We start from the raw sequence: 115343 nt of genomic DNA on the forward strand, positions 1-115343 counted from the left end.
TTCCTTATATAAAGCCTTCATCTTTCTAAGGTTATGAGTCTTGTCGATATTGCCTATAACTTCCATTACGCCATATTTGCCATATACCAAATTTGAAAACTCGGAGTTCATGGATAATAAAAAATCGCAAATGGTTACACACCATTGTCTTAGAACTGAATAATCAGAATCCTTTTTAAGATCAGGGGGATAGGTCTTTGATTTCTTCAAATTTATTTCCATACATTTATTGTTTTGTCAACTTATATATAACAGAGTATGTCAGTCCGCTAACGCGTGACATTTGTCGAGGACCAATGCGGATTTCTTGCATAATATAACGGAGAGAAGAGGCGTTTATTATAAAAAATCAAAGATCTGTCCCGTTGATCTGCAGCTCTGTCTGCAGAGCCTTCTTCAGAAATCGTTTTGCCTTCGCGAATTCTTTATTTTTTATTAGTGTAACAAGTTCTTTCATCACTTCTTTTTAAAGAGTTGTCTCAATATTTCACTAAGTCCTTTGCTTTTCTTTTCAGGAACAAGTTGCTCTGTGATATATTCAGAAAAATAGTCTTTATACTCTAGCACGACTGGAGACATACGCTTAAAGCAAAACGTTTCGTAGTCTGAGAATCTGTTATCATAGTCACACCATTTGCCCCACATCCCGCTATCTCCAAGGACATAATAATTATGGTTTGGCATATTGAAAAGCACATCAGTTATATAGCCACCCTTTGATATTTCTTCCCATGATTTACCGACTGGAATTTTTATTTTAAATGCTACCTCTGGATCTTTTTCGCAACTCTCCTCTTCTACAATAAAAATGTTTTTATCTCCATATTCCATGCAGACTTTCATAATGAGTTCATAACTCTCTTTCCAGAACAATGGTGAAGAATTGTATGAGAAATATTCAAATCCATCTTCAAACATCTCATCCAATGTCATAGATTCAATACTAAAAGTCCTTTCAGAAGGAAAACAGAATACAGTCTGCATCACAGGAGCACAATGGTCCTTGTACTCAGAATCACTCATTGCATAATGGCGCAAAAAGTCCAAAGCCTGAAGCCTTAAAACATTCTCATCAACAATTTGGGAATCAATGCCCCAAAATTCGTGATAGAAAGATTCACTATAATAATCCAAACATTTCTCGATATTCATTTGCTTATTTAGAGTGCCATGGGGACAGGTTATTGATCCGCTCGATGAATCAAAACTTTGATCCTCCAAGATGATACTACTATTCAGTTATGGTAAAGGTTTCCATATTTTCATCCCCTTCATTGATTCGGTTGGTGGATATGGAATCATCATATTCAATGATTTCATATCAGAAGTTGTTAAATCATATCGAGCCAATATGATATTATGACTTGCAACATGATTATACCCGTATTTTCTAACAGAATCCACTGATATAAAAAACCATGAAGTCATTTTGGGGTAATCGGCAAAAAACTTCTCTAACGCTTCATTTTTCCAATCAGCACAATATATTAACGATAGTTCCACATTTGCTGTATCATGTGGCGCGACAGGCACCAAATACCCAGAAATACTATCATTCGTATGTGGAAGATTTATGTTTCCAACATATGTATCTTTAGGAAGACAGGTATCGGGGTATACGGTTGGTGACCATTGGTGACCTCTTGCCAAATAAATGAAGATGCTGTCCTTACTTGTATTTACTGCATCTAAGCTAACCCATTCTTGATTTAAAGGCAAGACACATGACATCAATAATTCAATTGTTACAAGTACAAAGATGATTGTTTTTTTATTCATATAGTTTAATATTATGTAATTTACGTCAATAATGAATTACATTAATGCCATGGGGACTGGTACTGAAGTCACGTTTTTTATTCGACATGGTGATTAATCCTTAACATATCCTATATAACAGAGATAAAGGGTCTTTATTATAAAAAATCAAAGACTGTCCCGCTGATCTCTTAAAGATCTATACATTCTCTCATTCTATCTGAAAATTTTTTATAGTTTATATAATTCTTATTATTCGTCAAATTTGAATCATCATCAAAAACGCCTATTGCCTTTAAGAATTCTGCATCTTTATTGTTCTTCGATAGGCTTGCATAGAAATCTAAAGTCTTATCCATATAAAGCTTGCATTTTGGGAAGTCGCCTAAAAGATAGTAGGCTATTGCTACAGCCCGGTGATCATACTGGCAATTACGGAAAGCCCCCATTTCAGCACCATAAACAAAATCTGTAATACAGGAAAATTTATCTGCAAAAGGAAGTACATAACCCTTTATTGCATTTTCAATTTCATTAACCACATTGAGATAATAGTCTTCCGTATCAGATTCAGTAAACCTCCATTCTACAAGTCCACTCTTTGGTGGCATTAGATATTCCATTAGACCGCCAAGAGGAAAAACATCAATCTCCAACTTCTTTCCAAAAGTTTCTATTTGGGGATAACGGATAAAATATGAACCACTATAATAACGAACATGCTTCTCCCCCTTTGTTGCATATCCAAACATCATTTCAAGAATTATATCTTTGCTGCTCTTAATAAAAGAGCGTGATGTTTTTTTAAATCCTAGACATTTCATCATTTCTTTAAAACGTGGTTCTGTTTCAAGATTTATCATTTTCTTTTTTTTTGCAAAAGTATAAAATTTTTCTATTCCAATAAAGAGAAGTGAACCCCAGAAAGCTTTTTGTCCAACTTCAAATGGTCACTTCACGCTTGTCCCGCTGATTTCTCTGTCTTTTAATTTCTGAGAAAAGAGTAAGAGCCCTTTAAGATTCCTATTTTCTTGAGGATAATAAATCTCTTCTCTATACTCTTTTGTTTCTACAACTTCAACTCCTTTACCATAGATGTCCATGTTTTTTTGCTCTTCTATACATTGGTCAAGATAGTGCAATGCATCATCCTTCCGACCCAAAAGCACATAAGCTATTGCAACAGCCTTGTTATCAAAAAAGTTAGGAGAGATATTCCCTGATTCCACACCTTTTACAAAAGCCTCAATAGTAGAATATTTCTCCATATATGGAATAACATATTGACCCATGATCTCTTTTATATCATTTATCATATGAAGATAATACTCGTCTGAATCAGAATCAGCTAATCTCCATTCTCGAAAGCGGTTCTCTGGAGTCAAATAACCAATCTGACCATGTGGTCCACATACATATTCTCCGATACTATCGGCCAACGCTTCTATCTTTGGATAAACGATGGAATACATGCAGTCATAGTACCTAACAAATTTTTGTCCATATGTTCCATAGCCAAAACTTAACTTCATAATAGATTCCCTATCATGTCTGACGAAGCCATATTTTGTTTTTTTGAAACCAAATAGTTTCATAATCTCTTTGAAACGTGGTTCCGATTCTAAATTTATTCTTGCCATAGACAGTTTTTATTTTTCTTGCAAGATGCCATGGGGACTGGTCCCTGTCATCACTCCATTATACTCTTTCTGCGCATGCACCATGATGCTGCAGAAAAATGGAAGCAATAAGACTATAAATCCTCTGAAAGATTTCATAGCGTAATTTTTTAATGTTTTTAGTTCTGGTTATTATACTTTTTGCAAAAATAAAGAGAATAGTTTATATGTCAAAGCGTTTTAACAATCTTAACATAGCAACTCGATGAGTTAGTGGTAGCAACTCGATGAGTTAGTGGTCGTAACTCGTTGATCTCAGCATACACCCCACCCAATCTCAGAAAAGGCCTTTATATAAAAGGAGAACGGAGGGGTTAGTGTTGTGCTAACAGTAACCCCAACACTACACCTAACAGTAACCCCAACACTACACCCTCGTCATTCAGGCCATCTTGAGGAGCAACTCGTCGTTTCTCTATTAGCAACACGTTGTTTCTCTACTCCTTAACCATAGTTTTTTTACGCGCTAGTTAGGAAATTTTTACTGGCTAGTTTGAGAATAAAAAATACGTCGTCAGCGGAATCAGATTACGTGCCGAGCGGACTCCGAGTCCGTCCCCTACGTACGATTATCCAGTACTTATGCCTATTTAGCACAAGATATCAAGTCCAATCAGAAACCATCGGTTAAGGCATCCTAAGTTAGGGACTAAGGAGTCGCAAACCTATGACTTGGCAACAGGAAACCATTGAGTTACGACCACTAACTTATTGAGTTACGAGGTCAAAGTGCCTGAAATACAAGTTCAAAGTTACTGAGTGAGAGGGCAGTGAGAGGTGAGGGAGAGGTTGAAAGCACCTCTCACTGCCCTCAAAGCCTTTACTACGGGGCTTTTCCAACGTATGGAGTGAGAGGTGGGGCTAAATCGTTTATTCTTGTCGAAAAAAGACGAAACACTTTCTTTTTCATCTTGCGTAGTACTATGACTCAGGAAACCGGACATACAGATACAGATGATACAGAGGTTTTCTGAAAACGCTTTGCGTACACCTGCACATATACGTACGTACGCGAGAAAGTCTATAAAATGTACTGTATCATCTGTATCTGTATTTCTCAGAAGATGAAAAATGTCCAGACACCATGGAAATACACAAAAAATGCCGTCTGTGTAATATGATGTAATCGAAAATTTGCGGTTTTACGGAAAAACTTCTACTTTTGCAGCGTCATGACAAAAGAACATTAAAAACTTAAAATGTAAAGATTATGAAGAAAATCGCTTTTTTGTTGCTTGTAGCCCTGCTGAGCACAACAACGATAACGGCACAGAAGACCGTAATATCAATGAACCAGTCGAAAGAAAAGGTATTCGACGTTGTAGAGAATATGCCCGAGTTCCCTGGAGGCCAGGACAGTTTGATGAGTTTTCTTATGCACACCATAAAGTATCCTAAAGAGGCAATGGAAAAAGGTATACAGGGGCGCGTAGTTGCAAAGTTCATTGTCGAGAAAGACGGACAGGTAAGCACTCCGAAGGTTGTACGCTCTGTGTATCCCGCACTCGACGAAGAGGCTCTGCGTGTGATTCGCTGTATGCCGAAATGGAAGCCTGGCAAGCAGAATGGAAGAGAAGTACGCGTATTTTTCACCCTTCCCGTCACTTTCCGAATGAAATAAACTCATGCAGAAGACCTTTTCCATCATAATAATGATATCTCTCTTCTTGGCAGGCTGTTCACATGAGCAGCCTTGCCAAGACTCTCTCTTGCAGGCAGAGCGAATCATAGACCAGTATCCAGACTCAGCCATGCTGCTTCTGGCGCCTCTCAACACAGACTCGCTCGCCACCACGCAGGACAGTGCCCTTTACGGACTTCTCTTCACGGAAGCCATCCACCGTAAGGGCCTCACCTTCAACAACGACACGCTCATTGCCCAAAGTGAGAAATATTACAGAAACGTCGGCAACAACGATTGCAGATTAGCCAGAAGCCTGCTCCATCACGCTATCGTACTCTACAGTCAGCAATCCTATGCCGAGGCGTTCGCACTCATCAAGGAGGCAGAAGAGATGGCTGCACAGCTTGGCGACCCCGCTTTCTGCTACGAACTGTATGCCGTACTGGGCGATATGTACGACAATGCCTACGACAAGACAGCCACTCTGCACTACTATCAGCGTTCGCTGGATGCTGCCAGACAGGCACACAACGACCAGTGGGCAGCCCGAATGCTCAACAACATGGCTACCACTTTCGACCAGCTGGAAGAACGCGACAGTTTCATGTACTACATGCAACAAGTGGAACCACTACTTCCTAAGCTCGACGGTGTGATTCGGGCTGTTGCGCTTTGCAACATGGGAAGCTACCAATTAAAGGAGGGCGACACAATAGCAGCCAAACAGAGCCTGCTACAGGCACTTAAACTGACATATCTAGACAAAGCCAACTATCTGCTGGCCAATATTGCCAAAGGTGAGGGTGACTTTAACAGAGCCACCAACCTGTGGTATCAGACCCTGCAGGCAGAGGAATTAGACCTGCAAATCAAAGCCCACGAACAGCTCATCAGGCATTTTAGCCAACAACAGGACTTTCGCAGGAGCAGCGAACTGTCGCAGCGTCTGAACGATCTCTATCGCAGAAGTAGCGAACTGAGCGACCGTACTGGTATTCACGGTATGCAACAGCAGTACGAGCGTGCACAGGCTGAGCAACGCCAGTATCGGCTCGTCATCATTTCATTAGGCATAGCCTCACTACTATTGTTACTGTTGCTATCGCTCAGCTATTACCACCGATGGCGCATCCGGCATTACAATCAACTGGTAAGCGATATATCCATACAACTCACGGACATGGAACAGTTGCGGCAGAAACTGAATCAGCAACAGCAGACCGACCAGCAACAGCAACTGCTTGCAGCTGACATCATAGCCCGGCTGCGTACCTTGGCACAACGTGGCCAACCAGCATCTGAAGCTGACTGGACGGCTCTCGTGGAGGCCTACCGACAGCATTGTCCGCAGTTCCTCACGATGCTTTCATCCATCAACAGCCTGCAGTCACGCGAACTCAACGTCTGTCTGCTCATCCGCCTGCGCTTCCAGCCTTCTGAGGTCGCCGTGCTCACAGCCTCATCGCCCCAGTCGGTCACCAACCTGCGTGTGCGTCTGTTGCAGAAGGTATTTCATCTACAGGGTGGTGCACGCGATTTCGACGAGCACCTGCGTGAATGTTAACGTCCTACTGATTCTATGGTGTGCGCCTTAACAAGGATTAGTGAGACGCAAGAATAAAAACAAAAAAAAGAAACGAGTTTCTTTGTTATGCGCTCAACTTTTCGTACCTTTGCAGTCGGAAATAATAATTCTTCTCAAAAACATGAAAGAACTAGCCCTGAAGTACGGATGTAATCCGAATCAGAAACCTTCCCGCATTTTTATGAACGATGGCAGCAATCTGCCTATCGAAGTAGTTAACGGCCGCCCTGGCTACATCAACCTCTTGGACGCATTGAACTCCTGGCAGTTGGTGAAAGAGCTGAAACAGGCCACCGGTCTGCCCTCTGCAGCCTCTTTCAAGCACGTATCACCTGCTGGTGCTGCTGTAGGTCTGCCCCTGAGCGACACGCTGAAGCACATCTATTTCGTAGATGACATCCCAGGCCTGGACGAGAGTCCCATTGCCTGCGCCTATGCCCGTGCCCGCGGCGCCGACCGTATGTCTTCTTATGGCGACTTTATCGCCCTGAGCGACACCTGCGACAAGACCACCGCCCTGATTATCAAGCGCGAGGTAAGTGATGGTGTCATTGCCCCCGACTACACTCCCGAGGCTCTGGAGATTCTGAAGGACAAGCGTAAGGGCACCTACAACGTGATTAAGATTGACCCCGCCTACAAGCCCGCTCCCGTGGAGACGAAGCAGGTATTCGGCGTTACCTTCGAACAGGGCCGCAACGAGATCCAGTTGGACGACCCCGCATTGTTCGAGAATATCCCCACACAGAACAAGACTTTCTCTGCTGAGGCTCGTCGCGACCTGATGATTGCCCTCATCACCCTGAAATATACACAGTCAAACTCTGTGTGCTACGTGAAGGACGGACAGGCTATCGGTATCGGTGCCGGTCAGCAGAGCCGTATCCACTGTACCCGTCTGGCTGGTCAGAAGGCCGACATCTGGTGGTTGCGCCAGCACCCCAAAGTGCTCGCCCTGCCTTTCAAGGAGGGTATCCGTCGTGCCGACCGCGACAACACCATTGATGTGTATATCTCTGAAGACGAGCACGACGACGTGTTGCGCGACGGTGCTTGGCAGCAGTTCTTCTCTGAGAAGCCCGAGGTGCTGACCCTGGCCGAGAAGAAAGAGTGGATTGCCAAGAACACCGAGGTAAGTCTGGGCAGTGATGCCTTCTTCCCCTTCGGCGACAATATTGAGCGTGCCCACAAGAGTGGCGTGCAGTATATCGCTCAGGCTGGTGGTAGCGTACGCGATGACCATGTGATCATGACTTGCGACAAATACGGTATTGCCATGGCCTTCACAGGTGTACGTTTGTTCCATCATTAATCCTTTTATACTATGGTTGGCGAAGACGATTTTCAAAGCATTCTTGAGAATGGCATTTCTTTCGGAAGAGGTGGCGAACGCAAAGACCCCAACGAAGGAAAGGTGAAGACCAAAGCCAAGAAGAAAAAGTACATTACGGGAGCTCACGGCAGCGGTTCTGCCAGGCAAAAAGCCAAGTATCGCGAGCAACGAGCCAACCGTAAACACTGATTTTGCCGCTTATGCGACATATTGAATAACTTATGAAACATCCGACGCAGTCAATGCGCCGGATGTTTTGTATTTTTGCACGGTAGAACCATAAAACTATAAGCATTAACATGAAGACTAAAGTAATGATGGCCGCTTTATGCGCCTTTGCAATTCAAAACGTCAGTGCACAAACGCAATATCCCTGGCAGGATACAAAGTTGCCAAGGACCCAACGCGTAGAGAACCTACTGGGCATGCTGACGCCCGAGGAAAAGGTAGGACTCATGATGAACAAGAGTATCTCCATTGAGCGACTGGGTATACCGTCGTACAACTGGTGGAGTGAGGCCTGCCACGGTGTGCGTCAGGGTGACTATACTGTTTACCCCCAACCCATCGGTATGGCAGCTGCCTTTAATGCCAAACTGGTGTATGATGTCTTCTCGCAGGTAAGCGACGAGGCTCGTGCCAACTGGAACCGCTCTGACCACAGCGTGAAGCATGTGGGCATGGGCGAGACCTACTATCCTGGTAATCCCGAACTGACTTTCTGGTGTCCCAACGTGAACATCTTCCGTGACCCCCGTTGGGGACGCGGACAGGAGACCTGTGGTGAAGATCCCTACATGAATGCCGTGCTGGGCGTGCAGACCGTACTAGGTATGCAGGGAAACAACGACAAGTACATCAAGACGCATGCCTGTGCCAAGCACTATGCCGTGCACAGCGGACCAGAGCCTCTGCGCCACTCAATGAACGTAGAGCCCACCAACCGTGACCTCTGGGAGACCTATCTGCCAGCCTTCAAGGCCCTGGTGAAGAAAGGCAACGTGAGGGAGGTGATGTGTGCCTACCAGCGTTTCGAGGGCAAGCCCTGCTGTTCCAGCGACCGCCTGCTCATCGATATCCTGCGCAACAAATGGGGCTACGACGGACTGGTGGTGACCGACTGTGACGCTATCAACAACTTCTTTAACCGCGGTCAGCACGAGACCCACAAGGACCCTCTGTCGGCTACGGTGGATGCTGTGCTCAACGGCACCGACCTGGAGTGCGGCAAAGTGATGATGAACCTCACCGACGGTCTGAAGAAGGGCCTCATCAAGGAGAGCGACCTCGACAACCACCTGCGTAAGACGCTGATGGGACGCTTCGAACTGGGTATGTTCGACCCTGCCGAAATGCTGCCTTGGGCTAATCTCCCAGCCTCAACCATCAGTTGCGAGAAACACGACCAACTGGCTACACAAGCTGCGCGCGAGTCAATGGTGCTGCTGCACAACAGTGGCATACTGCCCCTTTCCAAGAGCATCAAGACGCTGGCCGTGCTCGGTCCTAATGCCGACGACGTAGAACTGCTGAACGGTAACTATGGCGGCACGCCTACCAAGAACCACCAGCACTCTTTGCTCGAAGGCATCAGGAACGCCCTGCCCAACACAAAAATCATCTACAACAAGGCTTGTGAACTGAATGATGAATATACCACCGTACACCATCTGCAGGAATTCAACGATGGAAAGGGTGTGAAGGTAGAGTTCTGGAACGACAGAAACACCAACTTCGAGAACCCCGTCAAGAGTGGATATTATAAGGAGCTGAACTTCTCTACTTTTGGTGCCTGGGGCTTTGCTGAGGGTATCACCAACGACAACCTAGCCGTACGTATCAGTGGTACCTATAAGGCTACCTTTACTGGCGAGATGAAATACACCCTCTCTACCGACAACGGCTATGTGCTGAAGGTGAATGGTCAGGTAGTTGAGGAGAACAAAGGCGGTGGCCGTCGTGGCTTCGGAGGCTTCGGACGTCGCGGTGGTGCCGACTATAAGTCGTTCAATGTGGAGAAGGGCAAGACCTACGACGTGGTGATTGAGTATCGTCGCGGCACAGGCAACTTCGCCATGTTGCGTGGCGACATCTGCGAGCGCAAACTGGCTGATTTCACCGACCTGGCTAAGGAGGTGAGCGTGGCCGACGCCATCATCATCATCGGCGGTATCTCTGCACGTATGGAGGGAGAAGGTGGCGACAAGCAGGATATCGAACTGCCCAAGGTGCAGCAGATGCTGGTACGCGCTATGCATAAGACCGGCAAGCCCGTCATCTTTGTCAACTGCTCTGGTTCTGCTATCGCATTCGGTAGCGTAGAGGGAGAATATGATGCATTGCTGCAGGCTTGGTATCCTGGTCAGGGCGGCGCAAAGGCACTGGCTGAGGTACTGCTGGGCGACTACAACCCTGGCGGAAAACTGCCCGTGACGTTCTATCGCTCAACAGCCGACCTGCCCGACTTTATGGACTATTCCATGAAGAACCGCACCTATCGCTACTTCACCGGTGTCCCCCAGTATGCCTTCGGTTATGGTCTGAGCTATACCACCTTTGCTACTGGCAAGGGTAAACTGAGTGCTAAGAACATGAAGAAAGACGGCAAGGTGACCATCACCGTGCCTGTGACCAACACGGGTAAGCGCGAAGGAACAGAGACCGTACAGGTTTATGTGAAGCGTCTGGACGACCCAGGTGCACCTATCAAGGCACTGAAGGGCTTCGAGAAACTGACACTGAAGCCCGGAGAGACCAAGAAAGCTACTATCGCCCTGGATGGCGAGGCCTTTGAATACTACGACGAGATGATTGACGAACTGGCCGTAAAGCCTGGTCGCTACCAGATTCTCTATGGCACGTCTTCACTCGACAAGGACCTGCAGGCATTTGACTTTACCGTGAAATAAAAATCCTACAAACTAAAACAATATGAAAAAGACAATGCTTATGTTTACGCTCCTGACCTGTGCAGCTACGGTCATGGCGCAACCCCGTACGAATAACGACGGGACGGTGACTTTCCAATACAAGAACGACTCAGCAAAGAATGTGCTGGTCGATGTGCAGTTTGCCGGTCGCAAAGAGATGACGCGCGGTGCCGACGGCACATGGACTGTCACCCTTGGTCCTGCAGCCCCCGATATGTATCCTTATTGCTTTATCGTGGACGGTATCAGCGTGATGGACCCCATGAATCCTCAGTATTTCCCCAACGAAGGTTTCAAGAACAGTCTGCTGGAGATTCCCTCACAGGAAAGTCCGCTGGCTCATGACATCCGCGACGTGGCTCACGGTCGTGTGGAGTATGTGCACTACTACTCCAAGAGTCTGGGTGCCACCAACAATGCGATTGTCTATCTGCCCCCTCGCTATATGGAGGACCAGCAGAAGAAATATCCCGTCTTTTACCTGATTAGTGGTACTACCGATACTGAGGAAGTTTACTATAAGGTGGGACGCGTGAACTATATCATGGATAACCTGCTGGCAGAGAATAAATCTAAGGAGATGATTGTGGTGATGCCCTATGGTAATCCCTCAAAGCTGAAACTCCCCGATGCTCCTGATGCAGCAACGAAGGGACGTCCCGAGGCTTCTGCTCCTCAGACACGCTTCGGCGGCGACGTGTTCAGCAAGGACCTCATCAACGACCTGATGCCTTATATTGAGAAGAACTACCGTACCAAGAACGACCGCGACAGTCGCGCCATCGGCGGTTTCTCGCGTGGCGGTAACCAGGCGCTGTTTAACGGACTGACTAATCTTGACAAGTTCTCTTATCTGTGCTCTTACAGTTCATTCACATCAACAGACATTCCCAATGTCTATGATAAAGCCAACGATACCAACAAGAAACTGCATCTGTTCTGGTTGGGCGTGGGTACGGATGACTTCCTCTATGGCAATGCCCGCGACTACATGCAGTTCCTGGACGACAAGGGTATCCAGAGCGTGAAGGAGTTTACAACGGATAAGTTCGGCCACACCTGGATGAACGCCAAGTATTTCCTGGCCAAGACCCTGCCTTTGCTGTTCAACAAGAAAGCTTCCGAGGCTGCGATGAAAGCCGGACAGCCTGCTCCTGCCAAGACAGGCAAGGAACAGCAGTTCACTGCTAATGTGATGGCACGCCTGTTCCCCCGCCCCATCATCTCTCCAGAATATACCCCTGAGGGTATCACATTCCGTTTCAAGGCTCCTGAGGCCAAGAAGGTGGTACTGGACTGCGAGATGTTGCCCGACTATCTGGACATGAAGCGCGACTCTGACGGTGTATGGAGCATCACCCTCAATGATTATCTCTTTGATACGTTCAAATACTGCTTCGTGGTTGACGGCACACCCGTTTGCGACCCCAGCAACATGTACTTATCACCTGACAAGGGCTTTAAATACAGTATTGCCGACAATCCTCACTCACCGTTCAACTTCGCTTCGCAGGGAGAGATTGAGCACGGAAAGGTGTCTTACGACTTAGACCATATGGAGGCGTGGTACACCTCGGTGATGCCTCGTACCATGACTATTCCAACGTTTATCCAATTGGTTCCCGGCGAAGGTGACACGATGGAGAGTTGGTTTAAGATTGGTGGTGCCGATGCCATTGCCGACCGTCTGGTGGCCGACGGCAAGACGAAACCGCTGATCCTGACTACAAGTTCGCTGGACTTCATGCAGGGCGCTCAGCAGATGGGTGGGTTCAAGATGCGCACACTGCGTGCCGACGACTATCCCACATGGACACAGCGTCGCCGTGCACTCGTCAGGATGCTCCTTGAGGTAGGACGCGAACAGACGCCACAATTCCCTGGTTTCGGTGGTGGCCGACCTGGTGGCTTCGGTGGCGGTGGCTTCGGAGGCGGCAGACCTGGTGGCTTCGGAGGCGGCTTTGGTGGCGGCTTTGGCGGTCCCCAATAAATAAAAGATATGTAATAATAGAAATATGAAACCATTAAAAACTTTTTTTGCTGGCTCGCTCATGGTCTGTCTTTCTACGGCAGCCATGGCGCAGCCACAGGTATATGATCAGGAGAATACAGGCAGCCGTTATGCGTTAAAGAAATTCACGGCGCCTGGGAAACTACCCGTTATCCGCGAACTGCCTAACGCCCTTGAGGGGGTCAACAGTTTTGAGGATTGGGAGCGTCGTCGCAACGAGATTGGCTCGCTTATCCAGCACTACGGCATTGGTGAGAAACCTGCAGTAAAGGCTAATCAGGTGAAAGCACGTATGATGGGCGACACGCTGATAGTCGATGTCACCGTAGGTAAGGAGACCTTGACGCTCAAGTCGCAGATCCGTTATCCGAAGGTTGGCCAGCCACCCTATGCGCTGATGATTGGCACGGATATGATAGCACTGCCCCGTCAGCTTTTCGACGACAGGCCTATCGCCACGACAACGTTCTCGTCGGCACAGGTCAATGACTATAAACAGTTTGGCAAGCATCATGAACGCGGTGAGCACAACTTCGACCGTCTGTATCCTAAACTGAAGAATAATGGTGCCTATAGCGAATGGGCCTGGGGCATGAGCCGACTGATTGACGGTCTGCAGCAACTGGGTCCGGAGGTGACGAAGATCGACACCCGTCGTATTGGCGTCACTGGCTGCTCTTACGCAGGAAAGATGGCACTCTACTGCGGTGCCTTCGATGAGCGCATCGCCCTGACTATCGCACAGGAGCCTGGCGGAGGCGGTGCTGCCGCCTGGCGCAAATCGCATGAGTTAACGTTGGCTGGCAAGAACCTGGAGGACATCGACAAGACCGACTACCACTGGTTCCTGGAGAGTCAGAAGGAGAACTTCCATGGTGACAGCGTTTACCGTCTGCCCTACGACCAGCACGAACTATGCGCCATGGTTTGTCCACGTGCCCTGCTGTTGCTGGGTAATCCCGACTACGAATGGCTGGCCGACCCCTCGATGAAGGTTTCGGCACAGGCTGCCCAGAAGGTATGGGAGAAATTCGGCATTGCCGACCGTATGGGCTGTGACATCATCGGTGGTCACGGTCACTGTCAATTACCACAGATTCAGTATCCCATCGTTCAGGCTTATATCGACAAATACCTCCTGGACGGTAAGCCCTGGAGCAAGGGTGGTTTCGAGACCAGACAATACCGTAACCTCTTTGCCGAGGCAGGTCATAGCCGTGAGGAGGTAGACAAGAAACTGCAGGAGGTCTTCAACGACGTGTTCTACGGTCCCAACAAGGTTTATTTCGAGGTAGGCGACTCCATGGGCTACATCTCGGATATCAAGAACCATGATGCCCGTACAGAGGGCATGTCATACGGTATGATGATTGCCGTACAGATGGACAAGAAGGATATCTTTGACCGTCTGTGGCGCTGGAGCAAGAAATACATGCAGCATCAGGACGGTCCCCGTAAGGGCTATTTCGCATGGAGCTGCAGGACCGACGGCACACGCAATGCCGATGGGGCTGCCAGTGATGGTGAACTCTATTATATCACCTCACTCCTCTTTGCCTCTAACCGTTGGGGTAATGATACGGGTATCAACTACAAGGCCGAGGCTCAGCATATCCTGAACTGTATCCAGCCAAAGGAATATACACCTGAGCCACATCCTAGCTTCGGTGGCTTCGGAGGCTTTGGTCCCCAGCAGCAAGGTCCGCAGAAGATGTACCTGATTGACCCTGAGACAAAGCTCATCACCTTTACCCCTGATGGTTTCGGCCAGCGATTTACCGACCCCAGCTACCATATCCCTGCTTTCTATGAGGTATGGGCCAAGTGGGCCGACGACGGACGGAGCGACTATTGGATGGAATGCGCACAGAAAAGTCGTGAGTTCCTGCACAAGTGCATCAACGATACAACGGGATTGAACGGTGACCAATGCCAATACAACGGTAGCGAGATGGAAATGATGCGATTCCCAGGCAGGCCTCAGGGACAACAGCAGAACGCAGCACCACGCAGGAATGGAAACAATAACTTCCGCTACGATTCCTGGCGTGTACCCATGAATATTGCGCTGGACTATGAATGGAGTTGTGCCGACCGCGAATGGCAACAGCAGTATGGCGAGAAGATACAGAACTTCCTCTATAGCCAGGGCATCGACAGCTTCGTAGACCAGTACCGTGTAGATGGCAGTCTGCCAGAGGGTAATGAGATTCTGCAAGCTGGCGGCTTCCGCAAACTGCGTCATAGCATCGGACTGGTAGCCACCTCAGCAGCTGCCTCTGTGCTCTGTCAGCATGAGAAGAAGAACGAATTCATCGAGGCACTGTGGAATGCTAAGCACGAGCCTTTCGATGACGGCTACTTTGATGCCTACTATGACGGTCTGCTCCGCCTCTTCGCGTTCATGCACCTCAGTGGACAGTATCAGGTGATTTTCCCCACAAACGACAAGAAATGAAACTCTGCATTTTCTGTTCCGCCAACCAGAATATCGACCCCGAGTTCTTCACAATGACAGAAGAACTCGGGCGTTGGGCGGCGCGGAATGGCCATTCCATTGTCTTTGGAGGTCATGACGCCGGTTTGATGCATGCCGTAAGCAAGGCAGCAAAAGAGGCTGGTGGACAAGTCATCGGCGTCGTTCCACGCAAAATAGAGGAGATGGGACGACTCAGTCCCTATCTGGACGTACATATCCCAACAGAAAACCTAACGGACCGCAAAGACCTGATGATGCTACAGGGTGATGCTTTTATCATCCTTCCTGGCGGCATCGGCACACTCGACGAACTCTTTACCGTGGCAGCAGCGGCTACCCTTCAGTTTCATCAGAAGCCTATCATACTCTGGAACATGAAAGGCTTCTGGGATTCCCTTATCAATTGCATGGATGATTTACAACAGAAAGGGGTCATTCGCGGGCACTGGCAGGACTACATTTTTGTAGTCTCAAAATTAACCGAAATCGAACAAAAACTTTCCAAATAGTTACTTTTCCGTTGATAAAAACGAAAAAATGACGCAAAATAGTGCATTTTTTTTGAAATTTTATTGAAATACCGGAAAAAAGTATTACTTTTGCACGCTCAACCATTAAATCTGGTAAAAGTAGTAAATCAAAAACAAAGTAAAAAGATTGATTTTTTAGCAATTTATGGAAAAAAGACTAACAGTTTTCCTGACGGCCTTATTACTCTCAATCGGAGTAGCATTCGCACAGAACAAGATAACAGGAACTGTGATGCAGGATGACGGCGAACCCGCGATCGGTGCTACAGTGAAGGTTGTAGGAAACAACAATGGTGTCGTTACCAACGTAGACGGAAAGTTCACAATCGATGTACCTTCCGGAAAAAAACTCGAATTTAGTTATATCGGTTACGTAACTAAGAGACTTGCCCCAAAGAATGGCATGAAGGTCACGATGACTCAAGACTCTAAGGTTATCGAAGAGGTTGTGGTAACTGGTATGCAGAAACAGGACAAGCGTCTGTTTACAGGTGCTGCCACCAAGATTGATGCTGAGAAAGCAAAGATTGACGGTGTGGCCGATATCTCACGTTCTCTGGAAGGACGTGTAGCCGGTGTGTCTGTACAGAACGTATCTGGTACCTTTGGTACTGCGCCCAAGATCCGTGTGCGTGGTGCTACTTCTATCTATGGTGCCTCAAAGCCCCTGTGGGTTGTTGACGGTGTCGTAATGGAAGATGTTACCGAGGTAGACGCAGACGCCTTGTCAAGTGGTGACGCCAATACCCTGATTTCAAGTGCCATTGCCGGACTGAACGCCGACGACATCGAGTCATTCCAGGTTTTGAAGGATGGTAGTGCTACCTCTATATATGGTGCGCGCGCGATGGGTGGTGTGATTGTCGTAACCACCAAGAAAGGTAAGGCCGGACAGTCACATATCAGCTATACAGGTGAGTTCACCATGCGTTTGAAGCCCAGCTACTCACAGTTCAACATCATGAACTCTCAGGAGCAGATGAGCACATACAGAGAGATGTACAACGCCGGTTGGCTGACATTCTCTGACACCTACCGCGGTTCAGAGAGTGGTGTTTACGGTAAGATGTACCAGTTGATGAACACCTACGATCCCGCCACGGGACAGTTCCTCCTGCCCAATACCGACGAGGCTATGTATGCCTACCTGCAGGAAGCTGAGTTCCGCAACACCAACTGGTTTGACGAGCTCTTCTCAACAAGTATCTCACAGAACCACTCTATCTCAATGTCTTCAGGTACCGATAAGGCTCAGTACTATACTTCATTCTCTGTGATGAACGATCCAGGATGGACTGAGCGCAGCAAGGTGCAGCGTTATACTGCAAACATCAATGCCCTCTATAACCTGTCAAAGAAACTCTCTTTGAACCTGATTGGCAATGCTGCCTATCGTAAACAGGAGGCTCCGGGTACCACCAACCAAAGCGCTGACCCCGTGTCAGGACAGGTAACTCGTGACTTCGACATCAACCCTTATTCGTATGCTATCAACACGAGTCGTGCGCTGGATCCAAATACCTTCTACACACGTAACTATGCTCCCTTCAATATCCATAACGAGTTGGCCAACAACTACATGGATCTTGACGTGGTGAACCTGAAGTTCCAGGCTGAACTGAAATACAAGCCCATCCGTCAGTTGGAGCTGGCTGCATTGGGAGCCTACAACTATTCTGTGGCTACCCGCACACACATGATCAAGGAGAACTCAAACCAGTCTATGGCTTTCCGTGCCATGGACGATGCCACCATGCGTGACAACAACCCCTTCCTCTATCAGGATCCCGATGTGCCCAACTCACTGAAATACTCTGTATTGCCAGAGGGTGGTTTCTACCGCACATACAAGAACGTGATGAACAGTAAGAACTTCCGCGCTACCGCAAGCTATAACGATGCCTTCGGACAGGAAGAAGAGCATATCGTCAATGTCTTCGGTGGTATGGAGGTCAACGATATTGAGCGTAACGCTAACTATTTCAACGGTGTAGGCATGCAGTACGAGATGGGTATGCTCGGTGCTTATGATTACCACTTCTTCAAGCAGGCTAGCGAGGAGAACAACATGTACTACGAGGTAAGCAACAACTACGAGCGAAATGTTGCCTTCTTCGGCACAGCCACCTACTCATGGAAGCACCGCTACACCATCACCCCAACCGTACGTTACGAGGGTAGCAACCAGTTGGGCCGTAGCCTCAAAGCACGCTGGCTGCCTACTTGGAATATCTCTGGTGCTTGGAATGCACATGAGGAGTCTTGGTTTGCCGATACCTTCAAGAACATTCTGAACCATGCTACGCTCCGTCTGTCATATTCGCTGACTGGCGACAAGCCTGCTGTCAACAATGCCATGGTTATCATTGAGAGTGTGAACCCCTGGCGTCCCTTCGCTTCCGACAAGGAGACAGCGCTTGACATTCAGCAGTTTGGCAACCCCGACCTGACATACGAGAAGAAGCACGAGTTTAACGTAGGTGTTGACCTCGGTTTGCTGAACAACCGCATCAACGTGACCTTCGACTGGTGGATGCGTAACAACTTCGACCTGATTGGTCCTCGCATGACAACGGGTGTTGGCGGTGCTATTACCAAGTATGCCAACGTGGCTACAATGAAATCACACGGTGAGGAGCTGAGCATCTCAACCAAGAACATTGTGGCTGGTGATTTCAAGTGGAACACCGATTTCATTTTCTCTCACAACAAGACAGAGGTAACCGACCTGGATTCCCGTAGTCCTATCTACTATCTCACCGGTCAGTACCAGCGTAATGGTTTCACGATGGTGGGCTATCCCTACCGTGCCCTCTGGAGCATTGACTTCCAGGGACTTGACGAACATGGTCTTCCCACATTCATCAACCAGGACGGTAACCTGACAACAAGTGATCACGACTTCCAGTCTTACGCACTCGATCACCTGGTTTATGAAGGTCCTACGGATCCCACCATCACCGGTTCACTGGGTAACACCTTTACATATAAGAACCTCCACCTGAATGTATTTGCTTCATATTCATTTGGCAATGTCGTTCGCCTTGACCCCGTATTCAGGTCAAGCTACAGCGATTTGGATGCTATGCCTAAGGAGTTTAATGACCGCTGGGTAGTAGGTGGCGACGAACTGAAGACCAACATCCCCGTTCTGGCAGACCGTCGTATGAACCAGGCAGACCCCTATCTGAGCTATGCCTATAACGCTTACAACTATTCTACGGCTCGTATTGCCAAGGGTGACTTCATTCGTATGAAGGAGATTTCGCTCTCTTACGATGTGCCCGCCTCATGGATAAACCCATTGGGTATCAACTCACTCAACCTGAAGTTGCAGGGTACCAACCTGTTCCTGATCTATTCTGACAGCAAACTCAACGGTCAGGATCCCGAGTTCTTCAACACAGGTGGTGTAGCCGTTCCTATGGCTCGCCAGTTCACCTTCACGCTCCGTGCCGGACTGTAAAGGAATCGACAAATGATAATTGATAATTGAAAAGAAGATTATGATTAAGATAAATAAACTAACGTGTGCACTATTGTTATTCAGCATAGCTGTTACCTCATGTAACGACTACCTGGACAAACTGCCCGATGACCGTGCTATCATAGATTCAAAAACAAAGGTGTCTAAACTCATCACCTCAGCTTATCCTACGGTGAGCACCATCCTGGTATCGGAAATATCATCAGACAACGTTACCGACAACGGAAAGAAATACAGCACACTTCCTCAGGTGGACGAGATGTATCGTTTCAAGACCATTACAGCCAGCGACAACGACTGCCCACGTAACCTTTGGAATGGCTATTACAAGGCTGTTGCCACTGCTAACGAAGCACTTCAGGCTATTAACGACATGGGTAATACCGACGATTTGAAAGCTCAGCGTGGCGAGGCCCTGTTGTGCCGCGCTTTCAGCATGTTCCAGATGAGCACCGTGTTCTGCATGGCATACGATTCACTCAAGGCCGACCAGTATCTTGGTCTGCCCTACCCTCTGGAGCCAGAGCAGTCTGTGAATACCCATTACGAACGCGGCACACTGGCTGAACTCTATAAGCATATCAATGCTGATATTGAGGAGGCTCTGCCACTGATTGACGATGCCGCTTACGACATTCCCAAATATCACTTCAACACCAAGGCTGCTTATGCCTTTGCCGCTCGTTTCAACCTCTACTATCAGAATTGGGACAAGGTGATTGAATATGCAACCAAGGCCCTGGGTGGTTCTCCTATAGACTGTCTGCGCCAGCGTGAACCCTATAATACCGCAGCCGGTGTTGACGACTATTTCAATATGTATATCCAGTCAAGTCAGCCCTGTAACTTCCTGATGGGTCCCGCTTATTCTATCGCTGCCCGTGTACTGGATGGTGGTTATCTGCGCTACGCCCACAATATGACCGTACTGAGTTACGACACCTATTGGGCTTATTCTCCCTGGAATCCCTCAACGGCCACATCAGGCAGCAGTCTGCTTTGGTCGGCTCACAGTCTGTATGGTAACAACAACATCGTCAGGGAACCAAAGCTGGAAGAGATTTTTGAATATACCGACAAGGTAAACGGCATCGGCTATGTACATATTGTCGATGTACTCTTCACCGGCGACGAGACCATTCTGTGTCGTGCAGAGGCTTACGCTCATAAGAAGGAGTATACAAAAGCCCTGGCTGATATGAACACATGGGCTGAAGCCAACCTGGAGAAATCGTATGGCAGTACAACCCGCAAGAGTTTCACTGAAAGTAGCGTAAATGCTTTCATGAACAGCATCAAGTATGCTGCCGTTCACCCTGCGAGCGAGTTTGAGAGAAGCATCAAGAAGACACTCCATCCCCAGGGCTTCACCGTTGAGGCAGGCACTCAGGAGAATCTGATTCAGCTGATTCTTTATATGCGCCGTGTCACCAACATGCTCCAAGGCCTGCGTTTCATGGACCTGAAGCGTTATGGTATTGAGTATGAACACTACATAGAGGACGAGGATCCTCTTACATTTACTGCCGGTGACCTGCGTGGTGCCATCCAGTTGCCCACCGACGTCATTGCGGCTGGTCTGCAGGCTAACCCCCGCACCACAGACGACCTCTCTGGCAATGGTGCTGAGCATATGACAGGACAGAACCCTGACCTGAACAAGCCCAACACCTCGAAAATGTATAATGAAAGAGTCTATTAATTATTTTCATGATGAACAACAAGATGAAAAAGATATCATATTTTCTGATTGGATGTGCTATAGCACTGGGCTTTACAGCTTGCTCTTCTGACGACGAGCCCAAGCAGCCAAGCATCTTTGCCAACGATTTGAAGACCGATTCGGCTGATTTTGACCGCTGGTTGCGTAAAAATTATATGGACCCTTACAACATCCATATTATCTACCGTTATCAGGACGATGAGACTGACCAGAAATACAACGTGATTCCCGCCAAGATGGAAAACGTCAAGGCACTGGCCAAGATGATGAAACATATTTGGATTGACGCTTACGAAGAGGTTGTAGGTGCAGATTTCATCAAGAGCTACAGCCCACGTATTTTCCAGTACATCGGCTCTGCTGAGTATCGTAGCGATGGTGCAATGGTGCTGGGTACCGCTGAAGGTGGTTTGAAGATTACGCTGTTCCGCGTCAACGCGATGGACATTGACAATATCTTCATTGACAGTATCAGTCCATTCCCCAATTCTGCTGCTGTGCCCATTGATATGAACTACTGGTTCTTTCACACGATGCACCACGAGTTCCTGCATATCCTGCAGCAGACCAAGAGCTATCCTATGGAATTCAATACAGTTTCTGCCGGCAAGTATCATGCTAACGACTGGATTAACGTGAAAGATGAGGAAGCTCCCCTTGAAGGCTTCGTAACAGGCTATGCCAGTGGTGAGGCTCGCGAGGATATGGCTGAAATCTATGCCACCTACGTCACACATACTCCTGAAGCTTGGGAGAAGATACTGAAAGCTGGCGAGAAAGGCAGCGATAAGACAGGACGTGAGGCCATCGAGAAGAAGCTGGAGATCATCAAGAAATACATGAAAGAATCATGGGGATTCGAACTCGACGATCTGCGTACGGTTGTACTGCGCCGCTCTCACGAGGTATTGGAAATGGATTTAAGAACACTTGACTAATCAGAAGGAGGAAACAATATATGATGAAGAAACTATTAAAAGCGACTCTGCTGCTGGCAGCGCTGACTGTTTATACATCCTGCAGTGACGACAACGACTTGAAGGATCCTTCCGAACGTCTGCAAGAGGCCACAGCCAAATATATGGATATCCTGACATCAGCTCCTAACGGATGGGCCATGACCATGTATGGAGACCTGGATTTCGGAGGCTTCAACGTATTGTGCAAATTCGAGAAGAACGGCAAAGTAACTATTGCCAACGAGAAGTTTGCTGCGGATACAACAGCTGTCAGCCACTTCAAACTGGAACAGAGTAGCGGTGTCGTCTTGTCGTTCGACGAATACTGTGAACTCTTCCACTACTTCTCTGACCCTGTCAACAACGATGGTTACAACAGTCAGACGGAGAACGGATTTGGTGCCGACCTGGAGTTCCGTATCATCTCAGCATCTGCCGATTCTGTCGTGATGCGTGGTAAGAAGCACGATGCAAAAATCGTCATGACACCACTTACCGATGACACCACAGAAATCACAGACTCTGTATGGGCCAAATACCTCAGAGAGGTTGCCGCCGTTGCAAAAGTCATGCAGAAAGGTAGCTACCACATGATTAATGGGACAGATACCTTGCAACTGAAGGCCAACAGAAGCAACCGCGTTTTCTCTTATGTCACCGTTGATACGGTGGGTAACAGAACAAAGCATACCATACCATATATCATCACACCTAAAGGCCTCACATTCTACGAGCCTTTCACATTTGGGCAGAAAACGGTAAAAGGCTTCAACTATGCTTCTGGTAGCGAAAAATACGAGCAAGACGGCGGAAATGGTATCATCTTGGAGAAGTTCACACCGAACCTTAACCAGCAATTGATTGATGGTGCATGGTTTATCAGCGAAGACGGCTTAGGTACTTATTCCAAGAACTATTGGAAGACATTCCGCAGTTCAATGCTTAACACAGGAAACTGCTATATATACTATGCTGTGATTGGCACATGGCGCAACCGATTCGGTTTGACAATTGGCCCTATTGATAAGGATGAGCCATCTGGCGTATTTATCACCGAGGCCTACTTCGATTATGAACTGATTGGTTCTAACCAGATACGCATGTGGTTCAATGGTGAGTATGACGAGATTGGCAATGGTGAGTTCTTTGCAGAAAACTGCAAGTTCGATTTCGCCATCTTCCCCTTTGGCGGACGCGGCAAGACTACTGCCAAGACGTTTACACTTGAAACTGATGATGTTAAGGATCCAAGCTATATCAAATTGAAGGAGCGCGGAAACAGCAGCAATGTCATAACAGTATATGAGAAGCAGATAACATTCCCATTCGGTGATAGTATTAATCAATAACAATATTTCTATTTTTTTCTATTATGAAGAAATTATTATTACTAATGATGGCTGTTGGCATCACAATGACGACTTCAGCAAGGCAGCACGAGATTGTTTCTGTTGCCAAATCAACAGGAGTAAGTATTAACTTACCGAAAATGGTAAACAAAGGTGTGCTTCAATCTGCTGCAGAACGAAATGCGGCATTGAGCGCTTTCTACTCTGCAAAACAGCAACATGCGAGTAATGTTTCCAAAGTATCCAGAAGAGCTGACGAGCTAAGCGAAGAAGACATTATTCCTACATACGCTATGGATAATTACATCTTTTCGGAAGTTGCTGGCGTTCTGACAATGCCAATGTACGAAGGAGCAAGTTACGCTGTTAAAGATGATAAAATATATCTCTCACCTTTTGATGGCTTAGACTTCATTGAAGGTGAATTTGCTAAAGAGAAGGGGTCGCTTATTGCAACAGACTCAGTCACCTTTACAATCTCTACAGAAAAAGAGGCCGGTGAAGACAGAAGCGGCAAGAAATATTATTATGGTTTAGGAACACTCGTGACACAGGAGAGAAAAGTGGTACGAAATGATAAGATGACCATTGGTGCTTACTATTTCCCTGAGAATGGAGAACTATATATTCCCGCTATAAGCGTTGACGATTTCATCTGTCTGTTTGCAGAAGATTCTACAGAACCAGAATTTTCTTATAACATAGCTAATCTGGATATTATACCACAGGCTAATTTTACCGATTATATCCATCCAGGTAAATACAAGGCATTTGACGCTTTTGAACCATCAGAGAAATACTCTGGAAAGATCAAAGCGTTCATCAACGGTACTAGTATTTTCATCAAAGGACTTAACTCAGAAATCCCCGCAACAGAAGACACGTGGACTGAATTCAAAACCGATGACGAGTATACAAGTGCCCTTGTCAGTGGCGACCAACTTCTGGGCTTTGGCAAATACTATACCGACGAGACTCGTAAAAACACAGCTCAGGTGGTCTTCACACCTGTGGGCGCATTATCTGACTTGTCTAACGTAACAAGTGATTTAACATCGTCATACTTTATAGAGATTAATGAGGATCGACTGATTATCTCCAGCACAGGTATGGATATATATGGTCTCTATGCACTTAGCAAAACCGAGGACTTTAGTGGCGGAATGGTTTGGATGACAGATTTACAGATCTCTATCAGACTCGCTCCAGGCGAAGATCCAGAGGATATTGAAGTTACAACATCTTCTAAAGGCTACGCCACATTCTTTGATTCTCAATCTGCATATACCCTTCCTGAAGGACTTACCGCACAGACTGTAACTGGTATTACGAATGGAAAACTAACATTCAAGACGCTAACTGATGGTATTGTGCCCAAAAATACAGCTGTTATCCTTTCAAGCGAAGCAGGATCTAGTATCTATACGCTCACTCCTAGCGATGAAGACGTAACCTATACAGGTAGCAACCTGCTTTACGGTAGTGATGAGCCAACAATGACTACTGCCGACTACAACTGCTGCTTCTACAAGTTGACCTTTGGTGCAAAGGGCAGCAATCTTGAAGACCTGTTTGCATGGTACTGGGGTGCCGCCAACGGTGGTGCTTTCCAGATTGAAGGCCACAAGGCTTGGCTTGCAGTACCTACGGCTGCTAGTGCAAGATATTTCATCAACAACGATACCGATGGTATTATGGCCGTTGAGAAGGCAGACAAGTCTGATAATGCCGTATTCGACTTGCAGGGCCGTCGTGTGAACACGATACAGAAGAAAGGTCTTTATATCAAGAGCGGAAAGAAAATTATAAATATGTAATTAAAGAAAGGAAAAAGACATATGAAACAGTTTAAACTATTGTTACTTTTGACCATCGGTGCTCTATTCGCTGTTTCTTGCGGAGATGATGCAGAAGACAATAAGCCTACTACCACATCTATTGATGTCGTATTAGATAATTCTGATCAGTTACAGAAAGAAATAGTATTGAAGGGTCTTACAGCCATTGAAACCATTGAGAACAACGCCTCATGGGTAACAGCTACTCAGATCAAAAATGATGAGTCTGGTGCTGCTAAGATTTTGGTCAATATTGCAGAAAACACCAACAGCGAGAAACGTATCGCCATCATTAGCGTAAAAGACGCGAACAAGAATACTGTTATCGTTAATATCACCCAACCTGGATTTGCAGGAAAGTTGTTTACACAGAAACTTGAGGTTTCAGGATATGGCGAAGAGAAAGTACTTACATGCTCAGAGCTCACTTCTGCCATCAAGAATATTAAGGTAGAAGCCAACTGGCTCACAGCAGAGGTAACAGGTTCTGATTCTCACAGCGTAAAAGTTATAGCCTCACCTAATACAACAGACGATGTCCGTGAGGCTAATGTAATCATTAACGCAGAAAATGGTGACAGACTTACTCTGACTGTTGCACAGAGAGTAAAGGAAGGTTCTAATCTTGAGGAGCCAAACAACACAGAGAGCGACCAACCTGCTTACTCACGTCGGAAATAAAAATAACAAACCATTTTTTATAATAAAGGGGAGTTTCTAATGAGATTCCCCTTTATTATGGATATTTGAATTATTATTCGTAATTTTGCAGACGAAAAAGAAAAAAGGCTCATGAAAAGAATCTCTCTGATAATACTTACAATTATATTTGGAACGATATCACTCATGGCATGCCCAGGTTATTCAAAACCAGTAGATGTGCCTCAACCAGATGGTTCCACCATCACCCTGCTAATGCATGGTGATGAGTTTCGTCATTTCATAACCACTACAGACGGTTACACTGTAGTGAAGGGCAATGATGGTTTCTACCACTATGCCGACAAAGGTGTTAACGGTCAACTGAAAGCCGTAAATATAATAGCAAGAAACATCGCTGAACGTGACGAGACACAGTTATCCTTTCTGGCTAATCACAAGAAAATGATAGCTCCAAATATGACCGATTATCAGAAAGAGATGAAAACACATGCCTTGCAGATGCAAAGGGATTATGCCTCTCTGTTGGGAGGCGAACGTAAAAACAGAGCAGGTACTATATGGGCACCTTTCAACTATAGTAAGTTCAAGGGACTGATTATTCTTGTTGAATTCTCTGATAGGAAATTCATCACAGACAATCCAAAGACTTTCTACCAGAAACTTACCAGTGAGAAGAACTATCGAGACACATCACATGAATATTACCCAGTAGATGTCGAAGGTAGTGCACGCGACTATTTCTATGAGAACTCTTTTGGTATCTTCGACCCAACCTTCAATGTTGTGGGGCCTATACAGATAGACATGAAATCTACAGAAATAGACGGCTATAATGCAAGTCCGCAAACGATGGCTAAAGTTCTAAAGAAGGTGCTGACAGGAGTAGACAATGAGGTAAACTTCTCAGAATACGATACCGACAATAATGGTTATATAGACATGTGCTATTTCATTTTTGCTGGCTATGGCAGTTATATGCAGGGCAATAACGAAAACTATCTCTGGCCTCATGCCAATGATTTATCGCAGAGTGCACGCTGGTTTGGTATGCGCTACGATGGCAAATATTTTGGACGTTATGCCTGCAGCGTAGAACTTATGGACCATGAAATTTATTCTGAGTCACACCAGTACCTGGCTGGTATCGGTGTTATCTGTCATGAATTCAGTCATGTGCTCGGACTGGCAGACCATTACGATACGGATTATGAGGAAAATGGTCAAGCCTTAACCCCCGATTCATGGGATCTTATGGCCAGTGGCACAGATGCAAATTTCGGACTGAATCCTGTAGGCTACAACGCTTTTGAACGTTATGCCTTAGGCTTTGCCACACCTTTTGAGATTAATGCGGAAGGCAACTATACGCTAAATCCGTTTAATTCATCTAACGAATGTCTGATTCTTCAATCAGGTACAGAGAACGAACTATACTTCATAGAGAACCGTCAGCAACAGCGCTGGGACAAATTCCTGCCCGGTCATGGCATGCTGGTATGGCATGCCAATCTTGCCGACTCATACGCTTGGGAAAACAATATAGTGAATGTTTCTCCAAGTAACATGCATTTCGAATTGCTCAACGCCGCTCCTGGCAGAAACATCAACACGGAATATACTCCTTTCCCCGGAAAAGGTAACAACCCCGATTTAACCACAATGACCATTCCCAATCTTATATCGTCAAAGAAGACTGAAGCACCATACAACCTATACGATATCACGGAGTCGGCTGATGGCGTAATTACTTTCGAGGCAAGTAAGGAACAAAGATACAAGTACCTGACAGAAGACTTTGAAACGATAGATGTGAACACAGTCGAAGCTGCCAATGTGGAAGGTATATTCTGTAATTGGAACTTCAACAAAGCGGTTGTGGAATGGCTTACAGATATCTATGGAAACGGTCAGCAGGCCGTAAAAGTAAACCGTAACGGTTACATCGAGAGTTCGCCCCTGTCCAAGCCCCTGTACAACCTCTCTTTCAAGGTATGGAGCGAGAACTATCAGACCCGTGTCACCACGAGATACAAGGCTGATGAAACAAGTTCATGGACTATCATACCTAGCAGTAACGGTAAGAACACGGAGATTATTGACATGAATTCAACCGCAACTCTGAACTACAACACGATTATTCCTAAGGGATATCGGATCCAGATACTCGTACAAGGCGTTAACCCAGCCACGGTAGGACATATCGACGATATCACTGTCAGCATCAAGGATAGCGACATGAATACAGATGCCATAGAAAGCATTCAGGTTGCACATCGCGACAATTCGCAGATATACAACCTGAATGGCCAGAAGGTGGGCAACCACTATCGTGGCATTATCATACGCAATGGCAAGAAGCACCTTATGAGATAGGGTGCTCTGCTATTGCCCGTGCAAAATCCTCGTCAACATAGTTGTTCAAGCTCTTGCACACATTGGCAGAGAACTGCATAGCGCAGGCTATCACGTTGTCCCATTGTTTCTCCGTCAACCCGTTGGTCATCTGCTCACGGGTGATATTATATTTCACAAGACCATAGATAAAGCCAGCATTAAAGTTATCACCAGCACCAATGGTACTCACCACATTGTCGTTCTTCTGGATGGGATACTGCTTCTTGAAACCGTTGTCGGCACGCAGCTCCACGGGCTCTGAGCCGTTGGTGCAGATGAACTTCTTGGTATAGAACGACACCTGCGAACGATAGATGGCGTCGGCATCGGTCTTGCGAAACATCACCTCGAAGTCTTCTGTTGAGCCGCGAAGGATGTCGGCCAACTCCAGGTTCTCGAGGATGTTGGGCGTCAGTTTCATCACCTCGTCCTTATGCGAAGAACGGAAGTTCACGTCGTAGTAGAGGATGGCGCCGTGCGACTTGGCATAGTCGAGGAAGCCATGCACCTGCGGACGAATCACAGGGTTCACGGCATAATACGATCCAAAGACCACCACGTCGTTCTCATTGACCTCAGGATAGTTGAAGTCCAGGCGGTCCTTGGGATGATCCTTATAGAAGATATACTCGGCATCGTTGCGCTCGTTGAGGAATGCCAGCGACAGGGGCGACTTCGAGTCGGGATACACCGACACCGACTTGGCATCCACGCCGTTCTCCTCGAGGAAGCTGATGATGCGGCGACCCACACGGTCGTTACCAGTCTCGCTGATAAACGATGCGTTCACGCCACAACGGCCCAACGAAATCAGGCAGTTAAACGTACTGCCACCAGGAACAGCCGCCATGGGCTGGTCGTCCTTGAATATAATGTCGAGAACAGTCTCGCCAATACCTATTACTTTTCTCATAGTCTCTTGTTTTTTTGTTGGCTGCAAAGATACGAATTAATTATGAACTACGAACTATGAACTATGAATTATTTTTCGTACCTTTGCATCGCAAATGACAAGATACAATACGATTACACTGGAAAACGGCTTGCGCATCATCCACCTGCCTTCAGACTCGCAGGTGGTCTATTGCGGCATAGCCGTAAAGGTAGGCACACGCCACGAACTGCCTGGCGAAGAGGGACTGGCCCACTTCTGCGAGCACCTGTCGTTCAAGGGCACGGAGCATCGCAGCGCCGTACAGATTATCAATGCCATCGAGGGACTGGGTGGCGAGTTGAACGCCTTCACCAACAAGGAGGACACGGTGTTCTATTGCGCCATCCAGGCACGTCATTTCATGAAGGCGGTCAACGTGCTCTGCGACATCGTGTTCCACAGCACCTACCCACAGAGCGAGGTTGAGAAGGAGCGCGAGGTGGTATGCGACGAGATAGAAAGCTATGAGGATTCGCCAGCCGAACTTATCTTCGACGAGATAGAGAACATCCTGTTCGAAGGTCACCCCTTAGGTCATAATATCCTTGGCACCAGCGAACAGGTACGCCAATATACTAGCGAGGATGCTCGTCGTTTCACAGCCCGCTATTATCGTCCAGATAACTGTGTATTCTTTGCCAGCGGCAATGTGAACTTTAAGCGCCTCGCAACCTGGCTGCGCGCTAGTTGCAAAGATAATACGCATATTTCAGAAAGATCAGAAAATCTTGAGATATTAGAGAAACCGGAAAATCAGCCGGAAAGACTCCTTATCCGCCATCGCGGCACCCACCAGGCTCATGTCATCATAGGCTCTCGTGCTTATGCCGCAGACGACCAACGCCGTTGGGCACTCTATCTGCTGAATAATATCATTGGAGGTCCAGGCCTCAACTCACGCCTCAACCTGTCACTCAGAGAACGCAACGGACTGGTATATAGTGTAGAGAGCAGTATGGTATGCTATGGTGACACCGGCTGTTGGTGCACCTATTTCGGATGCGACCCACACGACGTGAAACGCTGCTGTCGCCTGGTACGTCGCGAACTGGACCGCCTCATCAAGAATCCGCTTAGTACCTCACAACTCCTAAAGGCCAAACAGCAGTTGCAAGGTCAGCTTGCCATTGCCAGCGACAGCCGCGAACAGTTTGCACTCGACTTCGCCAAAAACTTCCTGCATCAGGGTAAGGAGCGCGACCTCAGCGACATCATGCAACATATTGATAGTCTCACATCGCAAGACCTGCAACAAGTAGCTCGCGAAATCTTCGACCCAGAACATATCACCACACTTATCTACGAATAAGAAGGAATAAGACACAAAAAAGCCTCAGCAATGTACTGAGGCTTCTTTGTGGACCAGCCAGGGCTTGAACCTGGGACCTCCAGATTATGAGTCTGTTGCTCTAACCAACTGAGCTACAAGTCCGAGCAAAATCTTCTTTTGCGGCTGCAAAGGTACGAGTTATTCGTGAAATATCCAAATTATTTGTGTAAAAAGACGTAAAACGGCATCTTTTCTTTGGTTTTTCGCTCGGTTTGCACTACCTTTGCAAACAATGAAAACAATATTCTTCCCTGACCAGACACTCAATGATGACACATACGTTGCCACCATCGGCTTCTTTGACGGTGTGCACCAAGGACATCAGTTCCTGATGGCGCAACTGCGAAAAGAGGCTGCAGAACGTGGTATGCGGTCTATGGCCATCACCTTTGAGAGTCATCCGCGCCAGGTGGTACAAGGAGGATGGAAACCAGAACTGCTGACGGACCTCCACGAGAAACTGCGCCTGCTGAAGACCACAGGTATCGACACCGTCGTGGTGCTGCGCTTCAACCGGCAGATGGCCGCTTTCTCTGCCCGCGACTTCATGCAACTGATGTATGAGCGCATGGGCGTGCGGGTGCTGCTCACAGGCTACGACAACCGTTTTGGTCATGACCGTGCAGAAGGTTTCGAGGACTACCAGTGCTACGGACGCGAACTCGGCATCGAAGTGCTGTGTGGCGACGCACTGGCTATGGGGAAGCAGAATGTGAGTTCTTCGCGCGTGCGCCAACTGCTGAAAGAAGGCAATGTAGAGGAAGCCAACTATTGTCTGGGACGTCCCTACAGCCTCGGTGGACTGGTAGTCCACGGCGAACAGATAGGACGCACCATAGGGTTCCCCACGGCTAATCTGCAACCCGATGACGACAAGCTCATCCCCATGGATGGCGTCTATGCCGTGATGGTTGATATTGACGACGAGATACGCAAGCAGGGCATCATGAATATCGGCACACGCCCCACATTCAATGGTACCAACCGTACCCTCGAGACCAACCTCCTGGAACCTATCGGCAATATCTATGGCCATCGCCTGAACATCCATTTCATCGCCCGTCTGCGTAGCGAACAGCAATTTCCCTCTGCCGATGCCCTGGCCCTCCAGATCCAGAAAGACAAAGAACAAGCAGAACAAATACTTTCAAACTATCATTTTTAATCGTAAATTATGAATCTTGAACTTAAAAAACCCCTGACCGCCATTGCCTATATCGTTGCATTCCTGGCTATACAGACTGTAGTACAACTGATAGTACTGGGTGCAGAGATGGCCATCAAGGGCGATACACCTCAACTTGACGGTATCGGTTTCCTTATCGCCATGGGCAGTTTCTCCGTGATTACCATCGCACTCTTTGCCTGGCTGAAATGGACCCCACTGAAAAGAACCTTTATCCAGTCGCGCCCCTGGATGACCCTCTTCTGGTGCTTCATCGCCTCCCTGGGTGCCATTATCCCCTCCGTATACTTTCAGGAACAGATGCCTGAATGGTCAGATAGCATCAAGCAATACATAGAACAGACAGCCCAGACGATGCTCCAGATGATGAACACCCCTGGTGGCTATGCCGTTATCTGTCTGCTGGCCCCTGTCGCCGAGGAGATGGTGTTCCGTGGTGCTGCGCTTCGAACACTCCTGGAATGGAAGCCCGAGCGCCGCTGGCTCATGATAACCCTCTCTGCCCTACTCTTTGCCCTGGCCCACATGAATCCAGCCCAGTTTATCCATCCCTTCCTCATCGGTCTGCTCCTTGGCTGGATGTACGAGCGCACAGGCAGCATCATCCCAGGCATCATCTACCATTGGGCCAATAATACGGTAGCCTATCTGCTGGCACGCATCTACCAGGATCCCGAGGTGCGCATCACAGACATTTTCGGTTCCCAGTCGCGCGCCCTGATGGCCGTAGGATTCTCGCTGCTCATCTTCATCCCGGCCATCTACCAGTTGAACCTGTGGATGAAGAAGCACTAAAAGCAAGACATCAGATAACAGCATCAAAAAAAGCCATCCTTCGCGGGTGGCTTTTTTATTATCTTTCGAAGTTTTCTCAACTTCCAGAAAGCAACGTTTTAATCCTAAAAATGAATGTTTTAATATAGAGAAAGCATAGAAATGTATCACTCCAGATAGCCAGTGGGCTTGTAGAGCGAGTCGCTCACCAACGAGTCAGAACTATGGTCATATGCCATAGCCGGCTCATTGCCCGTGGCTTCATATTTCAGCGCATAGTCCGACTGGTCGGTCCATACCTTATCCTCTTTAAACGACTGGTTCAGCGCCGTAGTCAGCGTGATGAGGATAGCCACTACGGCGGCAGCACGCATCAGCGGACGGAAGCGCTCTGACAGCGAGATGGTGCGCGCCTTCACCTGAGGCTTCTCTTCAATCATCTGCAACATTCGCTCGTCGAAGTCATCGCCCAGCATCTCGTCCTGTTCGAACGAAGTGAAGAGCTCGCGATAGGCACGCAGGTTCTCTGGCAACTCCTCCTCGCTCTGCTCGAAGAAAGCCTTCAGAATCTGCTCCTCCTTCAAGGTCGTCTCGGCCTCGAAGTAGCGGTCCATTAACTGTTCGATGTACTTATAATCCATATTGTTCTTGTTTCAAAAATTCTTGTTTAATTGTTTGTCGCGCCCTGAAGATGTTCACCTTCACCTGTTGCTCAGTGATATTCATCACGGCGGCAATCTCCTTATACGACTTTCCTTCGACATCTCGCAACTGCATGCAGGTGCGCTGTTTCTCAGGCAACCGGTTCATCAGACCCCTTACGCGCTCCACTCTGTCGCGCTGCATAACCTGCTCTTCAGGTGTTCTGACGTTAGAGGGATGTGTGCTCACGCTGTCTTCATCTTCCAGCGACACGTTCTGGTTCTCCATCCTTTTTTGGTGGTCCAGTGCCACGTTGCGGCATATCGTCATACAGAAGGCCTCCATCGACTCTATCTGTGCCCACTGCTCACGGCGGTTCCAGACTTTCATCATTGTTTCCTGCACCACGTCCTCAGCATCGTCTCTGTTGAGAGTGATACGAAGAGCCATGCGGAAGAGTTCATTCTTCAGCGGCAACACGTCGGTGCGAAAACTGATTTCTTTCATCCTCTCTAAATATTAAGACGATTCACTTGATAAAAAGTTACGGCAAAGTTACAGAAAAATAGCGAAAAAATAAAATTTTTCCCCATTTAAAGGCTTCGTGAATAAAAAAAATAGTATATTTGCACAGAAAATAACGATGAACAAGACTAACCTAACGAAAAAGACTATCACTATGTCATCTCTTTTTAGAATCATCTTTTTAGTACCGCTGATGCTCTGTCAGACAGTTGTATCGGCAGCAGACCAGAAAAGCACCATCAACGAGAAAGTCGACTCCGCCAAGTTGGTTCTCACTGGCGATGCCGCTTACCAATGGGTAGCCGAGCATCTCGATTCGCTGACCAATTCCTATCTGATGAAAAGCGGTAAGATTCTTGACCCCGACAATGTACGCGAGGAGTTGAAAACGATTGGCTACAATGGACTCAATGTTACCGATTACATCATGGCAAGCCGACAGATAGACAGCTTAGTGCTGATAAAACTCCTGACCCGTGCCGAGACAGAAGGCAACAAGACCATCTTCTTCATGATGGGCTCCACAGCAGCAGGCAAGTCCACTGCCTTGAGAAACAATCCTGGCCTGAAGGAACTAGTCAACAGCGCCGGATTGGTCTACGATGGTGCCTTCATCAGCATCCCATCGTTTGAGACACGCCTGAAGATGGTTCGGGACCGTGGTTTCAAAGCCAGCATCGTATTTGTGCACAACGACCCCGTGACAGGCTTCACCAACATGATCAACCGCCTTATCAGGTCCAATCGCGCCATGAGCTACTATTATTATGTCTATTGCTATCCCCGTTTTCAGGGACGTATTGCCTATCTGCAGAAAGAGCATCCCGATGTCACCCTCTACTGTCTGGACAACAGCCATAATAAAGGCGGCGTGCGCGTCAGCATAGAAGAGGCCCTGACATGGGACTACGTCATCACCCCTGAGACAGAGCGTGCCCTCCAGGACATCATGCAGAAGTTCATCGACTCAGGTCAGATGACCCCCGCACAGATCAGAGCCCTGGAAGGTCGCTAGAAGCCACTATTGCTCAGTTGTTCAAAAACATAAGGTATAGAGGCAAACGTATTGTCCTGCTTACCCATTCTCACCATGATAAGACGCTTATAGGGATTCACGTAAAGCACCTGTCCGCGAATGCCGTGGGCATAATAGCCAGGATACTGCGCCTTGTCGGCCCCTATATTGCTCAGGTTATACCAGTTGAAGTGATAGCCGTCGTTATCCTCCGAGTAATCCGTGGTCTGCCGTATCCAGTCCTCACCTACGATGCGCTTACCGTTCCATACGCCGCCATTCATATAAAGACGACCTATCTTGGCCAGATCCCTCATCGAGGTTGAGATGCCGCCAAAGGCATGAGCCACCCCGTGCTTACGACTGTCGATATTGACGACGGCAGGCGACTCCATCTGTAAAGGCTGCCACACCCTCGTGCTGAGATAGTCCACATAGCGCATGCCTGTAGCCCGCTCTATGACAACCCCAAGAATCTCGGCCGTCATACTCTCATAGCGATGTTCCTTACCAGGCTCACATCTGAACTTCAGACCGCGGATCTGTTTCATCAGGTTATGGCCGTAGTTCAGTTTCGCCATCGCATTAAGACGTTTCAGGCCCTTCAACTGAAGCGAATAGGTATCGTCGAAGTCCAGTCCGCTCCGCATGTCCAACAGGTGTCGGATGGTGAGTTTCTGCCACATAGGGTCTTTCTTCTTGAGTTCAGGCAGATAGTCAGTCACCACATCGTCCACACTCTTGATGTAGCCCTCGTACACAGCAATGCCGCACATCAGCGACGTGATAGACTTCGACACAGAGAAGACCGTGCCCAACCTGTCGATGGTGATGTCGCCCTCATAATGCTCATAGACGATGCTGTCGTCATGGATGATGAGAACACCCTGCGTGTCTGTCTTACCCATCAGGGCCTCCCATAGCGTCACGTTCTTATAGCGCCTCCCCTGATGAAAGAAGTGCAGGGTATCTATCCATTCTGCCTGTTGTCTGGCATAAGGAAAAGAAAATGTCGATGTTCCGTTTGCTATGGTATCGTGTACATGATGCTCAAAGCTATAGATATCCGGTCCCGCTTTTCCATCGGCCCTATAACCTCTTATAATAGCACATGACGATAAGAGAAGGCAGCACACGCATGCCAGCGAAAATTCTTTAAGCATTATTCTTACGATATTTCCAAACGAAGTAGAAACACAAACACAAGGCAACCAAAACAACGATGATTGTCAGAAGAAGATTATCACTTACCATTCCCACAGTCTCCGTAGGATCGGGAGCAATGTCTGCCAACTGCTGTTTACCTGAAATCACATCAGATGTCACAGTAATGGTATCCATTGTTTCAGTAGGAATTACAGAGTAAGGGACTTCAGGTTCGGGTGCAGGAACTGGAGTTTCTGAATGTGAGCGGAACAGGGAGTCATTTGGGTCAATGATAATGTCTAATAATGTCATAATACAATAGTTTTAAAGGGTTTATATGCTAATAAGTTGATAATACGCCATAAGGAGTTGCACCAATAGTCCTGTCAGGAAACTGATGGCATTACACAGGAAACTATAGATGAATGCGCGCGACAAGATACGAATGAAAAGATAGTACCATAATGCTTCTACAGCAACCACCAGCAATTCACCCATAACAATCGTCATCACGCTGCTATCAACAAAAACGACGTAAAGATTCAAGGGAATATTTGTGAGAATGTTGATGACAACAGACGAGCCCAGCACCAGCCTACGACGTTCGCGTAAGAGCAACAGGACCACGAATTCTATCATAATCGTTGGCACGAGGGCAAGTAATAGCATCGGAAGTATCATCATAGGCTAAATGAAAGCTAATAAATATCCTGGAATAAGTGCAGCAGCCAGCAATCCGAAGGCCAGTCCTTCGCGCTTAGGCAGCACCACATTGGCCAGATAAAGGGTGACGGGCATCGTACAGTTGACAGCGAACAAGCCAACAAGAGCTATCACCATCTCCTGACTCCTGAACACCAAGCAGACCAGCACTAAGACGATGACCAATGCCAACATCCTGACGATGCCCAGATGATGCGCCAGCCATCCGCCAGCCATCTTTCCCAACATCGAGAGCAATCCTATCAGAAGTACCATACTGCCGGTCCTCGACATCTCACCACTGAACGTCTCTCCCACAAAAGAGCGCAGCATGACCACAAGCATCAGAACCAACAACGACATCCATATGAACAGCTTACTGAATCGACATTCCGCCTCCTGACTATTGATGGCAGAGATGCCCGCTTTGAGGTCCAGGTGCACGTAAGCCGTTGACAACACACAGATAGTAAGCAAAACTGTATAGAGTAAAGGCCACGAGAAGAAAACAATGCCAAGGGCCAAGCCAAAAGCTCCCGTTGAGACAAAAGCACCAAGGGCACGCATATCATTACCCGCCGTAACGGCCACTTGTTTGCCTCCCCACACATGAAACAGCGAGTTTCCCATTCCCAGTAATATGGGCACCACCATCATACCCACAGTTGACAACCTGAAGCTGACGACAATCGATGTTGCTAAGACTGCCACCGTCAGCAATAGGACAGATGCCAACAGCATCCAGTGACGGCGTTTCATGCAGTCTGCCCACAATCCCGTCAACGGCTGTGTCAGAAACGCCAATATATTATAGGTAAGAAAGATGCCTACAAGATGCAACGCAGAAAATGATGATGCTATCAGGTAAAGACAGCATACGCATAATCCGTCGACCAACAAATGCAGCACGGAACATAACAGGATGGTTGCAAGTGAGAGCGTTCTTAGGCGTTCCATATTACTTTGGCTTTTAATTGATAATCACGCTGCAAAGATAATTCCTAATTTCTTTGTCTCCAAATTTTCAGAAAGAAAACAATTAAACAGAAACTAAACAATGAGTAAACAGTCTAGTTGTTGTATTATATACATGCCTGTTTTATCCAAACTAACAAAAGAATTGGCACTAACCAGTATAAGAAAAGAACTGCATACGAAGGTATCTGAAGAATACTATATTTCAACGTCCTTTTCCACCACAGTTCTAATATACGCTTTTCGGAACATTTGTAATAGAAGGCAAGAAACACAAGAATTAACAAAGGGGAAACAATGTATAACAAAGGTCTACAAGCTCCTTGAATATAATACCCCCAATGAGTTTCTATGAAATATATTGCTAAGAGCAACCATATTCCAATTATACCACTAACTACGTAAAATGCCCCAAGCCAGGTATCATCCCATAGTGTACTTCGCTTTCTACCAAGCAAATGCGCATGATAAAACAACAAGTTCAATAAAAACATCTAACAATAATCTAAGACAATATAATTTATAACTGTTTTGTTAATGACCCGCCAAGGAATATACTTGCGCTGCCACGTGCTGCAAAGATAGGTAAAATCTTTTTGTCATACAAATATTACTGAGACTATTTTCTGGATGACTTTTTCGATGATACTATTCGATTTTGGCCTTACACCCCACCCAATCTCCGGAAAAGCCTTTGTACAAAGGGAAAACGAAGGGGTTAGTGTTGTGCTAACACTAACCCCGACACTACACCCAACACTCCCCCTAACACTAAACCCTCATAGCGTTCAGGCAGCCTTGAGGGGGACGACTTTATAATAGGTTTGTCCACCATGCGTCTTGCCTTCAAAGCCCAGTTCCTTCAAGGCCATACCCAGATGAATCTTCGTGCTGTGGTCTGCCTTGATCGTGGGATACTCCTGACGAATCAGGCTCACTATCTCGCCGCTCTTCATGCGGACACCCTGCTCACCCTCCTTGGGCTTGCGGATACAGGCCTCCAGGACTTCCGCGATATCCTTCTGCTCCATGTAGTTGAGGTTCAGCTGCTGGATACGTGCCACCTGATCATTATTAAACCAGAAAGGCGATTTCAGTTCCAGGAGTTCATACATCACCTGCGCATAAAGCTGCTCATAGTCTATATCGCCATCATTATTGATATACTGTCCGTCTGGAATGGTGACGCAGATATATCGGCGACTGCCTGTGACATCCGACAGGGGATGAGGATTGTTTGTAGTTGCCACGAACGAGGCATAGCGGGGACGGTCATCCTGCGAGGCGCCATAGATAGGACGTCCGTTCACCTTACTCTTTGACAGCGTCTGCTTCAGGGCTGCCTGCTGACTGGGACGGATGGCATCCAGCTCGTCAAGGTTGACTATCAGGTTGTTGGTCAGCGCCATCTCCTTATCAAACTTATTCGACAGGTTCAGATGGTCCAGGAAATACATGCGCAACTCAGGAGGCAGCAATCGGGCCACGAAGGTGGTCTTGCCGCATCCCTGACTGCCAATCAGCGTTGGCACACACTCATTGCCATGAAGGGTGTCCATCTGAAGCCAGTGGGCCACAGCAGAACGAAGCCATACAAACAGGAACTCCATCTGCTCTGAGCTGACGCCTGGCAGTCGCCCGAAAAGCTTGGCTACATGGTTCTGTCCGTCCCATTTAGGCAGGTTCCTCAGGTAATGCTGAATAGGATTGAATACCTCCACCTCGTCCGACTGCAACAGTTCTACGATGTCGGTCTTGGGACTCCCTTTCTCGCTGATTTCCTCGCGCTTAGCGTGGATGATAATACTGTTAAGTGCCTTCTGCGTCAGCACGCGCCATTCAGGCTTCTCGCTGGCAGGAAGGGTTACATACTCCACCTTTCCGCTCAACTCGTTGAAACGGAACAGGTAATTGTCTTTCAGGAACTGCTCTGCGGCAAGGGTTCCCAGCTGTGAAGCTCCCAGAGCCTCACCGTGAATGGTAAGTTCTTTACTCATGGTTAATATAAATATAAAGGTTCTGGCAATGGTTGGCTGGTAAGTGTTTCTCACAGCATCATGCCTATCAGTTTTTGCAAGTGCAAAGGTACAAAAAAAATATGCGGTTTGCAAGATTTCCCTGTCAAAAAACGCGATTTTTTTGCATATTAAATGCTCGAAAAAAACAAAAAAAATTGCGGCTTTTTCAGAGGGTGGAGTGTTGGGGTTAGTGTTGGGTGGGGTGTTAGGGGGAGTGTTGGCATAACACCCCACCCAGCGCAAACCTAGCATTAATCGTGCATTTCACAGATTTAATACTAAAAGGTGGAGTCTTGATGAGCAACTCGTCGTTTCTCTATCAGCAACTCGACGTTTCTCTACTGCTTAACCATAGATTTTTCATTCCCTAACTGGGAAAAAATTATTCCCTAACTAGGGAATTTTTACTGCCTAGTTAGAGAAATAATTCCGTCCCCAGCGGACTCCCAGTCCGTAGGGAGCGGACTCTGATTCCGTCAGGACGGAATAATATTGGCATACTCCTTCATAGTTTTACTTATTATTAGTCAAGATCCATTCTTTAAAGAACGGATCTTCCATTTCGTAATGGTTAGAATAGATGACATAACCATCCTTCTGTAGACGTTTTAATGCACTATAAATAGTACTGGTACGATACTCACCTGACTGCAAAGGCTTATTAGATACCAAACGTTGGAGTATCCATTTATTTGTCCTATTAAAATTCATCCATAGACGCTCATAATCTAGACCATGAGTTGTTACAATATAATCTATGGCTTTTTGTACAGGGTCTGAAGTAGCAGGCTGAAGCATTCCTATCTGCCACACGTTGGCAGCTAGCTGCTGGGAATAATATGGATGACAATCTGTGTAGTCTAGAATCCTATCCGATAATTCTTCGTGGGTCTCTACAAAACATTTTGCCAAACGCTCCGACAAGTATTGATGAAAATCCTCATGAGGTAGCTTGCCTAAACGCATCAGTTCTCCAAAATGATAGAATGGCGATTTCTTATCCTCAAAGATATCCGTCATCATGCTTTCCTGACTTCCAAGTAAGATATAGTTGATATTTTTCTGCTTTTGCATGATAGAACGCAGTTGCTTATCAAGTTTTGGAGCCAAGTCACGAATTTCCTGAAACTCGTCAAGTACCACAATCATACGATCTTGTTCTGAATGCGCTTTCTCAATTAAAGTCAGCACATCTTCTATCAACACTATTCCGTCTACGCCTGGTTGAAATGAAACATCCATAGACCCAGTCAGAGGATTTGTTGATATCGTGGGTATCACACGGAAATGAGTAATCAGATGTCTTACACGTTCCAGAGGGTGTACCTTGAAAAATTCTTTTAGTAGTTTTGCAGACAAATCAGAGACGGAGGTAGCCTGTTGTAAGTTTACAGTAATATTTTTACGACCACTTTGTTTTACAGCTTTAGCCACTACGCTGCTTTTTCCAAAACGACGTGGACTAATCAGTACCAAATGGTTTGCACTTTGTATAAACTGTTCAATGTAGGCCACTTCTTGAACTCTATCTGTGAAGTACTCTTCTTCTACGATAGTGCCGAATTTAAAAGGATTTTCCATATTACGTATTTTTTCGTTACGAAATTTTTCGTAGTCCGTGCAAAGGTAGCGATTATTTCTGTTATCACCAAATAAAACGTATGTTTTTCTTTTTTAGAAAACCAAAATCACAAATTTGAATAAAAAAATACGTAGTTAGCGGATTCTTTTTCCGACGCCTGCGAACTCTGAGTCCGTGCCCTACGTACTGAATATCTATTCTCCAAACACTTCTCTTAACTTCTCATGCAGTGCCTCGCCACGCAAGTTACGTGCCACAATCTTGCCTTGCGGATCAATGAGGAGGTTGTCGGGGATGGCATTGATTTTATAGATCTTGGCACCCACGGATTCCCATCCCTTCAAGTCGGAGAGTTGCACCCACGGCATCTTCTGCCTGGCGATGGCTTTCTTCCATGGTATCTTGTTTCCGTCAAAGGAGATGCCGACGATGTCGAGCCCCTTGTCATGGTACTTCTCGTATGCCGCTACCACATTGGGCATTTCACGGAGACAAGGACCGCACCACGAAGCCCAAAAGTCAACAAACAACCAATGTCCATTACCAACATACTCGCTGAGTTTGTGCATGGTGCCTAGCGTGTCAGCCATTTCGAAATCGGAAAACTGCTGACCGACGAAAGCGTTCTTCTCGGCTTTTTCAGCAACTTTCTGTTCTTCAGTCCTGCCAGACTTCACGACAATATTTGTCGTAGCCATCCACTTCAGGCGCTTCTCATATTGTTTTACGTATGGATGCGCGGCATAGGCGGGTTGCCCTTCCAAAATACTCTGCAATTCTTTCGTTCCAAAAACCTTTTGAGCTTCTACGATGAGTGCAGCAGGCACGAGGGTCTCACGTTCCTCTTCGAACAATTTCTTCACCATCTTGCCTCGATATTCGGGATAATGATAGCTCGGCATTCCCATTATCTCTATATTATAATAGGATAGTCGCTCGTTCAACGGCGAACCCTTCAAAGTGCTGTCGTTCATATTGACGCTGACAGGCTTGCCGTCGTTGAAAAACAGTGTCCGCCAACTACGCCAATCATTCTTATCAAACGTAATGGCAAGAATGGCATCCTTATCTGCCTGACCCTTGAACATGAACTTCCCCTTGGCAACAAGCGTACTATCCACCGGTTTCGAAGTCAGCCTGTCTTCGAGATAGACCATCTTGCCGTTTTCCTTACTAACACCCTTCACGGTGTACCTTACTTGTTGTGCCTGTGCCGACAACATCAGCACCCAAGCACTCATCATCAAAAGGATTCTTTTCATTATTAATACGGTTTAGGTTTTCTGCTGCAAATTTACGCTTTTTTCCTCATATTCGCCCAACTTCCGAGTTTGCAAATTATTGACAATTGCGCCATGAGACAAAATAAAAACAAACAGGAAACAATAAGACAAGAAGGGTATCCGTTAAAGAATAGTCAACCCCTAATGCGAACAAAATGCAAAGGGACATCTTAACCGTTTAGTTCGGAAAATCATACCTTTGTACGCAAAAGATACAGACACCTCGTCTCGAAAAAAAGAAATAATGAAACAAACAATCCTTTTTCTACTTGCATTCGTCTGCATCGGATGCAGCTTGCACCAAGAACGTCAACAACCATTTACCTTACAGGGCGCCTGGCAACTTTCAAAGGCTGAGTTTCCTGCGGGACAAACTCAATCATTTCCATCAGAAGGAATAACCTACCTGCGCATCTACGAAGGCGACAGCATCATGTACCAGTGCAGGCTGACACGCTCTGAATCGGCACTCGTAATCCAGCCAAGTGAGATCTCTGACGTGAAGGTGATTGATACGGGCGACAAGGAACGACTTTATCTGGAGGATAGCGACCCGTTTCCGCTGACTATCCTGGACGATTCCACCATCACCATCCAGCAAGGAGGCATCCTCTACACGTGGCGCAGAGCCGATGAAATAGCTAAGGAATGGAAGAAAGAAATCTGTAAGATTATATCTGACGACCTGAGTGATGACCATCAAGGAGAGTTTCACAGCTATGTACTCTCGTCAAAAGAGCGACAACAGGAAAACATGATTCATTGGTTCATAGGCTTCTCGATCGTGATTACCATTGTGGTTATCATCGCCATTCAAGCTGCCATTGTCTATCGCAGGGAGAAACGCAAACTGAGATTCCAACTGCAGCAGATTCAGGACATGCAGGAGAATCGTCCGCAGGTGGTGCGACAGGCCGTAGAGACGATGGAGAAAGAATTCTTTGCGTCGGATGGCTATATCTCGCTGCAACGACGTATAGCAGGCGGACAGCTACTGAAAGAACAGGACTGGCTGGACATAGAAGCCCAACTGAAGCGTGTCTATCCTGCCTTCTCCAGTCAGTTGCACGCCCTCTATCCTTTGTCAGAATTAGAATATCAGGTATGCATGCTCATCAAACTGCGTATTGCTCCCACAGATATTGCCAGCGTCATGGCTCGCAGCACCAGCACTATCAGCACCATGCGCAGTCGCCTTTATACAAAGGTATTCGGACGTAAGGGCGGTGCAAAGGAATGGGACGAATTCCTGCAGGGCATCGGTGTATAAGGCAGTTCGCAAACTGTTCGCATCGACAATGCGAAGGATATGCGAAATAAAAAACTTGATTCTTCGTTGGAAAGTGCATATCTTTGCAGCGTCAATTCAATCAATGTTTAACCAAATAAAAAACTTAAAACGTATGAAGAAAGTATTTTTCATTTTGACACTTGCTCTTATGTGCGTGATGCAGGCAGATGCCCAGAACGCCAAAGTTGACGACAAAGAACTCGTAGGCACATGGATCATGGAGTCTATGCAGTGGAAGGGCGAGAAGAAGATTGTATGTGGCAAGGAAATGGGCTACACTCAGTTCAAGTATTACGGACCTGATGGCGAGTATGCCTGTGCTATCATCACGATGGACAAGAACGGCAAGTGCGCGGTGTCTCCTCATGAGTACGGCACCTACACCTTCAAAGACGGCTGGTACAGCGAGATGGGACGCGAGAAGATCAAGGATGCTATGATAATGATAGACAAGAACACCTTTAAAGGTGTATGGGAGAATAAGCGTTTCGACATCTGGAAGAAGGTCAAGATGCCTGAGAAGCTGCGTAAATACCTGATTGACTGCTGTAAGACACAGAATCCACCTGCCGACGTTCAGCAGATGATGAAGCAGAATATCTTCAAATAATGTAAATAATCATCAAGAGTTTTAGTTTTAGCTTAGCTATTCAGGAGACCGCAGTGATGCGTTCTCCTGATTTCTTTATGCGTATTAGCGATTCCTCAGTCGCGTCCAACGAATCTGACGAGAGAAGCCGCGAGCATCTTTTACTGTAAAGAGGTATTCACGACCTATGACAAAGGGATAAGTCACGAATTGCGTGAAACTAAGGATGGGAGTATCATCTATCTTGGTGATGATATCACCCTGACGGAAGCCCAGGCGATAAGGCTCACCCTGTTCCCAAATCAAACCCACAGAGGGCATAGCCCCTTCAGGCACAAAGGCGATATCCTGTTGACGGTTGCTGACGATTGTCTTCACCTGCTGATTATATGGCTGAAAGCAGATGCACTTCTTGTGTGGCAGGAATATCACAGCACCATAGTTCAGAAGACCTGCACCCAGATGAGACTCGCCCTGCGTGGTCACCGCATGGACATCGCAGAAAGCATGATCAAAGGCACTAAGACGCTGCAGATGCAGGAAAAACACCTCACTAAGCCGCTCGCTACCAAAATGACCGATAGCATGGCGTCCCTGAGAGCGCCCCTCTATAAGAGAGTCGGCCTCAGCACCTATCTTTGCACGACAGGCATCAAAGCTCTGACGACTTATGCCATAGAGCGAACGACTGCCTGTATCAAAGAGGGTGTACTCCTTGTAGCGGCCAGCAGGACTTACCTTAACATAAGGTACGTGATACTTCAGTTTATAACGGGTAGAGAAAGTCTGTTCGCTGCGAAAGAAATCTTTGCAATCGGTAAGGATAAGCAGACGGTGGTTTACATCAATCTTTGCGCTCAGCCCGCGATTAATCAGATCAAAGCCTATGATTCCATCAATATTCCTACCTGCTACAGGGCGACGAAGAATGGTGGCCTGACATCCCGTCAAAGTAAGGTGTCCCAAGGAGACTGGAGGCAGCGTCACCAGCTGTACGGTATCTATGGCACCTGTAGCATCCTGAGAACGAATAAGACCTGCAGGACGACACCCCTCAACAGGAGAGTCAGCATAGACCACAGCCTGTGCAGCACCCGTATCAAAGAGAAAACGATAACTCCTGCCACCAATCTCTACAGGCAGGAGTACCTGTCCGCGCTCCCACTCTATAGCGATGGAATCAACGAAATTTGAACGGTTAAGGGTGAAATCATAACGATAGCGGGCAAGTTGCGCCTGAGAGGAGCAACTAAGCATCAGCCCCAGGAAGCACAACATGCCCGCTATCTGTCGCATAGAAAACGTTATTTCTGGTTCATCTCTTTCAGCAGTCGGTCGGCATGACCCCACTTGTCCATCATAAAGAGGACATAGCGGATATCCACACCGATGCAACGGGCCAACTGGCTATCGAAGAAGATATCGCTGGAGAGGCTGTCCCAGTTGCCATCGAAAGCCAGACCGATAAGGCGGTTCTTGGCATCAAACATGGGCGAACCTGAGTTACCACCCGTGATATCATTGGTGGTGAGGAAGCAAAGCGGCATATTACCAGCACCTTCCAACAGGGAAATCATCTCGGGCTGTACCTTATAATCCTCGATGGCGTCACCTGTTTTCATCTTCTTCACCATGCTGGGAGCATAAGTCTGGAAGCCAGAAGGCTGCCCGCCAAGGTTATACTCCTTCACCTGTCCATAAGACAGACGCATGGTGAAATTAGCGTCACTATAGTGGGGCAGGTCCTCCTCCATACGCAGTTTAGCAGCACAGAGATAGCGCTCCTGCTCATCAATAGAGTCGTTGATAGCCTGAATCTCCACACGCAGCGCCTGCATCACCTCGGTGATGTCAAGACCAAAGCTGACACCAGGATCCTTCATAAAGGACTTCTTATTAGGATAAAGACGTGCCTTTTTCTTCATCAACTTTGACTTGGTATAGAGGTAATCGGCATATTTCTGACAATCGCCACCAAAGTCCTTGTCGATAGTCTTGAAGAACTCAGGCAGGAATCGCTGGTCATTCAACTTAGCACGATAGTTCTTCAGCAAGGTACCCAGCGTCTCGCTGTCGGTAGCAGCATCAAAGGTCTCACTATTATCCTTGATGGTGATGGTCTGACGCTTGCCTGTGCCCTTAGGACTGGCACCGTTGTGCACGAAGAGGGCGCGGGTTGACAACTCATCCGTGCGACGGAAAGTCTCGCCCCACAACATCAAGGCCTCCATCACCTCCATACGTTTTTTATACAGACGCTCCATCTTGGCGAAATCCAATTTTCCTGCCAGATAACCACTCTCGCGGAGCCACTGCTGAAGCTGTGCCTCGAACTGCTGTTTCTGCTGAATCAGTCCAATGGAATCAATACATTTGTTCATACCGATGGAGTTCTTCCAGTAGTTGGACGACTGGGCATACTTAGAATCATACTTGATACGCACAGCCTCAGAAGCATCCATGTGGCGTTTCATCACCTCCTGCTTCACACCACGCACCTGGGCACGGACAGCATTCTGGACATAGCGCTCCTGAATGCCATAGCTCGAGAGGTAACGGCTGGTGCTGCCAGGATAACCCATGGTCATAGAGAACGAACCCTCCTGATAGCCCTCGTTGGAGATGCGTGCCCAGTGTTCAGGATGATAAGGCACGTTATCCTTGGAGTAGTCTGCAGGCCCGTTGGTCTTGGGGTCGGCATAGATGCGGAACACAGAGAAGTCGCAGGTCTGACGGGGCCACATCCAGTTATCGGTCTCGCCGCCAAACTTACCCATAGACTTAGGAATGGTGAACACCAGGCGCAGGTCGGTGAAGTCGCGATAGGTGGTAGCGAAATAGCGGTTACCCTCGTAGAAAGGCAATATTTCCAGACGTAACGTAGAGTCGTTGGCTTTCACCTCCTTAGACATCACATTCTCGATGGAGTCGAGGAAAACGGTCTTGTGCTCCTTTGTCATCTTATCAAAGCCATGCGCCATCAGGGTATCGGTGATATCCTTCTGCTCCACCATGAAACTCACGAACATATCCTTATTAGGCAACTCCTCCTCATAGCTCTTGGCATAAAAACCATTCAGCATATAGTCATGCTCTACAGTAGAATGAGAGCGGATAGCCTCGAAGCCACAGTGGTGATTAGTGAACACCAGTCCATCGGGTGATACAACGACACCAGAGCAATAGCCAGAGAAATTGACAACGGCATGCATGATGGCATCGTCGGCCTGATAAAGTTTTTCGTAAGGCAGACTATAACCATAGCCCTTCATCTGCTCATAGACAGCATGGGGCAGGTTGTAAAGCGTCCACATGCCCTCATCGGCATGAGCGGGAATCAGAGTAGTTACGAGTGTAACTAGTGATACTAGAATCTTTTTCATGTTGAACTGTTTTTTTATTTTGTTTTCCTGAATTTCTTACCAATAACGGGGAGACTGCTCAAAGGCAGGTCACACTTGATGATGTTGCCAATAAATGCAAGGATAAGCAAGGTGCAGACTGTAAGCGAAGCCCATTCTGACAGATTATCCTGCGCCCAATACATGACACAGAAAGCCGCGAAGGTCTTAATGACATAGAATACGATATCCTTCATAGGATAAGGAATAGGATTCTTGATCTGACCCACGATATAGCTGAGCACCATCGCCGTGCCATAGCCGGCCACACCTCCCCAGGCGCAGGCCCAGTAGCCATACTTGGGGATGAAGATGATATTGACGGCAAAGAGCACCAGACAGCCCACCAGAGAGAACCAGGCACCATAGATGGTCTTGTCAATCAACTTATACCAGAACGACAGGTTGAAATAGACTCCCATCATAATCTCGGCGGCCATTACGATAGGCACCACACCCAGTCCCTCGCGATACTCCTCGCCAATGATATGCTGCAGGATAGGCATCCAGCCCACCACACAGAGGAAGGCCAGCAGGGTGAATATCAAGAAGTATTTCATGGCCGAGGCATAGTATTCCGTCTTGTCGGCATCCTTGCTCTTGGCAAAGACAATAGGTTCGTAGGCATAGCGGAAGGCCTGCGTGATCATCGCCATAATCATAGCTATCTTCACACACGAGCCATAGATACCCAGTTGCACGTTGGCCTCAGCCTCATCAGGATAGACCAAGGGGAAGATAATCTTGTCGGCCACCTGATTGAGAATGCCCGCAATACCCAGAACAAGGATAGGCCAGGAATAGGCCAGCATCTGCTTGAGCAGTTTGCCGTCGAACTGCCACTTGATGCTGAACAGTCCTGGGATGAAGAAGAAGGTGATGAATCCTGTACACAGCAGGTTGATGAAGAAGACATAGAATACTGATGTCTTACCCAACCATACGAAATAGAGGACGTTAAGACCAATGTTGAGTACGATAAACAGCATCTTCAGCGACGCGAAGCGGATAGGACGCTTCTGGAATCGCAGGTAGCTGAAAGGGATAGCCTGCAGGGCATCGAGTGCCACCACCACCGCCATCATCAGCAGATAGTCGGGATGCTCGGCATAGCCCAGGCTGTTGCTGATAGGTGTGATAAAGCCGAAGATGAGCAGCAGGAACACCAGCGTCAGCGACCCAACCACAGCCATCGCCATCGAGAATACCGTGTCGGGCTTATGGCGCTCATCGTTGGCAAAGCGAAACAACGTGGTTTCCATGCCAAAGGTGAGAAGCACCAGGATGAGTGCCGTATAGGCATAGATATTCGTGCTCACACCATAGTCGCCCGATGCCTTGGGCATGTAGTGTGTGTAGAGCGGCACCAGCAGATAGTTCAGGAATCTGCCAACAATACTGGAAAGACCATAGATGGCCGTGTCTTTTACAAGTGATTTAAGATTTGCCATTTCTTTTTATGCAAAGAATAGATAGGATATAAATATCGCAGCAATGATACCTGCCAGGTCGGCCAGCAAGCCGCAGGCCACAGCATGACGGGTATAGCGGATGCCCACACTGCCGAAATAGACAGCCAGGATATAGAAGGTGGTATCTGTAGAACCCTGGAAGATACACGACAGGCGTCCCACGAACGAGTCGGCACCATAGGTGGTCATCGCATCAACCATCATACCACGGGCACCACTGCCAGAGAGGGGTTTCATCATTGCTGTAGGCAGGGCTGCCACGAAATCGCTGTCGATGCCACAGGCCTCAACCAGAGAACCGATGCCCTGAATCACATAGTCCATAGCACCAGAGGCCCGGAACACGCCGATGCCCACGAGGATAGCCACCAGGTAGGGGATGATACGGATGGCAGTAGTGAAACCATCTTTCGCTCCCTCGATAAAGGCATCATAGACATTCACCTTCTTGAAGACGCCAGCCAGGATAAAGGCCATGATGATCATCATCAGGAGGATATTGGCCACGGTGGTGCTGACGATATTCATCGTCTCGCCATCCAAACGGCTGAAGCCCCAGATAACAGCAGACACCAGCACACAGGCACCACCCAGGGTCAGGATGATGGTACGGTTGAACAGGTTGATATGCTGGTAGATAGAGGTGATCAGCACACCCATGATGGTAGAGAAGAAGGTGGCCAGCAGGATGGGGATAAACACATCCGTGGGCTGGGCAGCACCCATCTGGGCACGATACACAAGGATAGAGACTGGTATCAGCGTCAGTCCGCTGGTGTTGAGCACCAGGAACATAATCATGGGATTCGAGGCGGTGTCCTTCTTAGGATTGATCTCCTGCAACTGTTCCATCGCCTTGAGGCCCAATGGTGTGGCTGCATTGTCAAGTCCCAGCATATTGGCGGCGATATTCATGAAGATACTACCTGTCACGGGATGACCCTTGGGCACGTCAGGAAACAGACGCACGAACAGAGGCGACAGCAGTCGGGCCAGCACATTGACCACACCACCCTTCTCGCCAATCTTCATCACGCCCAGCCAGAGCGACAGTACGCCCGTCAGGCCTAAGGAGATCTCAAACGCCGTCTTCGATGAGGAAAACGTAGAATCCATCATAGCGGGGAAGACCTCGAAGTCGCCCCAGAAAATCAGTCGCACCAATGCCACGATGAATGCGATGACGAAAAACGCTATCCAAATATAATTCAGTACCATACAGCTTGCAAAGTTACGAATAAATATTGAATTTCAACCAATTCTTTAACAAAAAAGAAGAGCAACCGCTTTCACGGTCGCCCTCCTTGTGTATTCTATGGTAAAATTTATTAGTACCAAATCACTTCTCTGTTCTGGACCCAGTCCCTGAACAAAGGATATCTGCTTTCGATTGCCTCGTACTCATCGCACCATACGAAGGTGGGCTTCACAGCAATCTTGGCAGCAGGAACACCCTGATGAGCCTCCAGGGGACACCACTCGTCGCCCTTCAGCACCAGTATCTCAATATCACGGCCACGCTTTGAACTGTCGATACCTGTAATCTCGAAAGATACAGGGGCATAAGCAGACTTATTACCAGCAAAGGTATTCACCATCGTGCTGGTGCTAACACCAAACATATCGTGAACCTCTACGCCAGCAACTGTCAGGGGCAGCGTACCACCAGCAGCCTGCAGCGTCACAAGGGCAGTAGTGCTTGAGGTGAAGGTCACATCAAATACCACATCGTTGAAGTCGAAATCGGTCGATTCTGAAGCACTCAGGTCCTCTGCGATGATACGTACATCAGGTGTCAGCTCTGGTGTGCCACCAGATTCTCCACCTTCACCTTCACCTTCGCTGCCACTGCCGGCGAAACCAGCACAGCAACGTGAGGGCTGAATCGTGATAGCAGGCTTGCCATCCTCGAAACCAGGCGCGAAAATCTTGGCATTACCCTTGAAGTCGATATAAGGATACTGACCGGAATAGCCATTACCAAAGTGGTTCTCGGTATAGACATAGAGGTTATTACCATAGGTCACCTCATAGCCCTGGTTATCGGCACCTTTCTTGATCTCCTTGGCATCCAGCACAGCATAGCCGCCAGTCTCAGGACCATAGAAACCATAGTCGGCCTTGGTGGCGTTCAGTGTACAGGTGCCAGTAACCTTGAACACAGAGTTGGCGCCCATATAGACATAGAAGGGACCGCCGTTGAATGCGCTCCAGCCAGTAGAGTAGCTCTTAGACCAGTTGCCACCGCCATTGAAGTTCTTGGTGACAACACCTGAACCAGCGTCCATCTTGAAGTTACCATTGCCAGGGTTATCACCCAGATTGATATTGAAGTCCTCGTCCACAGTAAGGCGACAGTTATTAATCACCTCATCGCTGGCAGCGTTATAGATAAAGTTGCCCGTGTGATAGTGACCATTGTTCACCCATGTATTGTCGTTACTATTCACGAAGGTAGTACCTGTGATACGCACAGAATCGTTGTTCTCTATCTTACCACTGCCAGCAGTGTTCAGGTCGGCAGCCAGGATGATACCGTCGTTCACCACAACAGAGAGATCGTTTTCCACAGAAATCTTCGTAGCCACAGTCACCTTACCCACATTATAGAGCAGACTATTACTGTTGGTTGACAACTTATTAGCCTCGATAGTACCGTGGTTATAGATATGCAAGCCGTTATTCAGCTTCAACTCACCAGGTGTCACAATCTTGGAGCCGGCAGCCATATAAATCATGGTATTTTGCTGCAAGTTAGCAGCATTGTTGGCATTCAATGTCAGGGTAGCACCTTCCAGCAAATAGAGCTCAGAGTTACCATCGAAATAGAATGACCTGTCAGAGAAGTCGCAGTTGCCCTTAATATAAAGCACGCCACCAGAGCGGTCCTGCCAATTACCCTCGGCAGTACCAGCGCCCCAGATATTCAGGTCGCCTTGCCAAGTCTCGTCAATATAGTTATTGGCACGACCCACATTCTGGGTCAGTTTCTGGACACCATCAGGCACGGCTGCCAGGAACTTAGTGGCAGCAGCATCAGAGGGGAAATTATAAGAGGGCTGTATTGTGCGTGTCATACGTGCACCAGCTGTCTCGTCTGAGCCAAAGCCCCAGTCCTGATCGGCAGCAGGCACGCCGAATGTCTTCACAAAACTTGTGCGATAAGCTATCTCCGCCTGACTCAGGTTATTACCTTCAAAGTCATGCGAACAACTGACAAGACCTGTTACTATCGCAGTAACGGCTGTTCCAAATAAAATAAATTTCTTTATCATACAAATAATTTACGTAAATATCATTTCCATAGAAATAGTTGGTGCAAAGATAGTCAAAAAAGCTATGCATTTGATTATAAATGCGTTAAAAAGTACAAAATACGCATAGATTATCGATAAAAATCACCTCTCATACCTCGAAAACGATTGTTTTTTTGTAATTTCGCCCACAAATTAAATAAAGTCATGAGAAAGAGTAGAAAGTATTTATTGGGACTTTTGTTGACAGGCGGATTATTCTCACTATCATCCTGCCGACACATGGAGATGAGCAACGACCAATGGCGGGAGATTATCCAGAATATCTATCCTGTTGACTCTATCGACAGTCAGCATACATGGAATCTGCTGCAAGACAAGGCGTTAACCGTTCGTGTGAAGATTGCTGACCCTAATATCACCACCGTCCAGGTATTGAACGGCAATCCCTATATCACAGAAGGTGTGGAGATACTGGCTGAGCGTCCTTGCACAACAGGTCATTATGTGAGTCCCACATTTAAAGTGCCCAACGTAGCCCCCACCCTTTACGCAGCAGCTATCAACAGCGAAGGCAGATATTATGTGGTGCCTGTTGACGGGGCTAACGATGTGACCATCGGTGGTAGCAGGGTTATCAACGATGGTACGCTCTATCAGCCTACTTATCAGACGTTTACATACCTCTTTGAGGAAGACTACCCCTTCCCTGGCGACTTTGACTTCAATGATGTGGTGATGCGCATCTCGCAACATGCAGCCAACGACAGCACCCTGAAACTCACGGTAACACTGGCCGCTGTAGGTGCCACCAAACAGGTTGGTGCTGCTATCCGCCTGCCCAACATCAATTTCGACTATGTGAAGAGTGTGACCATTGACGAGGGGACACGCTTTGATGAGAACTATGGCATCAACCGCTATTTTATATCCAATGATGAGATCTACAGTCGCGGACGTGACGGCTCGGCTGTCATCAACCTGTTTGACGATGCCCATTGGTGTATGAATGCCAAGGAGGAAATGGGACAGGTGGTACGTATGTACTACAACACCCGCAAATACGAGGCGGAAAACGAGAGTGCCATCGTGCCTGCGGTGTCGCGCACCTATACCATTAATATGAAGTCAAATGTCAATGCCTACTACCAGTCGTTGGCTCTTATCGATCCCTTTATCATCGTATCCAACAATGGTCTTTGTGTGGAGGTGCATACCTATAGGTATAAATACGACGAGGCCATCTGGCACTATACCAATGGTTCTGCCGGCATGGACGACCGTGTGCCCTGGGCTCTGCTGATACCCGATGCCACGTTCCATTATCCTGTAGAGGGTATCACGATGGGTATGTATCGCGATGGACAGATATCAGGAGCCTACAGCCGGTACAACCACTCCTTTGGTCAGTGGGGGCGCAACCGTTCAGCCTCCAAAGACTGGTGGCTCTACGAGAATGCCACTAAGGCACAGGTATATTAAACAAGAAAAAAGTGGTCTTCCCCAGACAGGAAAGACCACTTTTATTTATGTCTTATTAGTTAGTTCGCGGGTGTGTAGATATACTCTTCTACAGGATTGCCATTGCTGGTCTCGTACCACTTCTTAATATTATCGTCTGTGGTTGAAGCATCCTTGGCAAACTCGATGAAGTTAGGATAAGCATCCTTGATACACTGGAACTCACGCGGCCAGCGCCAGTTGCCAGGAACCACGATGCCATGAGGATCCTCACCCTGCTTAGCCACATGGACATCACCTGAAGGCGACTTAATCCAGAAGTCGGCTGTCTCAAACGAGAAATTAGCGGGTTTGCGAATCGTCTCCGTAATAGGATCAACCTTGATACCATCATTCACCGTATTGATGAACTTACCTGCTGCCTGACCAAACACCTGATGAACCTCCTTGCCACTACCGGCAAACAGGACCATATCATCCAGATAGACGGTAAGGTTATTGGCAGCACCAGTACAACAGAGCGTGATATCCAGACGTGTGGGGTCCTCAGCATTCTCACTGACCTTAATCACCACATCATTCATATCGTAGTCGCCAAGGGGCGTATCCTCGAAGGCGTATGTCCATACGGCAGGTTCGCCAGGAATAACCTGTGCAGGCACCTCACTTGTATCATGATAACCATTACCTGTACAGTCACCACGGGGAATAGTGAAGGTAGAATTGTCTTCGTTTGTCCACTTCGATATCTTATTCACCATACCACGCATATAGTAATAGTTGTAGAAGTTCTGGTCAATCTTAGTGCCATCATGCATATAGAAATTGGCAGAGTTCCAGTCCATGTACAGATTATCGGCTGTCTGCAGGTCTGTGTCGTTGTTAGCATAAACGCTACCAACCTTCACCACAGCAAACTTATTATAGGCTGTAGGTCCATAGAGAGTGGCACCATTGGCCTTGATAGAACCAGCTGTAATCAGACTAAGATGATGCAGTTCGTTACGGAAACCGCCCCACAAACCATTGCCGGTGATGTAGAGCTGACCACCCACATCCAGTCTGCTGTTCTTCAGCATAGTGAGTCCACCCACGCCAGCGTTTCCAGTAAACTTCATATAACAGCCATTCACAATATTCTGGTTGTAGGCATCAGCCTCCATCGCATTCGTACGGGCTGTGATATGTCCAAAGTTGGTAAAGTAGGTGCCCTGAGAGGTACCCTTCAGCACATCCACATTGATAGTATTATTGTTATAGAAATGTGATCCATTGAGATTGAGCGTACCCTGATAGTCTATCGTTCCGGCATTATAGCACCATCCACCATTGTTCACGTTGAAAACGGCATTATTGATACCTGTAATCTTACCACCAGGGCAAACGACGAATCGACCTGTTCCACTGAAATGGTTTTCCGCAGCGTCAAGGATAATCTCACCGCCATCGGCCACCACCAGCGTGATGTCATTCAGGCTATTTGAACCCACCAAATGTACCTTACCCTCGATATAGAGCACCAAGCCATTATAAGTATTGGAATAGCCGTTCGTACTGAACGACTGTCTCAATTCCACATTTGCAGGCACACGATAGTGCTGCAAATCACCATACTCGGTTCTTACACCTCCAGGATAAGTGGGATTCTGCAGACTGCGTCCTTCAAATTTGCTACCAACGATATCATCGTCAATAACGGTGTAGTTCTTCATCTGCGCAATGCTTATCTGCTGTACAGTCTTCCATGACTCTACACCTGTAGGATTCAGATAGTCGTTCAGTGTCTTGGCATAAGGAGCAGCATCGGCATCATTCTCAGCAGCACGGTTAGAGCGTGACTCGCTGGCAGCAGTACCGAAATTCATTGTCAGCACGCTATCCTCACGATAGGCGCTCTGCACAAGACGACGGTACTTACTGTCGAACACGGCAGCATAGAAGACACTGTCTGCTGAGGGAACATCAAGTTTCAGCGTGGCTGTATCACCCTCCTTGACCACGGTCTTGGCATAATAGAACACATCATCCTCAAACAACGGGTTCTTATCGTAAATCACCAAGGTGTACTCCTGATCAAGTCCCAGGTTCACCGACACATTGGCTGTGATAGCCGTTGATGCGTTCCAGTTCTGATTGGGATCAATCTCTATGCCAAGTTTCTCAGCAACGTTTTTCTGAACTTGTTCTTTGGAGGGCTGCGAATACTCCATATCATGTGAACAACCCACGAAAAGAGCCATTGCCAATGCAGCCATGCTATATCTCAGAATTCTTTCCATATCTCTTAATTTAACAATCACACGTGTACATTAGATTAAAGAAATCGGTGCAAAGGTATGCATTTTTTTCTATACGTAGGATCACGTATATGTTAAACTTGCTTAAATGCCCCCTTTAGTCTGATTAGGATTGATTACCTTTGCATTCCATAACGACTAAAACGACAAAACGTATGAAATTCAGGAGTATGCTACTGTTTGTAGCAATTTCGCTGGCTGCAACAAGCCTCAACGCCCAGAAAAAAGTATTCTTCTACTCACCTAATCCCAATGGTGGTCTGCGCATGGCCGTGCTCGAGAATGACACTTGGGACGACCTTGGTCGACTGTGTTCTTCGGATTATGGCACATGGGGTGCTGAGAAGAAGATGTACCATCCCTCGCTTTGTCGTGCTAACGACGGCTCTTGGCGTCTGGTGTTCCAGCTCAACGATATCGCTCCACTCTTCGGCGCCTCATATAGTCGTGACCTCGTAACATGGCGCCCACAGGACTACCCCCGCGTGAACAGTCAGAAGTGCAAGAACCCTGTTGTTGTAGCTGAAGGTGATGCTTTCAAGGTGTATTACCAGACAGCCAATGGTGACACGCGTCGCATCAGCGCAGATGCAGATTTCCGCCATTTCATCGGCGATGAAGCCGTTAAGGCAGATGTCAGACTATGGCATCGCGATACCGTTAGTATTAAGGGAGAACAGCAGACAGGTCAGATTTTTACGATGACTGATGCTGAAGTGCAACGTGTACGTGACGACTTCCGTCTGCAAGGAGAGAAATGGGCACCTACCAATGAGAGAATGCACGACGATGCGCAAAAATTATCGATTCCATCGGTGATAAATACCACCCTGACCGTTTCTCCCAATCAGGAAAAAAACATCAGCGACAAACTCATTGGCATCTTCTTCGAGGATATCAGTTATGCGGCTGATGGCGGCCTCTATGCCGAACTCATACAGAACCGTGACTTCGAATATACCTCAAAGGACCATCGCGGATGGAATGCCTCTACCGCATGGCACTCTAACAAACCTATCGAGATTAGCAGCGAGCATCCCCTGCATCCCAACAATCCCCACTATGTCATCATGGCGATGGATACGCTTTGGAACGAGGGATGGGATGGTATCGTCGTTGAAAAGGGCAAAAAATACGACTTTTCCATGTTTGTCTTTGCTGGAGGTCAGAAGCAGGACTTCCTCATTCAGCTGGTTGGTCAGAAAGGTCAGGTGCTGGCTCAGAGCAAGTTAAAGACCCGTGCCTCCGACTGGCAACAGTTCTCTACGGTACTCAAGGCTAAAGCCAGCGACGAGAAGGGCCGTCTGGTCATCATCCCCCAAAAGGTGGCCCGTGTAGGTGTCGATATGGTGTCGCTTTTCCCACAGGAGACCTTTATGGGCCGTAAGAACGGCTTGCGAAAGGACCTCGCCCAGGTTATTGCCGACCTGCATCCTAAGTTCGTGCGTTTCCCTGGTGGCTGTATGAGTCATGGTCAGGGTCTGGAGAACATCTACCATTGGAATCATACGGTGGGGCCACTCCAGAGTCGTAAGCCCGACTTCAACATCTGGAACTACCATCAGACACGTGGGTTGGGATTCTTCGAGTATTTCCAGTTCTGCGAGGATATCGGTGCCGAACCACTTCCTGTGTTGGCAGCAGGCGTTCCCTGTCAGAACTCAGCTAATAACGCAGAGGGTATCGGTGGACAACAGGGAGGTATTCCAATGGCAGATATGCCTGCCTATGTGGAGGAAATCTGCAATCTGATTGAGTGGGCCAACGGCGACCCAGCCACCAACGAATGGGCTAAGATGCGTGCCGATGCCGGTCATCCGAAGCCATTCAACCTGAAATACCTGGGTCTGGGCAACGAGGACATCATCTCTACGGTCTTCGAGGAGCGCTATGAGATGATTTGTAAGGCTGTGCGTGAGCGTTATCCAGATATCAAGATATGTGGCACAGTAGGTCCTTTCCACAGTCCTTCAGCTGATTATACCGAGGGTTGGGATTTCACCAAGAAGCACCCCGACCTGCAATATATGGTTGACGAGCACTATTACGAAAGCACGGGATGGTTTATGCACAACCGCGATTACTATGATAGTTACGACCGCTCGGCGGCGAAAGTCTATCTGGGCGAGTGGGCAGCCTCAACCCATGTGAAGCGTCCTAATGTGGAGACAGCATTGGCAGAAGCCCTCTACCTCACGGATATTGAGCGCAATGGCGACGTGGTGGAGATGACGTCGTATGCTCCCATGCTCAGCAAGGACGGTCATTCCAACTGGAACCCCGACATGATTTATTTCTCTAACACGCATATCCGCACCACACCTGCCTACGAGATACAGCGCCTCTTCAGCGTTTATGGTGGCGACAGGTATATAAAATCGCAGTTCTCAAATCTCGATTCTCAATTAGCCCATCGCATTGGTGCCAGCGTGGTGCGCGACTCCAAGACCGGCAAGCGTTATCTCAAACTGGTCAATGCCCTCCCCTCTACCCTGAAGATTCATGTTGAGGGCATCAACCTGCCTGCCACGGTGAAGTGTCAGCAGTTCACTGGTGCTATTGACGACCAGAAAGCTAAAACGACAGAGATTGAGACCAACGAGCCCACGACGTTGCCCCCGTACTCCTTGCGCGTCATAGAGCTATAAGGGTTATCCGTTTATCACTATGGAACGACTACTTCATTACGTCTGGAAACATAAGATGCTGCCTCTCGGTGATTTAGAGACCACCGACGGACGCGTCGTCGAGATACTGGATCCTGGATTGCTGAATCGCAATTCAGGGCCAGACTTCTTTAATGCCAAGGTAAAAATCAGTGGCACGCTATGGGTAGGTAACATAGAAATACATCTCAGTTCAAGCGACTGGTATCGTCATGGACACGATCGCGATGTACGTTATAATAATGTGATACTCCATGTGGTGGCCAATGCCGATATGGATGTGAAGACACAAGACGGCAACTATCTGCCACAGATGGTGTTGCAGATTCCAGACACATTGAAAGAGAACTACAACGAACTGCTCCATAACGACCAGTATCCACCTTGCTACAAAGTCATCCCGGACCTCACACGACTGCAAGTGCACTCGTGGCTGGCAGCCCTGCAAACGGAACGACTGGAACAGAAGACAGAGGCCATATTCAAACGTGTGGAGCAATGTAATGGTTCATGGGAAGACGGCTATTTCGTCACCCTGGCACGCAACTATGGCTTCGGCATCAATGGAGATGCCTTTGAGATGTGGGCAAAAAACGTACCCCTGCATGCTGTTGACAAACATCGTGATGACTTGTTTCAGATAGAGGCAATCTTCATGGGACAGGCCGGACTGCTGCAACTGGAAAGCATCCCTGAGCGCTATCAGATAGCAGCACTTAACGAGGGCTACTTCACCAAACTGCGCAACGAATACCTCTACCTGGCTCATAAATTCTCGCTGACGCCAATGGACTTTGCGCCCTGGCACTTCCTTCGTCTGCGTCCGCAGAACTTTCCCTATATCCGCATCGCCCAACTGGCCAACCTCTACTATGAGCGCAAGGCCGGACTGAGTGCATTGTTGGAATGTGAGACCATAGAACAGTTGCGCCAGTTGCTGCAAACGCATGTGACGCCCTATTGGGAGACGCACTATATGTTTGGTGCCGAGGGACCACGAAGTACGAAGAAAACATCCATCACGTCGTCAAACCTGATGATTATCAACACCGCCATCCCCATGCTCTTTGCCGTGGGCAGGCATCGTCAGAGAGAGGATTTGTGCGATCGCGCCTTCGACTTGCTGGAACAGCTCAAGGCAGAAGAGAATCATATCATACGTATGTGGAAGGAATGCGGACTGGAGGTGCAGACAGCAGGCGACAGTCAGGCACTTATCCAACTGAAGAAGGAATACTGTGACCGCAGGGACTGTCTGCGCTGCAGAATAGGTTATGAATATCTTATAAGAAAATGAAATATATCTTTGAAACGCGCATGGAAGTGCGCGACTATGAATGCGACATTGAAGGCATTGTAAATAATGCGCAGTATGTACATTATTGTGAGCATACACGTCACCTGTTCCTAAAGGAGTGCGGTCTCTCGTTTGCTGAGATGCACGAAAAGGGTGTGGATGCCGTGGTGGCACGCATGCAACTGCAATACAAGGTGCCCCTGCGTCCTGATGACGAGTTTATCTCACGCCTGAACCTCACGAAGGAAGGCATCAAATACGTGTTTCATCAGGATATCTATCGTGCCAGCGACGAACAGCTCTGTTTCCGCGGAAAGATTGAATTGGTATGTCTCATCAATGGTCGTCTGGGCAATAGTGCCGAGTATGACGCAGCTTTTGAGAAGTATATCCAGGCATGAACGAACAGGAAGTCTACTATACCATTGCCTTAACCCGTATGACGGGTTTCAACTTCCAGACTGCCCTGCACCTCTACAGAGAGGTGGGAGGCGGACAGGCCGTTTATGAGCATCGCCTTGATATCAAGGACGTGATGCCCGAGTGCAGCGACCGACTGTCAGAGAGTCTGAAAGACTGGACCCTCCCGTTGGCACGTGCCGCCCAGGAGATGGAGTTTATTACCAAACATGGTATCAAACCGCTATTACTGGAGACGGAGGATTATCCTCAACGCCTTGGCGAATGTCCTGATGCCCCTATCCTCTTATATTATATGGGCTCGGCCCCACTGAACCAGCGACGCGTCATCAATATCATTGGCACCCGACATTGTACTGCCTATGGACAAGACCTGATACGCCGTTTCGTCAGAGACCTGAAACGACTCTGTCCTGAGGTGCTCATCGTTAGCGGATTGGCCTACGGCGTAGATATCTGTGCCCATCGCCAGGCCCTGGAAAATGGTTACGAGACCGTAGGTGTACTGGCCCACGGACTCGACGAGATATACCCAAGTGCTCATCGGGAAACGGCAAAACAGATGTTGAGACAAGGCGGATTGCTCACAGAGTATATGACAGAGACCCGTTCCGATAAGCTCAACTTCGTAAAGCGTAACCGCATCGTGGCAGGCATGAGCGACGCCACCATCCTGGTGGAGAGTGCCTCTAAAGGCGGTGGTCTCATCACCACAGGCATCGCGATGGATTATGACCGATCAGTATTTGCTTTCCCTGGACCAGTAGGTGCACCCTATAGCGAGGGGTGCAACAACCTTATCCGTGATAATGGGGCCTCGTTGATTACCTGTGCAGAGGATTTTGTCAAAGCCATGGGGTGGCAGAATGACGCCCAGCTGAAACAGGCGCAAGCCAAGGGCATTGAGCGCAGCATCTTCCCAGAACTAAGCGAAGAAGAACAGAAAATCGCCAGAATTCTCGATGAATTCGGCGATTTCCAACTCAACCAGTTATCTGTCAAGACGAATATACCTATCGGTCAACTTACTGCCCTCCTCTTCCAAATGGAGATGAAAGGCGTGATACGTCCGTTGGCTGGTGGCACCTATCATCTGCTGAAGTGATAGCCGTGCCATCTGGAGAATCCGTATCTAGCTATGCCCTCTTCACAGGCTCCATGTGAATGGTGACGTGCGTCTGTGCACCAAACCGTTCCTTCAGCCTGTGTTCAATGGCTGTTGTCTTCTGATGCGCCTCACTCAGCAACATATTACCATCCAGGCGGATATGCGTATCAATGGCAATACGGTTACCAATGCGACGGGTACGCAGATGATGCGGCTCACTCACACCTGGTTCCGACTCGATGATTCTCACTATCTCCTCCTCAGTATCCGCTGGTAACGAGCATTCTGTTAGCTCGCCGATGTTGATCTTCAGCAAGTCATACGCCACCTTCACCAACATCAGACCCACCACAACAGAAGCCAAGGGGTCGAGCACCGTCCAACGGTTACCAAGCCAGATGGCACCACCAATACCGATGGCAGCACCTATCGACGAGAGCGAATCACTCCTGTGGTGCCACGCATTGGCTATCATCACCTGCGAATCCAGTTGTCTGCCTTTCACAGCCGTATATTGATACAGTACCTCCTTCACAGCAATAGAAAGCAGTGCTGCCCATAATGCCAACATACCAGGCGCTTCCAAATCTGCGCCGCTGAGCCAATCCATCAGTTTTCCTCCTCCTGACACAATGATGCCACCAGCAGCACCTAATAATGCCAAGGCCACGAAGAAAGAAGCCAGCGTCTCAAACTTCCCATGACCGTAGTCGTGCGACTCATCCTGCGGTTTGGCACTAATGCCCACAAAGATAATCACGATAACATCTGTGATGAAGTCGGACAGCGAGTGCACGGCATCAGCTATCATCGCCGCACTGTTTCCCTGTATGCCGGCAATAAACTTAAACACCACGAGCAGCAGATTACCAATGCTGCCCACCAGCGTCACTTTATAGATCTCTCCCTCTCTTGTCATTTCCCTGATACTGCTATGCCCGCAACTGTCTGCGGTATTCCTGCGGTGTGATGCCCGTCACCTTACGAAACATACGGATAAAATAACTATGGTCATTGAATCCCAGTTCATAGGCCACCTCCTTTACAGGAATATCGGTGGTATAAAGCAACAGTTGGGCACGCTCCACTTTTTTATTATTGATATACTGCACAGGCGAGGTGCCAAACTCCTTTTTAAAGAGTCGGATAAGATACGGCTTTGTGACGCACGCCACATCTGACAAGTCCTCTATATCAATCGCCTCGCAGATATGAGAATGAATATACTCCTGCACCCGTTTCATACGTTCATCCATGGTCCATACATGGGGTACCGCCGCACGCAGAAAACGTGAGAAGAGCATCAGGATACTGCCACGCAATTCCATCTTCTGCCATAAGGGTATATCGCGATACCGTCTCACATAGTCTGTAAACTGCGCCGCATTATCATACGTCTGCGGATTACTCGAGGGCAGCTGTGCCTGCGGATGCTGTTCACACATACGTTGCAAAAGCAGTTCGTCATCATGGCTACCAGGCACCTCAATAGGAAAATCATACTGCTCCATCAGGTTCATCTCACTTTTGAATCCCTCATACACATGGAGGTAATAATGTACGAACAGACCCTTGCACTCATACGAATGCAAGGTATAGGCTGGTACAATATAAAGATAACCTGGCCGCAACCTCACAACCTGCTTAGGCAGATGTATTTGTGCCTCACCTTCCTTCACATAGTAGATACGCGTGAAGGGCGAACTGACATGCTTCCAGTTCCAGTCGCCATCATGGTGGGCCAGCCCCACATTCAGCATCTGAAAATTAAATGACTCTATGGGTAAATGCATCATTTCTTAGTCTTCATAAAGTTGAAAAATACGCTCTGCCGGTTGCCATTTCTCATCGCTACGAGCATCGGCACTACAGCCCTGGAAACGCGCCACGAAGGACTCCCACTCAGCCTGTCTGGGCAAGGTTGCCAACTTGCTCATCGCCTCCTGCCAGTTGAAATCTACAGGCGTATCAACAATCATAACCAACTGATTATGAATCATATAAATCTCCATCTCAAGAATACCGACAGCACGGATACCTTCCCGTATCTCCTGCCAGTGATGCGCCTCTGAGTGCCAATAGCGGTACTGTGCCATCAATTCCGGATCATCCGAAATCTCCAAAAACTGCACATAGCGTTTCAACTTGCCGTTAGATAATTTTTGAATATAGCCTTCCACTTTTGGATTAGTTATTGTTTCTGACGATGCAAAGGTAACATATTTTTTTATTAAAAGCAAGAAATAAATTTGCATTTTCATTCGGTATGCATTACCTTTGCAAACAGAATGAAGATAGGTAACTTAGAATTTGGCCCCCAACCGGTGTTCCTGGCACCGATGGAGGACGTTACAGATATTGGGTTCCGACTGCTTTGTAAGCGGTTCGGAGCCTCAATGGTATATACAGAATTTGTATCGGCCGAGGCGTTGATACGCGACGTGAAATCCACCCAGCAAAAACTGACCATCAGCGACGAGGAGCGCCCCGTGGGCATTCAAATCTACGGACGCGACGTGGATGCGATGGTAGAGGCAGCAAAGATAGTGGAACAGGCAGGTCCCGACCTCATCGACCTGAACTTTGGCTGTCCTGTAAAGAAGGTAGCTGGCAAGGGTGCCGGTGCTGGCATGTTGCAGAATATCCCCAAATTGCTGGAAATTACGCGAAAGGTGGTGGATGCCGTGAAACTGCCCGTCACCGTGAAGACCCGACTGGGTTGGAATCAGGACCAACTGATTATCACCGAACTGGCTGAGCAACTGCAGGACTGTGGTATCCAGGCTCTCACTATCCACGGTCGCACCCGTGCCCAGATGTACACAGGCGAGGCCGACTGGACCCTGATTGGTGAGGTGAAGCGCAATCCCCGCATCCATATCCCCATCATCGGCAATGGCGACATCACCTCACCCGAAGAGGCCAAGCAGGCTTTCGAGCGTTATGGTGTCGATGCTATCATGGTGGGTCGTGCCACCTTTGGCCGCCCCTGGATTTTCAAGGAGATACGCGACTATCTGGATCATAACATAGTGGACGAGAGTTTCGGCTTCAACGAGAAACTGGACGTGCTGGAAGAGCAGTTGCGCATCAACGTGGAACGTATCGATGAGACCCGTGGCATCCTGCACACCCGTCGCCACCTTGCAGCCACCCCCATCTTCAAGGCCATCCCCAACTTCCGTCAGACACGCATCGCCATGCTGCGTGCTGCCAAGATGGACGAACTAACGGGCATCCTTGAGGACACCCGCAAGCTATTAGGATAAAAAGGGTTATTTATATCGGTAATGCTTCCTGGTTTTCAGATAGCTGAGATCTGACTGATGGGCATAGGCCTCTTCCTCAAAACGGATATGGAAGTAGGCCTTGTTGGCATCGCGATATTTAAGGTAAAGTACCAGCCACTCTATGCCATACCAGATAAAAAAGGGAACGTAGAGCAACTCCTTTTGTTGGGCGGCATGGATGGACTCATGGTTGGTCTCTACGGCATTTAAAGGTCTGATGGACAAGATAAAGCCAAACAAGCAGATTGCATAATAGTCCTTTTTCAGAGGTAACCTCTTGAAAACGAATACCCGTTTGGTTTTTATCTTGTCCATCAGATTATATCATCCGTGCAGGTGTCTTATCGCTTCAGAACCTTACGGCCGTTGCGGATAACGAAGCCCTTATAGCCCTCAGACACCTTCTGACCCCTCAGGTTATAGATAGGTGCCGACTGAGCATCGGCCTCAATATCATGAATGCCCGTACTCTGTTTCAGGGTGAAGATTAGCTTATCAATGTTGCACTGCTTACCCTTGATGGTGATGCGTAACACATGTTCACCTGCAGACAGGGTGGTAGAAATATCCTGTGTCACTGATTTATACGTGCCCCAATCGTTGTTGGCCGTCTGCGGCACATTGATGGTGGCAAGTAGCGTCTTTGAGCTGCCCAAGACACGCTGGATAATGAATTTTGAGCCTGTCACGCCAGAAGAGACAACAGCCTCGCAGGTATATTTACCAGTCTCTTTCACATTGACGGTATATTCCATCCACTCATCAGCCTCTGTATAACCGATAGCCTTACCGTTGTTACCCTTTACCACATCCACACCATCATTGGTACGGAAGTTGGCATCACCTTCGTTGGCCGTGCTGGTATCGTGATAAGAATAGCCCTCGCCACCAACATCAAAGTTCTCGGCCTGCAATGTACCAGGGATAGAGATAGCGCTGGCATAAGGCTCGCGCTTAGGATTGACGGTGAGCACCTGAGCCGTTGAAGTCTTCGACTTACCATCAGCATCGATAGCAATAGCCGTGATTTGCTGTTTACCATAGACTGTAGGCACATACTCCAACGTATAGGGAGCCTCGGTCAGCGTGCCGATAAGAAGGCCGTTGGCATAGACATTCACCTGGGCAATGGTGCTGGTCTTCGAGGAAGCAGTGACCTTGATAGTGGTTTTCTCACCCACCTGCACAGTAGTAGGTGTGCGCGTCACGGTGCAGGTCATTGTCTTGTCCTCTGCATAAGGAGTGATGCTGATATTACGGATATAAAAGCCAGCCTTGTCGGTATTCAGGCAAAGCGTGTGGCGACCAGCAGTAAGCTCTTTTCTGAACACGCCGTGCAACTGCTGGAAGTTATCGGTAGCACCCGTAGCAGGCACCTCAATAATACTGGTGTAGAAGGTGAGGTCATCGAGTCCATACTCAGAGATATGGAAGGCGCCACCCGTCTTGACAGCAGCCACCTCGGCATCAAACTGATAGATGCCCGTCTCTTTCACGTCAACGGTATATTCCATCCATCCGTCGGTCTTTGTGGCTGAGTTTGAGGCACGTGTGCTATAATTGAACGGCGCATTACTATAGGTGACGCCAGAAGCACCCTTGTCGAACTCAGCAGCATTGATGACACCAGGCAGGGAAACTGGTTCGCCATGATAAGGCTCACGCTTGATGGTAGAAGACTGTACGGTGATACGTGAGGTGCGCTCATAGGTCTTTTCATCATTTGTATAGACCACTGCCTTCAGTGTGCGCGTACCTGCTGTCTTGCCAGTATATTCAGCAATATAAGGTTCCTCGGTCATCTTAGCGATGAGCGTAGTACCATCGTAGAGCTTCACAGAGTCGATGGCGATATCGGCCTTCTCGGCCTTAGCATCGTCAGTAATGATGGTGCGCACCTTGATAGACTGCGTGTCACCCTTGGCCATCTTGAAGTCCTTGGCTTTGATATACACGCCCACACGTTTCTTCATGCCAGGGAAAGGACTCTTGGCATTCTTGGCTTTGTCGCTGGCCATATATTCCTTCAGCCAGGTCATGGCAGGACGCTCCACACCATTTTTATAAAGACCAGAGTTACCGTCTGTTGTCCAGGTGGCACCATAGACATAGCCCCACAGGGTGATACCGGCGCAGTAAGGCTTCTCCCACATATAAGGAATCTGCTCCTTATAACGCTGCAGCTGGAGGTTATCGTCAGCAGTACCAATATCATACTCCGTGCTATACATCGGCATCTTCAGGGCATTCTGAATCTTGGTCTCTGAAGACTTGAAATTTTCTACTTTACAGTCGGTCAGATCATGACTCTGACAACCATAGGCATCGATAGGCGCACCACCATCACGTATGGCCTGTACCAGTGTGATATACTGGTCGGTGTTCCATTGGAAAGTATTGAAGTCGTTGTAAATCAGAATAGAGTTAGGGAAACGTTCTCCCGCCATCTCGAAAGCCTTGATCAGCCAGTCGTAGCCTGTCTTACCGCCGCCACCCAGCGACTCCTTCATCAGGGGGTTGCCTGCCTGGTGGCCATCGATAGCCTCGTTGACCACATCTATCATGGGCAGATGGTTGTACTTCTTCTTAACCTGATTAAACCAGTTTTCAATAGCAATGAAACGTTCGGTGACAGACAAGTTGCTGTTAAACCAACGGTCGGGATACTGTGCTCCCCATACCAGCGCATGGAACTTGTAAGTGAAGTTATGACTCTTGGCATAATTGAACGCATTGTCGCACCCCCAGTTGTAGGAGTTGCGTGTACCCTCCACAGAGCCCCACTTAGATTCATTCTCAGGGGTCACCTGATTCCAGAGTTTATAATAAACAGGAACCCCACCTCCGGCATCCATCTGATAGCGGGTGGTAATATTACCTAAGAATTTGTCAGGATTAGAGGACAGCTGTGCTTTCAGCGCCAGGGGCGAAAGACTGAGAGCTGTCATTGCCAGACAAGAAATGGTTTGGTTTAATTTAAGCATTACAATAGTTTTTTTATAGTTTTAATATCGATTTTGCGTGCAAAGGTAGGACTTTTTTTCAAATAATGTTTTTGTTTATGTTTCAAAAGCCTTGTAATATTTTAGTTTTTTACATATTTGTTTCTCCATGTGAGATAAATTGATTAAATTTGCATCGTCTTCAAAATCCATACGTATGAAAAAAAATTTTTTTGCATTAGCACTCATTATGACGATTGTTGGCGTGGCCTATGCACAGGCACCTGCCAATACGGGCTATTACTACTATCAAGCCAACGGAAAGAAAGGTGCTGAACTGAAGACGGCGCTCTACCAGATTTTGAAGAATCCGGATGTGGTACACTACGACTCCTTGTGGAACGCATATAAGATTTCCGATGCACGACCCATGGGCGACAGCCTCATCATCTGGGATATGTATTCTGATATCTCGCGCTATAGGATTGACTTCCCCACACATAAAAACTCCATCGAGGGCGTCAGTGGATTCCAGCGCGAGCACTCCATGCCCAAGAGCTGGTTTAACCCCACGGAGAGAAACAGTAGCGGACTGACCTATGCGGACGTGAAACCGATGTATTCGGATATCGTGCACGTAATACCTACAGACGGCACGGTGAACAATAAGCGTTCGAATAATGCCTATGGCGAGATTACAGACTCGGCAAAGGTGGACTGGCAGTCGGCTAATGGCTTTAGTAAGCAAAGCAAGAAAGGAGGATGCGGCACTCCAGGATGGAAAGAATACATGGGTGCAAACGCCTCGAAGACACGAGTGTTTGAGCCCAACAATGAGTATAAGGGCGACCTGGCACGTATCTATTTCTATATGGTCACCTGCTATGAGCCAGTGGCTGGCACTTGGACCAGTGACATGTTTGACGCTGAGAGCGAAGACGGCTACCAGCCTTTTGCGCAGTGGGCTTTTGACATGCTGATGCGATGGGCTAAGGAAGACCCCGTGAGCCAGAAAGAGATAGACCGCAACGAAGCCATCTATCAGTTGCAGGGCAACCGCAACCCCTTTGTTGACTATCCCGGACTAGAGGATTATATCTGGGGCAGCAAGAAAGAAGTGGCATTCAACTACGGTGGCGATACGCCCAACGAAGGAGAACCGGCTACCAACTGTGAGATTATCCTGAATGAGAAAACTTTCGGCGTGGATTGGACCGGCAATAAGAACATGCGCAATTACTATACCCGCACACCGCTGGTTGCCAGTCAGAACGGCATAGATATCATCCTCTCTTATGGCATCGAGGGCAGCAAGTTGTATAGCGACTCCACACATATCCGTCTGTACAACAAGAACGTGCTGACCTTTAGGGCCCACAAAAACGAGATAACCAGTATTGAGTTCACGATTCCTGCCAAGGCCGACGACAAAGAACTGATTCCACTGACAGGACAGATGGAGGGTAACACTTGGCGAGGACAAGCCAGCGAGGTGATGTTCACATCGACCTATACCAGCAGTTGGCCGGAGGCGAATGCCAACAAGCACATTCAGATAGCCAAGGTGAAGATTACCGTTGCCTCGCCAACAGGTATCCAATCCATCAACAACCATGACACACAGCACAAAGGCACCTATACCATATCAGGCAGACGCATTAACGACAACAACCTGACAAAGGGCGTCTATATCAAGAACGGAAAAAGATTGATTTTGTAACCATATTATGAAAAAAGCAACATTTTCACTAACTCTTCTGCTGATACTATGCGTCGTCAGCATCTGGGCACAAGGGCCCAACAACTCAGGTACTTACTATCAGGCAGCCAATGGCAAAAAAGGCGAAGCCCTGAAAACAGCACTTTTTAATATTATCAAGAACCCCGATGTGGTGAGCTACAACGGACTGATTGATGCCTACCATAAGACCGACACACGTACTGACGGGAAAATACGTGACTGGTATTCGAATGCGACGAATTATACATGGAACGACCGCAACGGCAACGCCAGTGAAGGGGCTGGGTGGAACCGCGAACACTCCGTTCCACAGAGTTGGTTCAGCGAAGCAAGTCCAATGAAATCGGACATCGTACATGTGCTGCCTACCGACTGCTACGTGAATAATCGTCGCAGCAGCTATCCATTCGGTGAGGTGGGTAATGCCACTTACACCTCAAACAACGGTTACTCAAAGCTCGGCTCTTGTAAGACACCTGGTTACTCTGGCACGGTGTTTGAGCCCAACGACGAGATCAAAGGCGACATCGCCCGTATCTATTTCTATATGGTGACCTGCTACGAGGACCGTTTCACCAACTGGACAAAAGGCAGTGCCACGCAGGTCTTCTCATCAGACAAGTATCAGGGGCTAGATGCCTGGTGCATGGATATGATGATGCGCTGGTCCAAAAACGACCCTGTAGATGCTGTTGAGACGGCTCGCAACAATGCCGTACAGGAAGTGCAGGGCAACCGCAACCCGTTTGTAGATTACCCTGGACTGGAGGAGTACGTATGGGGCAGTAAGAAGGAAGAGGCGTTCAGCTATGACAACTACGACGGCACGGGCACCGTCACACCGCCCGATCCTGACCGTGTAGAGGATCCTGCGTTCTCGCCCATGGCCGGCACTTATACAAACAGTGTCAACGTGAAACTGTCGTGCAGCACAACAGGTGCCAGCATCTACTACACGCTCGACGGCACAGAGCCTTCTGTCAACAGCACGCTCTACACCACCGATGGTATTAACCTGACAGAGACCACCACCATCAAGGCTGTGGCCTATCTGGATGGTATGTACAGCACCACCACAACTGCTACGTATGTTATCGAGGCAGGTAGTGGCGATAAACCGGTAGATGGTGAGATTGCGCTGAACAACACTTTCTTTGGTGTCAACTGGACGGGGTCAAGACCCAGCAGTGGCGCAGATGTGCTGACAGGTAGCGAGAACGGTATCACTATCACATACTCTCTGGGGTCTAGTGCTAATATGTACTGCAACAGCGAACAGATTCGTATGTATGGTGGTAATGAACTGAAAGTGGAGTCTGGCAGTGGCGAGATGGTGAAACTGGAGTTTGTCACCAAGGATAGCAGTAAGGAACTATTGCTCCTGAATGGTGGTGGCGCCATCGATGGCTACACATGGACAGGACTGGCCAACAGCGTAACATTTGGTGCTGCTGCAAATCATATCAAGATGCTCTCTGTGAAGGTGACGCTGGCTATCTACGATCCCTCAGGCATTCAGGACATTAACCTGTCAACGGAAAAGAAGATTTTCGACCTGCAGGGTCGTCGTGTACAGAACCCCTCAACGGGTCTTTACATCATTAACGGCCGTAAAGTGATTTTGAAGTAAATGAACGATAAGACCCGCGATTTTATCGAGCAGAACCTCAATGCCGATATCCGTCAGCTGGCACTCAAAGGGTGTCGCGACAAGGACGTAGATCTTGACGCAGCGATCCGGCAGATTGCGGGCAGACAGACAGCCCGTCGGAAGTTGCCCTCATGGGCAGCTCTCGACGGCATTCTTTATCCGCCTCACCTGAATATGGAGCAATGCTCCAGCGAACAGACGGCGAGGTATAAAGCAAGAATATGCAGCAGTCACCCATCACCTAAGACCCTGGTGGATCTAACTGGGGGGTTCGGGGTGGATTTCGATTTTATGAGTGAGGCATTTGACGAGGCGACTTATGTGGAGAGGAATAGTGAGTTATTTGCTATATCGTCGGCCAACATGAAGATCCTGGCACCTAAAGCTAAGTGTCTTAACGAGGACGGACTGGAGGTGCTCCATCGCCTTGATCATGTCTCCATGATTTTCATGGACCCTGCACGCAGGGATCATCATGGCGCACGCACCTACGGCATCAGCGACTGCACACCCAATGTATTGGAAATCAAAGACGAACTGCTTCAGAAGGCTGATGTGGTGATGCTGAAGCTATCGCCCATGCTCGACTGGCATAAAGCTATCAGCGACCTGGGAGAACAGTATATCAAGGAAGTACACATTGTCTCTGTACAAAACGAGTGCAAGGAACTGCTTATCATCATGCAACAACAACCTGCAAAGCCCTTCACCGTCTATTGCGTCAACGACGATGCCGTATTCTCATACCATCCCTCATCCCTCATCCCTCATCCTTCATCCTTCATCCCTCATCCCTCATCCTTCCTCTACGAGCCCAATGCCTCTATCATGAAGGCTGGCTGTTTTGCTGAGATAGAACAGGCATTCGAGGTTAGCCAGTTGGCGCCCAACAGTCACCTGTTTGCCTCAGACCAGGTCATCGAAGATTTCCCTGGAAGGAAATTCCGCGTCACCGCTGTCACCTCGATGAACAAACAAGAGTTGAAACAAGCGCTGAGAGATATCCGTCAGGCCAATATCTCCGTACGTAATTTCCCCATGTCCGTTGCCGACCTCCGTAAACGCCTGAAACTAAGTGAGGGTGGCAACGACTATATCTTCGCTACCACCCTCACAGAAGGAAAAAAGGTGCTGATCATCTGTCAGCACCTCTAAGAAAATATATTACTTGATTTCTTCCTGAATCTGCACCTCGCGGGTCTTGGTCTTCTGCACTTTCTTGGTGCTCTGCTTCTCAACCTCTACCTCAACCATCTCAGTGGTTGTGATGCGGAAGGTACCCTCACCAGTCACGATAACACAACGGTTCTTATCGTTCTCCTCGAAAGGCTGAACGGTGTCACCCTTTGAGTCGGTCTTCAGGCGCTTTGCATCCAGTCCGTACTGCTCAACCAGCTTCTTAGCCACATCGTCAGCACGCTGCTTAGCGTATTTCTTATTCATCTTAGCAGAGCCAGTACCCTTATCAGCATAACCCGTAACGGTAAACATTGCGTCGTCGCTGCACTTCATCAGCTCAGCCACCTTCTTGATAGCCTCATCAATACCGCTGGCTGCGTTGGCATCGCTCTCACGAATCTTGAAGAAGATAGCCTCATTCATCTTCATATGCTTAGTCTCAGTCTTTGTCTTGGGCTGCTTCTCCTTCACCTTGATGGTGATAGGCTCATCGACCTCGAAGGTGTCAATCACCTCGATAGTCTTGGTCACATAGCGTGGAGCTGCCTTCTTATGACCGAAACGGAAGTTCAGGCCCAGCATAGCAGTGAACATCCAATCGTCTTTATCATTGGTCTTCGAGTTAAAACGGTCGTCCAGTGAGTTGGCATTAACTTCCAGAGACACGCCAAAGGGTTTAGCCTGATTGGTCTCCAGACGCAAACCGGCACGCAGGTTGTGACCCAGGCGATTCTTATCCCATGCCAAAGGCATTGTGTTAGCAGGCAAGTTCAAATCCTTCAACTCATCATTATCCCATGCGTAGTTCAAACCTACACCACCCAACAGAATCACATTCAGGGCGTGGTCAGAACCCTTGCCAAAAAGGTTGGTCAGGTTTACCAACAAGTCCAAATCTGGAGTCACATACTTCCATTTGTAGTACTGCCCAGTAGATGCCAGACCACTCTTCGACTGCCATGCGTTGACGTGCAGACGAGCACCGACAACGGGTGTGAAATAATGGCCAAACGACAGAGCTGCCGTAGGCGTGATCAGTTTGTCCATAGGAGCATTGGTGGAAGTCAGCTGTACACCACCCTGTGCTTCAATGAAGGAATACGAGGTCCACGTGTTGGTCTGAGCCTGTGCGGCACCAGCCATGAGCAGCGCTACAGCTGCAGTCAATAGGTTCTTGGTTTTCATTACACTATAGGTTTGTTGTTAAAATTAGAATTTCTGCGTGCAAAGATAATAAATAATCTTGAAATGGCAAGAAAAGTTGCTAAAAATCCTTTTTTTATGTTGATATATCACGAAAAATTGCTACCTTTGTGCATTATTTAACAAAAAACCGTAAAAATGTCATCTATAGAGATTAAGCGTGTGACCGACAAGCGCGGTCTAGACACCTTTATTCAGTTGCATTATGATCTGTATCGTGGAAATCAATTTGATGCACCCAACCTGTACAGAGATGAAGTGAATACGCTGAGTCGTGACAAGAACTCGGCCTTTGATTTCTGTGAGGCAGAATATTTTCTGGCTTATCGCGACGGAAAGGTAGTAGGTCGCGTGGCTGCCATCATCAATCACAGATACAACGAGCAGTGGCAGCGCCCCTGCGTCCGTTTTGGCTGGCTGGACCTCATTGACGATGCAGAGGTGATGCGTGCCTTGCTGAATGCCGTAGAGGAATACGGTAAGCAAAAGGGCATGAAGGAAATCATCGGTCCGCTGGGCTTCACGGATATGGATCCAGAGGGTATGCTAACTTACGGTTTCGACCAGCTCGGCACCATGGCTACCCTGTATAATTATGAATACTATCCCCGTCTGATGGAGCAGATGGAGGGCTACGAGAAAGATAACGACTACGTTGAGTATAAGGTCTTTGTACCTGAGAGCGGCATGCCCGAAAAGATGAAACGCGTGGCAGAGCTGACCATGGAGCGCTACAACCTGCACGTCAGGAAGTTGACCAAACAGGACATCTTCGGTCCTGAGAAATATGGTCACCGTGTCTTCGAGGTTATCAACAAGACCTTCGGTCACCTTTACGGTTACTCTCAGATGTCGGAGAAACAGATAGACGAGTATGTGGATATGTACTTTAAGTTCATTGAACTGGATCTGATCTGCGTCATCGAGGACTGGAACACACCCAACCACGACTGTATCGGCGTGGGTATCACCATTCCCTCGCTGACCAAGGCTTTGCAGAAATGCCGCAACGGCCGTCTCTGGCCTTTTGGCTGGTGGCACATCATCCGTGCCCTGAAGTTCAAGAAGACCGACGTTGTAGACTGTCTGCTTATTGGTGTACTTCCAGAATATCGTGCCAAGGGTGCCAACGCCCTCCTGTTCTACGACCTCATCCCCATCTATCAGAAGTACGGCTTCAAATGGGGCGAGACACACGTGGAGATGGAAACCAATGGCAAGGTACAGAGCCAGTGGATGTACTTCGATCACGAACAGCATAAACGCCGCAGGTGTTATAAAAAGCAACTATAATGGCAGAAGAAAACAACCTCACAACAGTGGTCGACGGTTCTACCGTTGATTATAATGATGATAATATCAGAACTCTGAGCGGTACGGAGCATATCCGCCTGCGTCCTGGTATGTATATCGGTAGACTGGGCGATGGCTCATTGGCAGAAGACGGTATCTACGTGTTGCTGAAGGAAGTTATCGACAACTCTATCGACGAGTTCAAGATGAAGGCTGGCGACCGCATTGAGATTAATGTGGACGACAACCTCCGCGTCTCTGTGCGCGACTATGGCCGAGGCATCCCTCAAGGTAAGATGATTGAAGCCGTCAGCGTGCTGAACACGGGTGGTAAGTACGACTCGAAAGCCTTTAAGAAGTCTATCGGTCTGAATGGTGTCGGTGTGAAAGCCGTCAACGCGCTGAGCAGCCACTTCGAGGTACACTCCTATCGTGACGGACAGGTGCGCAAGGCTACCTTTGAAAAAGGTAAGCTGGTGACAGACACCACAGAACCCACCGACGACGAGAACGGCACATATATCTACTTCGAGCCCGATAACACGTTGTTTATCAACTACCAGTTCCACAATGATATTGTGGAGAACATGCTCCGCAACTATACCTACCTGAACACAGGACTGGCCATCATGTACAATGGCCGACGCATCCTCAGCCGCCATGGACTGGAAGACCTGCTGAAAGATCGCATGAGCGCTGATGCCCTCTACCCTATCATCCACTTGCAGGGCGAGGACATCGAGATAGCATTCACCCATGCCAACCAGTATGGCGAGGAGTATTACTCTTTCGTCAATGGTCAGCACACCACGCAAGGCGGTACACACCAGAGTGCCTTCAAGGAACATATCGCCAAGACTATCAAGGAATTCTTCCAAAAGAACTTTGAGTATGGCGACATCCGTACAGGTATCGTGGCAGCTATCGCCCTGAACGTAGAGGAACCGATGTTCGAGAGTCAGACGAAGATTAAGCTCGGTTCTCTCACCATGGCACCAATGCCTGCACAGGTCGATGCCGAACATCCCGCCCCACCAAGCATCAACAAGTATGTGGGCGACTTCATCAAGACGGAGGTGGACAACTACCTGCATAAAAATGCTGATGTGGCAGAGGTGATGATGCAGAAGATTCAGGAGAGCGAGAAAGAGCGCAAGGCGATGGCTGGTGTCACCAAACTGGCACGTGAGCGTGCAAAGAAGGCCAACCTGCACAACCGTAAGTTGCGCGACTGTCGTATCCACTACAGCGACACTAAAAACGACCGCAAGGAGGAGTCGTGCATCTTCATCACTGAGGGTGACTCTGCCAGTGGTTCTATCACCAAGAGCCGTGATGTGAACACACAGGCCGTCTTCTCTCTGCGAGGAAAACCCCTGAACACCTTTGGTCTGACGAAGAAGGTGGTCTATGAGAACGAGGAGTTCAATTTGCTCCAGGCAGCCCTCGACATTGAGGAAGGCATGGACACACTAAGATATAATAAGGTGATTGTGGCTACCGATGCCGATGTGGACGGTATGCATATCCGCCTGCTTATTATCACCTTCTTCCTGCAGTTCTTCCCAGAACTGATTCGTGAGGGCCATGTCTATGTGCTGCAGACGCCGCTGTTCCGCGTGCGCAACCGTCGCACGAAGATTCGCAACAAGCAGGTGCTGGCTGCAGAAGATGCCAAAGGCAAGAAGGGCGACTTCATCGTGCGCTACTGCTATAGTGAGGAAGAGCGCGTGAATGCCATCCGCGAGTTGGGTCCTGATCCAGAGATCACCCGATTCAAAGGTCTTGGCGAGATATCACCTGAGGAGTTTGCAGGCTTCATTGGTCCAGACATTCGCTTGGAACAGGTCACCCTGCACAAGACTGACCAGGTGCAGAAACTACTGGAGTACTACATGGGTAAGAATACCATGGAGCGCCAGAACTTCATCATCGACAACCTGGTTATCGAGGAAGACAGACCTGAGGAAGAGGAAGACCTCATGGACTAGAAACACAATAAACAGCAAGTGGCCTGTTTGGGAATTCCCAGACAGGCCACTTTGTTTTTTGAAATCCAATTACTTATTTATGATAGTTAGACTGGAAAGTCTTACGCCATACATCGGCACATTCGTTGGTAAGGAAATTGGTCTTCTGGATAGCTACGACAGCCTCAACAGTCAGCGTATCGTTGGCATGACTGTCAGCCACAGAGTCACAATAGCTGATAATCGTGTTGCTGCCATTTTCAGAATCTAGATACAGATTACCAAACATATCCTTGAAATGATCCTCGAAAACAGAGTGCAGGTCATAATACTTGGTAGAGATGGCACCAGAGGAAAGCGTGTCGGTCACCACAGTGTGCAGACCCACCAGCGTTTTCAGCGTGTTAAAAGTGGCTTCATAAACCTTTGTATCGAGCGAAGCCTGCTTTGTCTTCAGCGCCTTGTAGGCCTCGTCGTGGTTGGTGACGATAGAATAAGTCACATAAGGTTTGGTAAGCGCCTGCCCCAGTTCGTAAGAACCGATAATCTCAGCCATCTCCGATTGTCCAGTCTCACTGTCAATACGATAGAGGTCGAACTTCATATAGATACTATTGGGCACCTTGTCCGCATACTCCTTCTTCACAGCCTCGCAGGCAGCTTTCATCAGGTCATCCTGCTTCTCAGAATAGTGCGTGTACACCGTGCCGTCGTACTTGATGGCCTGATTGAGCGCATCCAGCACTTCCTTCTCTTCCGTTGCGTTATAGAGGACCTGGTCAACGTATTGACTACTTCTCTTGTCCAACGCAACCTGATACCTGTAAGTGGTTGGCGTATCCTCATCGCCACAGGCGGTAAACACTGCCGTTGTCATGACGCAGCATAGGAGAGCTGCGAGTGTCATCAAAAACTTTTTCATTGTCTTATTAATATTTTATTTTACACGCCATACATTCAGCACTATGCCGTTGAAGCCCTGCGAGAACGAGGGAGCACAGAGGAACAGCGAGTTGTTCAGCCAGCCATACTTACTATCGGCAGGTGCCTCAAACTGAGGGGCACAGCGGAAATAGAACGAAGGCTTGCCGTCGGCATCCTTGGTGTTGGCAATGATACCACGATTACGCACATGGATATACACGCCGTCATCCGTCTTGATACAATAGATAGCCTCCAGCTCCGTACGTCCGTCGGCATTAGCCAACTGATAGTCGGCACCGCCACTGATAATCGTACCCTTGATACCAGGGCCCTCAAACGTGCCACCTGTGATAGGAATCACCGTGCGACGCCCATGTTGCGTATTGTTGATACCAAAGGTCTCACCCAGCGTCACCTTCAGTTGCAAGGCAAACTCCAACTGGGGTGTGTCTTTAGGAGCCTCAACCTGCGCATGGATACCCAGCGCGAAAACAGCCATCAGGGCAGTCAGCAAAAATTTCTTGGTCATCATAGTTAATGGTTTTTTAATAGATATGATTAATGAATAATATTTCTTGGATGATGATTAAGCACCTCGTCACGCAGGGTCTGCATGGACATGTGGGTGTATATCTCCGTGGTGCCTATGCTCTCGTGGCCCAGCAGAGCCTGAATGACACGCAGGTCGGCACCACCTTCCAATAGCGCCGTAGCAAAGGAGTGGCGCAGGGTGTGGGGCGAGATGGTTTTCTTGATGCCAGCCTCCTCGGCCTGTGTCTTCAGCATGATGAGTACCATCACTCGCGTGAGATGTGCCCCTCGGCGGTTCAGGAAGACATAATCCTCCTCGCCAGGCTTTATCTTCAGCGAGTTGCGCCAGGGCAGATAGTTCTCTATCTCCCTCAGAGCTGTATTAGAGATCGGCACCAGGCGCTCCTTGGAACCCTTGCCAAGGATACGCAGATAGCGCTCGTCGGCATAGAGTTGCGACCATTTCAGATTCACCAGCTCCGACACACGCAGTCCGCAGGAGAAGAGCACCTCGATAATAGCCCTGTTTCTGTGGCCCTCAGGTTTTGACAGGTCGATAGAGTCTTTCAACTGGTCCACCTCCTGAGGCGTCAGGAACTCAGGCAGATGTTCGCCCAGCACAGGCGACTCCAGCAGTTCGGTGGGGTCGTTATCCATATAGCCATCCATCACAAGGAAGCGATAGAACGAGCGTACCCCACTCAGTATGCGGCATTGTGAGCGCGGACCTATGCCCACATCGTGCAGTCCGGCAGCAAAAGTCTGCAGGTCCGACAGTTCCACATCCGTCACCCGTTTCCCCTCATGACCCAGGAAGACAAGCAACTTATCCAGGTCGAGGGCATACGCCTCCAACGTATTCGGCGACACGCTGCGCTGCAGGCGCAGGTAGCGCAGATAGTCCTTCCTGATTTTACTTGTCTGTTCGTCCATTGGTTTCCTGTTAAGGCTGCAAATATACGTACTTTTTCTGAAATGAACGAATAAATTTGGTATTTCTCTTGTTTTGACCTATGTCAAAGTGTTGACAAGCGTCAAATAAAATAACTTTTTCTTTCGAAAATAGCGCCAAAGAGATACAACGTATCAGAAAGTGTCGTACCTTTGCATCGTCAAAAGGATAACAGAGCTCCAAAGAGAGGAGCTATAACAAAAAGACAGGATAACATATTAAGAATTAAAAAGTTAGAGAAAGGGAAAGATTATGACGTTGACATTTATTTCACTGGCCGTAGAGGCTGTAGCAGCCATCGAGGCAATGTACATCTGCAAGAATGCAAAGATGTTTTTAAAGTAAGAAAAAGAGAAAGTGTAGAATCATAAAAAATGAAATCCGCAAGCTCAGCAGAGCCTGCGGATTATTATTTTCTAGAAGTGGAACCGGCCGGATAGCATGAGGCAGAATTGCCGAATACCATCGAAGCCGTCAAGCTGCTTAATATTTTCTGGACGGGACACGTTGGCAAATGGCCTTAGGAGGTCTATGCCCACCCCCGCAGTCTCTGATACCTTATACTCAAGTCCGAATGAGACCCTTCCTCCATAGCCAAATTCTGAATTATCGCCGTACAAGCTATAGGCCAGACCTAAACCAAAATATGCATCTATACTTAATCTGCTATCGAGGTCACCTCCAATCACAAAACAGGGACCAGCATATAATAATGTGTAACCAGATGCATTAAAAAGAGGTGCCTTCTCTACATCTGCATAGCTGAAATAAAAATCACCTCCGAATCCGTATGCTTTATAACCTTTATTCGTAAATGACAGAGATAAAGCATAACCCTGCTTGAATGAGCCCGAGTTGTCCGAATCAGAGGTTGTCCATGCTGGACCTATGCTTAGTTTAAACATACCGCCGAGAGGATCTTCTTCTTTCGTTGAATTTGCGCTATACTCATCTTCCTTCTGCATCAGTTCCGCCTGTAATTCTCTCTCTCTTTCCATAGTCTCATAGGCCTCTGGATCAGCATTATAGATAGAATCACGCTTCAGATATACGGGTTTCAGTCTTTCCTCCTCTGCAACCTTTGCCGTTTCCTGTTGCTGGGCTATTTCCTGCTGCTCTTTATCGCCCATCTGTTTTACATCCGCAGGCTTTCTGGATATCGGCATGTGCTGCAATTGCTTCACACGATTGGCCGAGAGTGTCAGGGAGTCTATAATCTTATCGTTTGTATAGGCTATCGTACCCTTCAGACGGTTCTCCTTGATTTCACGATTATCAACCACCAATACGTTTCCGCCCCTATGAGCTGCCTCCGTCACAGCAAGGTCTATGGCTCTGGCATATTGTTCTCTTAATGAGGTTTTCTTTCCGTCAATAGTCACCTGACCGATGGCTTTGGCTGTTTCTGGCACATTGTCCTTAGGGCCATAAATCATGACCTTGTTTGTAGGTTGCGCCTGAAAGTCATTCGTCAGCATCTCGGATGTTACCTTGGGAGCACAGCTCACCATCGTGGCAGCCATCATTGTAAAAAGAAGGTATTTTTTCATAATCTCTATGGTTGTTAATTGCGTATTCTTATTCAAGCGCACAAAGGTACAAAGATTATTTGAAAGGGCATAGGAATAATTGAAAAAAAATTCACTTTATCATTGGCTGTTTACAAGAAAAGAAGTACCTTTGCACGCAACTAGATTGTTTTTACTGATAATATCAAAAAAGATGAAACTAAAGTATCTATTGGCAACTGTGGTGATGATTTGTACCACACTTGCATCATGTTCGGACTCTGACGAGAGTAATGAATCTAAAAAGGTCGATATCACGGCCACAGAAGTAACAAACCTTACCCCTGATTTTATTGGAACAATTAGCGGCATTGAGCAGGGAGAGAAGTTCAACCCTGGCGACTCCATCACCCTGACGCTGACGCCTGGAGAAATCCTTATGGGAGAATTTGCCGACTATCACATGGAGCATATCCACGTGCATGTGGGCGACAAGGTGTATATGCCCGAGTATCCGGCTGGCGCTGAAGGAAATGTGCAGCAGGTTACGCTGAAAGTGCCCGTCCCCAGCAAACCTTTCGCTGTGGTGGTAGCTTACGCCGTACAGCAGAAACTGGCAGCCGATGGTCATACACTCTTACTTGAGAATCAGGAAGAGGGCATCGAACTGTTTGGCGTCAGTGCAGAAAAGAAATACACATACTTCGACTGCTACCTTCGCACGCCAGAGGCCTACACCATTGACAAGGTGGAATATAAAATGGGCGACAGCGACTGGCAGGATCTGAGCGCCACAGAAGGATGCCATTTTGAGCGCTCAACAGTCAACAATGTCTATAAAGTGACTGTGCGCCCAAACTATCAGAATGTAACAGCCGACGTGACGCTGCGCATCAACGGCACACAACATAAGCGCTGCAAGATAACATGGAAGAACACTGAGTTTATCAATACCGAGGTGCCTGAGGGCTACGAGCCCAACAATCTTCCTGAAAGCGCTATTGGTGGCGATAAGGTGGTAGCGTCTTTCTATACCAAGGATGACTACTATCTGGCAGGCGCCACGACCAACATCGATGGCGTTGTTCCTGAATGCAAGAGTCGGGCCTACGTGGTATTCACCATGCCTGAGCAGGACGTGGAGATAACACTCGACTTCAAGGAGAAAATCGCTGTAGAAAGTGAACTGGGTGCACATATCAAGAATGCCCAGGTTTATACTGACAAGGATATCTATTATGGTGTTCCCACGGAGAAGGCCATCCCAGGTGAATATGTCTATCTGTTTGCCAATGCTGACAACGGCTTCAAGCCTTCGGTTGCCATCAACAACAAGGGTGAGAGAGCTCCTTTCGTGATTTATGGTGAGGGACTGGATCGTTACGGCTATTATGCTCAGGTTCATGTGCCTGAAGATGCCAGCAAGCTGACCATTAAGGCAGAAGCAGTAGCAGCCCACCGCGCAGACGGCGCCAACATCGTTTTCGAGGGAGGACACTACTACACTGCTGGCGAAACCGTACACTTCAGCGTGGCTGTGCCATCAGGAAAGAAAATCAAGTCAGTAAGTGCAGCTGATTCCAAGGGAAACAACGTCCCTGTCACGATGGACGGTGCTTACGGCAGTTTCACGATGCCCGATGCCAACGTAACGGTTTCTGCCACTTTTGAAGATGTGAATAGCGGCGCGAACGTCACCATCAAGGCTTTCTATGATGACGAGGAGTATCGCGTAACCTCACAGAGTCAGGCTTATTATGGTGCCATCGACAGCGAGGGTATTCAGGTGGCTACAGGAACCACGCTCTATATCAGCGTATCAGATGATTATGGCGAAGCTTTCTGGGTAGGCGTGAAAATAGGCGACAGCATTCAGTATTTCGAAGCTCAGGAAGATGAAGAAAGTGGTGAATACACTTTCGGACGCAGTTTCGAGTTTAATGCCAACGCCGTGATCAAGGTTGGCCCCACAAAGAATGCAGTGACATTCTGAAAAATACAAGTGGCCTGTTTAGAGCTCCTAAACAGGCCACTTATTTCAAATTAATTATGCATAAGCTTCTTCTTCCTGATGTACCACCTGCAGTATTGGTGCATCAAGAGCCTGTTCAATTGCAACAAGCGTATCAATCGTAAAGTTATGAGTGCCTCGCATCCACTTACTTATTTCTGCTTCTTTCTTACCCAACTGCAGCGCCAAATCCTTCTGCTTTAATCCCTTAGCAGTAAGAATTTCGTGGATGCGGTCAACTATCTGAAATGATAGTTCCACCCGTTCTCTTACCTCCGGATTAACTTGTTTACGTCTTGCGTCTAAAATACTACTCCTTTTCATTCTCTTCTACTAACTCTATTTTTTAATGTTGTTGCGATGTCATTTCTTAACTTTTAAGTTATTCTGCCGCAAAGATAAGAAGTATTTTCGAAAACGCCAAATAATTAACTTAAAAATTAAGAATCAGGACACAAAATTAGTGAGATGTCTGTAGGGACAAATACTGTTTTAAATACCAAATAAAAACAAATTCTTTTTCATATGCATATTAATAGAAAATGCCACGGGGACAGTCCTGTCATCACGTTCTTTCCTCGGCATGGTGATTAATCTTTAATATATCCTATATAACGGAGAGAAGAGGCGTTTGCTATATGTCCCGCTAATCATTTAGTCAAAAAATAACCTGGACATTTTCTTTTTGATATAATTTGGACATTTATCGTACGGAAGAATTCGTTTTTTGTAAATATATCCAACATACACACCATCTTCTTCAGAGTAAACTCTATACCAATCACTACCAAAGATTGGTGTGTATAAAAAGACTTCATTCGTTAGCAACTTAGACGTTATTCGAGATTTTATAGATGGTTTCTCTCTAACATAGGTAAAGCCATCAGGGTCATTAATAACTGCAGGCAATACCATTTTTTCGTCTTCATATATAAGATGCTGTCCTTTGCTGTCATAGATGCAATTAATATCATGGTATTTGAAACTGCGAGGCGGTTCTATTGACACCATAAAATATAGAGCCCTGTCACCTAAATGAAGTTCTACAACGGAATCTAAGGGATTTCCATAACTAAATACACGAGCATTTGTGATTGCTGTAAAAATAATGCTATCATTCTTGCCCTGATATAGTTGCTCAACAGGATAAGTGCAAGTTCCGAGTTCTATGGTTTTCAACTGTCTCGTCTCTATACAATTATAGAGATCATATAAACAGTCTTTACAAGATTGTTGCGCATATGCAGGAAAAAAGTAAAAAAATACCATAAGGAAAGAAATAAAATTACAGAACTTTCCCTGATTTATCAATTTGAACAAATAATCATACAACATAGCACATATATTTAGGTCTAATTACTTGACGATAATCTGAACATGGAGTTTAATTGTTAATCCTTTCTTAAGAGAATTACGAATAAGATCTCTAGCTTTAATCAATTGAGCCTTATCTGCTTGTAATCCGATACATCCATTTGTTCCATCCGATCTAGCCGGATGTATTCTTATATATTTTCGATCTTTCCCAGCACGATCATCATAAAAAGGGTCTGGATCAAGATTGGCAGTAAAGCCAATACCATTGCTTGTGAACCTCACTTCATTCCTATCACGGATTGAAATTACATTCCAATCACCATCAGGAATCGTATAGCTTTTTTGATTGCCGGCTCCGCTTACTGCTTGACACGAGAAAACCTGTTTGTCACCATAAAACATCGAATAAGTTCCTTTTGACCTATATTGGTTGACAAGTGTTCCAATATATTCGATTCTTGTAACTAGTCGTTGATTACCAGTTACGACTATTTCCGGCAACAGGTTTACAAACTCCCCATGTTCATTTTGATCATTTTCAGATAGAGACTCATCATGCTGACAATGATTCAGCACTGCAATCTGCATTCCCTGGAGCGCACCTTGTAAGAAATCTCCACCTGTGGCCCAAGCAGCAATGCCACCTGCGGCAGAAGCCAAGGGAACCATAAGCCTATTGTCCACATTTAATGCCTGGCATCCAGATCCGATACCAGAGGAAATCGCTCCGGCCATAAAACCACTTTCAAACGACTCTCCATTCAATATACTGATAATACCGCTTGAAACGCCATGAGCACCAGCTCTCAACAGCTCATGTCCAAAATTGCCTGTTGGTCCAAAGGCTTGTCCTATTCCGTATGAGAAGGCAGATGATAAAAAACTAATCCCTGCTGCTTTCCAAGGATTCTCACCATTACCCCAAGCTGTCAGAGCACTAGTATACATGCCATAGGCAACGCCAAGGAGTACCACATCATCTATTCCGAACAGTTCTCCACTCGGATCCGTATACTTCAACGGATTATTCAGACAGTAGCTGTAGCGATTGTAGCTCTGACTGTTTTCGGGTAGCTGCACATAGTTGTCAGGACTGAAGAAGCGACCGAGGATGGGGTCATACAGACGTCCGTTCATATTGATGATACCAAACTCATTGAGCATCTCATGTCCTGTGTAACCACGATGCAGCCCTATCTCATTAAGCGTCACAGTCTGCTGTCCCCATGCATCATAAGAGGCATCGAAGACTTTCTCGCAGTCACTATTGACTACCGACAGGATGCTGCCAAGGTTATCCGTGAAAGCCAGATAGGGCTTGAATTCGTCGTTCTCCTTTATGACGATTGCACCGCCATCCAGATAGTAGTATTCACGGGTAATACCGTTCTCCGTAATCTTCTCGTAGTTGCCCGCATAGACGGTGGTCCGTTCCTCTTGTCCGTCTGTTGTCATTGCGCTATACCAGCGCTCCATGTCCGGACCATAGACGAAATCCATACGTCTGCCTGTTCCATCGTCCTCAATCGTCTGAATTTTTCCCAAGTCATTGAACGAGGTGAAGAGGGCATCCGAGGGAATCAGCCCATCCGTATTATCCACCGACTTGACGGCATGCGGCTTTGAGCTCACACTATAGTTGTAGTTGCCAACGCCTGTCTTGGAGAGGATATTTCCGTTGGAGGCATAGGAGAGATGCATCACCTCTGTCAGATCACCAATCTCAGAAACTGACTGGGCTGTGCTGGTATTTACTGAGACAAGCCTATCCAGATTATCGTATTCAAATACCTCTACATTTTTTCCTTTGCGCTGGCGGGCAAGGAGATTACCTGTTATTGAGTCGTAGCTGACATTATGCGAATCCATGACGATTCCCAGTCTGGGATATGGGCGAACAATTCCTAAACTATTCTGTGCCATCAGCGAAGCGCCATTCTCATCTTTAGGGTTATAAGGGATAATTATCACTGTGGGATTTGGCCCTTTTACAAGCGTAACAGACTCCTCATATCCGTTCTCATCTTTTAACCTTTCAATAGAATTCCATTTGTAAAAGCCCGTCTCCGTGAAAAGGCCTGTGTACGATTTTAGATTATATATAATCTCACCATCTGCCGTAGTCTGCTTCTTAAAGCCATAGTCATCGTATTCATATGTAACTTCCAAGCCACCCGGATAAGTCATTTTATCCAAACGGTTCCTCTCATCATAGTGATAGGTGAACTCATAGCTGCCCTTGCCTGCGATGTTTCTAATTTCTTTTAGAGGACGGCCGTATCTGTCAAAGTCCTTATACTCCACAGAATTACCTCCCATCGTTTTCTTTGTCAGGCGCAAAGCTTCGTTTCCTGAAGTGCCATAAGTATATCTGATGGTATCTCCACCTATCTGCACCTTCGACAGGCGTCCCAGGCCGTCATAGGTATTGATGGTCTCTACGCCTCTGGCGTCCTTCTGTTTCAAAAGCCTGCCATCGGCGGCATAGTCATATGTAGTCGTTCCTGCATCTGGGTCTTTAAATGAAATCTGGTTTCCGGCTTCGTCGTATTCCATCCTGGATAGTGAAACACTACCGCCACCAACCCTGTCAGGTTTCCCATTGGAGTTGTATACATAGATAACCTGATTGCCTCCCTCATCAATAGCTGTTGTTACATTACCCCATGCATCTGTTATCCGGGTTGTGCTGCGGTCACCTGTTGTCTTGGTAACCGTACGATTGTCGTAGCTATATGTCGTCTCTTTGCCAGAACTGAGTTTTTCAGTCTTCAGGCGTCCCTGTTCATCATAGGCAAAGGACTTCCATAAAGACAACAGTCCATCTGTATTCGTCACCTTCTTGACCTGTCCTTTGTCGTTGTATTCTGTGGTCTTGGAAATAAGTACATTCTTTGGTCCGAAGGTCTGCTGCAGAACCTCATGGCCTGCATTGTCATACCAAGTCAGTACCCAGGGGGCCTCAGACTTCTGTTCAAGAGTATAGTATCTTTTGTCGTCGCTATTACCCCAGCCAATAGTACTGGTGGTTTTGGTGCCATCTGGCGACTCTGAAGATGTCTGGCGTCCCCAGTTGTCGTAGGTATATTTGGTTGTCAGGACATTTGAACGATCCGTGACGTCGCTTTCAGTCTTCATATGTCCCCATATATCATAGGTGTATTCGTTGACAGCAGCTGAAGGAGTCTGATATCTCTTGGTGATAAATCGTCCACTGGAATCATAGCTATAATAAAACTTGATATTTTTTAGTCCTTTACCCGTGGTAGCAGATGAAAGACAATTACCATAGACATCATAAGTTGATTTCGTCACAAGTTTCAATGGTGTTTCATAATTTTTGATTTCAGTCAAGACATCCCCCTTGTTGTTATAAGCATATCTGGTCTTAGTAACATAAGGTGAGGAATCGTCCGAATGCTTCTGTTCCATCGTCACAAGATCGGGAATCCATCTGCCTGATTTGTTCAGAAAATTGGAGTAGGTAACCTTCTTGTACATTTCACTACCGTCATTCTCCACCGTCTGGTCTAAAACTACGCCCTTCTCCGTGTCATAGTGGGTGGTCGTAGCTACAGTATTATCATACATGTCCGTTGTCAGACTATAGGATTCGTAGGCGAAATAGGTGTTCCCCACATTTTCCACAGTAGTCTGAGAAAGGACTGTGGTAGTCATATCTCCGATAGATGTTGTTACCTTGGTTTCTGTAGGAATCCATCTGGTCTGATCATAGTTAGTTACTGAAGACGTCTTACTTTCGCCAGTAGTCATATTGGTAACCGTGGATTCAGAGAAACCCAACATACCCGCACCAGTCAGCTGAATCTTAAAGTCCTTGTAGGAATACTCCTTAGTCTGGCCACCTGCCACCCCATTTGAAGATGTCACGCTCTTAACTACTGAGATAGGCAAGGTATAGGTGCTGACTGGATATGTATTCGTACTACCATCTGAAGGGCGTGTTCTCGTATAAACCTCTGGATTTGTAGCAAGGGAATAGGTGACTTCCGTTGTATTACCCATCCCATCGGTAATCTTCGCTATCTTGCCTGATTGTGTCATGTCAGGCCAGCTCTTGTATATATTGAGTTTGTCCTCAGTGAAAGTATCGTCTGTGCTCGTCAGGTCATTACCATAGTTGGCAAGCTCAGCATAGCCGTCTCCATCGAAATCACCCGTAAAGATATGACGTTCTGAGGCATCAAATTCCCTTTTATTATTCTCAAGACTTCTTGAAAGACGTAAAGTAGTTCCATCAGAGTAGAGCCAACGGATATGTGTTGTGATATATTTATCTGGCAGTCCTATGTGCTCTAACTCTTCATATTCCGCCTTACTTACAGTTACGTCAGATCTACCGTCATGATCAATGTCCCATACCTGGATGGAATAGGCATTGTTGTCCAATTCAGTTCCCTCGTCGATAAAACCCAGTTCATCCGATTTTGTGAATGCAAAAGTTCCGTCGCCATTGTTGTGGGCAACCCAAAGATAACTCTCACCAGTCGTATTATATACAAAGTCTGTCAGTCCGTCACCGTCGAAGTCGCCTTGCTCAACACGCCAGCGGTTACGCAGGTCTGTTCCTGTCTTTGAATTGGACTCCGTATATTTCAGAGAGGTATCATTACCACCATTATTGAAGTATATTTTATAGCCCCCATCATACAATAGGATAATATCGGTAAGACCGTCATTGTTATAGTCGGCACAGAATAGTTTCTTAGGATCCTTGGGGATGTCTATTGTAAATTCCTGCTTCATAAAACCACTATTCTGTTTCACTATAAAGGCTGGATAACTGCCATCCTTCTTGCTTTTCTCAACACAAATCAGGTCATTACGACCATCTCCGTCCGTATCGAAAGAAGTAACCAAGGGTGTCTCCTTTGCCGCCTTCAGGTCTGTGTATATCAATTTAGGCTCTCGTATTCCCTTCATGAAATCACGACCGGATATAATCCAGAAATGCACCTGCCAGTAATTGCTATTAGTCTGGTTGAAAAAGGGAAAGACCAAGTCGTTATAGCCATCGCCTTCAATATCTATTGCAAATGTGCCACCCATGATATTATTGACATTGCCAACTGAATATGAAGACGGCAATTCCATTACATCTGGAGCCAGATAAGTAATAATACCCGATGGATAAACCTTGCTTAGACTAATTGATACAAACGCATTTCTGGCACTGCTATGCCTCAACTGAGAGTCAATCCATGAAATCCTGACAATATCACTGATACCATCACCATTTATATCTATAGCAAAGAAAGATTTGTCTTTTTCATTATTCACCTCGTAGCGTCTCGTGACAACATCTATCTGGGAACTACTTATAGTCGCTAATGGCAAATAATTCCACGCAAATTGTACTGGAGTGAGACTCTCTCCTGCTCCATTCTGTTCTTGGATACTAACCAATCGTGTATACTTAATCAAGCTCTGATCAGAGGTATTGTCATACGTCAGCAGGTATTTTCTCCAAATGGAGTCATTACAAGATGTCGTAATTGAAGAAACATACTTGTCTATCTTACCTTTCTGGTTCTCTATGTAGAAAACGTCGCGATTGGATTCCAGGTCTTTGTAATCAAGGACAATCTTGTTTATGATGCCTCGACTCTTAACACTGTTCAATCCATACGTAACAGTACTCAGGTAGTTATAGAGGTTTCCCTTGATATAATCGTATGTCATATAGTTGCCGTAGACATCCTCAACCCTGTTGACATGCCAGGAGGCGATACGTGGCTTATTGTCTTTATTCCGATAACTGATAAGGGAAGTTGAACTGTTTCCATACTGATATGTCTTTCCGTCTGCCGTCTTCACCTCAAACCATGTGTTTGCCGTATTGTCGTTGTAGGCGCCGTGTGCAATCACCTTCGTGTAAGGATCGCCTTCAAGGCAATACTCGGCGCCTTCCTGGCAAGAGCTACCAGACAGAAGAACAAGTCGCTTTCCATCCAAATAAAGGTTATCTTCTGCAGTATAGGTTACACCACTTACTTCATTGTTATGAAACAGGGTCTTTCCTCCTCTTGTTATGGACGAGATACCTGTAATGGTAAAACCATAGCCCGCCATTCCGTAACCTGCGCTCTGACTATTGTACATCAGGGCTATCTGTGGGTTAAGGCTTCCACCATTAGGGCATTCAATGGGCAATTGGTATTGTGCGGCACCTGTTCCGTTAACCGTTAGTTCTCCCGCAGGGCTGCCAACGGCATAATTGTTTTCTACTGTAGGAATGTCAGGATGTTCAGGGTCTACGGTTGGCGGGGTTGAAAATTTTTCGAAGGGATCAATTCTGTGACCGATTGGTCCAACTGGCAAACCGGAAATTCCTGTCTGAGAATAGCTGACAGAAGAAAAAGCTAATAATATTGATATAACAAAAATGGTATGGCGTATAGATGTCTTCATTTCTTCGTAATTTTCCAGGTTGTGACTTTTCCATTAAGGGTGACTTTAAGAATATAGACACCTTTAGGCTTATCGCTGATATCTACCAAGGTCTCTGCAGAGGAAAGTGAGCGGTTAAGTACTTCGCTTCCACCGAGAGAGTACACCTCAACATTTCCTTCGTCTTCTGTATGCATGTGAAGGACGGTAATCTTAATGATGCCGGACCCATTAGAGGATATCTTAACCGTACGCTCACCAAGGTCTTCAAAATAGGCTTCTTCTCTGGATGCAGCCTTTTTTGCAGAGTGGGCATTATGGGTAATCACAAGTTCGCGCTTGACTCGGTTGCCCGCCTGGTCATAGGCAAACTGTACTCTGTTCTGTGCATTCATTGCCACAAATACGGCAAGAACAGCTGAAAGGAAAACAAATCTTTTTTTTCTCATTGCTTATGGTTGTGTAATATAAGTTCCCAATTTCTTTTTTCTGCGACAAAGATATATCATTTATTCTTATCTACCAAAACAAATGGCTCATTTCTTTTCGCATTTGTCAGACAACACGAAAACTATTCAGCATAACAAATTGAATAATAACCAATTATATAACTTTTAAATCAAAATACATCAAACACTTGTTTTTAGCCTTGGAAAGGCTCATATTCCTTATTTTATGCCACATCATACTGGTGCGCCAAAGAACAATCTTTTTCATATCACTTCTCAATTATATTAATTTCGGATGCAAAGCTATAAAAAAGAAAGAAAAGAACCTAAAAAATCTATTTCACAAAGTTCACAAAACGTATAATCATATAAATATCAACACATTACAAATGTGAAATTTGTGAACAACGATATAAAAGAGATTGGTAATCAAATTACAGTAACTTTGAGGCCACAACTCAATGAGTTTGGGATAGCAACTCGATGAGTTAGTAGTCGTAACTCGTCGTTTCTCTGTTGCTAAGTCAATGGTTTACGATGCCTTAATCCATGACTTAGGATGTCATAATCTATAGTTTTTATTTGGACTCTGTAAATTCATGCAAAAAGGCTTTGTGACTGACGTTTACTGATTTGGGTTGACTGACAAATACAGTTTTTGCGTGATAACCCTCACACCCTCACATTTTTCCGAAAACCCCAGTGTTTATCGGGGCTAAGGCATGTGACCCTTTTCGAAAAAGGGTCACATGAAGGGTCACATGAACCCTCACATGCCGTCTCAACCTGTTTTGCAGACGAAAGTTGGAAGATAGTCAATAAGTCCGTACGTAGGGGACGTACTGAGAGTCCGCGGACGACGTACTCGGAGTACGTCAACGACGTATTTTTCCCAGTCGTACATAGGGCTTGATTTTTCGTCCAAAACAAAGTGTTAAAACCAAAATAAATTGCAACTTTTTTGGTAAAAGTCTTGCAAACCGGCCATTTTTTTTGTATCTTTGCAGTTGCATTTTGAATGCAACCGCGAGTGAAGGCTTCGGCTCGGCAAAGCTCAAACAAGTTTGGCTTTGCACTCGCCTTGCACTTCACTTGCAGTATAAAAGGATAACCTGAGACGGGGGACCTTAAAAACCATTTAAAACATCATTTAAAAATCTTTTATGCAAAAAAACGAAGTACTCATCAACGGTGGGGCTCTCAATGCTCCTGTCGTGTCTGCGCTCGCCGCAGAACAGTTTCTAACCGAGAACTACTGTTTCCGTCGCAACCTGTTGAACGGAAAGGTGGAGTTCGCCACAAAGCAGTCTGATAGCCAGGCATCTGACTATCGTCCGCTGACCCAGGAGGCCCTGAACAGCATCATCCTGCGTGCCAAGCGCGAGGATATCTGCGAGGGCAGCAATCCCAAGACGGATATCGTGGAATTTATCCATTCAGAAGAGGTTTGCGCGTATAATCCTATCCGCGAATACCTGGACAACCTGCCACAGTGGGACGGCCAGAACCATGTGGCCCAACTCTTTTCGCGCCTGCCAGGACTCAGTTCTGAGCAGTTGGCTTTCCTCTCCATCTGGCTCCGCTCTACGGTGGCCCACTGGCTCCAGATGGATACCCTGCACGGCAACGAGATTGTGCCTACGCTCATCGGTGCCCAGGGATGCGGTAAGACCACCTTTTTCAAGCGCCTGCTTCCAGCCAACCTGCGCCAGTATTTCCTGGACCATCTGAACCTCTCGAACAAGTTCGATAAGGAGATGGCACTGACAAACAACCTGCTGGTCTGTCTGGATGAGCTGGAAGCTATCCGTCCCAGTCAGCAGGCATCCCTGAAGCAGACGCTCTCTAAGAGTAAGGTGAACGGACGTCCTATCTACGGATGTGCGCAGGAAGACCGTGCCCGCTTTGCCTCGTTCGTCTCTACAACGAATAATCCTCATCCGCTGTCGGATGCTACAGGTAGCCGTCGCTATATCTGTCTGCAGATTCCTCAGGGTCAGTATATCGACAACGCTGGCGAGATAGACTATGACCAGCTCTATGCGCAAGTGGTCTATGAACTGAGGGAGCAGAAGGCACCTTACTGGTTTAATAACGACGAGGTGGCGCGTATCCAGCAGCTCAACCATCAATTTATGGGCGAGAAAGATTTGGCAAAGATTGTGGAGGTCTGCTTTCGCAAGCCCAAAGAGGGCGAACAGGTGAAGTCTATCAGTTGTGCGCAGATACTGGAAATCATTCATGAGAAGTTCAGTTCTGTGGACGTGAGCATGAAGAACCGTATGTATCTGGGACGAACGCTGAAGGAGCTGGGCTATGAATCTGTGGACCATAGTCATGTGGCCTTCTACAAGGCCGTTCCCAAGAAGTCGGCTTGAGGCAGCATGTGAGGGTTGATGTGACCCTTCGTGTGACCCTTTTCGAAAAAGGGTCACATGCCTCAGCCCCGATAAACACTAGGGTTTTGAGAAAAAAGTGAGGGTGTGAGGTTTAAATTCTAACTATCGTTAAATATTGCACGAAGGGAATAAGAATTGAAAAAAATATACTATCTTTGCCCTGTAAATTTGTTTGACTAAAGAATTATGATTGTACAGAGTATCATAGCAGCGATTCTGGTTGTAATAGGCGTCATCATACTTGCAGGAAAAGGCGATATGCTTATTGCAGGGTATAATACGGCATCAGAAGAAGAAAAGGAGAAGGTAAACATTAAGAGACTAAGGCTATTGATAGGCGGTCTTTCAGTTATCATAGCTCCTTTGTGTTTCATCCCCAACGATGAAAACGATGTATCTTTAGGGCTGACTATTACAGGCATCATCGTTGTACTGACCATCATCGTTTTGGTGCTGGCCAATACATGGGCAAAGAAGAAATAGAAGAGATTCGCTGAAAGTATTGGAGGCTTCATTGAAGTTATTTCGTTGATATGATGTAACCTGATATCTTTGCACCATAAAAAAACGAAAACGATACTGATATGCGAAGAATCCAACTATTATTGGTTTGTCTGCTCCTGATTTCAGGAAGCATGACGGCACAGGAAAAGGGTCCCAAGAGGAAACACGTCAGCTACGAACAGATGACGGCGCTGATGACGAAAGAACTTCAACTGGACGCCAAGCAACAGAAGAAAGTGGCAAAGCTCAACAAGAAGTACAAGACGCTGATAGAGGGCGAAGAGAGAAAAGCCCCTGAGCGCCAGCGCCCTGACATGGGTGATATGCCACAAGGAGGTCCTGATGGCGGTTTCGGAGGCGGAGGCGACTTCGGTGGTGGTGGCTTCGGCGGAGGCATGCCAGGTGAAATGCCAGGCGGCAGAGGTAGCATGGGCAGACCTATGGGTGGCGGAATGCCTGGAGGTCAGGCCGCAGAAAAATCGTACGACTACGACAAGAAACAGCAGAAATACGACAAGGCCATCAAGAAAATTCTCTCCGAGAGTCAGATGCAGGGATACGAAAAGATAAAACCCCAATTTGCATCACAAAGAAGGGTGAAGGAATTCCTTTTAGGTGGACAGCAAGAGCCTCTGTCACGCTAATATCAAATAAAAAAGAGAGACTGCCTGGTTAGCAGTCTCTCCTTTATTAGTCAATTTACTTCCATAATCCATAGGTTACTTTCTGCTCGTCCCATTTGTCCTTGGGCTGGGCAGGACGTTCTGGGTTGGGATAGCCTATGCGTATGGCACACATGGGAATCAGGCGACCAGGCAGATTCAGTCTCTGCTGTACATCCTGAACGCGCTTCTCAAGCGGATAAATGGTAGTCCACACAGCACCCAGATCGAGTGCATGGGCAGCCAGCAGCAGGTTCTCAGTAGAGGCCGAGAGATCCTGTACCCATATATCACGTACTTCACCTTGCTGCATACGGGTGGTGTCAGCACAGACCACGATGACCAGAGGTGTCTTCTTCATACGCTCGGCATGATGGCCCTCACCGGCATATTGGGCAATACTCTCGGGCGTATTGAGGACAACAAAATGCCAGGGCTGACGGTTTTTATCCGTGGGGGCCGCCATAGCAGCACGCAACATCAGATCAATCTTATCCTGCTCCACAGGTTTCTCAATAAACCCACGCACGCTGGCACGTGTCATAATATTATTGATAACGGCCTGTGCCTCTGTGCTCAGTTGAGCATGGCTGGCGATGCTTGTCAGCATAAAAGCCAGCGTCATTATAATCTTATTCATATTCATTTCACTGCAAATAGTTTACCAGCATAGCTGATGGTTCCACACTCAATCTCAATACCGCGCTTAGCAATACCCGTCTTGGGGTCGATGCTATAGACAGCAGGCTTCTGACCGTCATTGGTCTGTACAGCGATATAAGTCAGACCGTTCTCTGTGTAAGGACGCTTACTGTAAGAAGTGATTACGTCGGTAGAAGGCAGACCCTGAATCGTCTTAAACTCCTTGGTAGAGCCCTGATAGATGCCCAACACATTGGCACCTGTACCCATGGTGTTGATACCGGCTCCATAGAACTGGCAGAGGAAATAGTCGCCAGACATGCTCCAGCAGCGGAACAGGGGCATACCTGCCTTTGACTCGAGATCCACAGCACCATAGGTCTCGTCAAACTCGGTGGCACCAGCCTTGATACGCATCACCTTCGACGTGTGGGTTGACTTCAGGCGGGCATCCGTCTGAAGACGGGCATAACTAGGTGAGAACACATAGATATCGCCATTCTCTGCGGCCCAGATGGTTTGGTAGAACTGTGAGCGCATACGACCGCTGGCATAGCTCATCTTGTTGGTACGGATGATGGTTGGATTCTCCATCTTCTCATTGTCATAGATCACCACGAAACTAGAGTCTGGATACTGGGTAGTGCTCAGCGTGCGTGCACCGCTCTCAGCCACAGCCAGCAGGTCCTCATTGCCAGCCTTGATGTACTTTCCGTTCTCCACCTCACTGCCATAAGCACTCAGACCCAGAGGTACCACAGCAGAATACAGTTTGCCATTGGCCTCAACCATACCCGACAGGGTGACATACTCGCCTGTGCCCAGGAAGTTCTCTGACATAATCATGTCACGGTTGCGGGTGGTGCCATTCTCGGCATCAAGATAGGTCACTGAGATGCCGTAGGCAGCATTACCCTTAGCATCCACCTTACTGCTGGCAGCAGCGGCAGCCGTCATGACATAATCACCATAGACACCATAGGTGGTGAATCGCTGGATGTCAAAGGTATAGTCGGTCTGCTCAATCTCGCCCTTGCTGTTCAGGAAGTAAGCTGATGTGCCACCAGCATTTCCCTGGTTGTACTGCAAGCGGAACAGGTACTTGTTCTTATAGGTAAACCACTCCGTGGCGGTGAAGGTCTCAAAACCATTGTTCAGCACACTACTCTCACCCTCGTCGAGCGAACCAACAGTAGCGATATAGTTGGCATTGCCCTCGCTATTGGTTGCACTGAAGATGAAGGCCGAGCTGACGCTGCCATTCTCATCATTGTTTACTGTGTCGTCGTCACTGCTACAAGCTGTCAGAGTGGCAGCCATAGCCACCGCAGCCAGTACAGACTTTGAGAAAATCATGTTGTAGTTCATTTGTACTTAACGCTTAATTTTATTATTAATTTCAATTCGAATAATTCATTAGAATAAAAAGCTTGTTACCCTCCAATGTTGATACGCACCTTGCCATAGAAAGCACGTCCGGCCTTCTGCAGATTGAAGTTGTCATAGAGCTTGGCATCCGTCAGGTTGTGGCACTCTAAGGAGAAATTGTACTTACCATGCTTCATGGCATAGGTCAGCGTCAGGTTGTGGGCCGTCTGCGTGGGCACTGTCATCTTATTCGATGCGCTGCCATAGACCTCCGAGAACAACGGGAAACTGTGTGTATAGAAAAGGTCGTAGGTGCAACTCAGCAGGTTGCCCTTGCCACCCAGGTCGTGCCAGCGCAGCGTCATGTCAGCATTAGCAAACTGGTAAGGCAGGTTGGGCATGCGTGCCCCATAGGTCAGGTTGGTCTGTTTTGAGCCCGTCTCCTGTGTCTTCTCATCATCGCGCACATCCATCTGCGTCCAGTTGCCTCCAACGCTCAACCAGCGCTGATAGTCATAGCGCAGTCCCACGTTGTAACCCTTGGTTTCCACACGTCCATGGTTCGAGTAAGCACCATAGTAGGTGCCGCTCACATTCTCTGTGGTGCGCTTGATATAGTCCTTGGTCAGGCGATAGATAAGACCACCCTCCAGATAGAGAGCATGCTGGCGGTCGAAGGTGTGGCTATAGTTCATGTTCAGATTATAGTTGTGACTGCGCTCGGGCTTCAACTCGAACTTACCGCGCTCCAGGTCGTTATCGCCAAACAATTCATCGGTTGTTGGCAGACGGCAGGCACGCTCATAACTCAGTTTCAGTTGCCAACCACGTAATATATAGTAGGCAGCAGCCGCACCATAGCCCAGTGTGCTCACGTCGTTGTGGGTCTTCACATAACTTGTGTTGTCGTTGCCACTCAGCGCCAGCGGACCCGAGTTACGCTGGTCGTAGTTTTTCACAAAAACAGTAGCGTTCCAGCGGTCGGTGGGTGCCAACTGATACGACAGTCCCGTGATGCGCTTCACCGTCACCTTATTAATACTATTGGAGAGGTCCACGGTGGCGGTATTGGTCTTGCGGTCCACCGACTGAATCAGGTGGTTCAGTGTGATGGTGTGACCTGCTACAGGACGATAGACGGCACGAAAGGTAGCGTTCCAGTTGTCATTATAGGCCTTGGTATCCTGATAAGACACCTCACCCTTACGTCCGTTCTTATAGCGGCGATCGCCCAACCAGTTATACTCGTAGGTAGCAGTATCGATATTATTTGTCATGTTGCGGTTATAGTTCAACGTAGCCGCCACATCCAGCCCCTTCAGCAAGTCACGCTTGCGATACTCCAGGGCAGGCATCACCGACCATCCCTTGCGATGGCGCTCACCGAAGGCCACCGTCTGACGGGTGTCGGTCTGTATCTCCTTGTACGACTGTGATAGTGTGGCCGACAGCATCAGGCGGTCGGCCCACGACTTGTTCAGCACGCCCACCTTAACCACCAAAGCCTCGTTGTGATAGGCATCGTGCAGACGCTCTACGCGCTCTGTTTTCTTAGCATTCTGCTGACTGCCGCCGCCCTCCAGGAAATGCTTCACACCGGTAGCGTCAATCTGATAGTTGTTATCAGAATAGTTCTGGAAGAAATTAATCTCATAAGTCAGTCCGTTTTTGAAATATTGTCCGAAATCAACGTTAGACTTATGGGTATTGAAAGAGCCATAGCTATAGGAAGCATCAAGATACCAACGGCGGGCAGTTTTCTTCGTAACCACATTGATTACACCGCCAATGGCATCTGTACCAAACTCCACTGGTACCACTCCACGATAGACCTCGATATGGTCGGCATAAGTAACGGGGATATTGTTGAGACCAAATGACTGGCCAACGCCTTCCTGAGGCACACCGTCGATAAACACCTTGACATGCTTGCCTGAAAAACCATCCAGCATCAACTGCATGTCGGAACCCACGCCACCCATCTCACGCAGTTTGACACCTGGCACCTGACGTAAGGCATCGCTCAGGTTCTGTGTGGTGTTCTGGAGTGATTTGGTATCTACCCCGACGGCATTGAAAGCCGACTCGTTGATACGCTTCACGCTACTTGATACCACAGTAACCTCTTTGAGTTGAATGGGAGTTGATGTGTCTAGTTTGCTGTTGGTCTTTTTACTGCCGTTATCATCATTGTCGGCAAATATGTTCTGGCATGTTGCAAGCAGCAAACATGCGAAGAATAGTTTTTGTGTCATCCTAATACCTATTGTCGTTGTTCAGTTTTGCGGGTGCAAAGGTACGGGTTTTTCATTATACCCACAATACACAAAAATTATTAAAAACAAAGCAGAGCTTCCCAGAAAAAGGAAACTCTGCTCATTGTTTTTAAGTATCTCAGCTTTCGCAAGCGTTACTTGCCTTGAAAAAAAGGCTTACTCTCTTACGGATTCACGCGAGTCATACTGAACTGGGCAGTAAAAGTGGAGCCATCCTCTTTCTGACGTAGAGCAGTCCATTTCATCACGCCATTCTCTATAGATGCAATCTCCCAACTCTCACGTTTCTCGGTATCGTCGCCCACATTCTTCCAACGCGAACAAAGCAACACACCATCCACGAAATATTCAGCCATCGTGTTCACATCGGCTACCCACTCACCATGACTGTTTTGCCGGTAATAGACAAAGGTGCCGTCGGCCTTGTATTCCCAGCGATGCAACTGGTTGTCACTATAGGTATCCTGATCGCTGGTGAGACGGCCTTCCCATGTACCTATAATATCATTGCTGTAGTCATGCTTCACGCGTACTTTCCGCTCTCTCAAGTCTTTCGTCAGCCTGTATGACTGGTCGTCGATAAATGTCTCACTCATGGCGTAAACCTGCATCTCATCGTCAGTAACGGAAAGGATATTAAACTGCTGAGAAAACTTGATGTTTTCATTTGGCAGTTTCACCAACTGTACCAAAGTGGTACCATTGGCATTGTAACGACCTTCACAGTGGTTTACCCACACATTCAGGTCACTGATAGCACTAATGGAAAGACTATAATAGAATTTCGTTGCCGTCTCGTAAGTCAGCACCTGCTTGGAATTTGTCACCACAGGCTGACCATTGACCTCGGCCATCATCCATTTTCCCTTAATCTTCTCTGTAAGGTTATCAATAAGAGGACATTTCTTTTCAAGTTCTGCCAACAATGCAGCATCTGCCTTCGTAAGAGCATGGTAAGTTAATACTGTTTCTTCATCACTATCATCACACTTCTCCAATGTCAGCGTGTTGCCACTCACCTTCCACCAGTACAGTTCTCTCTGAAAATAGTCGTTGGAGTTGTAAATCTCCAGCATCGGTCCGTCTTCATCCGAGTTATCCTCGCCATAAAACTGGCTATAATCGGTGCGAATACACTGGTCACCAGTCACAGTATAACGTGTGGTCTTCAGACCGCTGTCCTCTGTAAAATCAAGCATGGTATAAGTGGATTTGCCATTCTCTTCCTGAACCATAAACCACTTGCCACAGTAGTCGTTGCCCTCCAAAGAGAGATCATACATGGAAAGAAGAGCCTTTTCTGCCTTAGAAGGACGATGGAAGGTTAACGACATCTCTACATCATTGGAAGAATCGGTAAATATCATCTGGTCACCTACGAAACTGAATTTTGCTTCACCCTCAAACAACTCACACTGGATGGTATGAGCTGCTTCGTTCACGGTATAAATGCCATGACGGCACGAACGCTCCCAACAGTTGAGAGGTTCTGTGGTATTACCATCGTAATTTTTTTGAAAAAGCACGCCATCTTCATTGAAGGAGAGCAGCACGTACACAACATCATTCTCGTCACCAAGTTCTATATCAGGATTAACCATAGCCATCCACTCACCAATCAATTTCTTTTGGTAGTCTTGGGATACAGAATCATCATCGTCAGAGCACGAGGTCATTATACTTCCTGTAAAGACACAGGACATGATAACGATAAAAACTGCTACTGAGTGAGCACAAAAGTGACCTAAACGGTGTGTCGAACGGGAAATGGCTCGAGCACAAATCAATAATCGGTTAGTATTTTCCATTTGTATTTTATGTTAAAAGACGATGCAAATATACCAATTATTTTTTATACCACCTAATTATTTCAAATAAAAAAGCCTTATCGCAGTAAACAACATATTACAACACATTGAAGCGTAGAAGAAAAACAGATATATCAATAGCAAAGAAATAATTTGTGGTTTTATAAATAAATTCGTATCTTTGCAGCGAATAAACCAAGAGAAGATGAAAATACAGATTATCAATGGGCCCAACCTGAACCTGCTGGGGGTGCGCGAGCCAGGCATCTATGGCAGTGAGTCGTTCGAAGTTTTCCTGCCTAAACTGCAGGAGAGATACCCCGATATTGAGATAGATTACTATCAGAGCAATGTGGAGGGCGAACTGATCAACAAGATGCAGGAGGTGGGCTTCAGCTGCGACGGCATCGTGCTGAATGCAGGGGCTTATACGCATACCAGCATAGCGCTGCACGACTGCATCCGCTCGCTGAGATGTCCTGTGATAGAGGTGCATATCTCTAACGTACACCAGCGCGAGGAGTTCCGCCACAAGTCCATGATTTCTGCTGCCTGCAAGGGTGTGATTTGTGGATTTGGACTGGATAGCTATCGCCTTGCAATAGAGGCCTTAAGCCCCCTAAGTTAGGGGGATGGGGGTCTGAACAAATGCAGGCCCCGTGAAGTATGAGTAATAATAATAATATCGCAATCGGTTCAGACCCCCAACCCCCTAACTTAGGGGGCGACGTGGAACACTATATCCTCTCCCACATAGAGCCGGAGCCCGACTATCTGTATCGTCTGTGGCGCGCCACCAACATCTATATGTTGCACGGACGAATGGCCAGCGGACACCTGCAGGGACGACTGCTGAAGATGCTGGTACAGATGATACGTCCCAGGCGCATCCTGGAGGTGGGCACATTCAGTGGCTACAGCGCACTCTGCATGGCCGAGGGACTGGAGGAAGGCGGCAAGGTCTATACCTTCGAGATCAACGATGAGCAGGAGGACTTCACACGTCCGTGGATAGAGGGCTCGCCCATGGCCGATAAGGTAGAGTTCATCATCGGCGATGCCATCAAGGAGGCACCAAAACTGGGACTGGAGTTTGATATGGCCTTCATCGATGGCGACAAGCGCACCTATGTAGAGACCTACGAGATGGTGCTCAAGATACTGCGTCCAGGCGGATTCATCCTGGCAGACAACACGCTGTGGGACGGACACGTGACAGACCCAGCCTACGACCGTGACCACCAGACACAGGGCATACGTCGCTTTAATGACCATATAGCGCAGGACACAAGAGTGGAACAGGTTATCCTGCCCCTGCGCGACGGACTGACACTTATTAGAAAGAAATAAAAGAGTAAAAGATTTAATGTTTAATCTTTAATGTTATAAAATGCAAGAAACAAGACAAAACAAGATTGCACGCCTGCTACAGAAAGAGCTAAGTGTGATATTCCAGGAGCAGACTCGCGCCATGCATGGCGTAATGGTCAGCGTAACGAGAGTGAAGATTTCGCCAGACCTAAGCATCTGCACAGCTTATCTGAGCATCTTCCCCTCAGAGAAGGGTGAGGAATTGCTACAGAATATTGAGAAGAGCAGTCAGCAGATACGTTATGCATTGGGTCAGCGCGTACGCCATCAGTTGCGTATCGTGCCAGAGTTGCGCTTCTTCATCGATGACTCGCTGGACTATATCGAACGTATTGACGAACTGCTCAAAAAGTAAAAGTGAAGAGTGAAGAGTGAAAAATTTGCTACCGCCACATGAATTTTCCCTTCTATATAGCTCGTCGTTACATATTCTCTAAGAAATCTACGAATGCCATTAATATCATTAGTGGCATCTCGGTGCTTGGTGTTGCCGTGGCCACAATGGCGATGGTGGTGACGCTGAGCGTGTTTAATGGCTTCAGCGACCTGGTGGCTTCATTCTTCACGGCCTTCGACCCACAACTCAAGATTGTGCCCGTAGAGGGAAAGACGGTTGCTGCCGACGACCCCAAGCTGATAAAGATAAAGACACTTGACGAGGTGGCTGTGGCCACGGAGTGCGTGGAGGATCAGGCTATGGCGGTCTATCACGGCAGGCAGGCGATGATTCACGTGAAAGGTGTGGAGGATAACTTCGACCAACTGACGCATATCAACAGCATTCTCTATGGCGACGGCACCTTTGAACTGCATGCTGCCGACTTGCATTATGGTGTGCCTGGCATCCAACTGGCCGACCAGCTGGGCATGGGTATCAGCTACAGCGAACCCCTGCAGATCTATGCGCCACGACGCGAGGGGCAGCTGGACATGAGTGATCCTACCGACGGTTTTGTTCAAGATGAACTCTATTCGCCAGGTGTTGTATTTGAGGTGATGCAGGCTAAATATGACCGCAACTACATCTTGACGAGCATAGGCTTCGCCCGTCGCATCTTCGACCAGCAGGGCATGATATCCTCATTAGAACTGCGTCTGAAACAAGGTTGTGATTTCGAGGCGGTAAAAGAGAATATCAAGGAGATAGCAGGCGAGAAGTATCAGGTGATGGATCGCTACGAACAGCAGGATGACACCTTTCGCATCATGAAGATAGAAAAGCTCATTGCCTATATCTTCCTGACCTTTATCCTGATGGTGGCATGCTTTAATATCATCGGTTCGCTGTCCATGCTGATTATCGACAAGAAGGATGACGTGGTGACGCTGCGCAACCTGGGTGCTACAGACCGACAGATTACACAGGTATTCCTGTTTGAGGGACGTATCATCTCGGCCATCGGTGCCATCATCGGTATTCTGATAGGTCTGCTGCTCTGCTGGATTCAGCAGACATTCGGCATCATCTCACTGGGCAGCAGTGAGGGTGCATTTGTCATCAATGCCTATCCAGTGAGCGTACACCCGCTGGATATCATCATCATCTTTATCACAGTATTGGCTGTAGGATTCCTCAGCGTTTGGTATCCCGTACATTATTTCTCCAAACGTCTGTTATCCTAAGGTGATATTCTCCACCTCAACGGGTTCGTGGAGGAATATCTGAGCCTGTTCCTTGAATTTATCAGGATTCTCGGTGGTGAGGTAATGGGCAGTGCCCCCCTTAGAGCACTGCCTTTCCATCTCAGGATGGCGCTCAAGGTATGACTTCAGACTCTCGGCCACATACTCACCCTGAGGCACAACCATCACACCTGCTGGCAGATACTTCAAAATCTTTGGCATCAGCAGGGGATAATGCGTGCAACCAAGGATGATGGCATCTATCTGCGGATCTAGAGCCATAATCTGGTCAATACGCTTCTTCACAAAATAATCGGCTCCTGGGGAATCGGCCTCATTGTATTCCACCAATGGCACCCAGAAAGGACAAGCAACGCCCGACACCTGGACATCAGGATAGAGCTTCTTGATTTCTAGGTTATAGCTCTCGCTCTTGATGGTACCCTCGGTGGCCAGCACTCCAACATGACGGCTCTCTGTGAGCGAGCCAATAACCTCAGCCGTAGGACGAATCACGCCCAATACGCGGCGGTCCTTGTCCCATTTGGGAAGGTCAACCTGTTGGATGGTGCGCAGGGCTTTTGCAGAAGCAGTATTACAGCCTAAGATAACCAGATGGCATCCCATCTCAAACAGGCGCTGCACAGCCTGGCGGGTAAACTCATAAACCACATCGAAGGAACGCGGTCCGTAAGGGGCACGGGCATTATCACCCAGATACAGATAATCGTATTCGGGCAACAACTGACGGATGCCATCCAGGATGGTCAGTCCGCCATATCCGCTGTCAAAGACACCTATAGGACCTGGAGCCTGCGAGAGTTTCATCGATTCAGTTTCTTAACAACAAGTTCATTGACATCGACACCCATTGCCGGCTCGATAAACGGACAGGCATTGGCATCGGTATTGATGACAAGGGCCAGTCCCTGCTCACGGGCAATCGTAGCAATGGCTTCATTCAGATGAATACGAAGAGGTGCCATCAGCTGGGCCTCTGTATCCTTCATCTCCTGAACAGACTGCTGTTTAAAGGCAACATTCTTCTGGAGCATCTCCTGCAGCTCCGTCTGGCGCTTCAAGAGGATGGTACGTGGAAAATCCTTCTGTCCGTCGAGGAAGTCCTCATACTTACGGTTGAACTCGTCCTCCACACGCTGCATCTCAGCATTAAAGGCACTGCGCAGGGAGTCCATACGCATCTGTACGGTGGCATATTCCTTCATTGACTTCAACGCCAGGTCATAACTCAGATAACCAAACTTCAACGCTGGCGCATTGTCCTGTGCCTGTGCTGCCATGGCGATACAGGCAAATATCACTAAGAGAATTTTTTTCATACCTTATTATAAACAGTCTAATGATTCAGCCGCAAAATTAGGCATATTTTCCCAAATAACGAAATGATTTAGCGTTTTTATCAATTATTAATCGTATCTTTGCACAGGAAATAAAACTAAGCAGATGAAAGCATTAAGTCCATTAATCGTATTCCTGGTGCTCTATCTGGTCACAAGTATCGTTGCTCAGGATTTTTATAAAGTACCTATCGCCGTAGCCTTCCTCGTCAGTTCCGTCTATTCCCTGCTCACGGTGAAAGGGACGATGAATGAGCGTATCAATATCTTTGCGAAGGGAGCAGGCAATCCTACGATGGTGCTGATGCTGGCTATCTTCATCCTGGCAGGTGCCTTCGCTGCAGCGGCAAAGACAATGGGGGCTGTGGATGCCACCGTGAACCTGGCCCTGAACTATCTGCCAGAGCAGGCTATCCTCCCAGGCATCTTCCTGGCTTCATGCTTTATCTCCCTGAGTATCGGCACCAGCTGTGGTACCATTGCTGCCCTTACGCCTCTGGCTGTGGGCATCGCCCAACAATCAGGCATCAGCGTTCCTTTGATGGTAGGACTGGTGGTTGGCGGCACATATTTCGGCGACAACCTCTCGTTTATCAGCGACACCACCATTGTGGCCACACAGACGCAAGGGTGCAACATGAAGGATAAGTTCCACGTCAACATCCGCATCGTAGCACCCGTAGCCCTGCTGATGCTTGTTGTCTATTTCTTCCTGGGAACCAGCCTCAACACAAGTGCAGAGGTGGGCGAGGTGAACTTCTGGCTCGTACTGCCCTATCTCGCTGTTGTCATCTTAGCCGTATGTGGTATCAACGTCCTGCTGACATTGACTATCGGCATTATCCTCACTGGTATCATCGGCATCAGTCATGGAACCTACGACCTTTTTGGCTGGTTCAGCGCCATGAACGAAGGTATGATGGGCATGTCGGAACTGATTATCGTCACCATCCTGGCAGGCGGAATGCTGGAGATTATCCGTCACAACGGTGGCATCAACCTCATCATCAAAGCCCTGACAAGGAATATCAATGGAACACGTGGCGGCGAGATGAGCATCGCAGTCCTGACCTGTCTGGTGAATATCTGTACAGCCAACAACACCGTGGCTATCATCACCACCGGCCCGATAGCCAAGGATGTGGCCAAGCGTTTTGGTATCGACCCACGCAAATCGGCCTCTATCCTTGATACAGCTTCCTGTTTCACCCAGGGAATGCTGCCCTATGGCGCACAAGTGCTGATTGCAGCTGGGCTATCAGGTCTGAATCCCATCATTATCATCCCTCACCTGTTCTACCCCATGCTCATCGGCATAGCCCTTGTATTGGCTATTTTGTTCCGTTATCCAAGGAAATATTCATAAGAACCAGACTATTCAACACAATATGAAAAAAGGACTTGTTTTAGAAGGAGGCGCCATGCGCGGACTATGGACGACAGGCATCATCGATGTGATGATGGAACACGACATATGGCCCGACGGGCTCATTGGTGTATCAGCTGGTGCTGCCTTCGGCTGTAACTATAAATCCAGGCAGATAGGACGTGCCATCCGTTACAACATGCGCTTTGCCAAGGATAGTCGCTACAGTGGCATCCGCTCACTACTCACCACAGGCGACTATTTCAACGCAGAGTTTGATTATCATATTGTACCTAAGCAGTATGAGATCTATGACGACGATGCTTTCAACCATAACCCCATGGAGTTTATCGTGGTGTGTACGGATGTGGAAACAGGAGAAGCTGTCTATCAACCACTGACGGAAGCCAACTATGACACCTATGAATGGATACGTGCATCGGCATCGATGCCCCTGGTTTCTAAAGTGGTCAGCATACAGGGACGCAAACTGCTTGACGGAGGCGTGGCTGACTCTATTCCCCTGGCCTACACAGAATCGATTGGTTACGACCGCAATGTGGTGGTTCTCACCCAACCGTTGGGGTATCAGAAAGAGCACAACCGCCTGATGCCCTTGATGCGCCTTGCCCTAAGACGCTATCCAGAGATGATCAAAGCCTTGGACTATCGTCACATCATGTATAACAAACAGCTGGAATATGTGGCTCAGGCCGAGCGTGAGGGTCGCTGTCTGGTGATTCGTCCTGACGCGAAAATTCCCATTGGTCATATCTCGCATAATCCCCAACAGATGCAGCACGTCTACCAGATAGGTCGTGCCATTGGTGAACGCTATATTGAGCGCATCAAGGACTTCTGGGGATAATCTGCAGGGAGAGTTCAAATTATTTCATCATTTATTTGCTGATACTATATATATATGTGGACACTAGTGAACACCAATAATAAAACAGGAAAAACTACGAGAAAGCTTTATATTTTTCTTCAATTTCTTGTTTTATACTATAAAAATATGTAATTTTGTAAACTCAAAAGGCAATGGTGATTATATTGAATTCCAAAATATTACTGTGCCAGCAGGAAATAGTTCTTACTATATATTGGACGTGTTTACAACAAAGATCATTATTATAATAACAATCCTATAGAAGATGAATACACAGAAATTGAAGTGGAGTAAAGGGATATGGATTATCCCAATGCTCATGGTATTAGTACTAGCCTTTGCAGGATGCACAGACGATGAGAGCACCGAAAACGAGCAGTACACAGTTGGAACTATTGAAGTGGCTGCCAACAGCCGCTCAGAGGGCTATAGTCTTGACGGGCTGCCTGTGTCCTATTACCAGGTCAGGGAGAATAAATCCGGGGAATGGACATTGTCGCAGATTGACGGCTTTGACTCTCTCTACGCAGAGAATACTGCCTATGAGTTAAAGGTCAAGATTCTCAAAAACAGCAACCAAACAGACATTCCCAGTCGAATTTATGTATTTCTCAACATTGTAGGCATCACGTCTGAACAGAAATAACCAATGATATCTGTGAGCAAAATGCTCCAACATAAAAGGCCGACATTCGTGATGTCGGCCTTTTATATAATCTCGTCTTATAGATTTTACTTCAATCCCAGCTTAGCCTTAACCTGAGCGGTAACGTCGCTTGAGAGTGTAGTGCTGATATAAGGAATGCCAGCGCTCATATCCATCACGTATACATAGCCACCCTCCTGACCAACAGCCTTGATAGCATCAAGGACCTTGGCGGTGATAGCCTGCATCTTCTCCTGCTGAGCCTTAGCAAGAGCCTGCTGGTTGTCCTGATAGGTCTGCTGGATACGCTGATAGAGATCCTGCAGCTCCTGATTACGACGAGTCTTGATATTCTCGGGCAGGGTAGCCTCCTCCTTCTCGAAAGCCTCAGCCTTCTTCTGGAGTTCGTCCTGCATAGACTTCAAATCAGCCTCATACTGCTGAGTAAGCTTCTCGATGTCTGTACGTGCAGTAGTAAACTCAGGCATAGCCTGGACAATCTCCTGTGTGTTCACGTGACCAAACTTAGCCTGTGCGTTGGCGGTAGTGAAACCGCAGATTGCGCAAAGAGCGCAGATAATAAACTTTTTCATTGTTGTTGTTTTATTTTTATTAAGTTATTTTCGTTAGAACATTATATCGTTATGACGTTATCATGTCGTATGAGTTTAATTGGCGTAGCCCAGTTTGCGCAGCACCTCATCAGAGATATCAATCTTAGGCGAGCCAAAGATGATGCCTGTATCGCTGGCACGATCGAGTACCAGCTGATAGCCACGCAGGTCGGCAACATCCTTAATAGCATTATAGACCTCCTCCTGGATAGGATTCATTAGGGCTGTGCGCTTCTTGAAGAGCTCTCCCTCAGGACCAAAATATTTTTTCTTCAGGTCGGCAGCAGATTTCTCCTTCTCCATAATAGCATCTTGCTTAGCCTGTTTCTGCTCCTTAGAGAGGAAAACCACCTCGTTCTGGTAGTTCTTATACATAGTCTGAGCTTCAGTCATTATGGCATCCACCTCTGCCTGCCATTTCTTCGACACCTGCGACAGTTGTTCGTTAGCACGCTCGTAGGCAGGGATATTCTTGAAGATATAGTCCATATCAACCAAAGCAAATTTCTGTGCAGAGGCCGTTGAGAGACCACAGACAGCACAGATAAAAAGGATTATCAGTTTCTTCATTATCATTAATTTTATAGGTTAGAATTCCTGTCCAAGTATGAAGTGGAACTGACCGCCACCACGCTGCCAGCCTCCATTGTATACCTTGTCGAAACCATAGGCCCAGTCGATACCCATCAGACCCACCATAGGCAGGAAGATACGTACACCGACACCAGCCGAACGTTTCATATCAAAGGGGTTGAAATCACGAGTCTTTGCCCATGCGTTACCACCCTCAAGGAAGCCAAGTCCGTAGATAGTAGTGTTGCCCAACATAAAGGGATAGCGCAACTCCAGCGTGAAGCGGTCGTAGGCATAGGCATCATAGGCACTATAGCGACTGCCACTCCACTCACCACCCTTTACATAGGCAGAAGAAGAGATAGAACCATTATCATAACCACGCAGACCGATGGTCTCCTCAGCATAACTGGTGCTATAGCCACTCATACCGTCACCACCCACATAGAAGGTTTCGAATGGTGACTTCTTGTATTTATTGTAAGAGCCCAGCAAACCAAACTCTACACGAGTCATCAGCACGAAGCATTTCTGACCATCTGAGAGGGCTGTATAGGTACGGCTCTTGAACTTCCACTTGTGATACTCCACCCACTTATACTTTGACGACTGCTCGCTCTGGTAGCGCTCATAATCGTTGGTATAAGTATCCTGGGTAGCCAGATTCTTATAATCCTTGCCATCAAACAAAGACCAAGGTGGCGTAAGGGTTACAGAGAGTGAGAACTCTGAACCATGACGTGGGAACAAGGGGTTATCGGTAGAATTACGTGTCAGCGACAATCCCAGGTTGATATTGTTACAGTTACCATTGGAAATCAGGAAGTACTGCCAGTCTTTCAGCATATAACGCTGATAAGCCAAGGTAGCCGAGAACTGGAAATAGTCATCAGGCCAGCGCAGACGCTTACCCCATCCAACGGAGATACCCAACAGTTTCACATATTTATCGTCATCAAGGAAACTATCATAGTTATAGTAGCTGCTGTTGTATGAACCCGTGCCATACATGTAACTATAGATATTGTTCATGTAGGCTGAGTTGTAATAGGTGCTCGACACGTCACTCTGCTTAGAATAATAGACACCTACGTTGAAGGCGTTAGGACGCTTTCCGCCAAACCAACCCGTAGAGTAGTTGGCACTATAACTGCTATAGTAACGACCATTTGTCTGGAAATTCAAGCCAATCTGCTCACCATCACCAGCAGGCAGGAAGCCACGGCGCAGCTTGTTCTTACCAAGGAGGTTGCGCAAAGAGAAGTTATTGAACTTGACACCTACACGACCGATGACACCAGTCTGTCCCCAACCAAGTGAGAGTTCCAACTGGTCATTAGATTTCTGCTCCAGGTTCCAGTCTACGTCAACAGTACCATCCTGATAGTTAGGCTTCACGTCTGGGCTCACCGACTCAGGGTCGAAGTAACCCATAGAAGCGATTTCACGAGCAGAACGCATCAGGGCATCCTTTGAGAAGAGATCACCAGGCTTGGTACGGAGTTCACGGCGCACTACCTCCTCATAGAGGCGGTCGTTACCAAAGATACGTACATTGTTCAAGTGAGCCTGCGGACCTTCTGTGATACGTACCTCCACATCTATAGAGTCACCCACAACATTGATATCTGTTGGCTCCACACTAGAGAACACATAACCATTATTATAATAGAAGTTATGTACAGCATCATCATCCTCTATCAAGCGCTTGTTCATGAGTCGCTGGTTGTAGACATCGCCTTTCACCATTCCCAGCGTCTTATTCAGAGCATCGGTATTGGCAACGGTATTACCAACCCAAGTGATATTACGCAGATAGTATTTCTCACCCTCCTCTATCTTGACATACACGTTGACGTGCTTGTCGTCAACCGTCCACACAGAGTCCTCAACGATTGTTGCATCACGGAAACCCATCTCGTTATACTTGTCGATAAGGGCTTGCTTAGCCTCACCATAGCGCTCTGGAGTAAATTTCTTGGCCTTGAAGAAATTGCCCAGTTTGCCTGCCTCATGAATCTTACCAAAGGCACCCTTAGAGAAGAAACCACCCTTGATTTTCTTGTCAGCCACCTTTTCATTACCATCAAAGATAATGCGGCGAACCTTCATCTTGGCTTTCTTATCGATATAGACATCGAGCACCACCTGATTCTTACCCGTTACATCATCGCTCTGACGGATATCAATCTCAGCATTCTTATAGCCTTTATCATCAAAATACTTTGTGGCCAGGATCTTAGCACGGTCAATGAGGTTCTTCGTCAGACTCATGCCCTTGGCCATACCCAGTTTGTTCTCCAAATCCTCGCGCTCGCTCTTCTTCACACCATGATATTCAATATTGGTGATACGAGGACGCAGGGACAGATGGATACAAAGATAGACCTTAGAATCCACGATAGAGTCGGCGGTGATTGAGACATCTGAGAACAAGCCATGTTTCCAGTAACGCTTCACAGCCTCCGTAATCTCACTGCCAGGAACCTCGATACTCTGCCCTACACGAAGTTGCGACAGGTTAATCAATACGAAATCCTCATAGCCCTCTACACCTTCTACGGTGATACCACCAATCTCACACTGACGGGGAGTACCAGCATAGGAGATATCGGGGTTTACTATCTTATTCTGTGCTGAAGCATACAAAGGCAAGAAGGTAAGAAGGCAAAGAGGCAAGATACCTTTCACCAATCCTTTCACCTTATTTATAATATAATAATGGGTCACTTTAATTTGACTTTAACATTTTTACCTTATTACTTTTCCTCCTCTTCCACCTGCGCCTCGGTCTTACCAAAACGACGCTGACGGCTCTGGAAACTCTGAATAGCCTTACGCAGCTCCTGCTCACCGAAGTCGGGCCAGTAGGTGTCGCAGAAATAGAGCTCTGAGTAAGCTATCTGCCATAGCAGGTAGTTGGAGATACGTACCTCGCCACCCGTACGGATCAGCAGGTCGGGATCGGGCATAAAACTTGTCCACAGGTGCTCATCGACGGTTTTCTCATCGATAGACTCTGGAGTGAGGGTCCCATCCTTCACCTCCTGTGCCATCTTCTGCATAGCACGTACAATCTCAAGCTTCGATGAATAGCTCAATGCCACAACCATTGTCATCGCATCATTCTTTGCCGTATGCTCTTCCGTCTCACGCAGTTTCTGCTGTACAGCCTCAGGCAGTCGACCTAAGTCGCCTATCACACGGAAACGCACATTATTCTTCATGAAGATCTCATCCTCGAGTGAAGAGAGAACCAATCCCATAAGTGCAGCCACCTCATCATCGGGGCGGTTCCAGTTTTCAGTAGAGAAGGTATAGAGCGTGAGGTACTTCACACCCAGTCGTGTACATTCTGACGTGATGCGACGTACGGCCTCAACACCGGCCTGATGACCATAGGTGCGCTCCTTGCCACGTTCCATGGCCCAGCGACCGTTACCATCCATAATAATGGCAATGTGCTGTGGGATGCGCGTCATATCCAGTTCTGCTGTCATATTTAAATTACAGTTTCAATTATCAATTCCGTTAGTCATTATCGTTATGACAAGTCTTACATTTCTCCATGAACTCATAGGTCAGCGAGAGTTGCAAAGTGGTGTAGCAATCGGTATTCTTAAACAGATCGCTGCTCTTGATGCCATAGGGATCACGAATACCATCCAGTTTATCGCTGCCCGAGATATGCATCAACCATTCTGCCGTGAGGTTCAGACGGTCCATCAACTTATACTTCACACCAAAACCGATAGGTACCTGAAAAGCCACTACCGACTTATCTCCTTTAGCAAAAGCGAGGCCTCCGCCCAAAGTGATAAAAGGTGTCAACGGCTGTGCACCGTGATACTCCCGTCCTGTACCGAAAGGCCAGAAGTTATATTCATACTTGACGTTCAAGTCAACCAGCTTCGTAGAGAACGACGTAGGGACATCAGTACCACCAGGATACCACGTGCCAGCATTCTCTGCCTCACCCTTCAGTTGTCCGTAGTTCAACGTAGCCGCCCATGCCATACGGGGATTCATCTTGTATTTTGCCACCAGTCCCCCCATGGGCTGCATCTTCTTGAGAAGGTTACCATTGTAATCGCCCAGATAGTTCATCAGGCCAACACCGGCACCCAACTCCATCTTATATTCCGGCTCGTCCTGAGCCAATATAGTCTGAGTGAAGAGTGAACAGTGAAGTGTGAAGCATACAAATAGTATTTTCACCCATACTGTTGAGATATGATATTTACCTTCGCTCATCACTGCTTATATCTTACATCATCATTTCTTTCCCAGCCATACCTCACCAGCATCGGTGACCACCCAAAGGCGGTTCTGACTATCGGCAGCAAGACTCATCACAGTTCCCTGCAAATCTGTAGGCAACGCATATTTAGAAGATTCCTTCCATGTGATGCCCTGATCAGCTGACTGATAAATCACCTTATCACTGCCAAGCGCCAATACCATATTATTATAATAGGCCAGTGATAAATGCTGCAGCACAGGCAAAGTATAAGGATTGTTCAGGTCAACAGGCATATATACCCATTTTCCACCCTTCGAAACACCACCATACTGATTAATCTTACGCCATACACGAACCTGATTCTGTGCATCGTTACCCACCATCAGCAGGTAATCGGTAGAATCCAGTGGAGTATAATCCCATGATGTCATAGCGATATCGCTAACAGGCAACAGAGAAGCATCCTCGTCAAGCGTCTCATCCAACCAAGTTGCGCCATTATCTTCTGAACGCTTCATCATGCCGTCGGTACCCAAAGCAAAGAGGCCCTTTGTGCCTACGCCAACCAACTGCTTCAAAGCTGCTGTACCCATGACAGTCCAGTTATTCAGATCCTCAGAGCGCTCCACATTGGCGCCATTCAGTCTGAAAGCACAATTATCTGCAGTCACCACGTTCTGGTCAACCAAGCGGACACTATCTCCAAAAGCCACCAGATGGTTTTCGCTCCATCCCTGCAAATCAGCACGCGTATCCACCTTATTCCATTCGAAAGAAAGACCGGCACTCTCATCGACAGAAAGAGTTACTGTATAATCACGATAGCCCTCCATATTCGTAGGGAAGACACGGAAGACACGAGGTGTAGTGAAATCGATAGAGTCACTGGTACTGAAGAAACGAATACTGTCGCTAGTAAGTGACTTCAAGGTTACAATAGCATTATTCAGGGTAGAGACACTACTGATGGTCACGTGAGCCAAGTCAGTACCCGATGGCAACAGATCCTGGTTGTAGATACGATAACTGTTCTGGTCGATAGCCATGTTATAGTTCGAGCCTGTCAATGTAGACTTGATAATGGTATCGTTACCAGTGTCAGAAGAGGTTGAATGGGTATATCTGTTCAGCGTACCCAAAGCGAAGGCCGTAATAGCCATATCACTATATACTGTTGTATCATCGTCGCCGTTGCCAAGGCACGAAGTCATCGTCACTAATGCGCCAAGCATCACACACAGCGGCTTAAAAAGTTTTTTCATCTAATCTTGTTTAAACAATTTGGTTGCAAAGTTAAGCACAAATCTGCAAAAAGCAGACATTTTCACCACTTAATTAAACAAAATATATCATTATTGCCCTGATTTTAAGTTGTTTTTAGGATTTTGTATGGTTTATTTACCGCTATATGGCAGACTTACTGGTAAAATGAGCATAAAAAAGAGTGCGGTATGAATCGCTCACCCCGCACTCCTTTCAACGGATGTTAGTATTCATCAGAGTGATAACACTCAGAATTGTGGAAATAACCACTAATACCAACACACACGTTGTTTGAAAATCTAATAACATAATCTTTACCTTAATTCTATAAAACTACTAACCTAATGAATAACGTGTGTGTAATCATCACGACTACATTGCAAAGGTACAAATTATTTTGTATTACAAGTGTAGGATAAACGCTTTAGTTTGCGCAAACACCCATAATTCTTGATTTAAATCAAGTTTATGTGTGTAATTTTGCATTTTATTGTGCGTTCATTGCCATCGTTAACCCTACAACTATACCAACCAGCACCACAATAATCAAAACCGCAATTGTGATGATAGCAAATGAAGCAACGAGGCCCAGGATGGTACGAAGGTACGAATAACCACAGAGTTGTTTGAGTGCAACAATACTCAATATCGGGGAT

General features: G+C 47.4%; 91 protein-coding genes and 1 tRNA gene (2 of these 92 cut by a window edge). 43 read left to right on the forward strand and 49 right to left on the reverse strand.

The annotated features are described in order from the left end of the window. The 5 genes from L6468_RS13970 to L6468_RS13990 form a co-directional block, all read right to left on the reverse strand. Nucleotides 1–222, reverse strand: partial view of a hypothetical protein gene (locus tag L6468_RS13970; RefSeq protein WP_237793667.1) — the 5' end (the start) only. 276 nt of this gene lie to the left of the window's left edge; the window shows 222 of its 498 coding nt (coding positions 1–222); the start codon lies at nt 220–222; its stop codon lies beyond the left edge, outside the window. 234 nt (nt 223–456) lie between these two features. Then, complete coding sequence (locus L6468_RS13975) at nt 457–1152, reverse strand: hypothetical protein (RefSeq protein WP_237793668.1); 696 nt, start codon at nt 1150–1152, stop codon at nt 457–459. 87 nt (nt 1153–1239) lie between these two features. Continuing rightward, nucleotides 1240–1779, reverse strand: a complete 540-nt coding sequence (locus L6468_RS13980) for a hypothetical protein (protein ID WP_237793669.1) — start codon at nt 1777–1779, stop codon at nt 1240–1242. 170 nt (nt 1780–1949) lie between these two features. Beyond that, nucleotides 1950–2621 (reverse strand): hypothetical protein, encoded by a 672-nt coding sequence (locus tag L6468_RS13985; RefSeq protein ID WP_237793670.1) that lies wholly within the window; start codon nt 2619–2621, stop codon nt 1950–1952. A gap of 87 nt (nt 2622–2708) precedes the next feature. Then, nucleotides 2709–3398, reverse strand: coding sequence for a hypothetical protein (locus tag L6468_RS13990; protein WP_237793671.1), 690 nt, complete (start codon nt 3396–3398; stop codon nt 2709–2711). Between the two features lie 1249 nt (nt 3399–4647). Between L6468_RS13990 and L6468_RS13995 the strand changes: the two genes are divergently transcribed. The 15 genes from L6468_RS13995 (at nt 4648) to L6468_RS14065 (ending at nt 28321) form a co-directional block, all read left to right on the forward strand. Further along, entirely contained in the window at nt 4648–5058 is a 411-nt protein-coding gene (locus tag L6468_RS13995; protein ID WP_237793672.1) for an energy transducer TonB, read from the forward strand. Between the two features lie 4 nt (nt 5059–5062). Next, nucleotides 5063–6625 (forward strand): tetratricopeptide repeat protein, encoded by a 1563-nt coding sequence (locus L6468_RS14000; protein ID WP_237793673.1) that lies wholly within the window; start codon nt 5063–5065, stop codon nt 6623–6625. Between the two features lie 142 nt (nt 6626–6767). Continuing rightward, a complete protein-coding gene (locus L6468_RS14005; RefSeq protein WP_091813385.1) occupies nt 6768–7958 on the forward strand; it encodes a phosphoribosylaminoimidazolecarboxamide formyltransferase in 1191 nt (396 codons plus the stop codon). A gap of 12 nt (nt 7959–7970) precedes the next feature. After that, on the forward strand, nt 7971–8168 hold the full coding sequence (locus L6468_RS14010; RefSeq protein ID WP_091853261.1) for a hypothetical protein: 198 nt from the start codon (nt 7971–7973) through the stop codon (nt 8166–8168). 110 nt (nt 8169–8278) lie between these two features. Further along, on the forward strand, nt 8279–10888 hold the full coding sequence (locus L6468_RS14015; protein WP_237793674.1) for a glycoside hydrolase family 3 C-terminal domain-containing protein: 2610 nt from the start codon (nt 8279–8281) through the stop codon (nt 10886–10888). A gap of 22 nt (nt 10889–10910) precedes the next feature. Continuing rightward, a complete protein-coding gene (locus tag L6468_RS14020; RefSeq protein WP_237793675.1) occupies nt 10911–12899 on the forward strand; it encodes an alpha/beta hydrolase-fold protein in 1989 nt (662 codons plus the stop codon). A 25-nt stretch (nt 12900–12924) separates the two neighbouring features. Beyond that, nucleotides 12925–15378 carry a family 8 glycosyl hydrolase gene (locus L6468_RS14025; RefSeq protein ID WP_237793676.1) on the forward strand — a complete coding sequence of 818 codons (2454 nt, stop codon included), beginning with the start codon at nt 12925–12927 and terminating at the stop codon, nt 15376–15378. After that, nucleotides 15375–15908 (forward strand): LOG family protein, encoded by a 534-nt coding sequence (locus L6468_RS14030; protein WP_237793677.1) that lies wholly within the window; start codon nt 15375–15377, stop codon nt 15906–15908. The genes L6468_RS14025 and L6468_RS14030 overlap by 4 nt, the downstream gene beginning before the upstream one ends. A 166-nt stretch (nt 15909–16074) precedes the next feature. Continuing rightward, nucleotides 16075–19395 (forward strand): SusC/RagA family TonB-linked outer membrane protein, encoded by a 3321-nt coding sequence (locus L6468_RS14035; protein ID WP_237793678.1) that lies wholly within the window; start codon nt 16075–16077, stop codon nt 19393–19395. A 40-nt stretch (nt 19396–19435) separates the two neighbouring features. Then, on the forward strand, nt 19436–21118 hold the full coding sequence (locus L6468_RS14040) for a RagB/SusD family nutrient uptake outer membrane protein (protein WP_237793679.1): 1683 nt from the start codon (nt 19436–19438) through the stop codon (nt 21116–21118). A gap of 23 nt (nt 21119–21141) precedes the next feature. Next, on the forward strand, nt 21142–22077 hold the full coding sequence (locus L6468_RS14045; RefSeq protein WP_091853291.1) for a zinc-binding metallopeptidase: 936 nt from the start codon (nt 21142–21144) through the stop codon (nt 22075–22077). Nucleotides 22078–22097: 20 nt separating this feature from the next. Next, nucleotides 22098–23447, forward strand: coding sequence for a DUF4302 domain-containing protein (locus tag L6468_RS14050; protein ID WP_237793680.1), 1350 nt, complete (start codon nt 22098–22100; stop codon nt 23445–23447). Between the two features lie 293 nt (nt 23448–23740). Continuing rightward, complete coding sequence (locus tag L6468_RS14055) at nt 23741–25264, forward strand: hypothetical protein (RefSeq protein ID WP_237793681.1); 1524 nt, start codon at nt 23741–23743, stop codon at nt 25262–25264. A gap of 39 nt (nt 25265–25303) precedes the next feature. Next, entirely contained in the window at nt 25304–25966 is a 663-nt protein-coding gene (locus L6468_RS14060; RefSeq protein ID WP_237793682.1) for a BACON domain-containing protein, read from the forward strand. Between the two features lie 165 nt (nt 25967–26131). Beyond that, entirely contained in the window at nt 26132–28321 is a 2190-nt protein-coding gene (locus L6468_RS14065; protein ID WP_237793683.1) for a M6 family metalloprotease domain-containing protein, read from the forward strand. Here L6468_RS14065 and L6468_RS14070 read toward each other — a convergent pair. After that, the gene (locus L6468_RS14070; protein WP_091853251.1) at nt 28311–29255 is read right to left on the reverse strand and encodes a carbohydrate kinase family protein; all 945 of its coding nucleotides are present in this window, start codon (nt 29253–29255) and stop codon (nt 28311–28313) included. The genes L6468_RS14065 and L6468_RS14070 overlap by 11 nt on opposite strands. Nucleotides 29256–29349: 94 nt before the next feature. Here L6468_RS14070 and L6468_RS14075 point away from each other — a divergent pair, with 94 nt between their 5' ends. After that, the gene (locus L6468_RS14075; protein WP_237793684.1) at nt 29350–30585 is read left to right on the forward strand and encodes a M16 family metallopeptidase; all 1236 of its coding nucleotides are present in this window, start codon (nt 29350–29352) and stop codon (nt 30583–30585) included. A 49-nt stretch (nt 30586–30634) separates the two neighbouring features. Here the strand turns inward: L6468_RS14075 and L6468_RS14080 are convergent. Beyond that, nucleotides 30635–30708, reverse strand: a tRNA-Ile gene (locus tag L6468_RS14080). Between the two features lie 130 nt (nt 30709–30838). Between L6468_RS14080 and L6468_RS14085 the strand changes: the two genes are divergently transcribed. Next, on the forward strand, nt 30839–31771 hold the full coding sequence (locus L6468_RS14085) for a bifunctional riboflavin kinase/FAD synthetase (protein ID WP_237793685.1): 933 nt from the start codon (nt 30839–30841) through the stop codon (nt 31769–31771). Between the two features lie 9 nt (nt 31772–31780). After that, nucleotides 31781–32587 (forward strand): CPBP family intramembrane glutamic endopeptidase, encoded by an 807-nt coding sequence (locus tag L6468_RS14090; protein ID WP_237793686.1) that lies wholly within the window; start codon nt 31781–31783, stop codon nt 32585–32587. Between the two features lie 146 nt (nt 32588–32733). On the opposite strand, the gene L6468_RS14095 is transcribed toward L6468_RS14090, so the two are convergent. Beyond that, nucleotides 32734–33207, reverse strand: a complete 474-nt coding sequence (locus L6468_RS14095; protein ID WP_091853226.1) for a hypothetical protein — start codon at nt 33205–33207, stop codon at nt 32734–32736. Beyond that, nucleotides 33197–33715 carry an RNA polymerase sigma factor gene (locus L6468_RS14100; RefSeq protein ID WP_091853224.1) on the reverse strand — a complete coding sequence of 173 codons (519 nt, stop codon included), beginning with the start codon at nt 33713–33715 and terminating at the stop codon, nt 33197–33199. The genes L6468_RS14095 and L6468_RS14100 overlap by 11 nt, the downstream gene beginning before the upstream one ends. A 136-nt stretch (nt 33716–33851) precedes the next feature. On the opposite strand from L6468_RS14100, the gene L6468_RS14105 reads away from it, so the two are divergent. Then, complete coding sequence (locus L6468_RS14105; protein ID WP_237793687.1) at nt 33852–34748, forward strand: hypothetical protein; 897 nt, start codon at nt 33852–33854, stop codon at nt 34746–34748. Here L6468_RS14105 and L6468_RS14110 read toward each other — a convergent pair. The 7 genes from L6468_RS14110 to L6468_RS14140 all read right to left on the reverse strand — a co-directional run bounded on the left by L6468_RS14110 (nt 34745) and on the right by L6468_RS14140 (nt 42433). Then, a complete protein-coding gene (locus L6468_RS14110; RefSeq protein ID WP_237793688.1) occupies nt 34745–35911 on the reverse strand; it encodes a serine hydrolase domain-containing protein in 1167 nt (388 codons plus the stop codon). The two genes, L6468_RS14105 and L6468_RS14110, sit on opposite strands and share 4 nt — an antisense overlap. After that, nucleotides 35904–36206 carry a hypothetical protein gene (locus L6468_RS14115; protein WP_237793689.1) on the reverse strand — a complete coding sequence of 101 codons (303 nt, stop codon included), beginning with the start codon at nt 36204–36206 and terminating at the stop codon, nt 35904–35906. Before L6468_RS14115 ends, L6468_RS14110 begins: the two co-directional genes overlap by 8 nt. Before the next feature lie 21 nt (nt 36207–36227). After that, a complete protein-coding gene (locus L6468_RS14120) occupies nt 36228–36578 on the reverse strand; it encodes a hypothetical protein (protein WP_237793690.1) in 351 nt (116 codons plus the stop codon). Nucleotides 36579–36581: 3 nt separating this feature from the next. Beyond that, nucleotides 36582–37553, reverse strand: a complete 972-nt coding sequence (locus L6468_RS14125; protein WP_237793691.1) for an MFS transporter — start codon at nt 37551–37553, stop codon at nt 36582–36584. An 806-nt stretch (nt 37554–38359) separates the two neighbouring features. Continuing rightward, nucleotides 38360–39568 (reverse strand): VapE domain-containing protein, encoded by a 1209-nt coding sequence (locus L6468_RS14130; RefSeq protein WP_237793692.1) that lies wholly within the window; start codon nt 39566–39568, stop codon nt 38360–38362. 534 nt (nt 39569–40102) lie between these two features. After that, complete coding sequence (locus L6468_RS14135) at nt 40103–41170, reverse strand: AAA family ATPase (protein WP_237793693.1); 1068 nt, start codon at nt 41168–41170, stop codon at nt 40103–40105. A 195-nt stretch (nt 41171–41365) separates the two neighbouring features. Then, nucleotides 41366–42433, reverse strand: a complete 1068-nt coding sequence (locus L6468_RS14140; RefSeq protein ID WP_237793694.1) for a TlpA disulfide reductase family protein — start codon at nt 42431–42433, stop codon at nt 41366–41368. A 265-nt stretch (nt 42434–42698) separates the two neighbouring features. Here L6468_RS14140 and L6468_RS14145 point away from each other — a divergent pair, with 265 nt between their 5' ends. Both L6468_RS14145 and L6468_RS14150 read left to right on the forward strand, forming a co-directional pair. Next, nucleotides 42699–43724, forward strand: a complete 1026-nt coding sequence (locus L6468_RS14145; RefSeq protein WP_237793695.1) for a helix-turn-helix transcriptional regulator — start codon at nt 42699–42701, stop codon at nt 43722–43724. 133 nt (nt 43725–43857) lie between these two features. Continuing rightward, the gene (locus tag L6468_RS14150; protein WP_237793696.1) at nt 43858–44355 is read left to right on the forward strand and encodes a hypothetical protein; all 498 of its coding nucleotides are present in this window, start codon (nt 43858–43860) and stop codon (nt 44353–44355) included. A gap of 84 nt (nt 44356–44439) precedes the next feature. Here the strand turns inward: L6468_RS14150 and L6468_RS14155 are convergent, their stop codons facing one another. The 5 genes from L6468_RS14155 to L6468_RS14175 form a co-directional block, all read right to left on the reverse strand. Next, nucleotides 44440–45630: an aspartyl protease family protein gene (locus L6468_RS14155; protein WP_237793697.1), complete on the reverse strand. Its 1191-nt coding sequence runs from the start codon at nt 45628–45630 to the stop codon at nt 44440–44442. Nucleotides 45631–45638: 8 nt separating this feature from the next. Continuing rightward, nucleotides 45639–47717 carry a S46 family peptidase gene (locus L6468_RS14160; protein WP_237793698.1) on the reverse strand — a complete coding sequence of 693 codons (2079 nt, stop codon included), beginning with the start codon at nt 47715–47717 and terminating at the stop codon, nt 45639–45641. A gap of 14 nt (nt 47718–47731) precedes the next feature. After that, nucleotides 47732–49186, reverse strand: coding sequence for a lipopolysaccharide biosynthesis protein (locus tag L6468_RS14165; RefSeq protein WP_237793699.1), 1455 nt, complete (start codon nt 49184–49186; stop codon nt 47732–47734). 6 nt (nt 49187–49192) lie between these two features. After that, nucleotides 49193–50425, reverse strand: a complete 1233-nt coding sequence (locus L6468_RS14170; RefSeq protein WP_237793700.1) for a nucleoside recognition domain-containing protein — start codon at nt 50423–50425, stop codon at nt 49193–49195. Between the two features lie 110 nt (nt 50426–50535). Further along, complete coding sequence (locus tag L6468_RS14175) at nt 50536–52482, reverse strand: hypothetical protein (protein WP_237793701.1); 1947 nt, start codon at nt 52480–52482, stop codon at nt 50536–50538. A 186-nt stretch (nt 52483–52668) separates the two neighbouring features. On the opposite strand from L6468_RS14175, the gene L6468_RS14180 reads away from it, so the two are divergent. Further along, nucleotides 52669–53943, forward strand: coding sequence for an LruC domain-containing protein (locus L6468_RS14180; RefSeq protein ID WP_237793702.1), 1275 nt, complete (start codon nt 52669–52671; stop codon nt 53941–53943). A 59-nt stretch (nt 53944–54002) separates the two neighbouring features. Here L6468_RS14180 and L6468_RS14185 read toward each other — a convergent pair whose 3' ends face one another. Further along, nucleotides 54003–56201, reverse strand: a complete 2199-nt coding sequence (locus L6468_RS14185) for a DUF4842 domain-containing protein (protein ID WP_237793703.1) — start codon at nt 56199–56201, stop codon at nt 54003–54005. 173 nt (nt 56202–56374) lie between these two features. Between L6468_RS14185 and L6468_RS14190 the strand changes: the two genes are divergently transcribed. The 4 genes from L6468_RS14190 to dprA are packed head-to-tail and all read left to right on the forward strand — an operon-like array spanning nt 56375 to nt 61707. After that, nucleotides 56375–58867, forward strand: coding sequence for an alpha-L-arabinofuranosidase C-terminal domain-containing protein (locus L6468_RS14190; RefSeq protein WP_237793704.1), 2493 nt, complete (start codon nt 56375–56377; stop codon nt 58865–58867). A 19-nt stretch (nt 58868–58886) separates the two neighbouring features. Next, on the forward strand, nt 58887–60182 hold the full coding sequence (locus L6468_RS14195) for a DUF2851 family protein (protein WP_237793705.1): 1296 nt from the start codon (nt 58887–58889) through the stop codon (nt 60180–60182). Beyond that, nucleotides 60179–60583: an acyl-CoA thioesterase gene (locus tag L6468_RS14200; protein ID WP_091813267.1), complete on the forward strand. Its 405-nt coding sequence runs from the start codon at nt 60179–60181 to the stop codon at nt 60581–60583. The genes L6468_RS14195 and L6468_RS14200 overlap by 4 nt, the downstream gene beginning before the upstream one ends. Beyond that, nucleotides 60580–61707, forward strand: a complete 1128-nt coding sequence (dprA, locus tag L6468_RS14205) for a DNA-processing protein DprA (RefSeq protein WP_091853207.1) — start codon at nt 60580–60582, stop codon at nt 61705–61707. The genes L6468_RS14200 and dprA overlap by 4 nt, the downstream gene beginning before the upstream one ends. A gap of 31 nt (nt 61708–61738) precedes the next feature. Here the strand turns inward: dprA and L6468_RS14210 are convergent, their stop codons facing one another. From L6468_RS14210 to L6468_RS14220, 3 genes are read right to left on the reverse strand one after another with little or no spacing between them, the layout of a single operon-like run. After that, complete coding sequence (locus L6468_RS14210) at nt 61739–62629, reverse strand: cation diffusion facilitator family transporter (protein ID WP_237793706.1); 891 nt, start codon at nt 62627–62629, stop codon at nt 61739–61741. A gap of 13 nt (nt 62630–62642) precedes the next feature. Then, nucleotides 62643–63506 (reverse strand): AraC family transcriptional regulator, encoded by an 864-nt coding sequence (locus tag L6468_RS14215; protein WP_237793707.1) that lies wholly within the window; start codon nt 63504–63506, stop codon nt 62643–62645. A 3-nt stretch (nt 63507–63509) separates the two neighbouring features. Further along, nucleotides 63510–63890 (reverse strand): L-rhamnose mutarotase, encoded by a 381-nt coding sequence (locus L6468_RS14220; RefSeq protein WP_237796686.1) that lies wholly within the window; start codon nt 63888–63890, stop codon nt 63510–63512. A 108-nt stretch (nt 63891–63998) separates the two neighbouring features. On the opposite strand from L6468_RS14220, the gene dusB reads away from it, so the two are divergent. Further along, nucleotides 63999–64979 (forward strand): tRNA dihydrouridine synthase DusB, encoded by a 981-nt coding sequence (gene dusB, locus L6468_RS14225; protein ID WP_091853203.1) that lies wholly within the window; start codon nt 63999–64001, stop codon nt 64977–64979. A 6-nt stretch (nt 64980–64985) separates the two neighbouring features. Here dusB and L6468_RS14230 read toward each other — a convergent pair whose 3' ends face one another. Together L6468_RS14230 and L6468_RS14235 are read right to left on the reverse strand one after the other, a co-directional pair. Continuing rightward, nucleotides 64986–65315: a hypothetical protein gene (locus L6468_RS14230; protein ID WP_091813254.1), complete on the reverse strand. Its 330-nt coding sequence runs from the start codon at nt 65313–65315 to the stop codon at nt 64986–64988. A gap of 26 nt (nt 65316–65341) precedes the next feature. Further along, the gene (locus L6468_RS14235) at nt 65342–67984 is read right to left on the reverse strand and encodes an endo-1,4-beta-xylanase (RefSeq protein WP_237793708.1); all 2643 of its coding nucleotides are present in this window, start codon (nt 67982–67984) and stop codon (nt 65342–65344) included. A gap of 175 nt (nt 67985–68159) precedes the next feature. Between L6468_RS14235 and L6468_RS14240 the strand changes: the two genes are divergently transcribed. Genes L6468_RS14240 through L6468_RS14250 form a run of 3 tightly spaced genes read left to right on the forward strand, consistent with a single transcriptional unit; the run spans nt 68160 to nt 72489 of the window. Then, on the forward strand, nt 68160–69662 hold the full coding sequence (locus L6468_RS14240; protein WP_237793709.1) for an endonuclease: 1503 nt from the start codon (nt 68160–68162) through the stop codon (nt 69660–69662). A gap of 7 nt (nt 69663–69669) precedes the next feature. Continuing rightward, a complete protein-coding gene (locus L6468_RS14245; RefSeq protein WP_237793710.1) occupies nt 69670–71313 on the forward strand; it encodes an endonuclease in 1644 nt (547 codons plus the stop codon). After that, nucleotides 71314–72489 carry a THUMP-like domain-containing protein gene (locus L6468_RS14250; protein ID WP_237793711.1) on the forward strand — a complete coding sequence of 392 codons (1176 nt, stop codon included), beginning with the start codon at nt 71314–71316 and terminating at the stop codon, nt 72487–72489. Between the two features lie 9 nt (nt 72490–72498). On the opposite strand, the gene L6468_RS14255 is transcribed toward L6468_RS14250, so the two are convergent. Next, nucleotides 72499–73698 carry an OmpA family protein gene (locus L6468_RS14255; RefSeq protein ID WP_237793712.1) on the reverse strand — a complete coding sequence of 400 codons (1200 nt, stop codon included), beginning with the start codon at nt 73696–73698 and terminating at the stop codon, nt 72499–72501. Between the two features lie 156 nt (nt 73699–73854). On the opposite strand from L6468_RS14255, the gene L6468_RS14260 reads away from it, so the two are divergent. Together L6468_RS14260 and L6468_RS14265 are read left to right on the forward strand one after the other, a co-directional pair. Beyond that, the gene (locus tag L6468_RS14260; protein ID WP_237793713.1) at nt 73855–75009 is read left to right on the forward strand and encodes an N-acetyltransferase; all 1155 of its coding nucleotides are present in this window, start codon (nt 73855–73857) and stop codon (nt 75007–75009) included. Further along, nucleotides 75009–77000: a DNA topoisomerase IV subunit B gene (locus L6468_RS14265; protein WP_091853191.1), complete on the forward strand. Its 1992-nt coding sequence runs from the start codon at nt 75009–75011 to the stop codon at nt 76998–77000. Before L6468_RS14260 ends, L6468_RS14265 begins: the two co-directional genes overlap by 1 nt. Nucleotides 77001–77073: 73 nt before the next feature. Here the strand turns inward: L6468_RS14265 and L6468_RS14270 are convergent, their stop codons facing one another. The 4 genes from L6468_RS14270 to L6468_RS14285 form a co-directional block, all read right to left on the reverse strand. Next, the gene (locus tag L6468_RS14270; RefSeq protein WP_143005729.1) at nt 77074–77901 is read right to left on the reverse strand and encodes a hypothetical protein; all 828 of its coding nucleotides are present in this window, start codon (nt 77899–77901) and stop codon (nt 77074–77076) included. Nucleotides 77902–77916: 15 nt separating this feature from the next. Further along, complete coding sequence (locus tag L6468_RS14275) at nt 77917–78435, reverse strand: DUF3237 domain-containing protein (protein WP_237793714.1); 519 nt, start codon at nt 78433–78435, stop codon at nt 77917–77919. A 26-nt stretch (nt 78436–78461) separates the two neighbouring features. Further along, entirely contained in the window at nt 78462–79367 is a 906-nt protein-coding gene (locus L6468_RS14280; RefSeq protein WP_237793715.1) for a site-specific tyrosine recombinase, read from the reverse strand. A 435-nt stretch (nt 79368–79802) separates the two neighbouring features. Beyond that, a complete protein-coding gene (locus L6468_RS14285) occupies nt 79803–80936 on the reverse strand; it encodes a hypothetical protein (RefSeq protein WP_237793716.1) in 1134 nt (377 codons plus the stop codon). 172 nt (nt 80937–81108) lie between these two features. Between L6468_RS14285 and L6468_RS14290 the strand changes: the two genes are divergently transcribed. After that, on the forward strand, nt 81109–82887 hold the full coding sequence (locus L6468_RS14290) for an InlB B-repeat-containing protein (protein ID WP_237793717.1): 1779 nt from the start codon (nt 81109–81111) through the stop codon (nt 82885–82887). 54 nt (nt 82888–82941) lie between these two features. On the opposite strand, the gene L6468_RS14295 is transcribed toward L6468_RS14290, so the two are convergent. The 4 genes from L6468_RS14295 to L6468_RS14310 form a co-directional block, all read right to left on the reverse strand. Beyond that, nucleotides 82942–83166: a helix-turn-helix domain-containing protein gene (locus tag L6468_RS14295; protein ID WP_237793718.1), complete on the reverse strand. Its 225-nt coding sequence runs from the start codon at nt 83164–83166 to the stop codon at nt 82942–82944. 393 nt (nt 83167–83559) lie between these two features. Further along, nucleotides 83560–84084 (reverse strand): SH3 domain-containing protein, encoded by a 525-nt coding sequence (locus L6468_RS14300; RefSeq protein ID WP_237793719.1) that lies wholly within the window; start codon nt 84082–84084, stop codon nt 83560–83562. A 177-nt stretch (nt 84085–84261) separates the two neighbouring features. Further along, complete coding sequence (locus L6468_RS14305) at nt 84262–90654, reverse strand: FG-GAP-like repeat-containing protein (protein ID WP_237793720.1); 6393 nt, start codon at nt 90652–90654, stop codon at nt 84262–84264. Continuing rightward, the gene (locus tag L6468_RS14310) at nt 90651–91082 is read right to left on the reverse strand and encodes a T9SS type A sorting domain-containing protein (protein ID WP_237793721.1); all 432 of its coding nucleotides are present in this window, start codon (nt 91080–91082) and stop codon (nt 90651–90653) included. The genes L6468_RS14305 and L6468_RS14310 overlap by 4 nt, the downstream gene beginning before the upstream one ends. 1163 nt (nt 91083–92245) lie before the next feature. Here L6468_RS14310 and L6468_RS14315 point away from each other — a divergent pair. From L6468_RS14315 to L6468_RS14325, 3 genes are all read left to right on the forward strand, one after another. Further along, nucleotides 92246–93460: a VapE domain-containing protein gene (locus L6468_RS14315; RefSeq protein ID WP_237793730.1), complete on the forward strand. Its 1215-nt coding sequence runs from the start codon at nt 92246–92248 to the stop codon at nt 93458–93460. 207 nt (nt 93461–93667) lie between these two features. Next, a complete protein-coding gene (locus tag L6468_RS14320) occupies nt 93668–93964 on the forward strand; it encodes a DUF3784 domain-containing protein (protein WP_237793737.1) in 297 nt (98 codons plus the stop codon). A 101-nt stretch (nt 93965–94065) separates the two neighbouring features. Then, the gene (locus L6468_RS14325; protein WP_237793739.1) at nt 94066–94629 is read left to right on the forward strand and encodes a DUF4890 domain-containing protein; all 564 of its coding nucleotides are present in this window, start codon (nt 94066–94068) and stop codon (nt 94627–94629) included. 55 nt (nt 94630–94684) lie between these two features. Here the strand turns inward: L6468_RS14325 and L6468_RS14330 are convergent, their stop codons facing one another. The 4 genes from L6468_RS14330 to L6468_RS14345 all read right to left on the reverse strand — a co-directional run bounded on the left by L6468_RS14330 (nt 94685) and on the right by L6468_RS14345 (nt 100609). Continuing rightward, the gene (locus tag L6468_RS14330) at nt 94685–95287 is read right to left on the reverse strand and encodes a nitroreductase family protein (protein ID WP_237793749.1); all 603 of its coding nucleotides are present in this window, start codon (nt 95285–95287) and stop codon (nt 94685–94687) included. 2 nt (nt 95288–95289) lie between these two features. Beyond that, nucleotides 95290–96657, reverse strand: a complete 1368-nt coding sequence (locus tag L6468_RS14335) for a DUF4374 domain-containing protein (RefSeq protein WP_237793751.1) — start codon at nt 96655–96657, stop codon at nt 95290–95292. A gap of 65 nt (nt 96658–96722) precedes the next feature. Next, nucleotides 96723–98912: a TonB-dependent receptor domain-containing protein gene (locus L6468_RS14340; protein WP_237793760.1), complete on the reverse strand. Its 2190-nt coding sequence runs from the start codon at nt 98910–98912 to the stop codon at nt 96723–96725. A 185-nt stretch (nt 98913–99097) separates the two neighbouring features. Continuing rightward, entirely contained in the window at nt 99098–100609 is a 1512-nt protein-coding gene (locus L6468_RS14345) for a hypothetical protein (protein ID WP_237793762.1), read from the reverse strand. Nucleotides 100610–100946: 337 nt separating this feature from the next. Here L6468_RS14345 and aroQ point away from each other — a divergent pair, with 337 nt between their 5' ends. The 4 genes from aroQ to L6468_RS14365 are packed head-to-tail and all read left to right on the forward strand — an operon-like array spanning nt 100947 to nt 103735. Beyond that, nucleotides 100947–101369, forward strand: a complete 423-nt coding sequence (aroQ, locus tag L6468_RS14350; RefSeq protein WP_237793764.1) for a type II 3-dehydroquinate dehydratase — start codon at nt 100947–100949, stop codon at nt 101367–101369. 38 nt (nt 101370–101407) lie between these two features. Continuing rightward, nucleotides 101408–102091: an O-methyltransferase gene (locus L6468_RS14355; RefSeq protein WP_237793766.1), complete on the forward strand. Its 684-nt coding sequence runs from the start codon at nt 101408–101410 to the stop codon at nt 102089–102091. 40 nt (nt 102092–102131) lie between these two features. Then, a complete protein-coding gene (rbfA, locus tag L6468_RS14360; protein WP_091817540.1) occupies nt 102132–102467 on the forward strand; it encodes a 30S ribosome-binding factor RbfA in 336 nt (111 codons plus the stop codon). 38 nt (nt 102468–102505) lie between these two features. Further along, nucleotides 102506–103735 carry an FtsX-like permease family protein gene (locus L6468_RS14365; protein WP_237793777.1) on the forward strand — a complete coding sequence of 410 codons (1230 nt, stop codon included), beginning with the start codon at nt 102506–102508 and terminating at the stop codon, nt 103733–103735. Here the strand turns inward: L6468_RS14365 and murI are convergent. Beyond that, the gene (murI, locus tag L6468_RS14370) at nt 103727–104563 is read right to left on the reverse strand and encodes a glutamate racemase (protein ID WP_237793779.1); all 837 of its coding nucleotides are present in this window, start codon (nt 104561–104563) and stop codon (nt 103727–103729) included. The genes L6468_RS14365 and murI overlap by 9 nt on opposite strands. Then, nucleotides 104560–105075 (reverse strand): OmpH/Skp family outer membrane protein, encoded by a 516-nt coding sequence (locus L6468_RS14375; protein ID WP_091817548.1) that lies wholly within the window; start codon nt 105073–105075, stop codon nt 104560–104562. Before L6468_RS14375 ends, murI begins: the two co-directional genes overlap by 4 nt. Nucleotides 105076–105199: 124 nt before the next feature. Here L6468_RS14375 and L6468_RS14380 point away from each other — a divergent pair, with 124 nt between their 5' ends. The 3 genes from L6468_RS14380 (at nt 105200) to L6468_RS14390 (ending at nt 107994) form a co-directional block, all read left to right on the forward strand. Then, nucleotides 105200–106459 carry a Na+/H+ antiporter NhaC family protein gene (locus L6468_RS14380; protein ID WP_237793781.1) on the forward strand — a complete coding sequence of 420 codons (1260 nt, stop codon included), beginning with the start codon at nt 105200–105202 and terminating at the stop codon, nt 106457–106459. Nucleotides 106460–106481: 22 nt separating this feature from the next. Next, complete coding sequence (locus L6468_RS14385) at nt 106482–107327, forward strand: patatin-like phospholipase family protein (protein ID WP_237793783.1); 846 nt, start codon at nt 106482–106484, stop codon at nt 107325–107327. A 340-nt stretch (nt 107328–107667) separates the two neighbouring features. Continuing rightward, nucleotides 107668–107994, forward strand: coding sequence for a DUF4377 domain-containing protein (locus L6468_RS14390; protein WP_237793785.1), 327 nt, complete (start codon nt 107668–107670; stop codon nt 107992–107994). Nucleotides 107995–108080: 86 nt separating this feature from the next. Here L6468_RS14390 and L6468_RS14395 read toward each other — a convergent pair whose 3' ends face one another. The 7 genes from L6468_RS14395 to L6468_RS14425 all read right to left on the reverse strand — a co-directional run. Then, the gene (locus tag L6468_RS14395) at nt 108081–108587 is read right to left on the reverse strand and encodes an OmpH/Skp family outer membrane protein (RefSeq protein ID WP_237793787.1); all 507 of its coding nucleotides are present in this window, start codon (nt 108585–108587) and stop codon (nt 108081–108083) included. A gap of 75 nt (nt 108588–108662) precedes the next feature. Continuing rightward, a complete protein-coding gene (locus L6468_RS14400) occupies nt 108663–109178 on the reverse strand; it encodes an OmpH/Skp family outer membrane protein (RefSeq protein ID WP_091817564.1) in 516 nt (171 codons plus the stop codon). An 18-nt stretch (nt 109179–109196) separates the two neighbouring features. Then, entirely contained in the window at nt 109197–111884 is a 2688-nt protein-coding gene (locus tag L6468_RS14405) for a BamA/OMP85 family outer membrane protein (protein WP_431356703.1), read from the reverse strand. 56 nt (nt 111885–111940) lie between these two features. Further along, complete coding sequence (locus tag L6468_RS14410) at nt 111941–112681, reverse strand: isoprenyl transferase (protein ID WP_091817572.1); 741 nt, start codon at nt 112679–112681, stop codon at nt 111941–111943. Nucleotides 112682–112712: 31 nt separating this feature from the next. Continuing rightward, nucleotides 112713–113435, reverse strand: a complete 723-nt coding sequence (gene porG, locus L6468_RS14415; protein WP_091853426.1) for a type IX secretion system protein PorG — start codon at nt 113433–113435, stop codon at nt 112713–112715. 21 nt (nt 113436–113456) lie between these two features. Beyond that, entirely contained in the window at nt 113457–114686 is a 1230-nt protein-coding gene (locus tag L6468_RS14420; RefSeq protein WP_237793803.1) for a DUF6242 domain-containing protein, read from the reverse strand. A 488-nt stretch (nt 114687–115174) separates the two neighbouring features. Continuing rightward, on the reverse strand, nt 115175–115343 hold the 3' portion of the coding sequence (locus L6468_RS14425; RefSeq protein ID WP_237793805.1) for a DUF3667 domain-containing protein. It continues 746 nt past the right edge of the window; the window shows 169 of its 915 coding nt (coding positions 747–915); the start codon falls outside the window, past its right edge; it ends in the stop codon at nt 115175–115177.

Source organism: Prevotella communis (assembly GCF_022024115.1).
In the GTDB taxonomy this organism is placed as follows: Bacteria; Bacteroidota; Bacteroidia; order Bacteroidales; family Bacteroidaceae; genus Prevotella; species Prevotella communis.

Coding starts and splice junctions, on each gene's coding strand:
- L6468_RS14030 (WP_237793677.1), top strand. CDS start 15,375: ATGAAACTCTGCATTTTCTGTTCCGCCAACCAGAATATCGACCCCGAG.
- L6468_RS14310 (WP_237793721.1), bottom strand. CDS start 91,082: ATGAGAAAAAAAAGATTTGTTTTCCTTTCAGCTGTTCTTGCCGTATTT.
- L6468_RS14135 (WP_237793693.1), bottom strand. CDS start 41,170: ATGGAAAATCCTTTTAAATTCGGCACTATCGTAGAAGAAGAGTACTTC.
- L6468_RS14255 (WP_237793712.1), bottom strand. CDS start 73,698: ATGAAAACCAAGAACCTATTGACTGCAGCTGTAGCGCTGCTCATGGCT.
- L6468_RS14375 (WP_091817548.1), bottom strand. CDS start 105,075: ATGAAAAAAATTCTCTTAGTGATATTTGCCTGTATCGCCATGGCAGCA.
- L6468_RS14265 (WP_091853191.1), top strand. CDS start 75,009: ATGGCAGAAGAAAACAACCTCACAACAGTGGTCGACGGTTCTACCGTT.
- L6468_RS14140 (WP_237793694.1), bottom strand. CDS start 42,433: ATGAAAAGAATCCTTTTGATGATGAGTGCTTGGGTGCTGATGTTGTCG.
- L6468_RS14390 (WP_237793785.1), top strand. CDS start 107,668: ATGGTATTAGTACTAGCCTTTGCAGGATGCACAGACGATGAGAGCACC.
- L6468_RS14095 (WP_091853226.1), bottom strand. CDS start 33,207: ATGGATTATAAGTACATCGAACAGTTAATGGACCGCTACTTCGAGGCC.
- L6468_RS14355 (WP_237793766.1), top strand. CDS start 101,408: ATGAGTAATAATAATAATATCGCAATCGGTTCAGACCCCCAACCCCCT.
- L6468_RS14340 (WP_237793760.1), bottom strand. CDS start 98,912: ATGACACAAAAACTATTCTTCGCATGTTTGCTGCTTGCAACATGCCAG.
- L6468_RS14015 (WP_237793674.1), top strand. CDS start 8,279: ATGAAGACTAAAGTAATGATGGCCGCTTTATGCGCCTTTGCAATTCAA.
- L6468_RS14090 (WP_237793686.1), top strand. CDS start 31,781: ATGAATCTTGAACTTAAAAAACCCCTGACCGCCATTGCCTATATCGTT.
- L6468_RS14005 (WP_091813385.1), top strand. CDS start 6,768: ATGAAAGAACTAGCCCTGAAGTACGGATGTAATCCGAATCAGAAACCT.
- L6468_RS14040 (WP_237793679.1), top strand. CDS start 19,436: ATGATTAAGATAAATAAACTAACGTGTGCACTATTGTTATTCAGCATA.
- L6468_RS14100 (WP_091853224.1), bottom strand. CDS start 33,715: ATGAAAGAAATCAGTTTTCGCACCGACGTGTTGCCGCTGAAGAATGAA.
- L6468_RS14155 (WP_237793697.1), bottom strand. CDS start 45,630: ATGCGACAGATAGCGGGCATGTTGTGCTTCCTGGGGCTGATGCTTAGT.
- L6468_RS14170 (WP_237793700.1), bottom strand. CDS start 50,425: ATGGTACTGAATTATATTTGGATAGCGTTTTTCGTCATCGCATTCATC.
- L6468_RS14085 (WP_237793685.1), top strand. CDS start 30,839: ATGAAAACAATATTCTTCCCTGACCAGACACTCAATGATGACACATAC.
- L6468_RS14235 (WP_237793708.1), bottom strand. CDS start 67,984: ATGCTTAAATTAAACCAAACCATTTCTTGTCTGGCAATGACAGCTCTC.
- L6468_RS14190 (WP_237793704.1), top strand. CDS start 56,375: ATGAAATTCAGGAGTATGCTACTGTTTGTAGCAATTTCGCTGGCTGCA.
- L6468_RS14280 (WP_237793715.1), bottom strand. CDS start 79,367: ATGGACGAACAGACAAGTAAAATCAGGAAGGACTATCTGCGCTACCTG.
- L6468_RS14290 (WP_237793717.1), top strand. CDS start 81,109: ATGAAACTAAAGTATCTATTGGCAACTGTGGTGATGATTTGTACCACA.
- L6468_RS14065 (WP_237793683.1), top strand. CDS start 26,132: ATGGCATGCCCAGGTTATTCAAAACCAGTAGATGTGCCTCAACCAGAT.
- L6468_RS14120 (WP_237793690.1), bottom strand. CDS start 36,578: ATGATGATACTTCCGATGCTATTACTTGCCCTCGTGCCAACGATTATG.
- L6468_RS14315 (WP_237793730.1), top strand. CDS start 92,246: ATGCAAAAAAACGAAGTACTCATCAACGGTGGGGCTCTCAATGCTCCT.
- L6468_RS14165 (WP_237793699.1), bottom strand. CDS start 49,186: ATGGCAAATCTTAAATCACTTGTAAAAGACACGGCCATCTATGGTCTT.
- L6468_RS13995 (WP_237793672.1), top strand. CDS start 4,648: ATGAAGAAAATCGCTTTTTTGTTGCTTGTAGCCCTGCTGAGCACAACA.
- L6468_RS14045 (WP_091853291.1), top strand. CDS start 21,142: ATGAAAAAGATATCATATTTTCTGATTGGATGTGCTATAGCACTGGGC.
- L6468_RS13990 (WP_237793671.1), bottom strand. CDS start 3,398: ATGGCAAGAATAAATTTAGAATCGGAACCACGTTTCAAAGAGATTATG.
- L6468_RS14025 (WP_237793676.1), top strand. CDS start 12,925: ATGAAACCATTAAAAACTTTTTTTGCTGGCTCGCTCATGGTCTGTCTT.
- dusB (WP_091853203.1), top strand. CDS start 63,999: ATGAAGATAGGTAACTTAGAATTTGGCCCCCAACCGGTGTTCCTGGCA.
- L6468_RS14395 (WP_237793787.1), bottom strand. CDS start 108,587: ATGAAAAAGTTTATTATCTGCGCTCTTTGCGCAATCTGCGGTTTCACT.
- L6468_RS14200 (WP_091813267.1), top strand. CDS start 60,179: ATGAAATATATCTTTGAAACGCGCATGGAAGTGCGCGACTATGAATGC.
- L6468_RS14420 (WP_237793803.1), bottom strand. CDS start 114,686: ATGAAAAAACTTTTTAAGCCGCTGTGTGTGATGCTTGGCGCATTAGTG.
- L6468_RS14195 (WP_237793705.1), top strand. CDS start 58,887: ATGGAACGACTACTTCATTACGTCTGGAAACATAAGATGCTGCCTCTC.
- L6468_RS14270 (WP_143005729.1), bottom strand. CDS start 77,901: ATGAAAAAGTTTTTGATGACACTCGCAGCTCTCCTATGCTGCGTCATG.
- L6468_RS14130 (WP_237793692.1), bottom strand. CDS start 39,568: ATGAGTAAAGAACTTACCATTCACGGTGAGGCTCTGGGAGCTTCACAG.
- L6468_RS14385 (WP_237793783.1), top strand. CDS start 106,482: ATGAAAAAAGGACTTGTTTTAGAAGGAGGCGCCATGCGCGGACTATGG.
- L6468_RS14305 (WP_237793720.1), bottom strand. CDS start 90,654: ATGAAGACATCTATACGCCATACCATTTTTGTTATATCAATATTATTA.
- L6468_RS14035 (WP_237793678.1), top strand. CDS start 16,075: ATGGAAAAAAGACTAACAGTTTTCCTGACGGCCTTATTACTCTCAATC.
- L6468_RS14185 (WP_237793703.1), bottom strand. CDS start 56,201: ATGGAAAGAATTCTGAGATATAGCATGGCTGCATTGGCAATGGCTCTT.
- L6468_RS14215 (WP_237793707.1), bottom strand. CDS start 63,506: ATGATGCATTTACCCATAGAGTCATTTAATTTTCAGATGCTGAATGTG.
- L6468_RS14230 (WP_091813254.1), bottom strand. CDS start 65,315: ATGGACAAGATAAAAACCAAACGGGTATTCGTTTTCAAGAGGTTACCT.
- aroQ (WP_237793764.1), top strand. CDS start 100,947: ATGAAAATACAGATTATCAATGGGCCCAACCTGAACCTGCTGGGGGTG.
- L6468_RS14210 (WP_237793706.1), bottom strand. CDS start 62,629: ATGACAAGAGAGGGAGAGATCTATAAAGTGACGCTGGTGGGCAGCATT.
- L6468_RS14260 (WP_237793713.1), top strand. CDS start 73,855: ATGTCATCTATAGAGATTAAGCGTGTGACCGACAAGCGCGGTCTAGAC.
- murI (WP_237793779.1), bottom strand. CDS start 104,563: ATGAAACTCTCGCAGGCTCCAGGTCCTATAGGTGTCTTTGACAGCGGA.
- L6468_RS14275 (WP_237793714.1), bottom strand. CDS start 78,435: ATGATGACCAAGAAATTTTTGCTGACTGCCCTGATGGCTGTTTTCGCG.
- dprA (WP_091853207.1), top strand. CDS start 60,580: ATGAACGAACAGGAAGTCTACTATACCATTGCCTTAACCCGTATGACG.
- L6468_RS14325 (WP_237793739.1), top strand. CDS start 94,066: ATGCGAAGAATCCAACTATTATTGGTTTGTCTGCTCCTGATTTCAGGA.
- L6468_RS14320 (WP_237793737.1), top strand. CDS start 93,668: ATGATTGTACAGAGTATCATAGCAGCGATTCTGGTTGTAATAGGCGTC.
- L6468_RS13975 (WP_237793668.1), bottom strand. CDS start 1,152: ATGAATATCGAGAAATGTTTGGATTATTATAGTGAATCTTTCTATCAC.
- L6468_RS14240 (WP_237793709.1), top strand. CDS start 68,160: ATGAAAAAAAATTTTTTTGCATTAGCACTCATTATGACGATTGTTGGC.
- porG (WP_091853426.1), bottom strand. CDS start 113,435: ATGAGCGAAGGTAAATATCATATCTCAACAGTATGGGTGAAAATACTA.
- L6468_RS14175 (WP_237793701.1), bottom strand. CDS start 52,482: ATGATAAAGAAATTTATTTTATTTGGAACAGCCGTTACTGCGATAGTA.
- L6468_RS14000 (WP_237793673.1), top strand. CDS start 5,063: ATGCAGAAGACCTTTTCCATCATAATAATGATATCTCTCTTCTTGGCA.
- L6468_RS14180 (WP_237793702.1), top strand. CDS start 52,669: ATGAGAAAGAGTAGAAAGTATTTATTGGGACTTTTGTTGACAGGCGGA.
- L6468_RS14070 (WP_091853251.1), bottom strand. CDS start 29,255: ATGAGAAAAGTAATAGGTATTGGCGAGACTGTTCTCGACATTATATTC.
- L6468_RS13980 (WP_237793669.1), bottom strand. CDS start 1,779: ATGAATAAAAAAACAATCATCTTTGTACTTGTAACAATTGAATTATTG.
- L6468_RS13985 (WP_237793670.1), bottom strand. CDS start 2,621: ATGATAAATCTTGAAACAGAACCACGTTTTAAAGAAATGATGAAATGT.
- L6468_RS14110 (WP_237793688.1), bottom strand. CDS start 35,911: ATGCTTAAAGAATTTTCGCTGGCATGCGTGTGCTGCCTTCTCTTATCG.
- L6468_RS14075 (WP_237793684.1), top strand. CDS start 29,350: ATGACAAGATACAATACGATTACACTGGAAAACGGCTTGCGCATCATC.
- L6468_RS14365 (WP_237793777.1), top strand. CDS start 102,506: ATGAATTTTCCCTTCTATATAGCTCGTCGTTACATATTCTCTAAGAAA.
- L6468_RS14285 (WP_237793716.1), bottom strand. CDS start 80,936: ATGAAAAAATACCTTCTTTTTACAATGATGGCTGCCACGATGGTGAGC.
- L6468_RS14335 (WP_237793751.1), bottom strand. CDS start 96,657: ATGAACTACAACATGATTTTCTCAAAGTCTGTACTGGCTGCGGTGGCT.
- rbfA (WP_091817540.1), top strand. CDS start 102,132: ATGCAAGAAACAAGACAAAACAAGATTGCACGCCTGCTACAGAAAGAG.
- L6468_RS14115 (WP_237793689.1), bottom strand. CDS start 36,206: ATGACATTATTAGACATTATCATTGACCCAAATGACTCCCTGTTCCGC.
- L6468_RS14150 (WP_237793696.1), top strand. CDS start 43,858: ATGAAGAAAGTATTTTTCATTTTGACACTTGCTCTTATGTGCGTGATG.
- L6468_RS14245 (WP_237793710.1), top strand. CDS start 69,670: ATGAAAAAAGCAACATTTTCACTAACTCTTCTGCTGATACTATGCGTC.
- L6468_RS14050 (WP_237793680.1), top strand. CDS start 22,098: ATGATGAAGAAACTATTAAAAGCGACTCTGCTGCTGGCAGCGCTGACT.
- L6468_RS14055 (WP_237793681.1), top strand. CDS start 23,741: ATGGATAATTACATCTTTTCGGAAGTTGCTGGCGTTCTGACAATGCCA.
- L6468_RS14160 (WP_237793698.1), bottom strand. CDS start 47,717: ATGAAAAAGATTCTAGTATCACTAGTTACACTCGTAACTACTCTGATT.
- L6468_RS14380 (WP_237793781.1), top strand. CDS start 105,200: ATGAAAGCATTAAGTCCATTAATCGTATTCCTGGTGCTCTATCTGGTC.
- L6468_RS14105 (WP_237793687.1), top strand. CDS start 33,852: ATGAACAAGACTAACCTAACGAAAAAGACTATCACTATGTCATCTCTT.
- L6468_RS14250 (WP_237793711.1), top strand. CDS start 71,314: ATGAACGATAAGACCCGCGATTTTATCGAGCAGAACCTCAATGCCGAT.
- L6468_RS14010 (WP_091853261.1), top strand. CDS start 7,971: ATGGTTGGCGAAGACGATTTTCAAAGCATTCTTGAGAATGGCATTTCT.
- L6468_RS14125 (WP_237793691.1), bottom strand. CDS start 37,553: ATGGAACGCCTAAGAACGCTCTCACTTGCAACCATCCTGTTATGTTCC.
- L6468_RS14400 (WP_091817564.1), bottom strand. CDS start 109,178: ATGAAGAAACTGATAATCCTTTTTATCTGTGCTGTCTGTGGTCTCTCA.
- L6468_RS14145 (WP_237793695.1), top strand. CDS start 42,699: ATGAAACAAACAATCCTTTTTCTACTTGCATTCGTCTGCATCGGATGC.
- L6468_RS14410 (WP_091817572.1), bottom strand. CDS start 112,681: ATGACAGCAGAACTGGATATGACGCGCATCCCACAGCACATTGCCATT.
- L6468_RS14020 (WP_237793675.1), top strand. CDS start 10,911: ATGAAAAAGACAATGCTTATGTTTACGCTCCTGACCTGTGCAGCTACG.
- L6468_RS14330 (WP_237793749.1), bottom strand. CDS start 95,287: ATGAATAAGATTATAATGACGCTGGCTTTTATGCTGACAAGCATCGCC.
- L6468_RS14345 (WP_237793762.1), bottom strand. CDS start 100,609: ATGACCTCGTGCTCTGACGATGATGATTCTGTATCCCAAGACTACCAA.